At 64.2% G+C, this 112,547-nt stretch carries 107 protein-coding genes, 4 tRNA genes, 9 pseudogenes and 1 riboswitch (2 of these 121 only partly in view); of the genes and pseudogenes, 38 read left to right on the forward strand and 82 right to left on the reverse strand.

The window, feature by feature from the left end; all coding sequences use genetic code 11:
- From G4G31_RS02395 to G4G31_RS02485, 19 genes and pseudogenes are all read right to left on the reverse strand, one after another.
- Nucleotides 1-666, reverse strand: the 5' portion of a protein-coding gene (locus tag G4G31_RS02395; RefSeq protein WP_182990144.1) for an alpha/beta hydrolase. Its footprint begins 45 nt before the window's first position; the window shows 666 of its 711 coding nt (coding positions 1-666); its start codon is at nt 664-666; its stop codon lies beyond the left edge, outside the window.
- A 79-nt stretch (nt 667-745) separates the two neighbouring features.
- Nucleotides 746-1,333: a cysteine hydrolase family protein gene (locus tag G4G31_RS02400; protein ID WP_182990145.1), complete on the reverse strand. Its 588-nt coding sequence runs from the start codon at nt 1,331-1,333 to the stop codon at nt 746-748.
- A gap of 29 nt (nt 1,334-1,362) precedes the next feature.
- Nucleotides 1,363-1,866: an arsinothricin resistance N-acetyltransferase ArsN1 family B gene (locus tag G4G31_RS02405; protein WP_182990146.1), complete on the reverse strand. Its 504-nt coding sequence runs from the start codon at nt 1,864-1,866 to the stop codon at nt 1,363-1,365.
- A 190-nt stretch (nt 1,867-2,056) separates the two neighbouring features.
- Nucleotides 2,057-2,446, reverse strand: a pseudogene (locus tag G4G31_RS02410) (hypothetical protein); the annotation flags it as partial.
- A 58-nt stretch (nt 2,447-2,504) separates the two neighbouring features.
- Nucleotides 2,505-4,835 (reverse strand): ATP-binding protein, encoded by a 2,331-nt coding sequence (locus tag G4G31_RS02415; protein WP_182990147.1) that lies wholly within the window; start codon nt 4,833-4,835, stop codon nt 2,505-2,507.
- A gap of 1 nt (nt 4,836) precedes the next feature.
- Nucleotides 4,837-6,306, reverse strand: coding sequence for a metallophosphoesterase (locus G4G31_RS02420; RefSeq protein ID WP_182990148.1), 1,470 nt, complete (start codon nt 6,304-6,306; stop codon nt 4,837-4,839).
- A 187-nt stretch (nt 6,307-6,493) separates the two neighbouring features.
- A complete protein-coding gene (rpoC, locus tag G4G31_RS02425; RefSeq protein ID WP_182990149.1) occupies nt 6,494-10,741 on the reverse strand; it encodes a DNA-directed RNA polymerase subunit beta' in 4,248 nt (1,415 codons plus the stop codon).
- 160 nt (nt 10,742-10,901) lie between these two features.
- Complete coding sequence (gene rpoB / locus G4G31_RS02430) at nt 10,902-15,011, reverse strand: DNA-directed RNA polymerase subunit beta (protein WP_182990150.1); 4,110 nt, start codon at nt 15,009-15,011, stop codon at nt 10,902-10,904.
- A 298-nt stretch (nt 15,012-15,309) separates the two neighbouring features.
- Complete coding sequence (gene rplL, locus G4G31_RS02435; protein WP_182990151.1) at nt 15,310-15,684, reverse strand: 50S ribosomal protein L7/L12; 375 nt, start codon at nt 15,682-15,684, stop codon at nt 15,310-15,312.
- Nucleotides 15,685-15,747: 63 nt separating this feature from the next.
- Nucleotides 15,748-16,278 carry a 50S ribosomal protein L10 gene (rplJ, locus tag G4G31_RS02440; RefSeq protein WP_182990152.1) on the reverse strand — a complete coding sequence of 177 codons (531 nt, stop codon included), beginning with the start codon at nt 16,276-16,278 and terminating at the stop codon, nt 15,748-15,750.
- A gap of 288 nt (nt 16,279-16,566) precedes the next feature.
- A complete protein-coding gene (gene rplA, locus G4G31_RS02445) occupies nt 16,567-17,265 on the reverse strand; it encodes a 50S ribosomal protein L1 (protein WP_182990153.1) in 699 nt (232 codons plus the stop codon).
- Nucleotides 17,265-17,696: a 50S ribosomal protein L11 gene (gene rplK, locus G4G31_RS02450; protein ID WP_182990154.1), complete on the reverse strand. Its 432-nt coding sequence runs from the start codon at nt 17,694-17,696 to the stop codon at nt 17,265-17,267. The genes rplA and rplK overlap by 1 nt, the downstream gene beginning before the upstream one ends.
- Nucleotides 17,697-17,807: 111 nt before the next feature.
- On the reverse strand, nt 17,808-18,449 hold the full coding sequence (gene nusG, locus G4G31_RS02455; protein ID WP_229425287.1) for a transcription termination/antitermination protein NusG: 642 nt from the start codon (nt 18,447-18,449) through the stop codon (nt 17,808-17,810).
- Nucleotides 18,449-18,838 (reverse strand): preprotein translocase subunit SecE, encoded by a 390-nt coding sequence (gene secE / locus G4G31_RS02460; RefSeq protein ID WP_182990155.1) that lies wholly within the window; start codon nt 18,836-18,838, stop codon nt 18,449-18,451. Before secE ends, nusG begins: the two co-directional genes overlap by 1 nt.
- A gap of 36 nt (nt 18,839-18,874) precedes the next feature.
- A tRNA-Trp gene (locus G4G31_RS02465) sits at nt 18,875-18,950 on the reverse strand.
- 130 nt (nt 18,951-19,080) lie between these two features.
- The gene (gene tuf, locus G4G31_RS02470; protein ID WP_182990156.1) at nt 19,081-20,271 is read right to left on the reverse strand and encodes an elongation factor Tu; all 1,191 of its coding nucleotides are present in this window, start codon (nt 20,269-20,271) and stop codon (nt 19,081-19,083) included.
- An 80-nt stretch (nt 20,272-20,351) separates the two neighbouring features.
- Nucleotides 20,352-20,426 (reverse strand) — tRNA-Thr (locus G4G31_RS02475).
- Nucleotides 20,427-20,461: 35 nt separating this feature from the next.
- A tRNA-Gly gene (locus tag G4G31_RS02480) sits at nt 20,462-20,535 on the reverse strand.
- Between the two features lie 38 nt (nt 20,536-20,573).
- Nucleotides 20,574-20,658 (reverse strand) — tRNA-Tyr (locus G4G31_RS02485).
- A 207-nt stretch (nt 20,659-20,865) separates the two neighbouring features.
- Between G4G31_RS02485 and G4G31_RS02490 the strand changes: the two genes are divergently transcribed.
- From G4G31_RS02490 to G4G31_RS02500, 4 genes are read left to right on the forward strand one after another with little or no spacing between them, the layout of a single operon-like run.
- Complete coding sequence (locus G4G31_RS02490; RefSeq protein ID WP_182990157.1) at nt 20,866-21,486, forward strand: hypothetical protein; 621 nt, start codon at nt 20,866-20,868, stop codon at nt 21,484-21,486.
- Complete coding sequence (locus G4G31_RS02495) at nt 21,393-22,577, forward strand: CHASE domain-containing protein (RefSeq protein WP_182990158.1); 1,185 nt, start codon at nt 21,393-21,395, stop codon at nt 22,575-22,577. Before G4G31_RS02490 ends, G4G31_RS02495 begins: the two co-directional genes overlap by 94 nt.
- A 23-nt stretch (nt 22,578-22,600) precedes the next feature.
- Nucleotides 22,601-23,239 (forward strand): GGDEF domain-containing protein, encoded by a 639-nt coding sequence (locus G4G31_RS27360; RefSeq protein ID WP_267873643.1) that lies wholly within the window; start codon nt 22,601-22,603, stop codon nt 23,237-23,239.
- Nucleotides 23,131-24,120: a bifunctional diguanylate cyclase/phosphodiesterase gene (locus G4G31_RS02500; protein ID WP_267873683.1), complete on the forward strand. Its 990-nt coding sequence runs from the start codon at nt 23,131-23,133 to the stop codon at nt 24,118-24,120. Before G4G31_RS27360 ends, G4G31_RS02500 begins: the two co-directional genes overlap by 109 nt.
- On the opposite strand, the gene G4G31_RS24960 is transcribed toward G4G31_RS02500, so the two are convergent.
- The 7 genes and pseudogenes from G4G31_RS24960 to G4G31_RS02525 all read right to left on the reverse strand — a co-directional run bounded on the left by G4G31_RS24960 (nt 24,083) and on the right by G4G31_RS02525 (nt 29,656).
- Nucleotides 24,083-24,727 carry a hypothetical protein gene (locus G4G31_RS24960; protein WP_229425289.1) on the reverse strand — a complete coding sequence of 215 codons (645 nt, stop codon included), beginning with the start codon at nt 24,725-24,727 and terminating at the stop codon, nt 24,083-24,085. The genes G4G31_RS02500 and G4G31_RS24960 overlap by 38 nt on opposite strands.
- Nucleotides 24,618-25,637 (reverse strand): HDOD domain-containing protein, encoded by a 1,020-nt coding sequence (locus tag G4G31_RS24965; protein ID WP_229425290.1) that lies wholly within the window; start codon nt 25,635-25,637, stop codon nt 24,618-24,620. Before G4G31_RS24965 ends, G4G31_RS24960 begins: the two co-directional genes overlap by 110 nt.
- A 6-nt stretch (nt 25,638-25,643) precedes the next feature.
- Nucleotides 25,644-26,423, reverse strand: coding sequence for a hypothetical protein (locus tag G4G31_RS24970; protein ID WP_229425291.1), 780 nt, complete (start codon nt 26,421-26,423; stop codon nt 25,644-25,646).
- A gap of 553 nt (nt 26,424-26,976) precedes the next feature.
- A pseudogene (locus tag G4G31_RS24975) lies at nt 26,977-27,285 on the reverse strand (response regulator); the annotation flags it as partial.
- 164 nt (nt 27,286-27,449) lie between these two features.
- Nucleotides 27,450-27,821 (reverse strand): hypothetical protein, encoded by a 372-nt coding sequence (locus G4G31_RS02515; RefSeq protein ID WP_182990160.1) that lies wholly within the window; start codon nt 27,819-27,821, stop codon nt 27,450-27,452.
- The gene (locus G4G31_RS02520) at nt 27,818-28,384 is read right to left on the reverse strand and encodes a J domain-containing protein (RefSeq protein ID WP_182990161.1); all 567 of its coding nucleotides are present in this window, start codon (nt 28,382-28,384) and stop codon (nt 27,818-27,820) included. Before G4G31_RS02520 ends, G4G31_RS02515 begins: the two co-directional genes overlap by 4 nt.
- Nucleotides 28,385-28,507: 123 nt before the next feature.
- Entirely contained in the window at nt 28,508-29,656 is a 1,149-nt protein-coding gene (locus G4G31_RS02525; RefSeq protein WP_182990162.1) for a class I SAM-dependent methyltransferase, read from the reverse strand.
- A 55-nt stretch (nt 29,657-29,711) separates the two neighbouring features.
- On the opposite strand from G4G31_RS02525, the gene G4G31_RS02530 reads away from it, so the two are divergent.
- Genes G4G31_RS02530 through ttcA form a run of 3 tightly spaced genes read left to right on the forward strand, consistent with a single transcriptional unit; the run spans nt 29,712 to nt 31,880 of the window.
- The gene (locus tag G4G31_RS02530; RefSeq protein WP_182990163.1) at nt 29,712-30,524 is read left to right on the forward strand and encodes an SDR family oxidoreductase; all 813 of its coding nucleotides are present in this window, start codon (nt 29,712-29,714) and stop codon (nt 30,522-30,524) included.
- Between the two features lie 43 nt (nt 30,525-30,567).
- On the forward strand, nt 30,568-30,966 hold the full coding sequence (locus G4G31_RS02535) for a dihydroneopterin aldolase (protein WP_182990164.1): 399 nt from the start codon (nt 30,568-30,570) through the stop codon (nt 30,964-30,966).
- On the forward strand, nt 30,963-31,880 hold the full coding sequence (ttcA, locus tag G4G31_RS02540) for a tRNA 2-thiocytidine(32) synthetase TtcA (RefSeq protein ID WP_182990165.1): 918 nt from the start codon (nt 30,963-30,965) through the stop codon (nt 31,878-31,880). The genes G4G31_RS02535 and ttcA overlap by 4 nt, the downstream gene beginning before the upstream one ends.
- 127 nt (nt 31,881-32,007) lie before the next feature.
- On the opposite strand, the gene G4G31_RS02545 is transcribed toward ttcA, so the two are convergent.
- The 9 genes from G4G31_RS02545 to G4G31_RS02580 form a co-directional block, all read right to left on the reverse strand.
- Nucleotides 32,008-32,361 (reverse strand): sensor histidine kinase KdpD, encoded by a 354-nt coding sequence (locus tag G4G31_RS02545; RefSeq protein WP_182990166.1) that lies wholly within the window; start codon nt 32,359-32,361, stop codon nt 32,008-32,010.
- Nucleotides 32,346-32,561, reverse strand: coding sequence for a HAMP domain-containing histidine kinase (locus tag G4G31_RS02550; RefSeq protein WP_182990167.1), 216 nt, complete (start codon nt 32,559-32,561; stop codon nt 32,346-32,348). Before G4G31_RS02550 ends, G4G31_RS02545 begins: the two co-directional genes overlap by 16 nt.
- Before the next feature lie 42 nt (nt 32,562-32,603).
- Entirely contained in the window at nt 32,604-32,789 is a 186-nt protein-coding gene (locus G4G31_RS02555) for a hypothetical protein (protein WP_182990168.1), read from the reverse strand.
- Nucleotides 32,773-33,003 (reverse strand): hypothetical protein, encoded by a 231-nt coding sequence (locus G4G31_RS02560; protein WP_182990169.1) that lies wholly within the window; start codon nt 33,001-33,003, stop codon nt 32,773-32,775. Before G4G31_RS02560 ends, G4G31_RS02555 begins: the two co-directional genes overlap by 17 nt.
- 233 nt (nt 33,004-33,236) lie before the next feature.
- The gene (locus G4G31_RS27365) at nt 33,237-33,368 is read right to left on the reverse strand and encodes a hypothetical protein (protein WP_267873644.1); all 132 of its coding nucleotides are present in this window, start codon (nt 33,366-33,368) and stop codon (nt 33,237-33,239) included.
- 76 nt (nt 33,369-33,444) lie between these two features.
- Nucleotides 33,445-33,594 (reverse strand): lmo0937 family membrane protein, encoded by a 150-nt coding sequence (locus G4G31_RS02565; RefSeq protein WP_182990170.1) that lies wholly within the window; start codon nt 33,592-33,594, stop codon nt 33,445-33,447.
- A gap of 152 nt (nt 33,595-33,746) precedes the next feature.
- Nucleotides 33,747-34,568, reverse strand: a complete 822-nt coding sequence (locus G4G31_RS02570; RefSeq protein WP_182990171.1) for a response regulator — start codon at nt 34,566-34,568, stop codon at nt 33,747-33,749.
- Nucleotides 34,569-34,600: 32 nt separating this feature from the next.
- A complete protein-coding gene (locus tag G4G31_RS02575) occupies nt 34,601-36,880 on the reverse strand; it encodes a PAS domain-containing hybrid sensor histidine kinase/response regulator (RefSeq protein ID WP_229425292.1) in 2,280 nt (759 codons plus the stop codon).
- Nucleotides 36,881-36,950: 70 nt separating this feature from the next.
- Entirely contained in the window at nt 36,951-37,691 is a 741-nt protein-coding gene (locus G4G31_RS02580; RefSeq protein WP_229425293.1) for a Crp/Fnr family transcriptional regulator, read from the reverse strand.
- Between the two features lie 240 nt (nt 37,692-37,931).
- Here G4G31_RS02580 and G4G31_RS27370 point away from each other — a divergent pair, with 240 nt between their 5' ends.
- The 3 genes from G4G31_RS27370 (at nt 37,932) to G4G31_RS02590 (ending at nt 41,043) form a co-directional block, all read left to right on the forward strand.
- Nucleotides 37,932-38,066 carry a hypothetical protein gene (locus G4G31_RS27370; RefSeq protein WP_267873645.1) on the forward strand — a complete coding sequence of 45 codons (135 nt, stop codon included), beginning with the start codon at nt 37,932-37,934 and terminating at the stop codon, nt 38,064-38,066.
- Between the two features lie 33 nt (nt 38,067-38,099).
- Nucleotides 38,100-39,677 (forward strand): phospholipase D family protein, encoded by a 1,578-nt coding sequence (locus tag G4G31_RS02585; protein ID WP_374011340.1) that lies wholly within the window; start codon nt 38,100-38,102, stop codon nt 39,675-39,677.
- Between the two features lie 226 nt (nt 39,678-39,903).
- The gene (locus G4G31_RS02590; RefSeq protein WP_229425295.1) at nt 39,904-41,043 is read left to right on the forward strand and encodes an OmpA family protein; all 1,140 of its coding nucleotides are present in this window, start codon (nt 39,904-39,906) and stop codon (nt 41,041-41,043) included.
- A 92-nt stretch (nt 41,044-41,135) separates the two neighbouring features.
- On the opposite strand, the gene G4G31_RS02595 is transcribed toward G4G31_RS02590, so the two are convergent.
- From G4G31_RS02595 to G4G31_RS02620, 6 genes are all read right to left on the reverse strand, one after another.
- Entirely contained in the window at nt 41,136-41,456 is a 321-nt protein-coding gene (locus G4G31_RS02595) for a sensor histidine kinase KdpD (RefSeq protein ID WP_182990172.1), read from the reverse strand.
- 37 nt (nt 41,457-41,493) lie between these two features.
- The gene (locus tag G4G31_RS02600) at nt 41,494-41,745 is read right to left on the reverse strand and encodes a hypothetical protein (RefSeq protein ID WP_182990173.1); all 252 of its coding nucleotides are present in this window, start codon (nt 41,743-41,745) and stop codon (nt 41,494-41,496) included.
- A 249-nt stretch (nt 41,746-41,994) separates the two neighbouring features.
- Nucleotides 41,995-42,264 (reverse strand): hypothetical protein, encoded by a 270-nt coding sequence (locus tag G4G31_RS02605; protein ID WP_182990174.1) that lies wholly within the window; start codon nt 42,262-42,264, stop codon nt 41,995-41,997.
- 47 nt (nt 42,265-42,311) lie between these two features.
- On the reverse strand, nt 42,312-43,508 hold the full coding sequence (locus tag G4G31_RS02610; RefSeq protein WP_182990175.1) for an AI-2E family transporter: 1,197 nt from the start codon (nt 43,506-43,508) through the stop codon (nt 42,312-42,314).
- A gap of 275 nt (nt 43,509-43,783) precedes the next feature.
- Nucleotides 43,784-44,419, reverse strand: a complete 636-nt coding sequence (locus G4G31_RS02615) for a glycine zipper 2TM domain-containing protein (RefSeq protein WP_182990176.1) — start codon at nt 44,417-44,419, stop codon at nt 43,784-43,786.
- Between the two features lie 215 nt (nt 44,420-44,634).
- Entirely contained in the window at nt 44,635-45,195 is a 561-nt protein-coding gene (locus G4G31_RS02620; RefSeq protein ID WP_182990177.1) for a GNAT family N-acetyltransferase, read from the reverse strand.
- Nucleotides 45,196-45,333: 138 nt separating this feature from the next.
- On the opposite strand from G4G31_RS02620, the gene G4G31_RS02625 reads away from it, so the two are divergent.
- Entirely contained in the window at nt 45,334-45,855 is a 522-nt protein-coding gene (locus G4G31_RS02625) for a histidine phosphatase family protein (RefSeq protein WP_182990178.1), read from the forward strand.
- A 3-nt stretch (nt 45,856-45,858) separates the two neighbouring features.
- Here the strand turns inward: G4G31_RS02625 and G4G31_RS02630 are convergent, their stop codons facing one another.
- The 3 genes and pseudogenes from G4G31_RS02630 to G4G31_RS24980 all read right to left on the reverse strand — a co-directional run.
- The gene (locus tag G4G31_RS02630; protein ID WP_182990179.1) at nt 45,859-46,254 is read right to left on the reverse strand and encodes a hypothetical protein; all 396 of its coding nucleotides are present in this window, start codon (nt 46,252-46,254) and stop codon (nt 45,859-45,861) included.
- Nucleotides 46,245-46,937 (reverse strand): TonB-dependent receptor, encoded by a 693-nt coding sequence (locus G4G31_RS02635; protein WP_308622188.1) that lies wholly within the window; start codon nt 46,935-46,937, stop codon nt 46,245-46,247. The genes G4G31_RS02630 and G4G31_RS02635 overlap by 10 nt, the downstream gene beginning before the upstream one ends.
- A 688-nt stretch (nt 46,938-47,625) precedes the next feature.
- A pseudogene (locus tag G4G31_RS24980) lies at nt 47,626-47,973 on the reverse strand (TonB-dependent receptor plug domain-containing protein); the annotation flags it as partial.
- 676 nt (nt 47,974-48,649) lie between these two features.
- Between G4G31_RS24980 and G4G31_RS24985 the strand changes: the two are divergent.
- Nucleotides 48,650-48,826, forward strand: a pseudogene (locus tag G4G31_RS24985) (histidine kinase); the annotation flags it as partial.
- A gap of 463 nt (nt 48,827-49,289) precedes the next feature.
- Nucleotides 49,290-49,982, forward strand: a complete 693-nt coding sequence (locus G4G31_RS02650; protein WP_229425296.1) for a LytTR family DNA-binding domain-containing protein — start codon at nt 49,290-49,292, stop codon at nt 49,980-49,982.
- A gap of 315 nt (nt 49,983-50,297) precedes the next feature.
- Here the strand turns inward: G4G31_RS02650 and G4G31_RS02655 are convergent, their stop codons facing one another.
- From G4G31_RS02655 to G4G31_RS02665, 3 genes are all read right to left on the reverse strand, one after another.
- A complete protein-coding gene (locus G4G31_RS02655) occupies nt 50,298-51,986 on the reverse strand; it encodes a M14 family metallopeptidase (RefSeq protein ID WP_308622051.1) in 1,689 nt (562 codons plus the stop codon).
- Between the two features lie 230 nt (nt 51,987-52,216).
- The gene (locus tag G4G31_RS02660; protein WP_182990183.1) at nt 52,217-53,716 is read right to left on the reverse strand and encodes a S41 family peptidase; all 1,500 of its coding nucleotides are present in this window, start codon (nt 53,714-53,716) and stop codon (nt 52,217-52,219) included.
- 233 nt (nt 53,717-53,949) lie between these two features.
- Nucleotides 53,950-57,510 (reverse strand): indolepyruvate ferredoxin oxidoreductase family protein, encoded by a 3,561-nt coding sequence (locus G4G31_RS02665; protein ID WP_182990184.1) that lies wholly within the window; start codon nt 57,508-57,510, stop codon nt 53,950-53,952.
- Between the two features lie 259 nt (nt 57,511-57,769).
- On the opposite strand from G4G31_RS02665, the gene G4G31_RS02670 reads away from it, so the two are divergent.
- Nucleotides 57,770-58,285, forward strand: a complete 516-nt coding sequence (locus tag G4G31_RS02670) for an Lrp/AsnC family transcriptional regulator (protein ID WP_182990185.1) — start codon at nt 57,770-57,772, stop codon at nt 58,283-58,285.
- A 271-nt stretch (nt 58,286-58,556) separates the two neighbouring features.
- Here G4G31_RS02670 and G4G31_RS02675 read toward each other — a convergent pair whose 3' ends face one another.
- The 4 genes from G4G31_RS02675 to G4G31_RS02685 form a co-directional block, all read right to left on the reverse strand.
- Nucleotides 58,557-59,198: a GNAT family N-acetyltransferase gene (locus tag G4G31_RS02675; protein WP_182991654.1), complete on the reverse strand. Its 642-nt coding sequence runs from the start codon at nt 59,196-59,198 to the stop codon at nt 58,557-58,559.
- 145 nt (nt 59,199-59,343) lie between these two features.
- The gene (locus G4G31_RS02680) at nt 59,344-60,474 is read right to left on the reverse strand and encodes a diguanylate cyclase (RefSeq protein WP_229425297.1); all 1,131 of its coding nucleotides are present in this window, start codon (nt 60,472-60,474) and stop codon (nt 59,344-59,346) included.
- A gap of 150 nt (nt 60,475-60,624) precedes the next feature.
- On the reverse strand, nt 60,625-60,858 hold the full coding sequence (locus G4G31_RS24990; RefSeq protein WP_229425298.1) for a hypothetical protein: 234 nt from the start codon (nt 60,856-60,858) through the stop codon (nt 60,625-60,627).
- 176 nt (nt 60,859-61,034) lie between these two features.
- Nucleotides 61,035-61,637: a CPBP family intramembrane glutamic endopeptidase gene (locus G4G31_RS02685; protein ID WP_182990186.1), complete on the reverse strand. Its 603-nt coding sequence runs from the start codon at nt 61,635-61,637 to the stop codon at nt 61,035-61,037.
- A 6-nt stretch (nt 61,638-61,643) separates the two neighbouring features.
- On the opposite strand from G4G31_RS02685, the gene G4G31_RS02690 reads away from it, so the two are divergent.
- A complete protein-coding gene (locus tag G4G31_RS02690) occupies nt 61,644-61,796 on the forward strand; it encodes a hypothetical protein (protein WP_182990187.1) in 153 nt (50 codons plus the stop codon).
- Nucleotides 61,797-61,870: 74 nt separating this feature from the next.
- On the opposite strand, the gene G4G31_RS02695 is transcribed toward G4G31_RS02690, so the two are convergent.
- From G4G31_RS02695 to G4G31_RS25005, 4 genes and pseudogenes are all read right to left on the reverse strand, one after another.
- Nucleotides 61,871-63,124, reverse strand: coding sequence for a multifunctional CCA addition/repair protein (locus G4G31_RS02695; RefSeq protein ID WP_182991655.1), 1,254 nt, complete (start codon nt 63,122-63,124; stop codon nt 61,871-61,873).
- Nucleotides 63,125-63,129: 5 nt separating this feature from the next.
- Nucleotides 63,130-63,846: a glutathione S-transferase family protein gene (locus G4G31_RS02700; RefSeq protein ID WP_182990188.1), complete on the reverse strand. Its 717-nt coding sequence runs from the start codon at nt 63,844-63,846 to the stop codon at nt 63,130-63,132.
- A gap of 83 nt (nt 63,847-63,929) precedes the next feature.
- Nucleotides 63,930-64,890 (reverse strand): annotated as a pseudogene (locus G4G31_RS28820) (complex I NDUFA9 subunit family protein).
- The gene (locus G4G31_RS25005) at nt 64,883-65,635 is read right to left on the reverse strand and encodes a transglycosylase SLT domain-containing protein (protein ID WP_229425301.1); all 753 of its coding nucleotides are present in this window, start codon (nt 65,633-65,635) and stop codon (nt 64,883-64,885) included. Before G4G31_RS25005 ends, G4G31_RS28820 begins: the two are co-directional and overlap by 8 nt.
- A 1,360-nt stretch (nt 65,636-66,995) precedes the next feature.
- Here G4G31_RS25005 and G4G31_RS02715 point away from each other — a divergent pair.
- Nucleotides 66,996-67,754 (forward strand): 5-formyltetrahydrofolate cyclo-ligase, encoded by a 759-nt coding sequence (locus tag G4G31_RS02715; protein ID WP_182990189.1) that lies wholly within the window; start codon nt 66,996-66,998, stop codon nt 67,752-67,754.
- Nucleotides 67,755-67,825: 71 nt separating this feature from the next.
- Here the strand turns inward: G4G31_RS02715 and metF are convergent, their stop codons facing one another.
- The 4 genes from metF to metK all read right to left on the reverse strand — a co-directional run bounded on the left by metF (nt 67,826) and on the right by metK (nt 72,317).
- Entirely contained in the window at nt 67,826-68,659 is an 834-nt protein-coding gene (gene metF / locus G4G31_RS02720; protein WP_182990190.1) for a methylenetetrahydrofolate reductase [NAD(P)H], read from the reverse strand.
- Complete coding sequence (locus G4G31_RS02725) at nt 68,646-68,999, reverse strand: phage holin family protein (protein WP_182990191.1); 354 nt, start codon at nt 68,997-68,999, stop codon at nt 68,646-68,648. Before G4G31_RS02725 ends, metF begins: the two co-directional genes overlap by 14 nt.
- A 330-nt stretch (nt 69,000-69,329) precedes the next feature.
- Nucleotides 69,330-70,742, reverse strand: coding sequence for an adenosylhomocysteinase (gene ahcY / locus G4G31_RS02730; RefSeq protein WP_182990192.1), 1,413 nt, complete (start codon nt 70,740-70,742; stop codon nt 69,330-69,332).
- 25 nt (nt 70,743-70,767) lie between these two features.
- Nucleotides 70,768-70,841: riboswitch (S-adenosyl-L-homocysteine riboswitch) on the reverse strand.
- A 309-nt stretch (nt 70,842-71,150) separates the two neighbouring features.
- Complete coding sequence (gene metK, locus G4G31_RS02735) at nt 71,151-72,317, reverse strand: methionine adenosyltransferase (protein ID WP_182990193.1); 1,167 nt, start codon at nt 72,315-72,317, stop codon at nt 71,151-71,153.
- 184 nt (nt 72,318-72,501) lie between these two features.
- Between metK and G4G31_RS02740 the strand changes: the two genes are divergently transcribed.
- Genes G4G31_RS02740 through dapF form a run of 3 tightly spaced genes read left to right on the forward strand, consistent with a single transcriptional unit; the run spans nt 72,502 to nt 75,089 of the window.
- Nucleotides 72,502-73,353, forward strand: a complete 852-nt coding sequence (locus G4G31_RS02740; RefSeq protein WP_182990194.1) for a lysophospholipid acyltransferase family protein — start codon at nt 72,502-72,504, stop codon at nt 73,351-73,353.
- The gene (locus tag G4G31_RS02745) at nt 73,350-74,213 is read left to right on the forward strand and encodes a lipid A biosynthesis acyltransferase (protein ID WP_182990195.1); all 864 of its coding nucleotides are present in this window, start codon (nt 73,350-73,352) and stop codon (nt 74,211-74,213) included. Before G4G31_RS02740 ends, G4G31_RS02745 begins: the two co-directional genes overlap by 4 nt.
- A gap of 12 nt (nt 74,214-74,225) precedes the next feature.
- Nucleotides 74,226-75,089 (forward strand): diaminopimelate epimerase, encoded by an 864-nt coding sequence (gene dapF / locus G4G31_RS02750; RefSeq protein ID WP_182990196.1) that lies wholly within the window; start codon nt 74,226-74,228, stop codon nt 75,087-75,089.
- Here dapF and G4G31_RS02755 read toward each other — a convergent pair.
- Nucleotides 75,058-76,413 (reverse strand): tetratricopeptide repeat protein, encoded by a 1,356-nt coding sequence (locus tag G4G31_RS02755; protein ID WP_182990197.1) that lies wholly within the window; start codon nt 76,411-76,413, stop codon nt 75,058-75,060. The two genes, dapF and G4G31_RS02755, sit on opposite strands and share 32 nt — an antisense overlap.
- Nucleotides 76,414-77,346: 933 nt before the next feature.
- On the opposite strand from G4G31_RS02755, the gene G4G31_RS02760 reads away from it, so the two are divergent.
- The 11 genes and pseudogenes from G4G31_RS02760 to G4G31_RS02805 all read left to right on the forward strand — a co-directional run bounded on the left by G4G31_RS02760 (nt 77,347) and on the right by G4G31_RS02805 (nt 88,237).
- Entirely contained in the window at nt 77,347-78,396 is a 1,050-nt protein-coding gene (locus tag G4G31_RS02760; RefSeq protein ID WP_182990198.1) for a porin, read from the forward strand.
- Between the two features lie 209 nt (nt 78,397-78,605).
- Nucleotides 78,606-79,886, forward strand: coding sequence for a porin (locus G4G31_RS02765; RefSeq protein ID WP_182990199.1), 1,281 nt, complete (start codon nt 78,606-78,608; stop codon nt 79,884-79,886).
- Between the two features lie 137 nt (nt 79,887-80,023).
- Nucleotides 80,024-80,596: pseudogene (locus tag G4G31_RS25010) on the forward strand (DUF484 family protein); the annotation flags it as partial.
- Between the two features lie 96 nt (nt 80,597-80,692).
- Nucleotides 80,693-81,622: a tyrosine recombinase XerC gene (xerC, locus tag G4G31_RS25015; protein WP_183107888.1), complete on the forward strand. Its 930-nt coding sequence runs from the start codon at nt 80,693-80,695 to the stop codon at nt 81,620-81,622.
- Between the two features lie 118 nt (nt 81,623-81,740).
- Nucleotides 81,741-82,817 (forward strand): GTP-binding protein, encoded by a 1,077-nt coding sequence (locus tag G4G31_RS02775; protein WP_182990201.1) that lies wholly within the window; start codon nt 81,741-81,743, stop codon nt 82,815-82,817.
- A 202-nt stretch (nt 82,818-83,019) separates the two neighbouring features.
- Nucleotides 83,020-83,472: an RNA polymerase-binding protein DksA gene (gene dksA, locus G4G31_RS02780; protein ID WP_182990202.1), complete on the forward strand. Its 453-nt coding sequence runs from the start codon at nt 83,020-83,022 to the stop codon at nt 83,470-83,472.
- 250 nt (nt 83,473-83,722) lie between these two features.
- On the forward strand, nt 83,723-85,108 hold the full coding sequence (locus G4G31_RS02785) for an STAS domain-containing protein (protein WP_182990203.1): 1,386 nt from the start codon (nt 83,723-83,725) through the stop codon (nt 85,106-85,108).
- 166 nt (nt 85,109-85,274) lie between these two features.
- On the forward strand, nt 85,275-85,811 hold the full coding sequence (hslV, locus tag G4G31_RS02790) for an ATP-dependent protease subunit HslV (protein ID WP_182990204.1): 537 nt from the start codon (nt 85,275-85,277) through the stop codon (nt 85,809-85,811).
- A 14-nt stretch (nt 85,812-85,825) separates the two neighbouring features.
- On the forward strand, nt 85,826-87,163 hold the full coding sequence (gene hslU, locus G4G31_RS02795; protein WP_182990205.1) for an ATP-dependent protease ATPase subunit HslU: 1,338 nt from the start codon (nt 85,826-85,828) through the stop codon (nt 87,161-87,163).
- Between the two features lie 30 nt (nt 87,164-87,193).
- Nucleotides 87,194-87,394 carry a hypothetical protein gene (locus tag G4G31_RS02800; RefSeq protein ID WP_182990206.1) on the forward strand — a complete coding sequence of 67 codons (201 nt, stop codon included), beginning with the start codon at nt 87,194-87,196 and terminating at the stop codon, nt 87,392-87,394.
- Nucleotides 87,395-87,505: 111 nt separating this feature from the next.
- Nucleotides 87,506-88,237 carry a helix-turn-helix domain-containing protein gene (locus G4G31_RS02805; protein ID WP_182990207.1) on the forward strand — a complete coding sequence of 244 codons (732 nt, stop codon included), beginning with the start codon at nt 87,506-87,508 and terminating at the stop codon, nt 88,235-88,237.
- A gap of 30 nt (nt 88,238-88,267) precedes the next feature.
- On the opposite strand, the gene G4G31_RS02810 is transcribed toward G4G31_RS02805, so the two are convergent.
- From G4G31_RS02810 to G4G31_RS28005, 17 genes and pseudogenes are all read right to left on the reverse strand, one after another.
- Entirely contained in the window at nt 88,268-88,987 is a 720-nt protein-coding gene (locus G4G31_RS02810; protein WP_182990208.1) for a hypothetical protein, read from the reverse strand.
- Between the two features lie 11 nt (nt 88,988-88,998).
- Complete coding sequence (gene gspF / locus G4G31_RS02815; protein WP_182990209.1) at nt 88,999-90,219, reverse strand: type II secretion system inner membrane protein GspF; 1,221 nt, start codon at nt 90,217-90,219, stop codon at nt 88,999-89,001.
- Nucleotides 90,220-90,251: 32 nt separating this feature from the next.
- The gene (gene gspE, locus G4G31_RS02820) at nt 90,252-91,673 is read right to left on the reverse strand and encodes a type II secretion system ATPase GspE (protein ID WP_229425302.1); all 1,422 of its coding nucleotides are present in this window, start codon (nt 91,671-91,673) and stop codon (nt 90,252-90,254) included.
- A gap of 7 nt (nt 91,674-91,680) precedes the next feature.
- Nucleotides 91,681-93,171, reverse strand: coding sequence for a type II secretion system secretin GspD (gene gspD, locus G4G31_RS27985; protein WP_308622189.1), 1,491 nt, complete (start codon nt 93,169-93,171; stop codon nt 91,681-91,683).
- Nucleotides 93,153-94,019 carry a secretin N-terminal domain-containing protein gene (locus tag G4G31_RS27990; RefSeq protein ID WP_308622057.1) on the reverse strand — a complete coding sequence of 289 codons (867 nt, stop codon included), beginning with the start codon at nt 94,017-94,019 and terminating at the stop codon, nt 93,153-93,155. The genes gspD and G4G31_RS27990 overlap by 19 nt, the downstream gene beginning before the upstream one ends.
- Nucleotides 94,019-94,701 (reverse strand): annotated as a pseudogene (gene gspN / locus G4G31_RS28825) (type II secretion system protein N). The gene G4G31_RS27990 and the pseudogene gspN overlap by 1 nt, the downstream one beginning before the upstream one ends.
- A gap of 123 nt (nt 94,702-94,824) precedes the next feature.
- On the reverse strand, nt 94,825-95,310 hold the full coding sequence (gene gspM / locus G4G31_RS02835; RefSeq protein WP_229425303.1) for a type II secretion system protein GspM: 486 nt from the start codon (nt 95,308-95,310) through the stop codon (nt 94,825-94,827).
- On the reverse strand, nt 95,307-96,515 hold the full coding sequence (gene gspL, locus G4G31_RS02840; protein ID WP_229425304.1) for a type II secretion system protein GspL: 1,209 nt from the start codon (nt 96,513-96,515) through the stop codon (nt 95,307-95,309). Before gspL ends, gspM begins: the two co-directional genes overlap by 4 nt.
- Nucleotides 96,516-96,531: 16 nt before the next feature.
- Nucleotides 96,532-96,885 carry a type II secretion system protein GspK gene (locus tag G4G31_RS02845; RefSeq protein WP_229425305.1) on the reverse strand — a complete coding sequence of 118 codons (354 nt, stop codon included), beginning with the start codon at nt 96,883-96,885 and terminating at the stop codon, nt 96,532-96,534.
- A 17-nt stretch (nt 96,886-96,902) separates the two neighbouring features.
- Nucleotides 96,903-97,694 (reverse strand): type II secretion system minor pseudopilin GspK, encoded by a 792-nt coding sequence (gene gspK, locus G4G31_RS02850; protein ID WP_182990210.1) that lies wholly within the window; start codon nt 97,692-97,694, stop codon nt 96,903-96,905.
- Nucleotides 97,694-98,299 (reverse strand): type II secretion system protein J, encoded by a 606-nt coding sequence (locus G4G31_RS02855; RefSeq protein WP_182990211.1) that lies wholly within the window; start codon nt 98,297-98,299, stop codon nt 97,694-97,696. Before G4G31_RS02855 ends, gspK begins: the two co-directional genes overlap by 1 nt.
- Nucleotides 98,296-98,688: a type II secretion system minor pseudopilin GspI gene (gene gspI / locus G4G31_RS02860; RefSeq protein ID WP_182990212.1), complete on the reverse strand. Its 393-nt coding sequence runs from the start codon at nt 98,686-98,688 to the stop codon at nt 98,296-98,298. Before gspI ends, G4G31_RS02855 begins: the two co-directional genes overlap by 4 nt.
- Before the next feature lie 2 nt (nt 98,689-98,690).
- Nucleotides 98,691-99,185, reverse strand: a complete 495-nt coding sequence (locus G4G31_RS02865; protein ID WP_182990213.1) for a GspH/FimT family pseudopilin — start codon at nt 99,183-99,185, stop codon at nt 98,691-98,693.
- 9 nt (nt 99,186-99,194) lie between these two features.
- Entirely contained in the window at nt 99,195-99,650 is a 456-nt protein-coding gene (gspG, locus tag G4G31_RS02870; RefSeq protein ID WP_182990214.1) for a type II secretion system major pseudopilin GspG, read from the reverse strand.
- Between the two features lie 221 nt (nt 99,651-99,871).
- Nucleotides 99,872-100,634, reverse strand: a pseudogene (locus G4G31_RS02875) (ThiF family adenylyltransferase).
- A gap of 255 nt (nt 100,635-100,889) precedes the next feature.
- The gene (locus tag G4G31_RS02880; RefSeq protein ID WP_182990215.1) at nt 100,890-102,359 is read right to left on the reverse strand and encodes a S41 family peptidase; all 1,470 of its coding nucleotides are present in this window, start codon (nt 102,357-102,359) and stop codon (nt 100,890-100,892) included.
- Nucleotides 102,360-102,375: 16 nt separating this feature from the next.
- A complete protein-coding gene (locus tag G4G31_RS28005) occupies nt 102,376-102,846 on the reverse strand; it encodes a peptidoglycan DD-metalloendopeptidase family protein (RefSeq protein ID WP_308622063.1) in 471 nt (156 codons plus the stop codon).
- Between G4G31_RS28005 and G4G31_RS28010 the strand changes: the two genes are divergently transcribed.
- Complete coding sequence (locus G4G31_RS28010) at nt 102,809-103,759, forward strand: hypothetical protein (RefSeq protein ID WP_308622065.1); 951 nt, start codon at nt 102,809-102,811, stop codon at nt 103,757-103,759. The genes G4G31_RS28005 and G4G31_RS28010 overlap by 38 nt on opposite strands.
- Nucleotides 103,760-103,828: 69 nt before the next feature.
- Here G4G31_RS28010 and gpmA read toward each other — a convergent pair whose 3' ends face one another.
- The gene (gpmA, locus tag G4G31_RS02890; RefSeq protein WP_182990216.1) at nt 103,829-104,575 is read right to left on the reverse strand and encodes a 2,3-diphosphoglycerate-dependent phosphoglycerate mutase; all 747 of its coding nucleotides are present in this window, start codon (nt 104,573-104,575) and stop codon (nt 103,829-103,831) included.
- A gap of 124 nt (nt 104,576-104,699) precedes the next feature.
- Here gpmA and G4G31_RS02895 point away from each other — a divergent pair, with 124 nt between their 5' ends.
- From G4G31_RS02895 to G4G31_RS02915, 5 genes and pseudogenes are all read left to right on the forward strand, one after another.
- On the forward strand, nt 104,700-105,101 hold the full coding sequence (locus tag G4G31_RS02895) for a rhodanese-like domain-containing protein (protein WP_182990217.1): 402 nt from the start codon (nt 104,700-104,702) through the stop codon (nt 105,099-105,101).
- Between the two features lie 114 nt (nt 105,102-105,215).
- Complete coding sequence (grxC, locus tag G4G31_RS02900; protein ID WP_182990218.1) at nt 105,216-105,479, forward strand: glutaredoxin 3; 264 nt, start codon at nt 105,216-105,218, stop codon at nt 105,477-105,479.
- A 182-nt stretch (nt 105,480-105,661) separates the two neighbouring features.
- Nucleotides 105,662-106,123: a protein-export chaperone SecB gene (gene secB, locus G4G31_RS02905; protein WP_182990219.1), complete on the forward strand. Its 462-nt coding sequence runs from the start codon at nt 105,662-105,664 to the stop codon at nt 106,121-106,123.
- Between the two features lie 163 nt (nt 106,124-106,286).
- Nucleotides 106,287-106,730, forward strand: a complete 444-nt coding sequence (locus G4G31_RS02910) for an SH3 domain-containing protein (RefSeq protein ID WP_182990220.1) — start codon at nt 106,287-106,289, stop codon at nt 106,728-106,730.
- A gap of 27 nt (nt 106,731-106,757) precedes the next feature.
- Nucleotides 106,758-107,771, forward strand: a pseudogene (locus G4G31_RS02915) (NAD(P)H-dependent glycerol-3-phosphate dehydrogenase).
- A gap of 74 nt (nt 107,772-107,845) precedes the next feature.
- Here the strand turns inward: G4G31_RS02915 and G4G31_RS02920 are convergent.
- The 4 genes from G4G31_RS02920 to mscL are packed head-to-tail and all read right to left on the reverse strand — an operon-like array spanning nt 107,846 to nt 110,562.
- Nucleotides 107,846-108,220: a cupin domain-containing protein gene (locus G4G31_RS02920; protein ID WP_182990221.1), complete on the reverse strand. Its 375-nt coding sequence runs from the start codon at nt 108,218-108,220 to the stop codon at nt 107,846-107,848.
- A 12-nt stretch (nt 108,221-108,232) separates the two neighbouring features.
- Nucleotides 108,233-108,922, reverse strand: a complete 690-nt coding sequence (locus tag G4G31_RS02925) for a DUF2461 domain-containing protein (protein WP_182990222.1) — start codon at nt 108,920-108,922, stop codon at nt 108,233-108,235.
- Nucleotides 108,923-108,938: 16 nt separating this feature from the next.
- Complete coding sequence (locus G4G31_RS02930; RefSeq protein ID WP_229425306.1) at nt 108,939-110,123, reverse strand: trypsin-like peptidase domain-containing protein; 1,185 nt, start codon at nt 110,121-110,123, stop codon at nt 108,939-108,941.
- Nucleotides 110,124-110,133: 10 nt separating this feature from the next.
- Nucleotides 110,134-110,562 carry a large conductance mechanosensitive channel protein MscL gene (mscL, locus tag G4G31_RS02935; protein ID WP_182990223.1) on the reverse strand — a complete coding sequence of 143 codons (429 nt, stop codon included), beginning with the start codon at nt 110,560-110,562 and terminating at the stop codon, nt 110,134-110,136.
- A gap of 276 nt (nt 110,563-110,838) precedes the next feature.
- Between mscL and petA the strand changes: the two genes are divergently transcribed.
- Complete coding sequence (petA, locus tag G4G31_RS02940) at nt 110,839-111,453, forward strand: ubiquinol-cytochrome c reductase iron-sulfur subunit (protein WP_182990224.1); 615 nt, start codon at nt 110,839-110,841, stop codon at nt 111,451-111,453.
- Nucleotide 111,454: 1 nt separating this feature from the next.
- Nucleotides 111,455-112,547: the 5' portion of a cytochrome bc complex cytochrome b subunit gene (locus G4G31_RS02945; protein WP_182990225.1), read on the forward strand. It continues 317 nt past the right edge of the window; only the first 1,093 of its 1,410 coding nucleotides appear in the window; it begins with the start codon at nt 111,455-111,457; its stop codon lies off the right edge, out of view.

A 112,547-nucleotide genomic window follows, 5' to 3' on the forward strand; every position in this document is an offset into this window, starting at 1 on the left:
GTCGACCGACTGGCTGGCGATATCGGACGGAATGAAATGCCCGCCGTGAAACTCCTGGTACACAAGACCGTATCCGGCCGCGTCCAGTCGGCGCGCAATCGTGCGGCCGCAATGGTCGATGGGCAGCACCCGGTCCGCGTCGCCGTGGGAAATGAACACCTCGGGTGCGCCCCGCTGGGCCATCGGACCGATAAAGCCGGGAGAAAACGCCAGCACGTGGGTGAACAGTTCGCCGTTGGCCAGGCCCAGCGTCAGCGCGTACGAGGCGCCATCTGAAAAGCCGCCGATGCCCAGCCGCTCCGAGTCAACCGCGTAGTGGGCAAAGGCAAACGCGAGGGCGCGGTCGACCAGGGCCAGGTCCTGGCCATAGCCGCGGCGCGCGATGATGTCCCGTGTGGAGGCATGCGAGGCCGGCGCCAGCAGGATCAGGCAAACCTGGTCGGCCAGGTGCAGCAGGATGTGCAGGCCGTCGTGGGCGTGGCCGCCTGCGCCGTGCAGCAGCAGCACGAGCGGCAGCGGCTGCTGCGCCGTATAGTCCCCGGGCACATAGAGATAACTGTCGCGCCGGCTGCCGATGTCGAGCTTCTGCAGGCCCGTCGGCGCGTCCGCAGGCAGGCGCGCGCCAGGGTCGGGTAGCCCGACTTGCAAGTGACCCAGTTCGTTCATGCTGCCCTCCGTGACGTGAGGACTAGTCTAGGAGCTGGCGGCGGCAGGTGGCGCAAGATACGCCTACGATGATCGCAGCCTAGCGGCCGAACGGTCCTGCCCGGTAGCGCAGCGCGGCGGCCTGCTCGAGCAGGGTGCGCGTGTCCTTGATCGTTGCGTATTCGCCGTCGAGGTTGGCCAGCGCCATCGCGTGCACTTCCTCGGCCGTGCGCTGCACGCCAGCGTAATCGCGCAGGGCAAAGGCAAAGCTGGCGTCGGACACGACCGTGGTATCGAAGCCGAGGTTGCCGGCCGTACGCGCGCTGCATTCGACCGAATTGTTCGTGCTGACGCCGACCAGGACGAGCTCGCGCAGGTCGCGCACGCGTAGCCAGCGCTCCAGCCCCGTGTTGATGAAGGCGTCCGGCACATTCTTTTCGACCACGTGCTCGTCCGCCAGCGGCAGCAGCGCATCCTGGAACTCCACGCCGGGCTGGCCGGGCGCAAACGGTGACGTGGGCGAGCGCGAGATATGGCGCACATGCACGACTGAGCCGCCGGCGCCGCGCCAGGCCCGCAGCAGCTGGCCGATGTTGTGCTCCGCCGCCGGGTTATTGCGCACGCCGGCCTTGGCGCTGGCCATGCCCTTCTGCATGTCGATGATGATGAGGCATGGAAGTGTGTTCATATGTGCTTGTCGTCGGGGCCGATGGTGGATTAGTCGAGTTGCAGCTGCCAGTAGCCGACATCGCGCCACTGGCCGAACTTCATGCCCACTTCGCTGAAGTGCGCCACCTTGCGAAAGCCGAGGCGTTCGTGCAGGGCGACGCTGGCCTCGTTCGGCTGGGCGATGCCGCCGATGACCAGGTGCAGGTCGCGTGCCCGCAATTCTTCCAGCAGCGCTTCGTACAACATGCGGCCGGCCCCCTGGCCATGATGTGCGGGGTCCAGATAGACCGAGCTTTCCACCGAATAGCGGTAAGCGGGGCGGGCGCGCCATTTGGTGGCGTAGGCATAGCCGATCAGGTGGTCGCTTTCGATCAGTACCAGCCAAGGAAGGTCCGCGGCGTCGACGTCACGGATACGCTGCGCCATGTCGGCGCTGGAGACGGGATCTTCTTCGAAACTGATGGCCGTGTGCGCAACGTAGTGGTTATAGATGCCGCAGATCGCGGCGGCGTCGAGAGCACGAGCGGGGCGGATGATGCGTTGTGGTGTCATCGTAGTGCGATCCGGTGGAAAGAGTGCTTGTTCGGCAACTGCTGAGTACATAGTAGCGTGAACGTCTGTGAGTTTCTATACGGGAAGGATGAATTTGTATTTACAAGCGCTGCCAGCGGTCTTGCATAGGACGGACGAAAAAAACGGCCCCCCTCGGGGTGCCGTTTTCGTTAGCAAAACCTTAGCAGCTGAGCAGATTACTCCGCGTCGCCGTGAATATCTGCACGAGGCGCAGCATCTGACAAACAATCACTTCGATGTGCTTGTCGTTGATCTTCACGCCCTGCAGACGGTAGACGTCCTGCACCTCGTCGACGATGTAACGGGCCAGCGCTTCGATACCCAGCAGACGCAGGATGTCCTGCGATCGGCGGGGCGCCGAGCCCGGACCATCGACGATCCTCTCGCCGTTATTCACGACGTGACCATCGTGGACCAGCACTTGCTTGTCCTTGGTGATCCGGAACTCGTGCTTGTTGCCGTTCATGTCCGCAATTTCCAGACGCTGCTTGCCCTTCGGTTCCTTACCGAAGGCAACCGTACCGGTGACTTCGGCCAGCATGCCCGCGTCTTTCGGCGAACCGAATATCCTAACTGTGCGACCCACTTGCCGTATGACTTTGCTCTAACCGGAACTCTTACTCTTCCTCGGACTCAACCCGCAATAAATCACATCGTATCTCAAAGCGCTTCCGCTCACCCGCTACGGGCACGAAACTCGTCATTATCTCATTTGGAACCGGGATGTAAATGCGGTCCTTCAAAACTATTGTGCAAGTTGGATATGCACGTCCACCAGAATCTGAAGCGATCGTTCCGTTTGTCTGAAGATCATAATATAAGCCGACTTGCCCGGAATGGTGCAGGAAAATAAATAAAGCCTTCTGACCACCCCAAACAACAGATGTTTTATGAGGCTGCAAGAAAAAATCCCCCATGTCATTACGCGCTTTTTCGGTAAGAGCAATAAAGCACCGATAACCGCGCAGTGCTGGCATATCGTCGGAGATGACTAGCAGTTTTGCACTGCTCTTCTGCTCTGTCCTCGTTATAGCCGGGGCAGCATCGAAGGAATACTGCTCTGGCTCCGCACCTTCGTTTCGGAACGTTTCTTCGTTTGCGATTAAGTCAGGGACGACGTCACGTACCTGAGCAGCACTGCTCGACTCCACGATTTGTACAGAATTCCGTACATTCTCTTTGGACATCGTAACTGCTTCCGTTAAAGATATTTTCCCTTCCGTATAATCAAGCCATATCGCTGATAAATTGGATGTATCAGTATCCTCGTATTCAAAGACATCTCGCGGCTTTTTGATAGCACGTAAGAACGCCTCAGCCCCCTGTCGGGTACTGCTTGGAACGTATTCTGCCACCTTTGGGAAAATTGCGGTCCGCACAAAATCTTTAACCATGCTTCCAAAGGCGGAATACTGGTGATCGTACAGGCCCAAAATTGTTAATATCGTTGGGCCAGCTTGATGCAAGGTAATGGTTGTCTTATTTTCTCCCGACCGCTCTACCAATAGAGCTAGACCGTGCGAAATCAATCCGAAGCGCACTTCCGCATTTAAGAAATAGTCAGCTTCCAGCACATTTTCAATTCGAAACGCCAAGGCACTCTGTGCAGATGACCATTGATTGCGTGCGGAAAGTCGCTCAACAAGTGGCGCATCTGAAACGTCTGATGTCTTGCAATAGGCGGCGAGAAAACCCTGCTCGCATTGTCGGCGAGGATTACTTCGAGCCAAGAGCAAAAGCGGGCGGTCTTCGCTCGAATAGCTGGTAATAACTGATTGGTCACTCCCCCCATACACAGGAAGAGGAACTTTTTCAGTCAACTTTATTATCTCGCTAAGATTAGTTCTATCGCCAGGCTGAAGCAAAATTCTCAAGTTGCCGCACAAATCAAACCTTCTATGGGAGGCAACCCATTGCATGAAGGGAGTGCTTGAGTCAGCCTCGGGACGCTTTGAAAGAGCTATGGACGCGAACACATCAACATCGGATACTATCGTTTGAAGCAACTGCATACTGTCCGTTGTTAGCGCTTCCCTTCCTGCCGTAGGTTGGAAATTTAGCATGTCAGCAATTCCACCGAACTGATATGTGGATCCTACGGACACCGTAGCGAGACCAAATCCGCTTCTAAACGTTCTAAGTGCCGGATTACCGCTTCGTAGGGATAATTGCCCCTGCAGCGGTATGCCCATCCAAATTAGCTCAGTGAGAACAATCGATATGTCTGCATTTTGCGTTATCTCGAAGACAACATCCGCTACTAATCTTGAGCTGATCGTTGCCGCAAGAAGCACTTCGCGTGCTACACCGCTGAAACGTGGGAGAAATCTCTCCGTTGATTGACGGCTTAAGAGCTCGCCGTTAAGGAAGACGTCGATCGACAGTAACGATACAAACTCAGCTACATACCTTTTTGCCTCGACCTCTGAGACCTGATTTTGCGATATTATTCGCGCCTTTACTCTCGTACCTGGAAACCCAACAGGTGAAAGCTGCTCCGTCTCGATGCAATCCTGATTGAATTTCAAATTCTCCAGATGCGCTATACACTTCGTTCTTTCGCCAGTAACTACACTTTCCGACTCCACTTCGAGAACGTCCGCTATGCCAAAATTCGCCATAGCACCGATACCAAAGGTACCAACAACACCAGCACGTCGCGCTTCCTCATTGTTCTTACTACTACTGCCAGCCTGCCAGAAATTTTTCCGAATCTCGTCAAAGGACATCCCGATACCGTTATCACTAACGGTAATAAATTCTGGAGTAACCGTAATTTCAATCTTGGGTTCGAAATTTGGGTCGCGCTGGCGCCTTAGCAAAATCGCATCGTAGGCGTTCTGCGTATTTTCACGCAGTAATGCTAACGGAGACTGATAAATTTGTTTCGCCAGAACTTCGAGTACCCGTTTGGTATCTACGTGAAAAGAAATCAGTTGAGTTGACATATTATTTCCCCAATGCTTGACGAAGTTGAATACGGCTTGCTAGTTCCGCAATGGTTGCGCTATCGATCCCAAAGTTAGCTGCACTTAACGCAAGTAGGCTAACGGCTTCGCCAAGGTTTCCTAAATGTTCGTGGGCCTGCAATGTAAGCAAAAACTCATCCATAGTAGTGGCCGGACTAAGAAAGGAAATTATCTCACTCCATTTTTCGAGCTCCTTAGCCGCTTCCAAATATAGCCGTCTCGCGTGGGTTCCATTCTCTCGCTCCGTCTCACTCAGCAGCGAGAAAGCTATTTCAGGATGGCCGCTTTTCAGAGCATCTTCCGCGCAGAGAATGGTTTGTTGCGAGAAACGCGCAATTTTTTCGGAGTGAATTGCACTGTCAAGATTTTCGTCTGCTATTTTCATCTCAACAAATCCGTCCGGCCCAAACAATCCTTGCCGGCAACGTCCAAACTGATTACCTTGCGACATCTCTCGGACGTGTATCTGGGCGGTACTATAGTCGCTTGAAATCGTGATAAGGTTATATTGTCGATTGGTTCCGCGGGGCAGCTCTGCTGCGCCGGCGCATAATGAACCGGCACTTATAATCGCCATGGACTGCTCTTCCGGCAAGTGGATGTTGTATGCAGAGGCATCTGCTTGGTGTTGATGTCCGTGCAATCCCAGTTGAAATCCTGCACCGATCATCTCGTGCACTGTAGACGTGTCCATATAGTCGTCGCGTTGGGGTGGGCCTTGAAGACTATGATGCCACGTTGAAATTTTGAGGATTGGCTGCCGAGGCATATTCCTGATTTTCAGCGAACAATTTCCAATCGCTCCAGCCTGAATGGCGCCATGGTTGCAGTAGCAATCATTTCCGTGGACTGAGTTGAACGCAGTGAGAAGTATCCGGCCCCCATCAAATTCATAGAAATTAAGGGGTTTTTTGGGATCGATAGGGTGTGCCATTTCAACGCCACTGTAGAACGCTTCAATAAATTTACAGTAAGGCGCCAATCTCTTTTCGTAGATTTCTGGAGCGGATATTTTATATATTTTCCTTTCGCTCCAACTCCACCGATATGGGCTACTTGAGCTAAACAGATGCGGTCCGATTTTTTTCGGCTCATCATCGGGAGGCAATTCCGTCATACTCGCTCTTGCTGTGTTCCAGCACACGTCGTGGTTTCCGGGAACAATCGCGATACGGCTACGGTCCCCGTCGAAAAATAGATCAGCGAGCCTGATAAGAAAATCAGTCGCCACTTCGTATTGTCGCTCGAGCTCTTCAGTAAAATTCTGCTGCCCTAGCCGCACCCCTTGGATAATATCTCCACTAACAACTGCAAAGCTCGGCGTTGGGATTTTAGGGGTCTCGATAAGATATCGATCTCGATCCGCAAGTAAGGAAGATAACAACGTATCGTTGTTGATAGGTTCATTATTGGAACGGTGTAAATCGGATATATGTAGGATCGTTACCATGGGTGCCTTCTTATTAAGATAGGTCTTGCTGTAATTTTGAAATTTTTCCGAGCTTACTGACTCCTTTCCTAATTGTCAACAAACCTTTTGCTAGCTTGTATTTTACGTTTCGCTAGCGAATGGACGAAAAAAAACGGCACCCGAAGGTGCCGTCCTGCTCAGCCAATTAAGGCCAAGGTTTCAGCAATTACTCGCCGTCGCCGTGATGCTCAGTGGTCTGCGCCTGAGCCTGGTCTTCCATCGCCTGCAGCTCGGCAGCCATGTTGGCCTTTTCCTGCTGCAGCAGTGCCTGGCGCTCTTCCGCCTCCCACACTTCCTTCTCTTTCTTGGCGCGGTGGAATGCCAGACCGGTACCGCCAGGAATCAGGCGGCCGACGATGACGTTTTCCTTCAGGCCGCGCAGACCGTCGCGCTTGCCCATGATCGCCGCTTCGGTCAGCACGCGGGTGGTTTCCTGGAACGATGCGGCCGAGATGAAGGAGTCGGTCGACAGCGATGCCTTGGTAATACCCAGCAGCACGTTTTCGTAGGTTGCCGGCAGTTTGCCTGCCGCTTCCATACGGTCGTTCTCTTCCAGCAGCTCCGAACGCTCGACCTGCTCGCCGACGATGTAGTCGGTGTCGCCAGCTTCCACGATCTGCACGCGGCGCAGCATCTGGCGCACGATGACTTCGATGTGCTTGTCGTTGATCTTGACGCCCTGCAGACGGTAGACGTCCTGCACTTCGTCGACGATGTAACGTGCCAGCGCTTCGATACCCAGCAGGCGCAGGATGTCCTGCGGGTCGGCCGGACCATCGACGATCATCTCGCCCTTGTTCACGACTTGACCATCGTGGACCAGCACTTGCTTGTCCTTGGTGATCAGGAACTCGTGCTTGTTGCCGTCCATGTCCGTGATTTCCAGACGCTGCTTGCCCTTGGTTTCCTTACCGAAGGCGACGGTACCGGTGACTTCCGCCAGCATGCCCGCGTCTTTCGGCGAACGTGCTTCGAACAGTTCGGCAACGCGCGGCAGACCACCGGTAATGTCACGGGTCTTCTGCGATTCGGTCGGGATACGTGCCAGCACTTCACCCACCGACACCGACTGGCCATCCTTGACCATGATCAGCGCGCCGACCTGGAAACCGATCGTCACGGCGTGTTCGGTGCCGGCGATCTTGACTTCCTGGTTCTCCTCGTTCAGCAGTTTCACCTGCGGACGCAGCACCTTGCCTGCGGAACCACGGCGCTTCGGATCGATCGCGACCAGGGTCGACAGACCGGTCACTTCGTCGACCTGGCGAGCGACGGTGACGCCCTCTTCCACGTTCTCGAAGCGGATCGTACCGGCGTACTCGGTAATGATCGGACGGGTCAGCGGATCCCAGGTTGCCAAGGCGGTACCGGCTTTCACGACCTGGCCGTCCTTGACGATCAGGGTCGCGCCGTACGGCACCTTGTGGCGCTCACGCTCGCGGCCATGGTCGTCCGTGATCAGGACTTCGCCCGAACGCGAGATGACGATCTGCGAACCCTTGCCGTTGGTGACATAACGCATGGTCGCGGTGAAGCGGACCGTGCCGTTCGACTTGGCTTCGACCGACGAGGCCACTGCCGCACGCGATGCCGCACCACCGATGTGGAAGGTACGCATGGTCAGCTGGGTACCCGGCTCACCGATCGACTGTGCAGCAACCACACCGACTGCTTCGCCGCTGTTGACCAGCATGCCGCGGCCGAGGTCACGGCCGTAGCACATGGCGCACAGGCCGTAGCGCGTGTCGCAGTTCAGCGGGGTACGGACCTTGACTTCGTCGATGCCGAGGCGCTCGATGTCTTCGACCATGTCTTCGTCCAGCAGCGTGCCGGCCGGGTACACGGTTTCCTGGGTTTCAGGATTGACGACATCGGTACCGGTCACGCGGCCGAGGATACGGTCGCGCAGGGCTTCGATGACTTCACCACCTTCGACCATCGCCTTCATGTGCGTGCCGTTGGTCGTGCCGCAATCGTCCTCGATCACGACCAGATCCTGGGTCACGTCGACCAGGCGGCGGGTCAGGTAACCCGAGTTCGCGGTCTTCAGCGCCGTATCGGCCAGACCCTTACGGGCGCCGTGCGTCGAGATGAAGTACTGCAACACGTTCAGGCCTTCGCGGAAGTTCGCGGTGATCGGCGTTTCGATAATCGAACCGTCCGGTTTCGCCATCAGGCCACGCATACCCGCCAGCTGGCGAATCTGGGCTGCCGAACCACGGGCGCCCGAGTCGGCCATCATGTAAATCGCGTTGAACGATTCCTGGGTGCCCTGGGTACCGTCACGACGGGTGACCGGCTCGACTTTCAGCTGGTCCATCATCGCCTTGCCGACTTCATCGGAGGTCTTGCCCCAGATGTCGACGACCTTGTTGTAACGCTCGCCGGCGGTGACCAGACCCGAGCTGTACTGCTGCTCGATCTGCTTCACTTCCGCTTCGGCGGTCGCGATCATGCCCTTCTTGACGTCCGGGATCATCATGTCGTCGACGGCGATCGAGATACCGGCGCGCGTTGCCAGGCGGAAGCCGGACTGCATCAGCTTGTCGGCGAACACGACGGTGGCGCGCAGGCCGCACTTGCGGAACGACGTGTTGATCAGCTTCGAGATTTCCTTCTTCTTCAGGGCGCGGTTCAGCACGCTGAATGGCAGGCCCTTCGGCAGGATTTCCGACAGGATCGCACGGCCGACGGTGGTCTCGTAACGGGTGACGGTGCGCTCGAACTCGTCGCTGCCGGCTACGCGTGGGAATTCCACGATACGCACGGTGATGCGGGTTGCCAGTTCCACTTCCTTGTTGTCGTAGGCACGGATGACTTCCGACACGTCAGGGAACAGCATGCCCTCGCCCTTGGCGTTGATCGCCTCGCGGGTGGCGTAGTACAGACCCAGCACGATATCCTGCGACGGCACGATCGACGGCTCGCCGTTCGACGGGAACAGGATGTTGTTCGACGCCAGCATCAGGGTACGCGCTTCCATCTGCGCTTCGATCGACAGCGGCACGTGGACAGCCATCTGGTCACCGTCGAAGTCGGCGTTGAACGCCGCGCAGACCAGCGGGTGCAGCTGGATGGCTTTACCTTCGATCAGGACCGGCTCGAACGCCTGGATACCGAGACGGTGCAGGGTTGGTGCACGGTTCAGCATGACCGGGTGTTCCTTGATGACATCTTCGAGGATGTCCCAGACCACCGGCTCCTGGATTTCGACCAGCTTCTTCGCCGCCTTGATGGTCGTCGCCAGACCCATCAGTTCGAGCTTGTTGAAGATGAAGGGCTTGAACAGTTCCAGGGCCATCAGCTTCGGCAGGCCGCACTGGTGCAGTTTCAGCTGCGGACCGACCACGATGACCGAACGGCCCGAGTAGTCGACCCGCTTGCCCAGCAGGTTCTGACGGAAACGGCCGCCCTTACCCTTGATCATTTCAGCCAGCGACTTCAGCGGACGCTTGTTGGCACCGGTCATCGCTTTGCCGCGACGGCCGTTGTCCAGCAGCGAGTCCACTGCTTCCTGCAGCATGCGCTTTTCGTTACGCGTAATGATTTCCGGAGCGCGCAGTTCCATCAGGCGCTTCAGGCGGTTATTACGGTTGATGACGCGGCGATACAGGTCGTTCAGGTCGGAGGTCGCGAAACGGCCGCCATCCAGAGGGACGAGCGGACGCAGCTCCGGCGGCAGGACCGGGAGCACTTCCATGATCATCCACTCGGGCTTGATGCCCGAACGCTGGAACGCCTCGAGCACTTTCAGGCGCTTGGCGTATTTCTTGATCTTCGCTTCGGACTTCGATTCCTTCAGTTCCACGCGCAGGGCTTCGGCATCGCGGTGGATGTCGATCGAGCGCAGCAGTTCACGGATACCTTCGGCGCCCATGTAGGCGGTGAAGTCGTCGCCGTACTCTTCGTACTTGGCGGCGTAATCGTCTTCCGACATGATCTGGCACTTCTTCAGCGGGGTCATGCCAGGATCGGTGACCACATATGCTTCGAAGTACAACACGCGTTCGATATCGCGCAGCGTCATGTCCAGGACCATGCCCAGGCGCGACGGCAGCGACTTCAGGAACCAGATGTGCGCGGTTGGCGAAGCCAGTTCGATGTGGCCCATGCGCTCACGGCGCACCTTGGCCAGCGTGACTTCGACGCCGCACTTTTCGCAAATGACGCCGCGGTGCTTCAGGCGCTTGTATTTACCGCACAGGCATTCGTAATCCTTGATCGGGCCAAAGATCTTGGCGCAGAACAGGCCGTCACGCTCCGGCTTGAAGGTACGGTAGTTGATGGTCTCGGGCTTCTTGACTTCACCGAACGACCACGAACGAATTTTTTCGGGCGACGCCAGGCCAATCTTGATGGCGTCGAAACTCTCATTTTGCTGTACTTGCTTGAATAGATCGAGCAGTGCTTTCATGTATCACTCCAGAGGTGACTAAATTTCTATTTCGGGTTGCAATTGTCGAAATTGCAGCCCAAACCAAGCGGCATTTCGAAAGGCGGATAGGAGTACTTTGGGACTCCTACCCGGAAAGCAAGGCACATTTTTCGTGTGCCCTGCTCCTTCCTTCTGCTTCTTAGTTACGCTCGAGGTCGATATCGATACCCAGCGAGCGGATTTCCTTGACCAGCACGTTGAACGATTCAGGCATGCCAGCGTCGATCACATGGTCGCCTTTGACCAGGTTTTCGTACACTTTGGTACGGCCATTCACGTCATCCGACTTCACAGTCAGCATTTCCTGCAGCACGTACGATGCGCCGTACGCTTCCAGTGCCCACACCTCCATCTCACCGAAGCGCTGGCCACCGAACTGGGCTTTACCGCCCAGCGGCTGCTGCGTCACCAGCGAGTAAGGACCGGTCGAACGCGCGTGCATCTTGTCGTCGACCAGGTGGTGCAGCTTGAGCATGTGCATGTAGCCAACCGTCACCTTGCGCTCGAAAGCTTCGCCGGTGCGGCCGTCGTACATGGTGACCTGGTTCTTCGACGGGGTCATGCCCAGGTGGGCCGCGATCTCGTCCGGGAAAGCCAGGTCCAGCATGCGATGGATTTCCGACTCGTGGGCGCCATCGAAGACCGGCGTCGCGAACGGCACGCCCTTCTTGAGGTTACCCGCCAGGGCCATGATTTCGCCATCGCTGAAGGCGTCGATGTCTTCCTTCTTGCCAGTTTCGTTGTAAATCTGGCCCAGGAAACCACGGACTTCTTCGACCGCCGACTGACGCTGCAGCATTTCGCCGATACGCAGGCCCAGGCCCTTCGCCGCCCAACCGAGGTGGGTTTCGAGGATCTGGCCGACGTTCATACGCGACGGAACGCCCAGCGGGTTCAGCACGACGTCGGCTGGGGTGCCGTCCGCCATGAACGGCATGTCTTCCACTGGCACAATACGCGAGACCACACCCTTGTTACCGTGGCGGCCTGCCATCTTGTCGCCCGACTGCAGGCGGCGCTTGACGGCCAGGTAGACCTTGACCATCTTCTGCACGCCAGGCTGCAGCTCGTCGCCTTGCGTCAGCTTCTTGCGCTTCTCTTCGAAGGCCAGGTCGTACTGGTGGCGCTTCTCGTTGATCGACTCCTTGATCGCTTCCAGTGCGTTGGCGGTCTCGTCGTCGGCCGGGCGGATGTCGAACCAGTGGAACTTGTCCAGGTCAGCCAGGTATTCGGACGTGATGACCGCGCCCTTCGCCAGCTTCTTCGGACCACCGTTGACCACTTTACCGACCAGCATGCGCTCCAGACGCTGGAAGGCATCGCCCTCCACGATACGCATCTGGTCGTTCAGGTCGAGGCGGAAGCGCTTGAGTTCATCGTCGATGATCTGCTGGGCGCGCTTGTCGCGCTGGATGCCTTCGCGGGTGAACACTTGCACGTCGATGACGGTGCCGACCATGCCCGAAGGCACGCGCAGCGAGGTGTCTTTCACGTCGGATGCTTTTTCGCCGAAGATCGCGCGCAGCAGCTTTTCTTCCGGCGTCAATTGCGTCTCGCCCTTCGGCGTGACTTTACCGACCAGCACGTCGCCGGCGGTCACTTCCGCGCCGATGTAGACGATGCCGGACTCATCCAGACGGGCCAGCTGGTTCTCGGCCAGGTTCGAGATGTCGCGCGTGATCTCTTCCGCACCGAGCTTGGTGTCGCGGGCGACAACCGACAGCTCTTCGATGTGGATCGAGGTGTAGCGGTCGTCCTTGACGACGTTCTCCGAGATCAGGATCGAATCTTCGAAGTTCAGGCCGTTCCACGGCATGAACGCGACCAGCATGTTCTGGCCCAGGGCCAGCTCGCCCAGGTCGGTCGATGCGCCGTCGGCAATCACGTCGCCACGGGCAACGCGGTCGCCAACCTGCACGATCGGACGCTGGTTGATGTTGGTGTTCTGGTTCGAACGGGTGTACTTGATCAGGTTGTAGATATCCACACCGACTTCGCCGGCTTGCGCCTCGTCGTCGTTGACGCGGATAACCACGCGGCCCGCATCGATGTAGTCGACCACGCCGCCACGCACCGCTTGCACGGTGGTGCCCGAGTCGACGGCGACAGTGCGCTCGATACCGGTACCGACCAGCGCCTTTTCAGGACGCAGGCAGGGAACGGCCTGACGCTGCATGTTGGCGCCCATCAGTGCACGGTTCGCGTCATCGTGCTCGAGGAACGGAATCAGCGAAGCTGCGACCGAAACGATCTGGCCAGGAGCGACGTCCATGTACTGGATGCGCTCTGGCGACACCAGGATGGTTTCGCCTGCTTCACGTGCCGAGACCAGTTCGTCGACCAGCTGGCCTTCTTCGTTGATCGCCGCATTCGCCTGGGCGATGATGTAGCGACCTTCTTCGATGGCGGACAGGTAATCGATCTTGTCGGTGACCTTCGAACCTTCGACCTTGCGGTACGGGGTTTCCAGGAAGCCGTATTCGTTCAGGCGGGCGTACAGGGCCAGCGAGTTGATCAGGCCGATGTTCGGGCCTTCAGGCGTTTCGATCGGGCAGACGCGGCCGTAGTGGGTCGGGTGCACGTCGCGCACCTCGAAGCCGGCGCGTTCGCGGGTCAGGCCGCCCGGTCCCAGTGCGGAAACACGACGCTTGTGCGTGATTTCCGACAGCGGGTTAGTTTGGTCCATGAACTGCGACAGCTGCGACGAACCGAAGAATTCGCGGATAGCCGCAGAGATGGGCTTCGAATTGATCAAATCGTGCGGCATCAGGTTGTCCGCTTCGGCCTGGCCGAGGCGCTCTTTCACTGCGCGCTCGACGCGGACGAGGCCTGCGCGGAACTGGTTTTCGGCCAGTTCGCCCACGCAACGCACGCGGCGGTTACCCAGGTGATCGATATCGTCGACTTCGCCGCGGCCATTGCGCAGCTCGACCAGGATCTTGATCACGGCCAGGATGTCGTCGTTCGACAGCGTCATCGCGCCGACGAGTTCGTCGCGGCCGATACGGCGGTTGAACTTCATGCGGCCGACAGCCGACAGGTCGTAGCGCTCAGGGCTGTAGAACAGGCCGTTGAACAGGGCTTCGACCGACTCTTCGGTTGGCGGTTCGCCAGGACGCATCATGCGGTAGATCGCCACGCGCGCGGCCATCTGGTCGGCGGTGTCGTCGGTGCGCAGGGTCTGCGAGATGTAGCCGCCCTGGTCCAGGTCGTTCGTGTACAGGGTCTGGATGGCGTCGACGTTGGCGTCGCGCAGTTTGCCCAGCAGCTCGTCGGTCAGCTCGTCGTTGGCGTTGGCGATGATTTCGCCGGTGTCCGCGTCAACGATGTTGCGGGCCAGGATACGGCCGATCAGGTAGTCTTCCGGCACCGAGATCGACTTGATGCCGGCCGCTTCGATGTCGCGCACATGCTTGGCATTGATGCGCTTGTCCTTCGTCACGATGGTCTTGCCGGTCTTCGGATCGACGATGTCGAAGCGCGCGACTTCGCCGCGCAGTCGCTCGGACACGAATTCGATTTCCCCGCCTTCCGAGCGCAGGGTGAAGTTGTCGAACACGAAGAAGTTCGCCAGGATCTGTTCCGGCGTCATGCCGATGGCCTTCAGCAGGATCGTCACCGGCATCTTGCGGCGGCGGTCGACGCGGAAGAACAGGATGTCCTTCGGATCGAACTCGAAGTCCAGCCACGAGCCACGGTAAGGGATGATGCGAGCCGAGAACAGCAGTTTGCCCGACGAGTGCGTCTTGCCGCGGTCGTGCTCGAAGAACACGCCTGGCGAGCGGTGCAGCTGCGAGACGATCACGCGCTCGGTGCCGTTGATGACGAACGAACCGTTGGCGGTCATGAGCGGCAATTCGCCCATGTACACTTCCTGTTCCTTCATTTCCTTGACGACCGGCTTGGTCGGCGATTCCTTGTCCAGGATCACCAGGCGCACTTTGGCGCGCAGTGGCGAGGCAAAGGTCAGGCCGCGCTGCTGGCATTCCTTGACGTCAAACGCGGGGTCGCCCAGCACGTAGGACAGGAATTCCAGACGCGCGAAGCCGTTGTGCGACACGATCGGGAAAATCGAGGTGAATGCCGATTGCAGGCCTTCGTTCTTGCGTGCCGACGGCACGCCGTCCGCTTGCAGGAAATTCTCGTAGGATTCAAGCTGGGTAGCCAGAAGATATGGAACGTTGTGAACGTTGGCGCGCTTCGCGAACGACTTGCGAATGCGTTTCTTCTCAGTAAATGAGTAGTGCATGGACACTCCGTGAGTGACAGAAAGGATGAGAATTCAGGGATTGCCAGTGGTGGAACGACCACATACAAGGCCTCAAGTCTCTTGCTGTTCTGCCAGATGAAAAGGACAAGCTACTGCTGTGTTACGATTTATTGCGGTGTTACGATGCTGCCGAACTGACGAACGACTGCGCGTATTGACGGCGCATATTTGTCGCAGGGACGACAAAAGAGCCAAAGCCGCAGCCCCCGCCTTCCGGCAGGGGTTTGCAAGCTTTGACTCCGGCTCAGGGCGCCGCGATGGCGCCCTTTGCTTTTGATTACTTCAGATCTGCTTTCGCGCCAGCATCTTCCAGCTTTTTCTTGGCTGCTTCTGCGTCGGCCTTCGGCATGGCTTCTTTCACGGTCTTCGGAGCGCCGTCGACGACGTCTTTGGCTTCCTTCAGGCCCAGGCCGGTGATTTCGCGGACGGCTTTGATGACGCCGACCTTGTTTGCGCCGACTTCGGTCAGAACGACGTTGAATTCGGTCTGCTCTTCGACAGCTGCTGCAGCAGCGCCGCCGCCAGCTGCCGGTGCTGCCATTGCAGCTGCCGACACGCCGAACTTCTCTTCGAATGCCTTGACCAGGTCGTTCAGGTCCATGACGGACATTTCGCTCACTGCGTTCAGGATATCGTCTTTGCTAATTGCCATTTGAAACTCCAGATGTATTTGTGTTTGTAGTACAGATTAGTTACTTGAGAAAAAAGGCTGCGCTTACGCTGCAGCGGTTTCTTCGGCTGCAGGAGCAGCTTCCGAACCTTCGCCTTTTTTCGCTGCCAGTGCAGCCAGGCCACGTGCAAAGCCCGACACAGGAGCCAGCATCACGCCCAACAGCTGCGAGATGAGGACTTCACGCGACGGAATGCTTGCCAACGCGGTAACGCCAGCTACGTCGAGCTGCTTACCTGCGTAGTTACCGGCTTTCACGACCAGCTTGTCGTTGGTTTTGGCGAAGTCATTGATGACTTTCGCTGCTGCAACGGCGTCGTCCGAGATCGAGTAGATCAGCGGACCGGTCATGGCGTCAGCCAGCGGGGCAAACTGCGTGCCTTCGACAGAGCGGCGCGCCAGCGTGTTCTTCAGAACACGCAGGTACACACCCTGGGCACGTGCGGATGCACGGAGCTTGGTCAAGTGACTAACCTGGATGCCACGGTACTCGGCCACGACGATCGTTTGCGCGGATGCTACTTTCGCGCTCACTTCTTCGACGACGGCCTTTTTGTCATTCAGATTAAGACCCACGGTCAATCTCCTTAATTAATGCAAACAAAAGCGTTTGCATCGGTTCGAACACGGCGTCCGAAGTTAAGAAGTCAAACTAACGCGGATGAATTCACGCAGCATGGACTACAAAACTTGTTCGGGTACACCATCTGCGTTGGGTGGCCTATTAACCTCCTGCCTGCCTGCTGCATTCGGCCCAACGGTCTTTGATTGCCTGCCGGAGCGGTGTTCATGCTCCGACAGCCCAAAGATGCGCCCCGCTGATGCTTTGCGGGGACTTGATTCTGTTATTGCTCAGCTACTAAATTAAGCAGCGGCGATCGAAGCGTGATCGACACGGACGCCAGCGCCCATGGTCGACGAGATCGCGACCTTGCGCAGGTACACGCCCTTCGAGGTGGCCGGCTTGGCCTTGTTCAGTGCTTCGATCAGGGCGCTCAGGTTCGACTTCAGTTGCTCATCGCTGAACGACTTGCGGCCGATGGTCGCGTGGACGATACCTGCCTTGTCGGTACGGTACTGGACCTGACCGGCTTTGGCGTTCTTCACCGCGCCAGCGACGTCAGGGGTGACGGTGCCGACTTTCGGGTTAGGCATCAGGCCACGTGGGCCCAGGATCTGGCCCAGGGTACCGACGATACGCATGGTGTCAGGCGAGGCGATGACGACGTCGAACGGCATGTTGCCCGCTTTGACCATCTCTGCCAGGTCTTCCATACCGACGATGTCGGCGCCGGCGGCTTTAGCAGCCTCGGCCTTGTCGCCCGAAGCGAACACGGCGACGCGCACGGTCTTGCCGGTGCCTGCTGGCAGGACGACCGAACCACGAACGACCTGGTCCGATTTCTTCGGATCCACGCCCAGCTGAACGGCGACATCGATCGACTCGTTGAACTTGGCGGTTGCGAATTCCTTGACGATCGACACTGCGTTGTCGAAGGCGTAGACCTTGTTACGGTCGACTTTCGCTTTCATTTCTTTGACGCGCTTGGAGATCTTAGCCATTACACACCCTCTACCGTGATGCCCATCGAACGTGCCGAGCCGGCGATGATACGCACTGCGGCGTCCATGTCGGCGGCGGTCAGGTCCGGCTGCTTGGTTTTTGCGATTTCTTCAGCCTGGGCACGGGTCAGCGTGCCAACCTTGTCGGTATGTGGCTTCGGCGAACCCTTGGTGATGCCAGCGGCTTTCTTGATCAGGTAGGTTGCCGGTGGGGTCTTCATCACGAAGGTGAAGGACTTGTCGGCGAACGCGGTGATCACGACCGGGATCGGCATGCCTGGCTCGACACCCTGGGTCTGGGCGTTGAACGCCTTGCAGAATTCCATGATGTTCAGGCCGCGCTGACCGAGTGCAGGACCGATCGGTGGGGATGGGTTTGCCTTACCAGCTGGGACTTGCAGCTTGATAAAGCCAATAATTTTCTTTGCCATGAATGGCTCCTAGATTGGCATTGAGTAGTAGCGCCCCACCGCGACTACTCGCTCGGCGGGGCTCCTCTTACCGGATTCCGCCTAGCTGCTGCGACGCTCCGATTTCAGCGTTTAGACTTTCTCTACCTGCCCGAACTCCAGTTCCACCGGAGTTGCGCGGCCGAAGATGGTGACAGTGACACGCACCTTCGATTTTTCGTAGTTGACTTCCTCGACATTGCCGTTGAAGTCGGTGAACGGGCCTTCCTTGATGCGGACTTGCTCGCCCACTTCGTACAGCACTTTCGGCCGTGGCTTCTCGACGCCTTCCTGGACCTGCTGCATGATCTTGTCGATCTCGCGCGCGGGGATTGGGGTTGGCTTGTTCGATTTGCCGCCGATGAAGCCGGTGACCTTGCTCGTGTTCTTGACCAGGTGCCAGGTCTCGTCGGTCATTTCCATCTCGACCAGGACGTAGCCAGGGAAGAAGCGGCGCTCGGTAACCGATTTGCTGCCATTCTTGACTTCCACGACTTCTTCGGTCGGCACCAGGATCTGGCCGAACTGCTCTTGCATGCCGGCGCGCTCGATGCGCTCGGTGAGCGCACGCATGACGCTCTTTTCCATGCCCGAGTAGACATGAACGACGTACCAGCGCTTGTTGCTGACCGGGACACTCACCGGGGCGCCGGCCGCCGGTGCGGCACCAGCGTCTTGCGCCGGGGTGTCGCCCGGCACCGATTCGCCGGCCGCGTTGTCTACGTTATCGTTCATCATTGCTTCCATTTCAGGATCACGTCGTACAACAGGAATTCCAACAGCTTATCCGTGCCCCACAGGAAAATCGCCATCACGACGACAAAGGCGAAGACGATCATGGTGATCGTGCGTGCTTCCTTGCCGGTTGGCCAGACGACTTTCTTGGTTTCGCGAACGGACTCTTTGGCGAAATTCAGGAAATCGCGGCCGGTGGCGGCGGTCGACAAAAGCAGGACGGCAAAAACTAAACCAGCCACGAGGGCGCCGGCGGCGACCAAGGCTGGTTTGTTTTGGCCCTTCAGGTAAAAGAACCCGATGACGCCTGCAATCGCGGCTACCACCGCCAGGATCACCTTAAACTTGTCATTCGAGGTGCTAACGGTTTGCACGGATTGATTAGACATTCTTCTTTACTTTCGGTGCTGCGCACCAGAATTCGGTGGCAGGGGCGGAGGGAATCGAACCCGCGACCTTCGGTTTTGGAGACCGACGCTCTGCCAATTGAGCTACACCCCTACGAAGACTTCAGCTGAATCGCGCATTCTACACCATGCGCGCGCATGGTGGGAATGTTTTTTCTGGGGAAGGAAATCAATTTCCCTCCCCGGAAGGTCTTGCTTACTACTTACTACAGACTACTTATTGCTTAGGCAATGATCTTGGCAACGACGCCGGCGCCGACGGTACGGCCGCCTTCGCGGATTGCGAAGCGCAGGCCTTCTTCCATCGCGATCGGGTTGATCAGCTTGACGGTGATCGACACGTTGTCGCCTGGCATGACCATTTCCTTGTCCGCTGGCAGCTCGATCGAGCCGGTCACGTCGGTGGTACGGAAGTAGAACTGCGGACGGTAGTTGTTGAAGAACGGGGTGTGACGGCCGCCTTCATCTTTCGACAGAACGTAGATCTCGCCGGTGAAGTGGTTGTGCGGCTTGATCGAGCCTGGCTTTGCCAGAACCTGACCACGCTGGACGTCTTCACGCTTGGTACCGCGCAGCAGCAGGCCGACGTTGTCGCCAGCTTGACCTTGATCCAGCAGCTTGCGGAACATTTCCACGCCGGTGCAGGTGGTCTTGACGGTATCGATGATGCCGACGATTTCGATTTCTTCGCCGACCTTGATGATGCCGCGCTCGACACGACCGGTGACGACAGTACCGCGACCCGAGATCGAGAACACGTCTTCGACTGGCATCAGGAAGGCGCCGTCGACTGCGCGCTCTGGCGTCGGGATGTAGGTGTCCAGGGCTTCAGCGAGCTTGACGATGCAATCTTCGCCCAGTTCGCCTGGCTGGCCTTCCAGCGCCATACGTGCCGAACCCTTGATGATTGGCAGGTCGTCGCCTGGGAACTCGTACTTCGAGAGGAGCTCACGCACTTCCATTTCGACCAGTTCCAGCAGTTCCGCGTCGTCGACCAGGTCGCACTTGTTCAGGAACACGATGATGTAAGGAACGCCAACCTGACGCGCCAGCAGGATGTGCTCGCGGGTCTGTGGCATCGGGCCGTCAGCGGCCGAGCACACCAGGATCGCGCCGTCCATCTGGGCAGCACCGGTAATCATGTTCTTGATGTAGTCGGCGTGGCCTGGGCAGTCGACGTGCGCGTAGTGACGATTCGCGGTTTCGTATTCGACGTGCGCGGTGTTGATGGTAATACCACGTGCCTTCTCTTCCGGAGCCGCATCGATCTGGTCGTATGCCTTGGCTTCGCCGCCGAACTTCTTCGACAGAACGGTTGCGATTGCAGCCGTCAGGGTGGTTTTGCCGTGGTCAACGTGACCGATGGTGCCGACGTTGACGTGCGGCTTGGTCCGTTCGAATTTACCTTTTGCCATTTGAGACTCCTAACGATTTTTTGAGAATTACAGGCACACCTGACGGACGAGTACTACGGACTGCCGCTTAGCTTAAATTCTGGTGCCCTTGACGTGGATTGAACACGTGGCCTCTCCCTTACCAAGGGAGTGCTCTACCACTGAGCTACAAGGGCTGATGTTTGCGCCGCACAGATTGCGGACACAGTACTGGAGCGGGTGAAGGGAATCGAACCCTCGTCGTAAGCTTGGAAGGCTTCTGCTCTACCATTGAGCTACACCCGCGAGGCACAACTTCAATTCGACTTCACGACTTCTTCATTTGGTGGTGGGGGCTGGATTCGAACCAGCGTACTCAGAGAGGGCAGATTTACAGTCTGCTGCCTTTAACCACTCGGCCACCCCACCGCGAAGAACCGCAGAGTATGAAGCAAGCTCAACATGCTGTCAACTATTTTTGCCAACCTTCCTGGCCTGGCTCAATAGCAGCGTTGCTTCGGGGCGTGATTGTAACCGGGGGGAGAACAAAACTGCAAGGGCTGTTTTGCGAGCGGTGCGCTGCGCTGGCGCGCCCTGCGGTACTGTACGGTTTCGGCCATGTAAATACTTCCACCCATGGATAACAAGGCGCCGCTTTATCCTCACTGGACGCGCACCCACGTGCTCGCGGCCAGCGTGTCGATTATTGCCGTGTATCTCGGCATGCGGTTGCTCAACAATCTGCTGGCCCTGCCCGCCGGCTATGCACTGCCCTTGTTCCCGCCCGCGGGCGTCGGCCTGACCCTGGCCGCCGCCGGGGGCATGCGCGTGCTGCCAGCGGTGGCCATCGGCGCGGCGCTGGCCGCCTTTCCCCTGCACCTGAACAATCCCGCCCTCTCCGCCGCGGGCGTGACCATTGCCACGCTGACGGGCATGCTGGGCGCTTCGCTGCAGGCCTGGCTGGGGGCGGACCAGTTCCGCCGCCACATGCGCCCGGGGATCGACACGGGACGCGACGTCGTCGCCTTTCCCGGTGCTTACCCCGCTGGTCTGCCTGACCAGCGCGTCGATCTCGATACCGACACTGTATGCGCTGGACGCGTTCGACAAGGTAACGCCGCTGCGCTTCTGGTTTTACCTGGTGGGCGGGCGATACGCTCGGCGTGCTGCTGTTCGCGCCGCTGTGCTGGATCATCAGCGGCTCGCCGCGGCGCCTGTGGCGGCGGCGCGCGCCGCTGGTCGCGCTGCCGCTCCTGATCACCACGGGCGCCGTGGTGGCCATCTACCGGCTTGCGCTCGGCTGGGAGCACCAGCAGCACCTGCAGCCCTACCGCCTGAAGGCCCAGCAGACGGCCGACATGCTGCAAGCCGAGTTCAACGAACACGTGCGCTTTGTCGGCACCTTCGCGCGCACGCTGGGCGACACCGAACACATCCTCGACCGCGACAAGTTCATCCGCATCGCCGGCGGCTACGTCGACCACCGCGTCGAGATCCAGGGGGTGAACTGGGCGGTACCAGTGTTCGATGGCGAGCGCGCCGGCTTCGAGGACTGGGTGCGGCGCACGCTCGACCCGGCCTTTCCCGGCATCCTCGACGTCGACGGCAGCCGACGCATGACGCCGGCGGGCCAGCGCGAGCGCTACCTGCCGATGGTCTACGCCTGGCCGCGCTCGAGTTCGGTCATGCGCGGAGTCGATTTCCTGACCGCCCCGGGACGCGCCGCCGCCGCCGCGCAGGCGCTGGCCTCGCGACGCCCCGTCGCCACCGAGCCCTTCCAGCTGATGATGACCGACGACACGGGCATCAGCCTGTTCCGCGCCGTCGGGCCCGACGGCGCCGCCGCCGTGGGCATGGTCGGCTTCGTCCTGAACGCCGATCGCCTGGTGGAAGGGGCGATCGCCCGCTCCGGCTTCGACGGCTTTTCCGCCGCCCCGGTCGACGTTACCGACGGCAGCGCCTTGCCCGTGGTCGGTGCGCTCGGCAGGCCCGAGCGCGACGACTACCGCATCGGCCTGGCGTTTGCCGGGCGCGCCTACCAGCTGACCTTCCGTCCGACGCCGGCCTACATGAAGACGGAAACGGGCGCGGCCAGCTGGAGCGTGCTGTCGGCCGGGCTGCTGCTGACCGGCCTGCTCGGCGCGCTGATGCTGCTCATCAGCGGCGAACGCGCCGTGATCGAGGAGCAAGTCGCCGACCGCACGGCGCGCCTGCGCGACCGCGAAGCGCGCCTCGAGGCCATCCTCGACAACGCCGCCGACGCCATCGTCACGGTCGACGCGAGCGGCGTGGTGGTATCGGCCAATGCCGCCACCGCGCGCCTGTTCGGCTATCCCCCGCCCACCTGAGCGGCCTGGCCTTCGCCACCCGGGTGCCGGCGGGTGCCGACAGCGATGCCGCGGCCCAGCTGGCGCGGCTGTCGACCGCGCCACCCGAGGAATGCGTGCTCGAGGGTCGCAATGCGCGCGCCGAACCGTTTCCCCTGTCGATTTCGGTGGCGCCCGTGCAGCTCGGACGCGAGGAGATCTTCGTCTGCATCCTGCGCGACCTGACGGAACAGCAGCGGGCCCAGGAACGCATCTACCGCCTGGCCCACCACGACGTGCTGACCGGCCTGGAAAACCGCTTCGCGCTCAACGTGCGCCTGGAACAGCAGCTGGCCATGGCACGGCGCCAGAACCAGCCGGCGGCAGTGCTGTTCATCGACCTCGACCACTTCAAGAAGATCAACGATTCGCTCGGCCACGCCGCCGGCGACCGCCTGCTGGTGGGCGCGGCCGAGCGCATGAAAGATTTATTGCGCGACGTCGACACCCTGGCGCGCCTGGGCGGCGACGAATTCATCATCGTGCTGGCAGGCCCCCTGACGCCCGACAGCGTGACCGGGTGGCGGTGCGCGTGGTGGAAGCGCTGTCGCAGCCTTATCAACTGGGCGGCGCGACCGCACACAGCGGCTGCAGCGTGGGCGTGGCGCTGTTCCCCGACGACGGCGAAGACGCCTCCACCCTGATCCGCCACGCCGACATGGCGATGTACGCGGCCAAACGCGAGGGACGGGGCAACTTCCAGTTCTTCTCGCCGGCGATGAACGCCGCCACCCACGAACACCTGCTGCTGGAAAACCGCATGTGGGGCGCCCTCAATACGAACGGCTTCAAGCTGCACCTGCAGGCGCAGGTCTCGCTCGAGACCGGCCGCGTGATCGGCGCCGAGGTGCTGCTGCGCTGGCACGACCAGGAACTGGGCACGGTCGAACCGAGCCGCTTCATCCCCGTGGCCGAGGAAAGCGGGATGATCGTGCCGCTGGGCGACTGGGTGCTGGGACAGGCAATGGCCCTGCTGGCCGAGTGGCGGCGCGAAGGCCTGGACGACATCCGCCTGGCCGTGAACCTGTCGGCGCGCCAGTTTTCGGGCGCGTCACTGCTGAGCCGGCTCGACGAACTGGTGGCCTACCACGGCATCGATCCGGCGATGATGGAACTGGAAATCACGGAAACGGCCGCCATGCGCGACCCGGAAAGCACGCGCGAACAGCTGCGCCAGCTGCGCGCACGTGGCTTCAAACTGGCGATCGACGATTTCGGTACCGGCTACTCGTCGCTCGCCTACCTCAAATTGTTCGCGATCGACCGCATCAAGATCGACCGCGGCTTCGTGAAAGACATCGAACACAATCCGAACGACGCGGTGATCGTCGCCGCCACCATCGGTCTCGCCCATTCGCTGGGCCTGGCGGTGGTGGCCGAAGGGGTCGAAACCCACGCGCAATGGGGCTTCTTACGCGACAAGCACGGCGACGAGGCGCAGGGCTACCTGTTCGCGCGGCCGATGCCGGTTGCCGACTTCCGCGAATTCATCCGGCATCAAGAGCAGCCAGTACCTGGCGCTTGAGGGCGCGGATCAGGGCCGTCTCATCCGGCGGCACGCCTTCGGGCGCGGGCAGGGCGCGGTCGGCATAGAAAAAGCCCAGCCGCGCCTGGCCGACGGTCAGCGGCAACACGATGAAACTCTTCGCGTCCGGCAGCAGGCTGCGGTGCCAGCCTGGTAACAACTCGCGGATCTTCGGGGTGGCGGCGTCGGCAATCATGAGGTCGGCGTCGTTCTCCATCGCCAGCAGGAACAGGTCGCGCGCGGACGGCGTCGCGGCGGGGAAGGCAAAGCCGGCCTGCAGGCGCGCCTGCTCGGCACCAAACGAGACGCGGGCGCGGTACTGGCCCAGGCGCGCATCTTTCAGGCAGACGGTGGCGAAGCGAAAGCCAAGCGCCTGGTACAGCGTCTCGAGCACCGCCGGGATCACCTCGTTGACGCGCGCGCGGCCGCCGGCGCGCAGCTGGGTGACATCCTGCACCCCGGCCAGCAGCAGTTCGCGCGCGTTCTTCGGTTTGCCGCTAGGGTGCACGCCGTCCTCGTCCCCGCCGCCCAGCGCGGCCAGCAGCAGCACGTCCGGCAGGCCGGTGCCCTCCTCGGCCGCGGGCGGAGGCAGGGGCCGCAGGTTCATGCTCTCCATCAGCGCCTGCATGCCAGCGGCCACGTTGTCGAAAAATGCGTTCCAGGCCCGCCTGGTCGAGTTCGAACGCGGCGCCGTAGCGCGCCAGCAGCGCACGCGCCTCGGGCGTGGCACTGGGCGCCACCCCAGCGGGCGGACGCCCCAGCAGGCGCGCCACTTCGATGCTGAACGAGGCGACCTGGCGCATCCATTCGGCGCGGCTGGCGGCCACCTTCAGCGTACCGGACGGCAGCGTCGCCTGGGCGCGCACGATCACGTCGGGAATCTTCCACTCTCCCAGCACGGCGGCGGCCAGGGGTGTCGTAGCTGCAGCCGAGGATGAGCTGCGAGGCCTGGCTGGGCGTGTGCTTGCCGGTGGCGACGAGCTGGCCGATCTCGCGGTAGCGCGCGTGCTCGTGCGAGGCGACCAGCAGCGCACCCAGGTTCTTGAAGAGCGCCCCGATCGCCGCTTCCTCCGCGCCCGGTAGCACGACAGGCGCGCCATCTCGCGCCCGACCAGGCTGGCGCACAGGGCCGCTTCCAGTTCGACGCGTACGCTGCCGGCGTGCTGGCCGTTGTCGAGCGTATCGACCAGCAGCATCGCCAGCGCCGTGGTTTTCACGTTGTCGAAGCCCAGCAGCGCAATCGCGCGCGACACCGTCGTCACCGTGGTGCCGGAGACGGTGCGGTACTGCACCGTGTTCGACAGGCGCAGGATGCGCTGGGTCAGTGCGACGTCCGACAGCACGTAATAAGCCAGGTCGTGCGGGCCCGGTTCATCCGAGGAAGCCAGTTCGATCACGCGCGCCACCGCGCTGCCGAGGGCAAACATCTCGGCCTCGCCCGTCACCTTCTGCATCAGGGCGGCGCGCACGCGGCGGGTGGTACCCTCGTCGGGCACCGGGGGACTTGCTTCGGCCATCTTTGCTTATGCTTTCGTGGCGCGCGCGCCCTGGGGGTGATCCTTGCGATGTTTCTTCAGCACGCTCTGGTGCAGGGCGTTCAAGGCCGCCAGTTTCGGGTTGCGCGGGTCGAGCCGGCGCACGGCGCCCAGCTGGACCAGGGCCTGCTGGCCGAGCTTGTCGTCCCAGCCGGCATGCTCGAGGCAGCGCAGCAGCGCCAGCGCCGCATTGAAGGCCACCTGCGGGTTGCCGGGCATGCGCTGCGCCGCTTCCTGCATCAGGGTGGCCGCACCAATGTGGTCGCCGCTTCTTGCGCGCTCGGCGCCGCCGGCCACGAGGTCGACCACCTGCTGGTGCGTTTCGCGGGCCAGGGCCGTGCCCAGTTCGGCGTGGCCGGCCTGGGCCATCATGCTCATCGCCCGGTCCATGGCGGTGGCGTCGGCATTGCGCATGACGTCGCGCACCACCTCGGCGGCGCCCTCGGTCATGTCGTGCGCGAGACAGCTGCGCGCCAGTTCCAGTTTCAGGTCCGACGACATGGCAGGCAAGTCGCGGCTCGCTTCCAGCGCCGTGGTCAAGGACTGCAGCAGGCGCTCTTCGTTGCCGGTGTATTCGTGCAGCAGCGCCGAGGAGATGGCGCTGCAGGCATCGGCGTGGTTGCGCCCGCCCATCGAGCGGTCGAGGTCGCGGATGACGGCGGCGGCGGCAACCGGGTCGCCCTTGCGTACCAGCGTGCGCACCAGTTTGACGTGGTCTTCGGGGTCGCGGAACTCCGAATACTTCGCTTTCGCCACCACCTGCTTCATGACCTTTTCGGCGGTGGCGTCGTCGCCCCGCCTCGAAGGCGACCTCGCCCAGCGTGCGCAGGCGCCGCACGGCGTGGGGCGAGACAGCCACCGCGCGCGCCAGCACGTCCTGCGATTTCTGCAGCTCGCCCATGGCGCCATGGGTGCGCGCCAGCCAGTCGTAGGCATCGACGAAGTTCGTGTTGGTCTCGACCAGGTCGGTCAGCAAGGCCTCGGCTTCGCCATACTGTTCGCGCAGGTACAGGGTTTTCGCCAGGCCCAGGCGCGCCCAGGCCACCGCCTTGGCCTCGGCCAGCTGGCGGTAGATCGGCTCGGCCTGGTCGGCTTCGCCAAGAAACAGGTGCAGCTCGGCGCGCAGGCGCAGGAAATCGATGGCGTAGCGGGGATGCGCGCTTGCGCCCTCGATGCAGCGGTTGACCGCTTCGTGCTGGGCACCCGCTTCCATCAGCTTGTAGACGGGCAGGAAGACGTTGCGCTTTTCCAATGCACGGGCGATGCGCTCGAGCAGGCGGTCGGCGGTAAAGGGTTTCAGGATGTAGTCCGTCGGCGCCAGCTCGGCGGCGCTGACCACCTTGCCGTAGTCGCCCTCGGCGGTGACCATGAAGAACATGGTCGACAGCGACACCAGCTTGTGGTGGCGCAGGTCCTCGAGCAGCTGCTGGCCATCCTGCCCGCCCTCGAGATCGTATTCGCACAGCACCAGGTCGAAGCTCTTCACGCCCAGCTGCTTGACGGCCTGGTTGGCGCTGCTGGCATGCTCGATGCGGGTCAGGCCGCACATGGTCAGCATGCCGTGGATGTTCGCCCGCATGCCCGCATGGGGCTCGATGAGCAGGGCACTGAGGCCTTCTAGTTCGTTCATGGCGAGTGGTTGTTCCGTACGGGCCCGCGGCAAGCTTCCGGCGCGGCTGCGCTGGCCGCTGCCGTCCGAGTATATTACGTCAGGGGAACAAATTACTTGAATCGACGGGCTTGACGCTCAAAAGCGGCGAGCCGATGGGAAAAAGCAACAGCTTACTGTCGGCGTCAGAAGCCAGCGTCGGCGGAACGCATGGGTGCACCCGGGGTGCAATCGGCACGCGCCGCGCCGCTGATGACGTTCTGGTAACGCACCTCGTACTTGCCGGCCGCGAGCGCATCGATGGTGAAGGTGGCATTCGCCAGCACATAGGCGTGGCGCACGTTGGAGCGGCGGTCGAGGTCGTGGATCTTGACGAACACCGGAGACGGATTGGCGCTGTTGTCGACCACGACCGTCATTTCCTTGCCGAGGTTGCCCATCGGGTAGCCGGAAATATAGCTGGACTCGGTCGGCCAGGGTTCGCCGTTCGGCGCGGCCAGGGTCGTCAGGTCGCTGGCGCAGTCGGGCTGGCGTGCCGGCACCTGCAGCTGCGTCACCGCCAGCGCCTTGACCGGGGCCGGAGGGCGCTTCGGGCCGACGGCACCGGCCCAGGGGTCGGGATCGGGCGCCGACACCGGTGCCGGCAGGGACAGCGTGGCCTCGGCGGGCGCCGCCCGGTTGAAGGCAAGCGCGCCGCCGGCAAGAGGCGCGGCGGCTGGACCAGCAGCAGGACGGCGCCCGCGCCGGCGATCGCACCCAGACCGATGCCGAACCACCATTTCGGATCGCGCAGGGCGGAGCGGCGCGGCCGTGCCAGCGAAGGCGGCGCCTCCCAGCCTTCGCCGCGCGGGCGCGCACCCTCTTCGCCCGAACTCTCCAGCCACTCGACTTCCCATTCCTCGGCGGCGATCCACTCGTCATGCTCCTTGCGGCGGACCGGATCGGACAGGATGTTGTAGGCGGTGTTGACGATCGCCATGATGCGGGCGGCCTTTTCGTCGCCCTGGTTCTTGTCGGGATGGTATTTCTGGCTCAGCGCCTTGTAGGCCGCACGGATGACTTCCTGGGGCGCACCGCGCGCCACTTTCAGGTTGTCATAATGGGTGTGGATCTTGGCCATGGATTCGTTTCGGCGGCGCCTGGTGTCTGTTCGGAAAGGTTAGCCGATCCTGGGTGGTTGGCGCACGGGCCAACCGGCACAGCATAGCCGGGTTTGTATCCCCAGCGCAAGATGACAGGAAAGCTATAGCCGCGTGCTGCGATCGGCGCGCACGAATTCATCCGGCAAGTCAACGCCATTGCCCACCACCAGCACCTTGAACAATTCTCCCATCTCGCTGGGAGACACCAGCTTTTGCACGGCTTTCGATTGTGGCAAATAACGCACAACGTCTTCCGGATCGACGCGCAGCAGCAGCTCGCCGATGCCGCAGGCCAGCAGGAAGGAAGCCTGGTTCATGTAGGCCAGCACCTCCAGGCCGGCATCCTGCGCCGCCAGCGCCATCGCCGTGAAATCGACGTGGGCGGTGATGTCCTGCAGGCCCGGCAGGAAGAAGGGTTCCGGATGGGAATGGTGGCGGTAATGGCACATCAAGGTGCCGCCGCTGCGCTGGTCGACATAGAATTCGTGGGCCGGGAAGCCATAGTCGAACAGGAAAGCGGCGCCCTTCCCGCCCTTGAACATCGCTGCGAGCGAGGCCATGAAGCCGCAGGCAACCGGATGGATCTCGGTCAGGTAGCCGACCGGCAGGCTGCCGGCGTCGGGCACCTGGCGCAGCAGCTGCGCCCCCAGGTCCGCGTCCAGTTCGGCCTGTTCATAGGTAAAGCGGCCCTCGGCGATCGTCACCATCTGGCGGCGCCAGCCGTCCTCGGTTTTCACGACCAGCTCGATCGGCATGGCGTCGAGCACTTCGTTGGCCAGCACCACGCCGCTGAACCCCTCGGGGAAGCCGTCGCGCCAGTTCACTTGCGGGAAATCCCGCAGCGCTTCCTGCTGGCGGACGCGCAGTTCTCCCGACAGCTCGATGATGGTGTAGCTGGCCACCTGCACGCCATCAGCCGCCAGCGCGGTCAGCACGTCGCGCGCCAGCTTGCCGGTGCCGGCGCCGAATTCGATGATGTTGGGCGCGCTTTGGGCGATAATAGCGGCTGCCGCGCGCGCCACCGACTCGCCGAACAGCGGCGTGATCTCGGGCGCGGTGGTGAAGTCGCCGGGCGCGCCGAGCTTGGCCGCGCCGCCGCTGTAGTAGCCGAGCCGGGGCGCATACAGCGCCAGCTCCATGAAACGCGAAAACGGAATCGCTCCGCCGGCCGCCTCGATGGCGGCGGCAATCTGCTGTTGCAGGGCGTGGGACGCGGCCAGGGCGTCGCTGTCGGGAAGGGGCAAGGACATCCCGGCATTGTAGCCAGATCGGCACGGATCAACAATTTCAGCCAACGGTCTAAACATGACGCACATCACGCCGCACGCAGGCACGCCGCAGTCCGTCCCGCGATCCGCTCCGCAGTTCGCTCCAGTTGCGCTCGTGACCGGTGCCGGGCGCCGCCTGGGCCGTGCGATCGCGCTCGGCCTGGCTGCCGCCGGCTGGGATGTCGCGGTTCACTACCGCCATTCCGAACGCGAGGCGCAAGAGACCGCCGAGGCGATCCGGCAGCTGGGCCGGCGCGCCGCGCTGCTGTCCTGCGACCTGACCGACGAGGCGGCCGTGCGCCTGCTCCCCGGTCGCGTGGCCGATGCCCTCGGCCGGGCCACTTGCATTGTCAACAATGCTTCGTTGTTCGAATACGACAGCGCCACCACGTTTTCGCCGGCCCTGCTGGCCCGGCACATGAGCGCGAACGTCGCCGCGCCGCTCTTGCTGGCGCAGGCCCTGCATGCCGCTACCCCGGCCGGCAGCCAGGCCGTGGTGATCAACCTGCTGGACCAGAAACTGTACAATCTGAACCCGGATTTTTTGTCGTACACGCTGTCGAAAGCGGCACTCGACGCCGCCACCAAAATGCTGGCCCGGGCGCTGGCGCCGACGCTGCGCATCGTCGGCGTCGCGCCCGGCATCACGCTGGTGTCGGGCGACCAGAGCGAGGAAGGTTTTAGTAAAGCCCACACGGCCACGCCCCTGCAGCGCTCGTCGACCCCGCAGGACATCGCCGACGCCGTCGTGTATGCGGCCTCGGCGCGCGCCCTGACCGGCACCACGCTGGTGGTCGACGGCGGCCAGCACCTGGTGCCCTTGACGCGCGACGTGATGTTCCTGACCTGATTTTCCCCATTTATCCTCAACCAATCACTTATCAAGGCTTGTTATGCTGTCCGCCCTGTCCCACCCGAGCTTGCGCGATTGCCGCCGGCTGTTCCTGCGCAATTACGAAGTGATGATCAACATCGGCGTGCACGATTTCGAGAAGAAGGGCGAGCAGCGCGTCTTGATCAATGTCGATTTATATATTCCACTGGCCGCATCGACCCCGAAGGCCGACCAGCTCGATGAAGTCGTCGACTACGATTTCATGCGCGAGACCATTGCCCAGCGCATGGCGCAAGGCCACGTGCACCTGCAGGAAACCCTGTGCGACGACGTCGTGCGTGCGATGCTGGCCCACCCGCGGGTGCGCGCGGCGCGCGTGTCGACGATGAAGCCGGACGTGTATCCCGACTGCGAAGGCGTCGGTGTGGAAGTGTTTCAAATTAAGGAAGAAGCATGAGTGCTGTACTGAACGACACTGTGGACGTCGACGCCAGGAAGCTGGAAAAGATCGCCCACGAGAACAACAAGCTCCATAAACGCCTGTGCCGCCTGGTCGGCCAGGCGATTGGCGACTTCAACATGATCGAAGACGGCGACAAGGTAATGGTCTGCCTGTCCGGCGGCAAGGACAGCTATGCCCTGCTCGACATCCTGATGACGCTGCGAGAGCGCGCGCCGATCCACTTCGATATCGTCGCGGTCAATCTCGACCAGAAGCAGCCGAACTTCCCGGCCGAGGTGCTGCCGGCCTACCTGGATAAACTCGGCGTGCCGTACCACATCGAAAACCAGGACACGTATTCGATCGTCAAGCGCCTGGTCCCGGAAGGGAAAACCACCTGCTCGCTGTGCTCGCGCCTGCGCCGCGGCATCCTGTACCGCGTCGCCGACGAACTCGGCTGCAACAAGATCGCCCTCGGCCACCACCGCGACGACATCCTCGAGACCTTCTTCCTCAACATGTTTTTCGGCGGGAAGCTGAAAGGCATGCCGGCGAAACTGGTGTCGGATGATGGCAAGCACATGGTGATCCGCCCGCTGGCCTATGTAAAGGAAGCCGATACCGAGCGCTATGCGGAAGTCAAAGGCTTCCCGATCATCCCGTGCGATTTGTGCGGCTCGCAGGAAAACCTGCAGAGGAAGCAGATCAAGGCGATGCTGCGCGGCTGGGAGAAAACGCATCCGGGACGCGTGGAAAACGTGTTCTCGTCGCTGTCGACGGTCGTGCCCTCGCACCTGCAGGACCGCAACCTGTTCGGCTTCATGGACCTGAAAACGGATGGCGTGGCCAATCCGAATGGCGATATCGCCTTCGACGAAGAGCCGTGCGGGGCGCCGGTGACGAACACGATTTCGCTCACCCAGCTTTAACTGCAGCTGTCAGCACCACCGGGCTGGTTGCGGGGCCTTGCAAGGCGGATAAGCCCTACACACCGGCCCGGCGCATCACCGCCAGACGAGCTGGCGCCCGCAGGTGGACGCGCCTGCTTCCCTGCCCTTAATCACCATGCCGGCGCAGCGGCGTCAGGCGGGGCAGGCGTGCCGAAAAGACCACGCCGTCGTCCTTGCTCGAGGTCACCGACACCTCGCCCTCGTGCGCGGTGACGATCTGTTTGACGACATACCGTCCCAATCCCAGATCGGGCGTCTTCGACACGACACGTTCGCTTGGCGGACGTATTGCGAAACGTTTGACAGGGTCAAACAGCGTGCGAAGCTTGGTCGACGGGATGACGTCGGCGTCGTTTCGGACTTCATGGATCACCTCAGCCGGGAAACCACGCATCGACACCTTGATCACGCTTTCCGGCTTGCCGTGCTGGATCGCGTTGGAAATCAGGTTGGAAAACACCTGGGCCATCCTCGCGCCCAGGCCCCGCTCGAATTGCCTTCCGCGATCAGCTCGATTTTACGGTCGGGATGGAAGGTTTTTGCTTCTTCGACGACGCCCTGGCATATTTCCAGGAGGTCGACCGTGTCAGGATCCACCGGTATGCCATCGCCCAGGTGCGAGGTCGAAAAATCGAGCAAATCCCGTACGATCCCATCCATGCGTTTCGAGCCACCGGGCCTGGCATGGTCTACGCTGCCGGGTTAGCGCTGCGGCAGGACAACGATCGTGTCGCCCGTGCGGCCTTTGTCGCCTTGTGCGCCATCGTCGCCGGTAGCACCAGTCGCACCCGTGTCGCCCGTTGCGCCGGTGTCGCCCGTGGCACCGTCATAGCCGGTCGCCCCGGTGACGCCGGTTTCGCCTTTGGCACCGTCATAGCCAGGGGGCACCCGTAGCGCCGCTGCGGCCGGCCTGGCCTGTCGCACCGGTGGCGCCGGTAGCACCGGCAGCCGCCTGGGCGCCTGCTGCACCGGTAGCACCGGTGGCGCCCGGCGCGCCGGCTGGACCGGCGACGACCTGCACCATCGGTGGCGCGGACTCCGGCTGGCAAGCCGCGAGGGTGACGCTGGTGGCAAAGGCGAGCAAGATCAGGGTATATTTCATGGGGAATCCTTGTGTTGGGCGTACGCCGCTGGCGCAGAACAGCTCGACGGCGTCGGGCACGCGTCCTGCGTAGCGGGGAAATCGGTGGGCGCCGGCGCCAATTCAGAAGAGCGGGCGGGGGCAGAATCGAAGAGTGATCCCATCATGGTCTGCCGCTAGACCCAGTTCCGTTCGGAACCGAACACTCGGCACTACGCGTCGATGGTTTCTTCAGGGTGTCGCGTCGAGCCCCGCTATGGCATTGCGCCGACGCTGGCCCTGGTCCGGGATGGAACACCCGGGATGCGCAATGCCGCGCTGTCGCGCACGGTGCAGGCGCGGGCGCGGGCGCGGGCGTCCATGACGGCGCAGAGCAGCGTCCTCATGGAAGAGACTTCGGGGAATAATGAAGAAATGGAGCGGGGCCGAGACAGTTGCGCGTCCTGGTCTGTCCTGTCTGGATCAGAGTATCTTGCGCCCGCCGATCACGCGCAGCAGAACGGCAATCACCGCAATGACCAGCAGAATGTGGATCAGTCCACCGGCGGCCACCGAGGTGACCATTCCGAGCAGCCATAAGATGATGAGGACAACAGCGATGGTATATAGCATGAGTGACTTTCTGGTGTTGGTTGAAGCGTGAATCAGAGGACGCGGAGGATATTCCGCGCTGTCCCGATAACCCATCTTCTTCCTTTCCCTACGTCACTTCCGTTCGGTTCCGAACCAAACGTTTATTTTCTGGCAACGAACGCGTGATTGCCTCAGGCCCGCCGCATGCGTTCGCTCACATCCAGCCCGATGCCGCGATAGCCGGAAAAGGCGCTGGCGGTGTCGAACATGGGCTCGCCGCTGACCTGGAGATACTGGACGCGCGTATCGGCCAGGGTCCTGCTGTAGACAAAATCTAGAAACGGTTGCCGGTTCGCGATTTTTGCCTGGAGCGTTGCACGCTCCTCCATGTTCCAGCCGGCTGCGGCGAGTTCGTCGTTGCTGGCCTTGTCGCCGAGACCCAGCATTTCTTCCACCGGACCGGAAAACTGCGTCAGGCTGCCATTCGCATCCTGCTCCCAGTACCAGTCGGACGACAGTTCGGTGAAGCGCTGAAAACGCGCCTCGCTCTGACGCAACTCGGCGGTGCGCGCGAGTACGGCCTGCTCCAGCAAACGGTTCTGGTCGTTCAGCCTGCGATACAGCAGGCGTACTTCCAGCATGTTGTGGATGCGTGTCTGTACCTCGATGAAATCGAAAGGCTTGCTGACAAAATCCTTCGCCCCCGCCTTCAGGGCACGCAGTTTATGCGCCGGCTGCGCAGTAATGACCAGCACGGGCAGATAGCTGCCGTGCTCGATCTTCTTGAGCGCTTCGATCACCTCGAATCCATCCATCTCCGGCATCTGCAAATCCAGCAGGATCAGGTCGAAGCGGTGTTCCTTGTGCAGGTCGTACACCGCGCGTGGGGACTGGGTGGTGGTGATGTTCGTATAGCCCTCGTTGAGCAACATCTGCTCGAGCAGCATGACGTTCGCTTCCTGGTCATCGACGATCAGGATCGTCGCGTTCAGGATCTCACTGGATTCAAGCATGGCACTTCCTCGGAATATGCATCGACATCTTGTTATGGGCCGTGTTCGGCCGGCTGGACCAGGCTGGCTGAATGCAGCAAGGCTACGTCGAGCGCATTCATGAATTCGTGAACGCGGATCGGTTTTGTTAGATAACGGAAGAACCCTGCTTCCAGTCCCTTTTCGATGTCGCGGGGGACCGCATTCGCCGACAGCGCCAGCACCGGGATATGCGCGGTGGCCGGATCGTCGCGCAGGCATTTGAGTGCACCATAGCCGCTGATGCCGGGCAGGTTGATGTCCATCAGGATCACGTCCGGCAGGTAAGTGCGCGCCAGTTCGATGCCGAGTTGGCCGTCGATTGCAGTGAGCAGCTTCAAGTCGCCGCGGCGCGCGATCAGCTGCTCGACCAATGCGAGATTGGCGGGATTGTCTTCGACATACAGGAGTGTCGGCTGGTCGCCCGACCCAGGCGCCGCTGCGTGCCGGCGCACGAGCGATACTTCGTCGATATTGTCGAGTGCCAGCACTGGCGGAGTCGATGCAGCGAACTCGACCCAGAACACCGTCCCCACGCCGACCGTGCTTTCGACCCCGATCTGCCCGCCCATCAGCTCGACGAGCTGCTTGGTGACCACGAGACCGATGCCGGTGCCTTCTTCGACACTGTCGTGCTGGCCCAGGCGGTTAAATGGCTGGAACAACTGCGCCAGTTGGTCGGCCGGCAAGCCGGCGCCGGTGTCCTTGATGCTGATGCGTACCCGGCCGTTGCCGCTTTCGGTGCACGCGACCGTCACCGTGCCCGCCGCGCCGTTGTACTTGATCGCGTTCGAGAGCAGATTGATCATCACCTGCTTGATGCGGGTGCGATCGGCGTGCACATAGTAGACGTTGTCGAGCTCGGGGAAGGTCATGGCGATGCCGCGCTTGCTGGCCTGCGGCTCGATCATGCCCTTGCAGTCCTGCAGCACGTCGTTGATCGACATCGATTCCTGCGACATCGTCACCTTGCCGGCCTCGATCATGGACAGGTCGAGGATCTCGTTAATCAGGCGCAGCAGGTACCAGCCGCCCTTGAGGATCTGGTCGATGGAACGCTGCTGGCGCAGGCTCGGCGGCGGCAGTTCCGAAGCCATCAGCTGGGCAAAGCCGAGCACCGCATTGAGCGGAGTACGCAGTTCGTGGCTCATGCTCGACAGGAACTCGGATTTCGCGCGGTTGGCCTTTTCGGCCGCTTCCCTGGCCAGCTGCAGCGCGACGTTGGTCTCCTGCAGGGCGTCCTCGAAGTGCTTGCGCTCGGTGATGTCGCGCGCGGCGGCAAACACGCCCTGCAGGTTGCGGTCGCGGTCATGGAAGGTCGTGGCGTTGAACGAGACCACTGTCCTGGCGCCGTCGCAGGCCAGCGCCGTCAATTCATAATTGGTGACCTTGCCTTCCTGGAGCACCCGCGTGATCGCCTGCTCGGCGCGCTGCGGCTCGGTGAAGCAGCTCTTGAACGGCGCACCGATCAGCTCATCGCGGGTGCGGCCGGTCAGCAGTTCCATCTGCTGGTTGACGTCGCTGATCATGCCGCCCGGGTCGGTGGTGATCAGGGGGTCGATGTTCGATTCGATCAGCGAACGCGTATAAAAATGCTGGTCGCGCAGGCGCTGGTCGAGCAGGGCCTGTTCGGCCTCGACCCGCTTGCGCGCCGTGTTGTCGGTGCCGATCAGCAGGAAGCCGATCACCTCGTCCTCGGCGCCACGTAAGGCAGTGACCGACACGAGGGCCGGGAACGAGCTGCCGTCGGCACGGACATAGGTCAGTTCATAGATGTCTTCGATGCCACGCGAGGCCTTGTAGACGAGCGCATCGAAGCCAGGCTGGATCGTCGTGTCGAACTCGCTGCTGAGCGAGGCCGCACGTTCGATCAGCTCCTGCGCATCGGAAATGCTTGCCGGCGTCAGTTTGTCGACGACGTCTTCCGGTCCATAGCCGAGCATGCGTTGCGCGCCCACGTTGAACACCTGGATGACGCCATCGGCATCGGTGGCGATGCTGGAAAAATTGGCGCTGTTGAAAATGGCATCCTGCAGCGCGCCCGCTTTCAGCAAGGGCGCCGAGCGCAGCTTCGCCTGCGTGGCCTTGCGCAGGCGGGACTGGCGCCGTGCCAGCCACAGCAGGCCGCCAAGGAAAGCGAGCAGCAGCGCAATGATCAGCTTGATATGCATCGCCGCCGTGCCCCGGCCTAGCTGCTCGAGCGCGATGGCGGTCGTCAGCAGCACGGCAGCGAGCGTTGCGGCAAAGCCGATTGCCATCAGGCGCTCGAGAGAAGAATGTTTGATGTGTTGCATAGTGAGCGGTGCCCGGCCCTTGAGCCCAGGTCAAGGGCCGGCGGTAATGGAGGGTTGACGGCAGGCCGTGTCAGGCAGCGCGTTTCGACAAGCCCGCAGGCTGGCGCTGGCGTACGTCCGACAACAGCCGGGCGAATTCCTTTTTGACGACGTCGTAGCATTCGCAGACGTCCTGCTCGAGGCCGATGCGATCGAGCACGGTGATGTGGCCGCGCCGGTAACTGATGTGGCCGCGCCCCTGCAGCCGGCCAGCCGCTTCCGTCACCCCTTCGCGGCGCACGCCGAGCATGTTGGAAATGAGCTCCTGCGTCATCGTCAGTTCGCCCTCGCCCAGGCGGTCGAGCGTCAGCAGCAGCCAGCGGCACAGTTGCTGCTCCACGCTGTGGTGACGGTTGCAGACCGAGGTCTGCGACATATGGGTGAGCAGGGCCTGGGTGTAACGCAAGAGCAGGCGCATGACAGGGCCGGCCCGGTTGAATTCTTCCATCAGGATCCGCACGGGCAAGCGATAACCATGGCCGCCCGTCTGGATCACGGCCCGGCTCGGCGTACTGCCGCCGCCCATGAAGAGCGATACCCCGAGCATGCCTTCATTGCCGACGCCGGCGATTTCGGAGGAGCCGCCGTTTTCGAGCAAATAGTGGAGCGAGATGATCGCGGTTGTCGGGAAGTAGACGTAATCGAGCGTGTCACCGGACTCGCACAACACGTCGCCGAGGCGCAGCGCTACCGATTCGAGATGGGGGGACAAGCGGTCGAATTCCGCGTCCAGCATGGCAGCGAGCAGGTAGTTCTGGTTCGGGTCTTGCATACAGGTGCGCTGTAAATTGTTTCGTGATAAGTCAAAGCTAAGACAAACAAGCCTAACATGGGGACTTCATAACGCCTAGAAATATTGCAATTTTTTATTTTTTGTTACTGCTGTGCGTGCCACCGAACGGAGCGGGCTCCCGGACGGCGCAACAGTGCTGCATGGTGGCGCGGCAAACGTGCCACCCGGATTCCACCGTGCGCCCAGCCGGCAGGAATGCATCCCACAGAAAGTAACAATATGAATGTTGCACAGGATTATGCGAGCCTGATGGCCAGCTCGACGGGGTGGATCGGCATCCTCACCTCCCCCATCGCAGCGCTCAGCGTGGCCAAGCTTGCCACCCTGTTGTGGACCTTGCTGAGCCATGGTTGACTGCCGCCGCGTGCTCGCCCAGGCGCCCCGATGATGTACCTCCGTCCGATCCCGGGACCAGGCCGGCACCCCTACGGCGCAATGCGTGCATTCGCCCTGTGCCTGCTGTTGGGTTTGCTTGCCGGCTGCACCACCCTGCCCTCCCTCGACAACCGGCCTGCCTCGACAGCGGATGCGCATACGGGTAGCACCGGGCTGGGGCGCGCCGTTTCCGCAGGGGTAGCGGCGCATCCGGGAAAATCCGGCATTTACCCGCTTGCCGATGGACGCAATGCCTTCGCCGCGCGCGTGCTGCTGGCGCAGGCCGCCGAGCGCACGCTCGACGTTCAGTACTACATCTGGCACCAGGACATGACGGGCACCCTGTTGTTCGCGGCCCTGCGCGAGGCTGCCGAGCGCGGGGTCAGGGTCAGGCTCCTGCTCGACGATAACAACACGGCCGGACTCGATCCCTTGCTGGCGGCACTCGACGCACACCCGAACCTCGAAGTGCGCCTGTTCAACCCGTTCGTCATGCGCAGGGCTAGGGTGCTCGGCTATCTGAGCGACTTCAGCCGCGCGAACCGGCGCATGCACAACAAGTCCTTTACCGCCGATAACCAGATCACGATTGTCGGCGGCCGCAATGTCGGCGACGAATACTTCGGCGCCGACGACGACCTGCTGTTCGCCGACCTCGACGTGATGGCGATCGGGCCCGTCGTTGCCGATGTGTCGAAGGATTTCGATCGTTACTGGGGGAGCGGATCATCCTATCCGGTCACCGGCCTGCTGGATGAAGTGACTCCCATTGCGCTCGACGCACTGACGGCGGCGGCGCTGGAGATCGAGCGCAGTCCGCGCGCCCTCGCTTATACGCGCGCTCTGCGTGCCTCCACGTTTGCCGGTGACTTCCTGGAAAACCGCCTGGTCTTCGACTGGAGTGTCACGCGCATGGTCAGCGACGACCCTGGCAAAGGACTCGGACTGGAGCAGCCACGCACCCTGGTCGTCCACAAGCTCAAGAAGACGATGGGCGAGCCGGTGTCCGAACTGAACATGGTGTCGCCCTATTTCGTGCCCACGGACGAGGGGACCGCCGCCTTTGTCGAACTGGCCAACAGCGGGATCAAGGTCAGGGTGCTGACCAATTCCCTGGAAACCACCGATGTCGCCGCCGTGCACGCCGGTTACGCCAGACACCGCAAGGCCCTGCTTGCCGCCGGCGTGACGATCTATGAACTGCGCCGCATGACGCAGGCATCCGCGCGGAGAAGGATATTGGGCTTGCGCGGCAGTTCAGCCTCCAGCCTGCACAGCAAAACCTTTTCTGTCGACGATGCCCGCGTCTTCATCGGTTCGTTCAATGTCGACCCGCGCTCGGCCAGGCTGAACACCGAGATGGGCTTTGTGATCGACAGCCCGGTGCTGGCGCGCCGGATCTTCGATGCGTTTGCCCAAAGAATGCCGCTGGAAGCCTACGAAGTGCGCCTGTCGCCGGCAGGACGCTTGTACTGGCTGGAGCGCCGCGGCGCCGCGGTGTTGCGCCATGACGTCGAGCCCGGCACCAGCCCGGGCCTGCGTGCTGGCGTGTGGCTGATGTCGCTGCTGCCGATCGAGTGGTTGTTGTAGCACCCATTCCATGCGTCGGCGGGGCTGGACAGGTATTTCAGAACATTTATCTCGGAATTCAGCAAATAACTGGCGCTGTGCGCGGTACCGAACGGAGTGGAGGGTTCCGAAAGGTAATAGTGCGTTCCGAAGCCTGCATGACTGTCGGCCGCTGCCCCCACCCAGGGGACAGCCAGGCAACAACCTGATCACCACGTAACTCACCACCATAAAGAAAAACAGAACAATGAAAACTTCAAGCACCCTCGCCGCACTGATCGCCCTGGCCTGCGCCACCATGGTCGGCGCGCATGCGGCGCCGGCCGAGGCGGCTGCAGCCGGCTTCGTCAATCCGGATTGGGCCAACAGCGCCTGGTACATGGGAGCAAGCGTGGGACAAGCGCGCGCCGACATCGATGGGGCACGCATGACGCGCAACCTGACGGCCGATGGCTCCAGCCTCACTTCCTTCAGCAAGGACGAACGCGACCTTGGTTTCAAGCTGTTCGGCGGCAAGCAACTGAACCGGTATCTCGCACTCGAAGCCGGTTATTTTGACCTGGGCAAGTTCGATGCCGCGGCCACCACTTCCGGCAATGGCGCACTGCGCGGGGAGACAAGTTTGCGCGGCGTGAACGCCGACCTGGTGGGCCAACTGCCGCTGACGGAGCGCTTGTCGCTGCTGGGCCGCGCGGGCGTGCAATATGCACGTGCAAGCACCCACTACAGCGGCAACCGCCTCGATGCCCTGAGCAACCCGAACCCGCCAAGCGGAGGCCGCCGCGGCGCGAAGCTCGGACTCGGGCTGGAATACAAACTGAGCGAAGCCCTGGCGCTGCGCGCGGAAGTGGAACGCTACCGCGTCAATAACGTGGTCGGCAATCGCGGCGATGTCGACCTCGCTTCGGTCGGCCTGGTCTACAAGTTTGGCCGCCCGGCGGCAAAGGCCATCGTCGCCGCGCCTGTCGCCGCCCCGCAGGAAGAAATGCGCGCCGCCCCGCCGGCACCGGCGCCCGCGCCCGTGTCGGAAAAGGTCTCGTTCGCCGCCGAGGCATTGTTCGATTTCGACAAATCGGTGGTGAAAGCGGACGGCAAAGCCGCACTCGACGACCTGATGGCGAAGCTGCAGGGCATGAATACCGAAGTCATGATCGCAGTCGGCCATACCGACTCGGTCGGCTCGAACGCGTATAACGACAAGCTGTCGCTGCGCCGTGCCGATGCCGTCAAGGCGTATCTGGTATCGCGCGGGCTGGATCCGGCACGGCTGTACACCGAAGGCAAGGGCGAAACCCAAGCCATTGCCGATAATGCGACCGCCGAAGGCCGCGCCAGGAATCGCCGCGTGACCATCGAAGTCGTCGGCACCCGCAGCGTCCCCCGCTAATCCGGGAAGCCGATCGACAAACCGCCTGGCGCAAGCCCAGGCGGTTTTTTTGCGTCCGAACGAAGCAACCCGGCCGTCACGGACCGTTGTGTTCAAGCCCGCGGCACGATCACGGTGAATACGGTGCCCGTGGCATCATCCGACCGGACTTCGATGTCGCCGCCATGGACGACGGCGATTGGCTTTGCAATGAACAAGCCGAGACCAGGACTGCTGCGTGGACGCACGTCGCCATCGTGCTTCGGCAGCTGCACCAACGACGAAAACAGGGTGGGTAGCGCGTCTGCGGGAATGGTCGGGCCTTCGTTGCGCACGCTGATCAGCACGCGCTCCGGCTCGCCCGCAATCTCCACCAGGATCGGTTTTCCGCGCGTGCCGTACTGCGCCGCATTGGTGACCAGATTCGTGAGCAACTGCTGGAGCCGGGGCTGGTCGAATTACCCCATCAACTCATCCGAGCCGCGCCCCCATCTGCTCGACCTGATGCTCGAACGCGCCAGGGCGCCCGAGGTAGGCCCCTGCCGCCATGGTCGCAGCCGGGGACCGCGCAGATCCCAGGATGGCCGGGAACATCTCGCGGGTCTCGTTGAGCCTGTCGGGATAGGCGACCGCTGCTTGCGCGAGGGATTGGTCGATCGCGTCGTTGAAGCGTGTGATGTCGGCCGGCAGGTCGACACAGTGCGCCTCCCACAGCTTGAGCACGCTTGTGCGCAGGGCGCGATACTCGGCGATGAGCTGCAGCAGGGTAAATCCGCTGGCGTACGCAGCCTGCCCTGGGCGGATGACGCGCGCCTCGTCAGACGCGGGCCGTGGACCCAGGCCCTGCGATCTGGCATGTTGTTGCGCGTCGCCCGATCGGTGTAGTCAAGAATGCAATGCCTGTAGAGGCGGGCGTGTGCCCGGCGGCGCATTGGGGCAGGAAGCCTGGCCTCGCCGGCGCTGCTCCAGCCATCAATGGCTGTGGCGCACGTCGAGCTTGTCGGGGTCGACCTCGTTGTCCTGCACGGCCACGCGTTCGGCGCGCATGCTGTCGGAGAGCGAGGTCCCGTCCTCTTCGTCCACTTCCGGCGGGTCCAGCATGTCGGCCAGCATGGCCTGCAGCTCCGACGTTTCCCATGGCAGCCCACAACGTTGCCGGCCGTGGATGTAATGCCGGATCTCGCTGTCCTGTTCGGATGTCAGCGGCAGACCGCGAAAGGTAGTCGACCGTTCGGTTTTCATGATGGTGTCTCCTTTGAGACTTTTCTGGAGTTCCGACGCTACGCGGATTACCCCGACTCAGGCGCACGCGAAGGATCGGGCGACTGGGCTTCCTTCACGTTGCGCTCTCCTGAGATTTCCAGCGCCACGCCGGCCGAGGCTTCGGCGCTCATGCCGCCGGTGCGGCGCATGTATTCGGCCTCGCCGACGATGTCATTGCGGTCGGCGGTAACGTCGTCGGGCTGCGGTGTTTCGCCAGGCAGTCCCATCTTCAGCTCATCGGCCAGCATCAGCAGGGTCGCCGCCAGCGGCAGCGCCAGCAGGGCGCCGGCAATGCCGTACAGGGTGCCGCCGGTAATCAGGGAGAACAGCACCACCGACGAGGGCAAACGCAGCGCACGGCCGTAGATGAGCGGTATCAGGACCCGGCTTTCGAACTGCTCGTAGCACAGCAGAACGACGAACACGACGGTGGCCGCGACACTGCTGACGCCGAGTGCCGCGAGCACGGCCGGGATCATGGTCAGGAAGATGCCCACGAAGGGCAGCACGTCGGCAATGCCGCCGAACGCGGCAATGGCGATGGCGTTGGGCACGCCGCATGCGCTGAGCACGATGAACAGCAGGGTCGCCATCATGGCGCAGGTAACGATCTGGCCGCGGACATAGCCGCCCACGATCGTTTCCAGCTTGAGCATGATGCGCGAGAGCTTCATATGGTGCGCGCGCGGGACCACGGAAAACAGGGCGCCGCGCAGCCGGTCGCGGTCGATCATGATGTACAGGGCGAGGAAAATCGAGCCGGCGCCATAGGCCACGATTTCAAGCACGTCCCGCGAAAACGCGATCGCTTCGGTACTGTAGGACTTGAACAACTGGCCGTACTGCAGGTGGCGCAAGGTCTCGGCCAGCGAGGTGGTGAGCGGATAGGAGGCGAGGAACTTCACGAGCTTTATGCGTAATGCCGGTTCCTGCTCGACCAGGCTGCCGACCTGGACGACAAACGCGGGCACGGTAAACACCGCCAGCGCCCCGACCACCAGCAGCAGGGTCGCAAAGACGAGGGCGATGGCGCTCAGGCGGCCGAGCCGATGGCGCTCCAGCCAGGCGACGGGGGGACTGAGCGTTCCGACCAACATCAACCCAGTGATCAACACCAGGACCACCGGTATCAGATGGGTCAGCAAGGCGATACCGAGCGCAATCGCCACGATGGTAAACATGGTACGCGGCGCGATCTCGATACGGATAGTGCGTCTGCGCACCTGCGGCGGCCGCAGGGCCGCATGGTCACCCAGCCTTGCGACTGTCGGCCCCTCGGTGGGTGCCCGGCCGGCTCGCTCAAGGCAGGGCGATAATGGAGGTGGTTCGTGGGCGTGACAGGTATTCTGGGTCGACATGGCGCGGTGTAATCTGTGTTGGTGGGAGACGCGGGCTGCAAACGACACGGCCGCAGCACACCTCGAGGTGCGCTGCGGCCGTGCGTTACAAGCCGCGGCGCCCTGCTTTGCACAGGCACGCCGCGGCTTGTCATGGGGTGTTAGCCCCGCATCTGCACGATGCCGTTCACGATTTTTACCTGGTCGCCGTCATGCCATTCAGGGCGCACAGTCTGTGCAACCGTGCGCGTCGACCCATTGTTCATGTGGATCGTGGTTTCGTAGCTTTGCGTGGCACGGGCCCGCTTTTCGATCTGGTTCCCGGCAAACGCGCCGCCGATCGCTCCGACGACGGTCATCGCCTCTTTCCCGTGGCCGCCGCCGACCTGGTTGCCCAACAGGCCGCCAACGACGGCGCCGCCGGCCGCACCAAGACCGCTGCCATCGCCGCGGGTGTTGATTTCACGGATCGACGCGACAGTGCCGCAGTTCTGGCATACCGGTGCTTCGGTACGGCGTACAGGCTCCGCACGCGGCTGGCGGTACACGACCGGCGCCGCTGCGAGATGACGGGGTGCGGCATGATCGCCCGCTTGCCTGGCCGGCTTGTCAGGCGACACGGCGGCAGGTTGTGCCAGCGCCAGCGCTGCCTGTTCGGCAGTCGCGCCGGCAGAGGTCGGCAGCCATCCCATGATGGCGGCGGTGCCGACCAGGCACACGAGCACGACGGCGGAACCCGCTGCGAGCACGACCGGGTGGGTGCGGCGCTTGGCATCGTTATTGAGGGGCATGTTCATGATGTTCTTTCAGTGATGGAATCGGATGGTTCAGCGGTGAATACGGCCTGGTCTTGTTTTCTTGACCGCTGTTCTGCGACACGTTTCGTGCCGTCAACACCGTTATCCGCCTTTCGACGCCTGCGCTCTGTGGCTTACCGTACGTAGCGAAAAATAGAGTTGGATGAGCAGGCAACACGATCTCGCGGAGGCAGCCATCCGCCCTGTCCGCCCCGTCAAGCGAATTCCACGGCATACAGGCACAGGTCGGGCGCAGCGGGCATGCGCTCGAGCCTGCGTTCGTAGCGCAGGCCCAGCTTTTCCAGCAGCCTGATCGACGCAGCGTTATCCGGGCGCACCGTGGCGACCACGCGCCGCAAGCCGAGTTGGCGCGCATGCGCCAGCACGGCCTGCGCCGCCTCGTGGGCATATCCGCTTCCCCAATACTGCGGCAAAAAGGCATAGCCGATATCGACGTCGTCGAGGAAATCGCGCTTGGCCAGGCCGCAGACGCCGATCGGGCAGCCACCTCCTGCCAGCTCGACCACATCGAAACCGAAACCCAGGCGCGCCACCATCGCCAGCGGCCCGTTCACGATGTAATCGACCGCGCCCTCCAGGGTGCGTATGCCGCGGTCGCCGATGAAGCGGTGCCAGGACGGATCGTTCAGCAGCGCCAGCATGAAGGGAGCGTCGTCGACGCGCATGCGGCGCAGGCGCAGGCGTGGGGTCGACAGCACGGGTACCACTGGCGCCACTGCTATCGTGTCTTCTTGCCCGTCCGGATTGCGGTTCATATCATTCCCCTGCAGAGATCGTCCCTGTAAAAGGTAGCACAGGTCTGCCGGTGTGCTACCTTGTCGCCCGATGCGCTGCCAACATGACAGCAACCTGGCCACGAACTGGCACCCACCGCGACCGATGAAAGGAACACCATGTCACTGCTGACGCGCCTGTCCGGCGCTTGCGCCCTCGTCCTTGCCGTGCTCGCGCCAGGCGCGGCACTGGCCGAGCCATCGATGATCTACCTCGTGCGCCACGGCGAAAAGGCGCTCGAGGGCAAGGATCCGGAGCTGACGCCCCAGGGCCGGCAGCGCGCGCAGAACATCGCCACCATGCTGGGCAAGGCCGGCATCGCCCACATATTCAGCACGCCGACCAACCGCACGCAGCAGACCGCGCAGCCGCTGGCGCAGCACAGCGGTTTGCCGGTGCAGCTGTACGATCCGAAGACGCCGCAGGCCTTGGTGGCGAAAGTGAAAACCCTGAACGGTGCGGTGCTCGTCGTCGGCCACTCGAACACGCTGTCGGAACTGGTGCGCCTGTTCGGCGGCCAGCCAGGAAGCGACATTGCCGACAACGAATTCGACCGCCTCTACCAGCTGATACCGGGCGCCGGCGGTGCCATCACCACCGTCCTGTTCACGTCGCTGCCGGCCACCGGCGCGGCCCCGTAAGCGCTACAAATTGCGCTCGAGCGCCGCGCGCAGCGTCGCCACGCCATCGGCAGTGACGGCGCGCCGGATCGTGCCGCCATCGGCATCGCGGTAGCGCGACGCGCTGCGCCCGTCGCGGCCCAGCGCATTGGCTACGCTCAGCCGCAGGCGCCAGCCGGCGCCGACAGTGCTCAGCCAATAGGCATCGAGCAGCGCGCGTGCGCCGCGCTCGCCCCGTACGCCCGCGGCCGACACGCTGGCGTCGCTACCCTGATACGCCAGGCTGGTCCCGGCACTCCACAGCTTGCCGCGGTAGTCGATGCCGGCGTTGGCCGTAAAGCCCACCTGTTCGCCCAGCCGGTTGTCGGGACCGGGCACGCTGTCGAGCCAGGACCAGTTGCGGCCGGCGTTCAGGCGCAATTCAAGGGCACCCCGGCCAGCACGGCCTGCGACTTGATATCGAACTCGATGCCCGCCACCCGGGCGCGGCCGCCATTGACCGGACGCGACACCCAGCTGGCGCCGTCGCGGTACAGCAGCTGCGTGGTCACGTCCTCGACGCGGCGCGCATAGGCCGAGACGCTGGCCACGCCATCCTTGCCGACATAGCGCTCCCAGGCCAGGTCGAGGCCCCAGCTCACTTCCGGGCGCAGGGCCGGGTTGCCTTCGACATCCGGATTGACGGCGCTATTGTTGTTATTGATGGTGTAGCGGCGCGGCACCAGGTCGCGCGTGAGCGGGGCTTTATAGGTGCGTGCCAGCGCCAGGCGCAGCTGGCGCTTTTCCGGCAGCTTCCACAGCAGTTGCAGGATCGGGCTGGCCGCGCCGCTCGAGCCGCTCACCTGTGCCAGGTCGCGTCCTTCGGTGGCGGTGCGCACGCCCTCCCAGCGCATGCCCGGGTAGGCCTGCAATGCGGGCGAGATCTCCCATTCGTCCTGCGCGAACAGCGCCAGGCGCTCGACCTGCGCCGTGTAGTCCTGCAGGCGCTGGGCGGCAGGTGCGCCGTTCACGGTATCGCGCTGGTGGCGCTGCTCGTCGCGCGTCGTATGGGCGGCCTCCCAGCCGAGCGCCAGGCTGTGCGCGCTGCCGAGCGGCGCCGGTATTTGCCGCTGAGGTTAGCGGTACGCTCGTCCGCGCCGGCCGCGACGAAGCGCGCCAGGCCCGCGCTGCCGTCCGGGCGCGCGCCTTCGAACAGGTAGCCGGGCGGCGCCGGCTGGCGTCGACGCTGCCCTTCAGGGTGAGCTTGCCGGCCTCGCCGACGCGGCGTGCCCAGGCGAGGTTGCTGCGCAGGCTGGCGGTGTGGGCCGACATGGCGGCGACGCTGTCCGGGTAGGCGCTGGGGTCGCCCAGCAAGGCCGCTTCCCGGCTCGCCATGCCGCTGCGGATGCGGGTCGCCTCCAGCAGCGTTTGCCAGGCCAGGGTGTCGCCATCGGCCAGGTCCCAGTTCAGCGTGGGCGCGACATTGAGCCGCTGGATCCGGCCAGCCGCGCGTTCGTCGATCCGGCGCAGCACCAGCGGCCTGCCGTCGGGTCCATCGATGGCCTCGTCGGTGGCATACAGGTCGACCTCCGTGTTTTGTTCCAGCGTCGCTCCGACCGACCACGACAGGCTGCCATCGCGTCCGCCGAAGCGGGTCGAGACGCCGGGATTCCATTCGCTTCTCCGGTAGCCGAGCGTCGCCTTGTCTTCGCGCCCGGGGCCGGCGCGCTTGCGCAGCACGATGTTGATGCTGCCGGCCACGGCCTGCGTGCTCTGGTCCGCGCTGGCGCTGCGCGACACCTCGATCCGCTCGACCAGCTCGGGCGCGATGCTGTCGATCGAGAAGCCCTGCGGCGCCGGCTGGCCGTCGATCAGGATCTGCGTATAGCCCGCGCCCAGGCCGCGCATGCGCACCTCGCTGCCGACGATCGCGATGCCCGGCTGGCGCTTGAGCACTTGGGCCAGGCTGTTGTCGCCGTAGCGGGCGATGTCGGCGCGGCCGACGACCAGGCGGGCGACTGTCGCCTCGCGTCGCTGATCCTGCGTCGATGCGCCCTGGACCTCCACCCGGTAAGGCGCAGTGGGTGGCGGCTCCGCGCCCTGCTGGGCAAGGGCAAGCGAACAGGGGAACAGCAGCGACAGGGTCAGGAAGCGGGGCATCGGATCGGATCGGTGGTCGTCAAGGCTGTCAATGTGATGGTGCGGCGGCAGGGTGAAAACAGTCTTGTGACGAAACCCGGCAAGCGTGGGATGAAGCCGGGTGCCGCGCGTTTTTTGCCTCCAGGCGCGCTGTTATACTCGAACCCAGATGAAACAACAACAACGCAAGGCGGCGCGCATCGTCCTCACCCACATCGCCTTCTGGAGCATGCTCACCGGCGCCGGGGCGCTCGGCTCCTGGACCGACAAGATCGCGACCGGACATCCGCAATCGTACGCATTCCTCCTGCTCGACTGGTGGCTCGGCCATGTGCCGATGATGGTCCTGAGCAGTAGCCTGAGCCTGGCGCTGGCGTGGCGCCCGGCGCTGTTCACCGACCGCCTGCGTACGCTGGGCATCTACGCGGCGCTGGCGCTGTTCCTGCCGCTCGAGTGGCTGTATATCGGCAGTGTCGATGTGCTGCTGCGCGGCGAGGTGCTGACCCTCGCCAGTGCCTGGGCCGAATTCGTCAAGATGCGCAAGCTGACCTGGTTCAGCGAAACCGCCTGGACCAGTGGCACCTTCATTGCCATGGTCGCCCTCGGCAATCTGCGCGAAGCACGTGCCCGCAGCGAGGCCTTTGCCCAAGCCCAGGCGGAAAACCTGAACCTGCACCTGGCACTGGAACAGCAGCGCATGCTGGCCCTGCGCGCCCAGCTCGAGCCTCACTTCATCTTCAATGCCCTGAACGCCATCAGCGCCCTGGTGCGCGGCGGCGACAGGCCCGATGCGCTGGCCGGCATCGGCCGCCTGTCCGACCTGCTGCGCTATGCCTTGTCCGCCACCCAGCGCGAGCAGGCGACCATCGACGAGGAACTCGGCTTCGTGCGCGACTACCTCGCTCTGCAGCGCCTGCGCTACGGCGAGCGCCTGCGCATCCGCATCGAGGGCGACGACGAGACCGTGCGGCGCGGCCCCTGCCCGCCCCTGCTGCTGCAGCCACTGATCGAGAACGCCCTGCGCCACGACCTCGATTGCCACGATGGCCCGGGCGACATCCGCCTGTCGTTCGTACGCGAGCGAACGGCTCCTGATCCGCGTGATGAATCCGGTCAGCCCGGCGGCGTCGCCGAATCCCGGCACGGGACTGGGACTGCGCAACACGCGTGCGCGCCTGGCCCTGGCCGACCCGGGCGCGTCGCTGCGCACCGAGCGCGTCGGCGAGCACTTCCTGGCCGAGATCAGCCTGCCGCTGGCGGCGCAGGACTGAAGCATGCCGATCCGCTACGCCATCGTCGACGACGAAACGCCTGGCCGCACCAACCTGCGTCTGGCGATGGAGGCGCATCCCGACTGGCAGCTGGTAGCCGAGTGCGAGAGCGCCGCGCAGGCACGGGGCGTGCTGGCCGCCGGCGGGATCGAGGTGCTGTTCCTCGACATCCAGATGCCGCGCGAATCGGGCCTGCTGCTGGCGCGCGAGCTGGCGCGCATGGCTGAACCGCCGCTGGTGGTGTTCGTGACGGCCCACAGCGAGCATGCGGTCGCCGCCTTCGAGGTGCACGCGCTCGACTACCTGCTCAAGCCGCTCGACGACGCGCGCCTGGCGCAGGCCGTCGAACGCGCCGCGGCGATGCTGGCCGCCCGCCAGCGCGCTGCCTACGGCGCGGCCATGCGCGGCTATACGGAAAGTCCGCCCTGGGTCGAACAGATCAGCGTGCGCTCGGTGGGGCGCATCGATACGGTGGCGGTGCTCGATATCGCCTGGATCGAGGCCCAGGGGAACTACGTGGCCCTGCACCTGGGCGCGCGCACGCTGCTGCATCGGGTGGCGCTGAGCCGGCTGGAGGCGCTGCTGGATCCGCAGCAGTTTTTACGTGTGCACCGCAGTGTCATCGTGCGGCGGCGGGAAGCGATCGGCTTGTCCGTGGTCGGGGACGGAACTTATTTGCTGCGCCTGCGCGATGGGAGCGAGGTGGCGGTCAGCGAGCGGTATGTGGGCGCGGTGCGCGCGCTGCTGGGGGTTTCGTAGGGTGGATTTTGCATTGAAGCCCTCGGCTTCAATGCCCCACGCGGTATAGGACCGATGCATCGTCACACCGTAGTTCGTAGCCCGATGCGGTAGCGTTGAGGAATGGGCGTTTCGATTGCTCGACCGTGCTATACCGCGTGGGCGGAGCCCACCCTACGGATAGACGGCGCAAGCTGCCTGGCCAACGCCACCAATTAAAAAGGCCGGGATGTCCCGGCCTCTGCTTTTTACGGCGCGACGTCCGTGCGCAGCACCGGATACAGGTTCAGGCGCTCGTCCCAGGAGGCGTGGCGGCGGGCGAAGAACTCGAGGCGTTTATGGGCGTTCTTCGCGAACGCCGGGTCGCTCTCGACGCGGCGCTTGAACTCGGCGGCGAGGGCCGGGTCGGCGGCCATCTGTTCGCGTGCCACGTCCTCGGCCACGTATTCCTCCATGTACTCCTTCGGCTCGAAGGCATTGTTGAACAGGCCCCAGGCCAGCAGCGAGTCCGGTGCCTGCGGTTCCAGCATCGCCATCACCAGGCGCGCTTTGGGCTGGGCGACCGGCACGAACAGGGGCGCCGCGGCCAACGCTGCGCGGCTCGCGCTTCCAGCCGCCTTCCACCGTCAGGCGCTGGTGCGACTCGAACGAGGTGGCACCAAACGTCGCCTTGTCGGCGCGGAAGGTCTCGGTGTCGACACCCTCGAGTGCCTTGTCGAGCTTGCGGAAGGCGATGCCATGCTGCGTCAGCTTGGCCGCGACCATCGCCGCATGCGCGGCCGGGACGATGTAGCCGGCACGCGGCGCCGTCACTTCCAGGTCGGCCACCACCTCGTCGCGCAGCGGCACGCGCCACACCTGCGGTTTGCTTTCGTCGTAGCGCGTCATCAGGATGCCGGAGACTTCGGACGGCGTGCGCGTGTACTCGTAGCCGTTGAAGTCCACCATCTTCGTCTTCTCGGTGGTCTTGTAGCTCAGGGCCACCGGCGTGCCCGCGAGCTGGCGTGCGCGCGCGTCGGCGCTGGCGGCCGCCTGCTGCCAGGCCTTGCCGTTCTGCGCCACCTGCTCCAGTACCGAGATCACGCTATTGTGGGTGATGCGCACGCGGGTCGGATAATCCTTCCACGAGTGGGTCTCGACCAGCATGGCCATGCGGTTACGCAGCGGGAAGTAGCCGGTCGAGAAGCGCGGGTCCGACACGCCATCGACGAAACCTGATTGCGGATCGTCCGTCTTGGCGAACGACATGTAGTAGGACTGCGGGGTCGAGCCCTGCCTGGTGATGTCGGCGATGACCTTGTCGCGCAGCGCCAGGCCGGCCTGGCGGAATTCGGGGTCGGCGGAATACACGGGTTCGACCTGGATCGAGACATCGTGCTGGAACTTGGCGCCGTCGGTGACGTGCAGGTCGACATAGGTCAGCGGGTCCCACTTGTTCACCAGTGCCAGCATCGCCTGCATCTCGGGCGAGTCGGCCTTGACGTAGTCGCGGTTCAGGTTGAAGTTCTGCGCCGTGGTGCGCCAGCCCATCTCGACCGGGCCGCGCTGGTTCGGGCGGTTCCACTTCTGGAAGCGCTCGTGGCCGTCGACATTGAAAACGGGGACGAACAGCAGCACCTGCTTGTCGAGGGCGCCCCGGGCCAGGCGGCCCTCGAGGATTTCGCGCAGCGCCAGGAAGCCGGCATCCTTGCCGTCGATCTCGCCGGCATGGATGCCGCCCTGGATCAGCGTCACCGGCAGGCCGGCCTTGCTTGCCGCCTGCGGGGTGAAGGCGCCGCTGGTGGTGGCCACCAGCGCCAGCATCGGGCGGTCTTCCGGCGTGCGGCCGAATTCGATGCATTTCACCGCTTTCGGATACGCCCTGGCAAACGCCGCGCACAGCTTGACGACTTCGTCGTAACGGCCCGTGGCCTGGAAGCCGGAACGCTCCGAGACGGTGGTCAGGTCAGGGGCGCTGTGGGCTGGCGCGGCGTGGGACAGCGGCATGGCGCCGAGCAGCGCAAGCAGTAACGCAGAACGAATCATCGATGTCACTCCGGCAGAAATGGTGAAGGCGAAAGGAAGAGGGGCAAAGCGGAAAATTATAGTCGCGTTTTCCCTTGCACAGGCGGCAGCTTGCCCGCTTTCGGCGCTATCGCCTGCGGGCGTATTGACACCCGGTGAAGTGGGAATACGGAACGCGCATGAAAAAGCGCCACCCGAAGGTGGCGCTTGCCGACATCCAGACCATGACGCGGCCGTGGCCGCGCCTGTCCTTAGCGTGGCTTGTTGTAGATCGCGATCTGGGAGACCGCCGAGCGCACCTGGTGCGGCGTTGCCAAGGCCATCGCCTGTGCCGAGGTACGGGCCGGGCAGGCACGGTTGGCGCGGTAGCTCAGTGCGGCCGACAACATCGCCTCGTTGGTGTCGCCCAGGTCGTGCGACAGGTCATCGGCCACCGAGCAGTTCGGGGCGATACCGTTGGCGTAGTCGCCGAAGCCCTTCGCGTTCACGCTCTGGAACTCGACCGAGAAATAGGTCGTGCCGCAGTTCGGGACCGGGGTGAAGCCATACGGCTTGCCGCAGGTGGTGGCGCCAATCACATTGACCTCGACATCGACGCCGCGCAGGCCGTTGATGATCGATTCGCTGGCCGAGCAGGTGCCCGAGGTGGTCAGCACCGTGACCTTGCTCAGGCCCAGATAAGGCAGCGGGGCGTTCTTGTCGACGGCATTCGCGCCGGTGCCATAGCCGTAGGGCTTCGACACGAAGCGGATGATTTCCGGCGTCTGGCGGGCTTCGATCTTGTTGTTGTACTGCAGGCGCGAGAACACCTTGTTCTCCGTCGTTGGGCCGGCAATCATGTACGACAGTTCGCCGGCAACGCCCAGCAGGCCGCCGCCGTTGTAGCGCAGGTCGAGGACGAGGTCGTTGATGCCCGCGTTGCGCAGGGTCGTGATCGACTCGATCAGCTGGCGCTCGGCTACCGCATTGTGGTTCTCGAAGCTCAGGTAACCCACCTTGCCGGTCGGGGTGTCGATGACGCGGGTGTACTTCACCGAGGACGCCGTCACGTCGGCCGCTTGCATCGACACGTTCAGGTCGACGCCGTTGCGCTTCAGGGTGAAGCTGTGCAGGCCGGATGCGCTCGGGAACAGGCCGGCATTGATCTTGTCGACCGTCGCGCCGTCGGAACCGTTGACGAAGTCGGCGCCGTCGACCACGGTCAGCTGGTCGCCACGGCGCAGGCCGGCGGCGGCGGCCGGCGAACCCGGCTCGACGATGGCCACGCGCCAGGTACGCGGTGCGCTCCCTCCGGCGCTGCTCCAGGTGATGCCATAGCCGAGTTCAATCCCGGAATTGCTCATCTTGTCCCACTCGTCCGATGGATAGGTGAAGTGGTACATGTCCTTGTCGTGGATCGGCGACATCAGCTTGTCGAAGTAGTCGACCGGATTGCTGAATTGCGACATCTGGAAGTCGGTCGGGATCTCGTTGTACCAGAGGTAGTACTGGTTCGACCAGGCGCGCAGGAAGGTCAGCTCGTCGCGCAGGCTGCCTTGGCGGTCCGGATATGGTTTGCCGGTGTAGGGATCGATGCCGGTGCGCGGCTTGGCGCAGCGGTTCCAGTAGGTGTCGAAAGCATCGCCCAGGGTGGAAAGGACCGGATCGGGACCTGCGTTCGAGTTAATCGGGGGATTGGTGACGTTGCCGGGTTCGCCGCCGCCACCGCCACAGGCGGCAAGCGTCAACGCGGCCGCGAGGCCAGTGCACATCAGGCGGAGCGAAGCGGTCAGTTGACCGCGTTGGGGTATCGACAATTTCATGAGCAATGTATCTAGGACAAGTTCGTGATGGAGGGAGAAGCCAGACCGCCCGCTTTGCAAAACGGTGCGTTTATTATTTGTTTTAAAATTTTTTCAACATAAATTATCCATGCTCTGAAGCAAAAACGCCAGAACCAGCTTACGGCCGGTCCTGGCGTGGTGCTTTATCGCCCAAAAAATGCTCAGGCGGCGCGGTTCAAGCCCTGCGGAGTGTGGAAAGCCGACAACAATTGGGCTTCCTTGGCTTTGGCCGCCTTCAGGTGGCGTTCCTTCACGTGGCCGTAGCCGCGGATGTCTTCCGGAATGCTGGCAATCGCCACCGCCTGCGCCAGGTTCTCGCTCGTCAGCTTCGGCAGCAGGCCGGCGACGGTGTCGCGGTACTGCTTGATGAGCGCGCGTTCGGTCTTGCGCTCTTCGCTGTAGCCGAAGATGTCGAAGGGGGTACCGCGCAGGCCTTTCAGCTTGGCCAGCAGGCCAAACGCACCCGTCATCCACGAACCGTATTCCTGCTTGATCGCGCGGCCTTCCTTGTCGTGCTTGGCCAGCAGCGGCGGCGCGAGGTGGTACTTGATCTTGATGTCGCCTTCGAACATGTTCGCGATCTTTTCCTTGAAGGCCGGATCGGTGTGCAGGCGCGCGACTTCGTACTCGTCCTTGTAGGCCATCAGCTTGTGGAAGTAGCGCGCGACGGCTTCGGTCAGGCGCGTGCCCTTGCCCAGCTTGGCTTCCTCAGCGCGCACCTGGTCCACGAACGACTTGTACTGCGCGGCGTAGGCGGCGTTCTGGTATGCACTCAAGAGTTCGACGCGGCGGTTGATGAGCTCGTCGAGCGTCTGCGTGCGCTTGAACTCGACTACCTTGGCCGGGGTCGTCACCTTCTTCACCGCTGCCAGGTCGTGCGCCGCGGTGCGGCCCCAGTTAAACGCGGCCTTGTTGAACGGTACCGATACGCCGTTGAGTTCGATCGCGCGCATCAGCGAGCTTTCCAGCAGCGGCACGCGGCCCTTCTGGAAGGCATAGCCGAGCATGAACATGTTGGTGGCGATCGCGTCGCCCATCAGGGCGGTGGCCATCTGGCCGGCATCGACGAAGTCGACATTGTCCGCGCCGCAGGCCAGCTGGATGGCGCCCTTCGAGCCCTCGGCCGGGAATTGCCAGTCGGGGTTCTTGACGAAGGCGGCGGTAGTCGAGCCGGTGTTGTTCACCGCGGCCCAGGTACGGCCTTCGCCCATGCGGCTCAAGGCATCGCGGCTGGCGGTGACGATCTGGTCGCAACCGATGACGAGGTCCGCGCTGCCGGTGCCGACGCGGGTCGAGTGCAGGTCCGTCTGCTTCTGCGCCAGGCGCACGTGCGACATCACCGGACCGCCCTTCTGGGCCAGGCCGGATTGATCGAGCACGATCGCGCCCTTGCCTTCGACGTGGGCCGCCATCGCGAGGATCTGGCCGACGGTCACGACACCGGTGCCGCCGACGCCGGCGACCAGGATGCCGAAGGGCGCATCGATGCCTGGGACGGCGGGCGCGGGCAGGACTGGCGGTGCACTATCCGTACCGCTAGCCGCTTTCTTTGGCTTTTTCAGGCCGCCGCCTTCGACCGTCACGAACGATGGGCAGAAGCCGGAGACGCAACTGAAATCCTTGTTGCAGGACGACTGGTTGATCTGGCGCTTGCGGCCCAGTTCCGTTTCCAGCGGCTCGACCGACAGGCAGTTCGACTGCACCGAGCAATCGCCGCAGCCTTCGCAGACGGCTTCGTTGATCACGGCGCGTTTTGCAGGGTCGGGGAATTCACCTTTCTTGCGGCGGCGGCGCTTCTCGGAGGCGCAGGTCTGGTCGTAGATCATGGCCGACACGCCTGGCATCTCGCGCAGCTCTTTTTGCACGTCCATCAGTTCGGAACGGTGGCGCACGGTCACGCCTTCGGCCCAGGCATAGTCGCTCGGGTATTTATCGGGCTCGTCGGTGACGACGATGATGGGTTTCACGCCTTCGGCGGCGATCTGGCGCGTGATCATGCCCGGATCGAGCGGACCGTCGACGTTCTGGCCGCCGGTCATCGCGACCGCGTCGTTGTAGAGAATCTTGTAGGTGATGTTCACCTTGGCCGCGACGGCGGCGCGGATCGCCAGGATGCCCGAGTGGAAGTAGGTTCCGTCACCCAGATTCTGGAAGACGTGATTCTCCTTGGTGAACGGCGCCTGGCCGATCCAGGTCGCGCCTTCCGCGCCCATGTGCGTGAAAGTGTCGGTCTCGCGGTCCATCCACAGCACCATGTAGTGGCAGCCGATGCCGGCCATGGCACGCGAGCCTTCCGGCACTTTCGTCGACGAGTTGTGCGGGCAGCCCGAGCAGAAGTAGGGAATGCGGTCGGTTTGCGGATTGGCCTTGGCTGGAATGTTCTTCAGTACCAGCTCTTTCGCTTCCAGGTAGGCGATGCGCTCTTTCACGCGTTGCTCGACCGGGTGGCCGGCGCAGTAGTGGGAGATGCGCGAAGCAATCGCCCGCGCGATCTGGGCCGGGCTCAGCTCATACGTCGCCGGCAGCAGCCAGTCGCCATGGCCCTTGCGGTCCTTGTTGCTCCACTCGCCGGTGTCGTCGAATTTACCCACCACGCGCGGACGCTCGCTGTCCGGCAGGTTGTACAGCGCTTCCTTCAGTGCGTATTCCAGCACTTGCCGCTTCTCTTCGATGACCAGGATCTCGTCCAGGCCGCGCGCGAATTCGTGCACGCCTTCGGACTCGAGCGGCCAGGTCATGCCGATCTTGTACAGGCGCAGGCCGATGTCGGCCGCTGCCTGCTCGTCGATGCCGAGGTCGGCCAGCGCCTGGCGCGTGTCGACATAGCTTTTACCGGCGGTGATGATGCCGATCTTTGGTGCCGGGCTGTCCCAGATAATCTGGTTCAGTTTATTCGCACGCGCATAGGCCAGCGCCGCATACCACTTGTGGTTGTTCATCCGCACTTCCTGGTCCAGCACGGCGTCCGGCCAGCGGATGTTCAGGCCGCCCTCGGGCAGTTCGAAGTCGGTCGGCAGCTCGATCTGGACGCGGTCCGGGTCGAGGTCGACCACGGCGCCCGATTCGATGACGTCGGTGACACATTTCATCGACACCCACAGGCCCGTGTAGCGGCTCATGGCCCAGGCGTGCAGGCCGTAGTCGATGTACTCCTGCACCGAGGAGGGGTACAGCACCGGGATGCCGCAGGCGGTCAGGATGTGGTCGGACTGGTGCGCGGTGGACGAGGATTTGGCCGCATGGTCGTCGCCGGCCAGCAGCAGCACGCCGCCGTGCCTGGCGGAGCCGGCGTTGTTACCGTGTTTGAACACGTCGCCGCAGCGGTCCACGCCCGGGCCCTTGCCATACCACATGGCAAACACGCCATCGTAATTGGCGTCCTTGTAGAGATTCGTTTGCTGGGTGCCCCAGACGGCGGTCGCCGCCAGGTCTTCGTTCATGCCCGGGTGGAATTTGACATGGTGGGCATCCAGGTGCTTCTTCGCCTTCATCGCGGTCTGGTCGACAGCGGTGACGGGCGAGCCGCGGTAGCCGGTGATGTAGCCGGCGGTATTCAGGCCGGCTTTCAGGTCGCGCTCGCGCTGCAGCATCGGCAGGCGGATCAGGGCTTGCGTGCCGGTCATGAAGGCGCGGCCGCGCTCGAGTGTCCACTTGTCGTCGAGCGTGATTTCGTGGTTCGGCTGTGACGGCTGCAGCTGGGAGCGGTCGAGGGGGGCGTTCATTGGTCAATCTCCGTTGTGTTGTGCCGGACGCAAGGCGGCAGCGATCGGGCCGGGCTGGCCGGGATGTCGCTGCAGCGTTCCTGATGCGTCCTTCGGGTTGCGGCGCGCTTGTTGTTGTTGGTCGCGCCGCGACGGAGATGTCTCCTCCGTGGGTGGCGACAGTATAGTCTTGTGCCCCCGGCATTAAATATCAATCAATTCCCCCCGCCGCGCCAGTTGCGCAATAAAATTGCGGTTCTAGTCAGTCGAAGGGAAATAAATGTCAAAGATCGAGTTGGATAAAACGGACCGCAAAATCCTGGAGATTCTGCAGGCCGATGGCCGCCTGTCGAACCAGGATGTGGCCGAGCGCGTGAACCTGTCGCCCTCGCCCTGCCTGCGCCGCATCAAGCGCCTCGAGGAAGCCGGCGTGATTCGCCAGTACGTGGCGCTGGTCGACCCGGACAAGATCGGCCTGGGCTTGCTGGCCTATGTAAATGTGCGCTTGGAAAAGCACAGCGAAGGGCCAGCCAATTCGCGCGTGCCGGCGACCTCGCCGCGTTTCGAATTCGCGCAGGCGGTGGCGGCCTGGCCGGAAGTGGTGGCCTGCTATGCGATGACGGGCGAGATGGATTTCCTGCTGCGCGTGCACGTGGAGGACATGGACCATTTCTCGCGCTTCATGATGGCCACCCTGCTGCGCCACCCGTCGGTGCTGGACGTGAAGTCGAGCTTTGCGCTGCAGCGGATCAAGGAGACGACGGCGCTGCCGATCGGGGAGACGCCGGCACGGTGATGCGCCCTGCCGTGCCTTGCGTAGGGTAGGCGGCTCTATCGAGAGCGCCGCGCATGGCAGGCGTGTGCGCCGCCTACGCGTTCAACCGGCTCCGGAAACCTCGCATCGTTTCGAGCGTGGTGTGAACGCGCAGGCGGCATGACGTGCGCGTATGCGCGAACGAACGGGTGGAGCCGCCTACCCTACGCCTCGCGAAGGATCAGGCGTGATGTGAACGCGCAGGCGGCATTGCGTGCGCGCGTGCGCGAACGAACGGGTGGAGCCGCCTACCCTACCGTTTGCGCGGCATGAACCATTTCACGGCTGCGCGCGCATTCGCCTTGACCGTGTAATCGATCACGGCGAACTGTTCCTCGAGCGCTTCGCGCATCACGCTGCCGGGGCTGGGCGGCGGCAGGTGCAGGTAGGCGTCGGCTTCGCCATATTCGCGCTTGATCTCCATGCCGGCCTTTTTGGCGATGTGCATCATCGTGCGGTTGCTGGTGAGGCATTGCATATACAGGGTGTCGACATCCGAATTGCGGCAGTGGATGGCGGCGCGCTGGAACAGCTTGCTTCCAACGCCCTGCCCCCGCGCCGACTTCGATACCGAGACGCCGAACTCGGCCACGCGGCCCTTGCTGGTGTTGGCCTCGCGTCCCGGGGCGACCGGGGCAAAGGCAAGATGGCCGACGCCAACCAGCTGGAAGAAACGGTTCACCACGCCAAAGACGATGTCGCGCGAAAAATCGATGCTGTCGACATAGGCGTGGATCTGCGCGTCCGGCAGCACCGTGCCGAAGCGCAGCAGGCGGTCATCCGCGTCGAGGGCAAGGAAGTGCCTGAGCATGCGGCGGCGATCGCGCCGGCCCAGGGCCTTGACCAGTACGGCCGGGCGCTCGGTGGCACCAAACAGGCTGGCGAACCAGTGCATCAGCGCGTTCTTGCGTGGCGGCTCGGGGGGCGTGGCGGGTGTGACAGGGAGTTTGTCGGGCATCGCCGATTCCGTATTGTGCAGTGCAACATATGTCCATTGTAGCGGATTCGCCGCCTGCCTTGCCTGGCGATTCCTCCCGTGCTCAACCAGGCACGGCCACTGCCTGGCTCGTCCATTGCGCATGTTCGCTGATGACGAAGGTGCCCTTGCCCGCCTGCTTCGCCGCGTACATCGCCTTGTCGGCATCGGCCAGCAAGGCGGCGGCACCGGCCTCGAGCCCCCGGCGGCCGCGCGCCGCGGCGATGCCGATACTGGCCGAAATCGATACCGGGTTGCCGTCGGCTTCCGGGATGCCCTCGATCTGCTCGAGCACCGGGCGCGCGATGCGCAGGGCGCCCTCGCGCGCACCGACGCCTTCGAGCATGACGACGAATTCGTCGCCGCCGAGTCTCGCCAGCACGTCCTCGGCGCGCAGCACTTTCTGCACCCGGCGCGCCACCAGTTGCAGCACCAGGTCGCCGGTGGCATGGCCCCAGGTGTCGTTGACGCCTTTGAAACCGTCGAGGTCGATGAACATCGCCACTACCACGCTGTCGCGCCGCGCCGCGCGCACCAGCGCCAGCTCCAGCAGGCGCGTCAGCTGGCCATAATTCACCAGTCCGGTCAGGCTGTCGTGCTGGGCCAGGCGCGCCAGCTTGGCCGTTTGCTCCTCGAGCTCGGCGGTACGCTCGGCCACGCGGTGTTCGAGGGTGTCGTTGGCCGCCTGCAGGCGGTGGTTGACGTCGTTGATGATGCGGTAGCTGCGGCGCAGGCGCCAGCCGACCCAGGCGAGCAGGCCCAGCAGCAGGATCGAATAGGCGAACAGGAAGCCGCGGTAGCGCTGGCGCTCGAGCACCTCGACCTGGAACGAGCGGTCCAGTTCGCGTCCGAGGCGGGTCATCGCCTCGCCAGTGCCGAGCGCGGCGATCTGCGCCTCGACCTCGTTCTCGCGCGGGCGGTTGGCCAGGATGGTGCGGGTGTCGCGCGCCGGGGCGTCGATCTGGTTCGCCACCGCCAGCGAAAAGCGTCCTTTTTGCGCTTCGACCCGGGCCAGGTTGCCTTCGATGCGCTGGGCCAGCGCGGGGGACGGCGCCAGGTTGTAGCGCAGCGTGTCGGCCAGCAGGTCGTTCAGCAACGCGTCCAGGCGCACGACGACGCGGCCCGGCGCCAGCGCGCCCTCGATGCCGCCGAGTTCCGTCTTGAGGTCGACCAGCGCCGGCGGCAACGACAGCAAAGGCCGCGCGCAGCGGCGGGTTCAGCACGCGAAAGCGCGCCGCCAGTTCGGCCTTGGCGCGCAGCGATTCGCTCAAGGCCGCATGCGCATGGCGCGCGGCGCGCCCGCGGGTCATGGGCAGGGCTTCGGCCAGGCGGGCGCTCAGTTCGTTCATTTGCGCGACGGGGCGACCAGGCGGGCATCGGCCATGCCGCTGCCGATGTGGGCGCGCAGCAGATTGGCATCCCATTCGGCGTCGAGCTGCTGCAGTTCGTGCAGGTCGAACATGACACGGTTCTGGGTGTCGACGTCGACGCCGGTCGTGCGGGTGTAGAGAAAGGCGAGCAGGCCCACCAGGGCCAGCGCCGCCGCCACGCCCCAGCGCAGGCGTTGCCGTGGGTTCATTCGCTCGAGGCTGCGTATCCCCACCGCAAACCACCTGTCCATCCGCTGCCACATTCTGCTCATAGTCCAATGAGCATAACAAAACCGCCGCGCGCTTCGCGCACGCGGTACTTCTTGTAACAATTAATTTACATTGGTGCAAGTGCGGCTGGCCTTGGCGCGCAGTCTTGTCAGGATCAAGCCTGCGGCCAGAGCCGCGCGAAGATCCAGGCGTTCATCGCCGCATTGAAGGCGGCATGCGCGACGATCGCCGGCAGCAGCGAGCCCGATGCGCGCCGCAGCCACGCAAAACCCAGCGCCAGCAGGAACATCTGGCCAACCCAGAGCGCGGCCGAGGCGCCCTGCAGCACGGGGCCGGCCGCGCTCAGAACGATGCCGTGGTGGCACAGGTGAACGATGGCGAAGAGCGCAGCTTCGAGCAGGGTGGCGCGCCTGGCGCCGTGGCGGTCTTCCAGCACCTTCTGCAGGAAGCCGCGATAAAAGATCTCTTCGCCAATCGGGCTGAACAGGCAGGCGGCGATGGTGAAGGTCAGGTGCAGGCGCAGGGGGCTCCAGCCACTTGTCGGCTGCAGCTGGTAATTGTGCGCGATGCTGACAAAGGGGTGGCCGGGCCCGGCACCGTAGAGCATCGACCCCAGCCAGAAGCAGGCGCTCGCGGCCAGGACGCCCAGCAGCAATCCAGGCAGCAGCCAGCCCGGGTGGCGGGGACGGCACAGGCCGATCTGGCGGCGGCTGGCGCGGTCGAGGACGATCCGGGCAGCGCCGCCATCGCGATGCACATCACCATGAAGAGGGCGCGCCAGGCGGCCGGGCCGAACATCGCCGCAGCGCGGGCCGCGGTGGAGGCGAGTACGAACGCCGTTGTCAGCCCGACGATGCCGAAGGGGACGCTGCGCCAGCCGGGCTTGACCTCGATCGGATGCATGTTCCTGCCCTGATGCGTTAAAAACTTGACTATACGAAAGACCGGAGACGGCGTCCAGCCACGGCGCATAAGGGGGCGGCGCCGCTGCTATTCGATGCTGCCGGCGCCGGTGGTGCTGTAGACCCAGCGCGAGACGGCGTTCACGCGTTCGCGGTGCACCGCTTCCGGGATGCGCTCCCTGTTCTCGGCATGGCGCGCCGCGACTTCGCCGGCGTTGACGGCGCGCGCCGCAGCAAGCGCGCCGAGCAGGTAGGGCCGCTGCGGATACGGCGCGCTGCGCATGGCGTGGGTCTCATCGCCGCGTCCGCGCGCATCGCACTCGGCCGCCAGCAGCATGTCGGCAAAGCGCTCGGGTTTACGGAAGGCGTCGCAGCGCTCGAACAGGGTGACGATGGTGTTTGGACGCAGCTCGCGCGCGCGGCTGACGTTGCCGTGTTCGCGCGCGGTGATCAAGGCCAGGTCGCGGCAATCGTTGGGCACCTTCAGGCGCCGGCAGACGGCAGTGATGAGTCTGGCGCCCATGCCCTCGTGGCCATGGTGAGCCGGCCAGTTGTCGGACGGTGTGATGCCCTTGCCGAGGTCGTGCATGAGCGCGGCGAAGCGCACCGCCAGCGTGTGGCCCTGTTCGGCCGCGTAATCGATCACCAGCATCATGTGGACACCCGTGTCCACTTCCGGATGGTGCTTCGGCGGCTGCGGCACGCCCCATAAGGCGTCGAGCTCGGGCAGGATGCGCGCCAGCGCGCCGCAGTCGCGCAGCACGGCCAGCATCCGCGACGGACGCCCTTCCATCAGGCCACGTGCAAGCTCCTGCCAGACGCGCTCGGGCACGAGGGCATCGACTTCGCCCGCTTCGACCATCTGCCGCATCAAGGCGAGGGTGTCATCGGCGACGCGAAAGTCGGGGAAACGCGCGGCAAAACGGGCCAGGCGCAGGATGCGCACCGGGTCTTCGGCGAAGGCGTCCGACACATGGCGGAACACGCGCGCTGCGAGGTCGCGCTGGCCGCCATACGGGTCGACGATGGTGCCGTCCTCGCCGCGCGCCATCGCATTGATGGTCAGGTCGCGCCGTATCAGGTCCTGTTCCAGCGTGACGTCGGGCGCGGTGTGGAAGACGAAGCCGTGGTAGCCCGCCGCGGTCTTGCGTTCGGTGCGCGCGAGCGCGTATTCCTCCTGCGTGTCCGGGTGCAGAAACACGGGAAAATCCTTGCCGACCGGGCGGAAGCCCGCGGACAGCATCTGATCGGGCGTGGCGCCGACGACGACGTGGTCGCGGTCCTGGACCGGCAGCCCGAGTAGCTCGTCGCGCACGGCGCCGCCGACGACGTAACTGCGCATCGCCATCAGCCCGGCAGTTCGCTGTCGTGCAGCGGCGTCGCGTCGGTCTCCGCCATCGCCTCTTCCACCCAGCGCGCCACCGCCGGATGGGCCAGCATGCGGTCGCAATAGGCCTGCAGCGCCGGCGCCAGCGCCACGCCGTAGGTCCTGAAGCGCATCACGACCGGTGCATAAAAGGCGTCGGCGATGGAAAAATCGCCGAACAGGAAGCCGCGGTGGCCGAAGCGCGCCAGGCACTCTTCCCAGATCTCGCAGATGCGGCCGATGTCGGCCTGGGCGCCGGGCGTGCGTCCGCGGCCCGGCAGGCGTGCCTGGATGTTCATCGACATGTCGTTGCGCAGGGCCCCGAAGCCCGAGTGCATCTCGGCGACCACGGAACGTGCCAGCGCGCGCGCGGCCACGTCCTGCGGCCACAGGTGTTTATCCGGGAACTGTTCGGCCAGGTATTCGCAGATGGCGAGACTGTCCCAGACCGTCATCTCGCCGGCCAGCAGCACCGGCACCCGGCCCGCGTGCGAATAGCGCGCGATGTTGGCGGCGGTGTCGGGCTGGTCGAGCAGCACGCGCACTTCGGTGAACGGAATGTTGAAGGCAACGGCCGCCACCCAGGGCCGCATCGACCACGACGAGACATTCTTGTTGCCGATGACGAGCGTGAGGCCGGGCTTGCGCGCCTGTTCCAGCGTGTTCGAGAGGGTCGGGTCGAGTTCCGTGGTCTGCATGGCTTTCCTGGTTGAGATGCCGCCCGCGCGCTGGGGGCGCGGGCCGGCCGGTTAAGGTAAAACAGCAAATGGGGAGCAGAAGCTCAGCGCCCGGCGCGGGTGCGCAGGCGATCGAGCGGTTCGCCCTGCGCCAGGTAATGCGGCGCCACCGCTTCCAGCGGGGTGAGCTTGATTCCCAGCGAGGCCGCTGTCAAGTCCCCGATGGCGGGGTCGAGCACGTTGTCGACCTTCATCGAGTCGAGGTTGTCGCGCGTGAGCAGCGGTTCTCCCGGCAGCAGCTCGAAGAGGGCCGCCTGCAGGCGCGCCAGCGGCGGCGGCAGCTCGACGACCTTGCGTTCGCAGCCCGCATAGCGCCCGGCCAGGCGCACGAGTTCAGCCAGCGTGTAGATGTTCGGCCCGCCCAGCTGGTAGACCGGTGGCGCGTGTGGTCGTCGCGCAAGGCGTGCAGGAAGGCCGTGGTGACGTCCCCACGTACACCGGCTGGAATACCGCCGAGGCACCCGCCAGCGGCACGACCGGCAGGTGGCGCTGGAGTTTGGCGAACATCGTCAGGAAATGGTCCCCGGGCCGAACACGACCGAGGGCCGGAAGATCGTCGCGGCCACCTCCGGGCGGCTGCGCGCGGCCAGTTCGCCGTCGGCCTTGGAGCGCGCGTACATCGACGGCCCCTGCGCGTTCGCCCCCAGCGCGCTCATGTGCAGGTAGCGCGGCACGCCGGCCGCGAAGCAGGCATCGACGATGCGCCGCGGCAGGTCGACGTGGGCGCGCCGGAATTCGGCGCCATAGGGCTGGCCGCGGCCGCCGTGCAGCACGCCGACCAGGTTGATCGCGGCCGTGCGCCCGGCCAGCAGGGTGCGCAGCGTGGCGCCGTCGTGAATGTCGGCTTCGACCACGTCGACCCCTGGCAGCATCGTGAGGTGGCGCACGCGCGCCTCGTGGCGCGTCGGCACCGGGGGTGGGAATACCCTCCTGCGCCAGCAGCGCCACCAGGTGGCCGCCGATGAAACCGGAACCGCCGAATACCACCACTTGCGGATCACGCATGGGTTCCTCGCCAGGGTCGACAATGGAAAATCAAGGCAGGCCGCTGCTGGCGCCGCGCGGCGCGATCGTGCCCGTGCGCGCCTTGAGCGATTGCGGCCGCCGTTCGAACAGTGCAGCGTAGTTGGTAGCGTTCGACATCACATTGCGTACATAGGTTCGGGTTTCCGAATACGGGATCGATTCGACGAACACCGCCCCTTCCATCGGCGCTTCGAGCAGGCCGCGCCAGGTGCGCGAGCGGGACCGGGCCGGCGTTGTAGGCGGCGGTGGCCAGCACCTGCGAGCCGCCGGCGTTTTCCAGCACCATGTTCATGTAATTGGTGCCGAGGGTGATGTTGGTGCGCACGTCATGCAGCATGCTGTGGACGAAGTCGCCCAGGCCGATTTTCGCTGCCACCCACTTGCCGGTGGCCGGCATCACCTGCATCAGGCCGGCCGCGCCGACGCCCGAGCGGGCTTCGCTGATGAAGCGCGATTCCTGGCGGATCAGGCCGTAGACCCAGGCCGCATCGAGCGACAGGTTGCGCGCGGTCGGCTGCAGGATCTCGTTGTGCGGCGCCGGGAAACGCTGGCTGTAGTCGAATTCAGTGCGCGTGCGCAGCGAAGTTTCGACCATCCGCTCGAGCAGCTCGTTGCGGCGCGCGTACTCGGCCGCGGCCAGCAGCTGGCGCTCGGACAGCGAACGCAGGGCCCAGTTCCACTCGCGGTTGCCTTCGGGGCGCAGCCGCAGCTGGTAGAACTTCATGGCCTGGCGCATGGCCGGCAGCGCTGCGACCGCATTGATTTCGGCCTGGGTGGGCGGCGCGGCGGCCGGGGGAATCGTCACCAGCTCGCCCAGCTCTTCCATCGCCAGCTGGCCATAAAAATTGTTCTGGGTGGCGACGCGACGGAACAAAGCCTCGCCCTCCCTCGCGCCGCCCTTGCGCCACGTGGGCGCGCCCGAGCCAGTAGACCCAGCCGGACTCGTCGCGCAATGGCGTCGGCATCGATTCGATCGTGGCCGCCACGGTACGCCAGTCGCCGCGGCGCAGCGCCATGCGGGTTTTCCATTCGCGCTGGAAGTTCGTCAGCGGCGCGCCTTCGGCCCGCTGCCAGTAATCGTGGGCTTCGGGAGAAAGCGTGATCGAGGCGGCCAGCGCCACGTTGGCCCAGCCGATCGCGCGTTCCTCGGCCGTGAGCTTGTCGCTGTTCTTGTTGAGGGCGACGCTGGCCAGCCTGAGGCTGGTACGGGCCATGCGGCCGAGCGCGACCAGGTAGATTTCGCGCTCGGCGCGCGTGGTGCCGATGCCGCGCGCCATCGCCACCGCCGGCACGTCGACGGCCTGGGCCGCGCGGGTGTCGGAGGCGCCCAGCAACAGGGCAATGCGGCGCGACGGCCCGGTGGCGCCCATCTCGCCGGCCAGGCGCAGTTGCGCCAGTAATTCTTCCCGGCTGAGCTGGCCCGTTTGCGCCAGCTGCGCCATCAGGGCGGCGCAGGCTTCACCATAGGCCGGTGGATTGACCAGCAAGCCGCGCGCTTCAGGCGCGACGCGCTCGCCGCGCATGGCACGCGCCAGCAAGGCATAGCAGCGTACCTGCAGGTCGTCGCCGCGGTTGACGAGCGCCAGCTCGCGCTCGAAATTGCTCCAGTCGCGCTGGCGGCCCAGTTCGAGCAACCAGTCAAGGCGCAGGCGTTCCGCCACCGCGCTGCCCTCGTGGCGGCGCAGCAGCGCGCGGATTTCCTCGGCGCCGGCCTCGCGCAGGCGCGGTTTGAGACGATAATAGTCGACATACGCGGCCAGCACGTAATTCGGCAGGCGCGATGCCAGCGCGTTGGCGCGGGCGCTGTCGTTCTGGCGCGCGGCTTCGCGCAACAGCAGGAAGTTGTCGTCGTCGGCGCTGGAGGCATTCATCGCGGGCGGCAGGCCGGGCGCGGCAGGCACCGTGGCGGCACCGGGTACGGGCGGAATGGTCGACGGAGCGGTGGCGGCCGGCGCGGCAGGCCGGAAGACAGGCGCCGGCGGTGGTGCCTCGGCCAGGACAGCGGCGTTGGAAGCAGCCAGGACTGCGCCGGCGAATAATTTCCACGGAAACTTCAACACAGCAATTACACCCTTCATTGGATCATGACCGGCGAATCAAGAATACCATGCGCATCCGTTGCGCAACCGTGGCAGGCCTCTGGCGTAGCGGGGCTCCCGGACGGCGCGCCGGAAGCGCCATCCACCCATAGCGTCGCACAGGCAGGCCCCGCGCAATCGCGCGATCAGCAGGGTAAAGGCGGCGATGGTGCAGGAACGCAACAACTTCACGACAGCGCAGCGGCACAGGACGCGAAAGCGGCCAAGGCGGCACTGCGCAAAGCGCTCAAGGCAGGCCGCGCCGCGCTCGACGACGCGGATAAAGCCGCACACGATGCCCGCATCGGCGCGCAGGTGCTGGCCTGGTGGCGCCGCACCCGTCCGCCGCTATTGGCCGTCTACTGGCCCCTGAGCGGCGAGCCGGACTTGATGGAAGCTTACCGGGCGCTGGCAGCCGAGGGCGCCGCGTTGGCGCTGCCGGTGGTGGTGGAGCGCCATGCGCCGCTGGCGTTTGCCGAATGGCTCCCCGGGGAAGCGATGGCGCTCGATCCGCTCGGGGTGACGGTGCCGGCGCAGCTGCGCCTTGTCGCGCGTCCACCGGCGCTGCTGGTGCCCTGCCTCGGCTACAACGAACACGGCTACCGGCTCGGCTATGGCGGCGGCTTCTATGACCGCACGCTGGCGGGCGGCGTTCGTCCGGCAACGCTGGGCGTGGCCTATGCTTGCCAGCTGGCGGCATTCGATGCCGACGTCCACGATGTGCCGCTCGACCTGATCGTCACCGAGGATAGCGCGCTCGAATGACAGGATGATGAAGGCGTAAAAAAAACCGGCAACGCGTTTGCGCTGCCGGTTTTTCCATGCCCGCGCCTGCTTTAGCGGCTGGCGAGGCGCTGCCAGATCGCCGTGGTGGCGGCGGCCTGGTTCATGCTGTAGAAGTGCAGGCCCGGCGCGCCGCCGGCCATCAGGCGCTCGCACAGGTTCGTGACCACGTCGAGACCGAATGCCTTGATCGATGCGCTGTCGTCGCCGAAACTGGCCAGTTTCAGGCGTACCCAGCGCGGAATCTCGGCGCCGCACATGTCGGAAAAGCGCGACAACTGCATGTAGTTGGTGATCGGCATGATGCCGGCGACGACAGGCACGTCGATGCCGAGCTTGCGCGCATTGTCGACGAACTGGAAATAGGCGTCGGCGTTATAGAAATACTGGGTGATGGCGCCATTCGCGCCGGCCCCGATCTTGCGCGCGAAGTTCTGCAAGTCGTCCTGGGGCGACCGGGCTTGCGGGTGCATTTCCGGATACGCCGCCACTTCGATATGGAACCAGTCGCCGGTTTCACCCCGGATGAACTCGACCAGTTCATTCGCGTAGCGCAGCTCGCCCGCCCCGCCATAGCCGCTTGGCAAATCGCCGCGCAGGGCCACCAGGCGGCGGATGCCCTTGTCCTGGAACTGCTTCAGGATGGTGCGGATGGAATCGCGCGTGGCACCGATGCAGGACAGGTGGGGAGCGGCCAGGTGGCCGTCGGCCATGATGTCGAGCACCGTGTCGAGCGTGCCCTGCTGGGTGGAGCCGCCGGCGCCGAAGGTGACCGAAAAATATTTCGGATTCAGTTCCGCCAGTTGGCGCCGGGTGGCGCGCAGCTTGTCCGCGCCCTCGGGCGTTTTCGGCGGAAAAAACTCGATGCTGAAATTATGCGTGTCCATCGTCTTTGAGGAGCAAGGTGGAAAGCGCCCACGAAATCACGCTGTACAGGATCGCCGCCAGGAAGGCTGACCAGAAACCATCGACATGGAAGCCATCGATCCAGCTCGCCACCACCCAGAACAGGACGGCATTGATGACCAGGATGAACAGCCCCATCGACAGCAGCGTGACAGGCAAGGTCAACAATACCAGCAGGGGCCGGATCAGCGTATTGACCAGGCCCAGCACGAGTGCCGCGACCAGGGCGGTGACGAGGTTGTCGACGACGACGGAATGCATCAGGTAAGGCAGGGCCATCAGCGCGGCGGCGTTGATCAGCCAGGTCAGGAGCAGGCGCATGTGCAGCTTTCGTGTGCGTTTTCTTGTTGTTGGGTACGGTCAGGGCGCACGCGGCGCCCTGCCGTGCTGGCGATGAGTTGCCGAAGGCGTCCCCGGCAGCGGCGAAGCCGGCCGGGGACGCGCTAAGTACTCGACCGGAAATTAACGTGAATTTTGACAAACAGAACCGGACGTGCCGGTTCGGATGCGGTGCAAGGCGGCGAGCGCGCCAAGGCGGCGCGCCGCAGTGCGAGCACTGCCCCGCAAGCGGACGCGAGCCAACGCAGCAACGCGCCGGTTCTGGCAGCCAAAAACACGTTTATTTCTCGGCGAGTACTTACACCTTACCGATCAATAACGGTAGTGATCCGGCTTGTACGGACCTTCCTGCTTCACCGAGATGTAGGCAGCCTGTTCTTCGGTCAGGGTGGTCAGTTGCGCGTTCAGCTTCTTCAGCTGCAGGCGTGCAACCTTTTCGTCCAGGTGCTTTGGCAGCGTGTAGACGCCGACCGGGTACTGCTCGGTATTGGCGAACAGTTCGATCTGGGCGATGGTCTGGTTCGCGAACGACGAGCTCATCACGTACGACGGGTGGCCGGTACCGCAGCCGAGGTTCACCAGGCGGCCTTCGGCCAGCAGGATGATGCGGCGGCCCGACGGGAAGATCACGTGGTCGACTTGCGGCTTGATGTTTTCCCACTCGTACTTCTTGAGCGCCGCGACTTCGATTTCGTTGTCGAAGTGACCGATGTTGCAGACAATCGCCTGGTCCTTCATCTTGAGCATGTGCTCTTCGGTGATGACATGGTAGTTGCCGGTGCAGGTGACGAAAATGTCGCCGTGTTCGGCAGCATAGTCCATCGTCACGACGCGGTAGCCTTCCATCGCGGCCTGCAGCGCGCAGATCGGGTCGATTTCGGTGACCCAGACTTGCGCCGACAGGGCGCGCATCGCTTGCGCCGAACCTTTACCGACGTCACCGTAACCGGCGATGACGGCGACTTTGCCGGCGATCATGACGTCAGTGGCGCGCTTGATGCCGTCGACCAGCGACTCGCGGCAACCGTACAGGTTGTCGAACTTCGACTTGGTGACGGAATCATTGACGTTGATTGCCGGGAAGGCGAGTTTGCCTTCCTGGTGCATCTGGTACAGGCGGTGCACGCCGGTGGTGGTTTCCTCGGTCACGCCCTTGATACATGGCAGGCGCTTCGAGTACCACTGCGGGTCGGTCGCGAGGCGGCCCTTGATGGCATTGAACAGGCAGATTTCTTCTTCCGAACCCGGGTTGGCCAGGACGGAGATATCCTTCTCGGCGCGCGTGCCCAGGTGCAGCAGCAGCGTGGCATCGCCGCCATCGTCGAGGATCATGTTGGCGTGCTTGTCGCCCGGCCATTCGAAGATGCGGTGGGTGTATTCCCAGTATTCGTCCAGCGTTTCGCCCTTGATGGCGAACACCGGCGTACCGACCGAAGCGATGGCGGCGGCGGCGTGGTCCTGGGTCGAATAGATGTTGCACGAGGCCCAGCGCACTTGCGCGCCGAGGGCTTCCAGCGTGCGGATCAGCACGGCGGTCTGGATGGTCATGTGCAGCGAACCGGCAATGCGCGCGCCCTTCAGGGGCTGGGTGGCGGCATATTCTTCGCGGATTGCCATCAGGCCCGGCATCTCGGTTTCGGCGATGCGGATTTCCTTCTCGCCCCAGGAGGCCAGGGAGATGTCGGCAACGAGGAAGTCTTGGGTTTGTTTCAGTACGGCGCTCATCACGCCCTCCTTTCAATTGAAAAAAGTAACGTGAGCGCGGTTGCTGGATATCCGAGCCTGGCGAAAAGGAATCTTTTCGTCGCAACGCTCCTCGGAACGGGGTAGTTTAGCACGTCTGCGCGGCGGTGTTGGTCGCCGGGTCTTTTCACGATGCGGTGGTGTGTGCGCTTGCAACAAAGCTTCAACGGCCACGCATCGTAGGGTGGGCTCCGCCCACGCGGTATGGACGCATGCATACCGCCAGTGTCGCAGCGCAAGAAACCTCAAGCATTGAGTTCGACATCAGGAATGCCGTGATCGCTGCTTCGATCACTATCCCGATAGTCATCGGCCGCATACCCGCGTGGGCGGAGCCCACCCTACAACTGCGAGCATCGACCCTCGTGGCCAATGCCCACTTTTACTACATTACGACAGGCCCGCTTCGGCGCGCAGCAGCGCGGCCTTGTCGGTGCGCTCCCACGTAAACTCCGGCTCTTCGCGGCCGAAGTGGCCGTAGGCGGCCGACTTGGCGTAGATCGGCCGCAGCAGGTCGAGCATCTGGACGATGCCTTTCGGGCGCAGGTCGAAATGTTCCATCACCAGCTGGGCGATTTTCTCGTCGGAGATGACGCCGGTGCCTTCGGTATAGACCGTGATGTTGATCGGACGCGCGACGCCGATGGCATAGCTGACCTGCACCTGGCACTGGCGCGCCAGGCCGGCAGCGACGATGTTCTTGGCGACATAGCGTGCGGCATAGGCGGCCGAACGGTCTACCTTGGAAGGGTCCTTGCCCGAGAAGGCGCCGCCGCCGTGCGGGGCTGCGCCGCCGTAGGTATCGACGATGATCTTGCGGCCGGTCAGGCCGCAGTCGCCCTGCGGGCCGCCGATGACGAAGCGGCCGGTCGGGTTGACCAGGTATTTCGTGTTCTGCAGCCATTCGCGCGGCAGCACCGGCTTGATGATTTCCTCGATCACCGCTTCCTCGATCTGCGAGTGCGAGACGTCCGGATGGTGCTGGGTCGAGAGCACGACGGTATCGACCGAGACCGGGCGGCCGTCGACATAGCGCAGCGTGACCTGGCTCTTCGCGTCCGGACGCAGCCACGCCAGGCGGCCATCCTTGCGCAGTTGCGACTGGCGCTCGACGAGGCGGTGCGCGTAGTGGATGGCGGCCGGCATCAGCTCGGCGGTTTCGTCGCAGGCATAGCCGAACATCAGGCCCTGGTCGCCCGCGCCCTGGTCGAGGTCGAGGCCGGCGCCTTCGTCGACGCCTTGCGCGATGTCCGGCGACTGCTTGTCGTAGCAGACCATGACGGCGCAACCTTTGTAGTCGATGCCGAAATCGGTGTTGTCGTAGCCGATGCGCTTGATGGTGTTGCGTGCGACGCCGATATAATCGACGTTGGCGTGGGTCGTGATCTCGCCGGCGAGGACGACCAGACCGGTGTTGCACAGCGTTTCAGCGGCAACACGGGCACGCGGGTCTTGCTCGAGGATGGCGTCGAGGATCGCGTCCGAGATCTGGTCGGCGACCTTGTCGGGATGGCCTTCCGAAACGGATTCGGAAGTAAAGAGGTAATCGTTGGACATGAAGGCTCCAGTTACTGTTCAAAAATAGCCGCAGCAACCTTGCCTGCGACGCTTTAGCGACATTTATATTCCGCTTCGCAAGTTGTCTATTAACTCGGCGGATCCTGCATAAAGTGGTATTTTACGCTCCTTTGAGAAATTTTTGGTGGCGCAGGCCGGCTCGACCTGAACCCCGATCAATCGCATGCTAGTTATTCTATTCAGAGTCCTGTCAGTCTTTCCATTACATAGTTTGCATGCCCTCGGCGCCGCGCTGGGCTGGCTGGTCTACCTGTTGTCGCCCTCGTATCGCCGCCGTCTCGACGCCAACCTGGCGCAGGCCGGCTTCAGCGCCTACCGCCGCGCCGCCGTTGCCGAGGCCGGCAAGGCCATCGTCGAACTCGCCTTCGTCTGGTGCGGCAAACCGGAGCGGGTTGCCCGTCATGCCACTGTTGAAAACTGGGACATGGTGCAGCGCGTGCTCGACGCCGGGCGCGGGATTGTCTTCCTCACGCCACACCTGGGTTGTTTCGAGATGACGGCGCAGCAAATTGCGCTGCATACCGCGCTGACCGTCATGTACCGTCCGCCGCGCAAGAGTGCGCTCAAACCCCTGGTCGAAGGTGCCCGTGCACGCCATAACCTGCACCTGGCACCGGCTACCCTGTCGGGCGTGCGCATCCTGGCGAAGACCCTGAAGGGCGGCCAGCCGATCGGCTTGCTGCCGGACCAGGTGCCGCAGGAAGGCGAAGGGGTGTGGGCGCCGTGGTTCGGCCGCAGCGCCTACACGATGACACTGCCTGCGAAGCTGGCACAACTGGGACGCGCCGACATCCTGCTGGTCTATGCCGAACGCCTGCCGCGCGGACGCGGCTACACGGTGCGCTTCGTGCCGTTCGAGGGCGACCTGGGCGGGAATGCCGCCGAGCAGGCGGCCAGCATCAACCGCGCCATGGAGCAACTGATCGCACGTTGCCCTGCCCAGTATTTCTGGAGCTATAACCGCTATAAACAACCCGACGGCGTGGCCGCGCCCCAGGCCGAGGCCGTCGCATGAGGGTCCTGATCGCTTTCTTGTGGCTGCTGCATTGGCTCCCATTACCTGTGCTCGGGCGTTTTGGCGAAGCCGTCGGCAGCCTGATGTTCCTGGTACTGGGTAAACGCCGCCATATTGCCCTTACCAATTTGCGCCTGTGCATGCCGGAACTGGGGAAAGAGGAACGGCGCCGGATTGCGCGCGACCATTTCCGCGGCTACTCGCGCAGTATTTTCGAGCGTTCGATCCTGTGGTGGGCGCCGGAAGCGCGGGTGCGCAAGCTGATCCACGTCGAGGGAAGCGTGCCGCAAGCCGAGATGGAAGCGGGACCGACCATCCTGCTGTGCCCGCACTTCGTCTGCCTGGACGTGGCCGGTGTTGCCGCGCGCGTCATTCCTGTCTGCAGCATGTACGTGCCGCAAAAGAATGCCGCCTTCGACAAATTGCTGCGCCACGGGCGCGAGCGCTATGGTCCGGTACGCCTGGTGACGCGCAAGGAAGGCATCAAGCCGATCCTGCGTGCCCTGCGCGACGGCCTGCCCTACTTCATGCTGCCGGACATGGATTTCGGCGAAAAGGATGCCGAGTTCGTGCCCTTCTTCGGCGTGCCTGCCGCGACCCTGACGGCGCTCGGCCGCATCGCCGGCACGACTGGCGCCAAGGTGATTCCGGTGATCGCCACCTTCCTGCCGAACTACGGGGGCTGGCGCGTGCGCTTCTATCCTGCATGGGACAACTATCCAGGCGACGACATGATCGCGGCAACGCGGCGCATGAACGCCTTCATCGAAGAGCGCGTGCGCGAAGCCCCCGCCGAATACTTCTGGACGCATAAACGCTTCAAGACCCGGCCGCCCGGCGAGCCTTCGCTGTACGACTGACGATTTTTAATTATGAAACTCAAGTTCACCAAGATGCATGGCGCCGGCAACGATTTCGTCGTCATTGACGCCATCCACCAGGCCATCGATTTCAGTACCGAACAATGGCGCCGGCTGGGCGACCGCCGCTTCGGTATCGGCGCTGACCAGATCCTGGTCGTCGAGCGCCCGACCGAAACGGGTTGCGATTTCCGCTACCGCATCTTCAATAGCGATGGCGGTGAAGTCGAGCAATGCGGCAATGGCTCGCGCGCATTCGTTCGCTTCGTTATCGACAAAGGCTTGACCGACAAGCGCAGCATCCGTGTCCAGACCATGGCCGGCATCATCGAACCGCGCCTGGAAGAGGACGGCAGCGTCACGGTCGACATGGGCGCGCCGACACTGGATCCAGAGCGCGTGCCTTTCGACAGCGCCGGACTGAGCAGCCAATCCCAGAACCGCGAGACCCTGTGGCCCCTGCAGTTGCCTCTTGAAGGCGGCGGCGCGACGGTGCTGGTATCGGTCGTATCGATGGGCAACCCACACGCCGTCCAGGTAGTCGATGACGTCGAGACGGCCCCCGTTGCCGCAACCGGACCGCTGATCGAGCGGCATCCACGTTTTCCGAAACGCGTGAATGCGGGCTTCATGCAGGTGATTGATCGGAGCCACGTCAAGCTGCGCGTGTATGAACGCGGGGCGGGTGAAACCCTGGCCTGCGGCACGGGCGCCTGCGCCGCTGTCGTTGCCGGCATCCGGCGCGGCCTGCTCGATTCGCCGGTGCGCGTGTCCGCGCGTGGCGGCGAATTGTCGATAGCCTGGGCGGGCGAAGGCGAGTCGGTGTACCTGAGCGGTCCGGCAGTCACCGTATTCGAAGGCGAGATCGAGCTCTAGGCGCAGCCGCCTCTGATCGACCCGGCCAAAGGCGTAAGGGGACGCTGCTATCCTCAGGCAGCGATTCCGTACGCGCTGCCGCCCCCTCCGGTGCACCAGGCAGGCGCCCCGCCGCCGGCCGATGCCGCCTCGTCCCCGCGGCAACATCGGCGACCAGTGTACGCAAACGATACAAGCGCTGGCGGTAATTTCCTTCCGGCCCGCCTGGCCCGCAATCGACATCGTCGAACAGGCGCACGATGCGGTCGAGTGCCTGGCGCTCCTGGGCCGTTTCCACCATGACCAGCCGACGTTTGCTGCGTCCATAACTGGCGCGGATATCGATCACAAGGCAATGTCCCTGGTCGGCGGCCGGGACATCGAGCAGCAGGGTTTCCGCACGCGTCAGCCCGAACAGCGCGGCCAGTTCGAGCCGAGCCGCCAGCAGCGGATGGGCCGACAGGTCGACGCCGCAAGCGAGCAAGGCACCGGTTTCGGTATGCAGGGCGTCATCGGGACGTGGCGCAATCCTGCGCAGCGCCGACTGTGCCTCGGCATCGCCCTGTGCGGCAGCTTGCTGCAGCCAGAATACGGCGCGTACATCGTTGTTCTCGTTCTCGCGGCGGGCACGCCAGGCGTTGTTGCCGCACTCGAGCTGCGCGACCCGGTAACCCATTTCGGCAGCCCGCTCGAGGTAACGCTGGGCGTCTGCCACGTTACGTTGCGAAAACTCGGGTTTCAGATAGATACGCGACAGGGCGTACCAGGCGTCGGCCAGGCCTTGTTCGCCCGCCAGCAGCAGCCAGCGAATCGCCTTCTTGAAATTGGCGGCCCCGCTGCTGCCCTGCACCCGGGTGCCGTCGACCTGCATGCGCGCGTACCAGAGCCCCAAGGCAAGCTGTGCATGGCGGTCGTGCTCGGCCGCTGCGAGTTCCCAGAAAGCAAATACTTCGGCGGCGTCGGCGGGTGCCGCGACTGGTGCCGATGCCGCGGCAGGCCCCGCATCCACGGCGGGATCGCTCAACAGGCGTGCCGTACGCGACAGCAACTGGACCTCGGCCGGTGCCAGACGCTGCGTACGCCGTGTTGCCGCTCCGATCAGGCCGCGTGCCAGCGGCAAGGCGCGCTCGAGGTAATCGCCCCAGGCGCCGGCCTGCCAGCTTTGTTCCAATATGGCGAACTGGGCTTCGGCGAGGCCGTTGTCGGCGGCGCGGCGCAGCCGGGGCTGGGCTTCCGGGCGTGCCGGCGCAGCAGCCGGGACGATCGGCGCAGCGGTTGCCGGCGCTTGCAGTGGCGGCGGGGGCCGCGCGGCCGTTTCGGCCAGTATTCGGGTCCGGACGGCCATGCGCACCCGCAGCATTTGGAAGCACGCCCGAGCCGGACGAGGCTGCTGCCGGCTGGCGTGCAAGTAGCCATTGGGCCTCGGCGAAACCGGCTTGCGCCGCGTCTTCGAGGGCGCGCAAGGCCTTCGCGCGCGCAGTCTCGGAAACGGCCGCGCCGTCTTCCAGCAGCAGCTGGGCCAGCACCAGGCCGGCGCGCACGTTGCCGGTATCGTAGGCACGCTCGTACCGGGGCGACAAGGGCGCGCCGTGCGCTCGGGCCAGTTCGAGCGGGATATGGCTGCCGATCAATTCGCACGACTCGGCGGAGCCCCGGCGCGCTGCGCGGTCGAGCCAGTGCAGCGCGGTTGGCAGGCTGCGCGGCAGGCCGGCGCTGCCGAACAGATAGCGCTTGCCAAGCTCGAGTTGGGCGTCGGCGCGGCCGTTGCGGGCGCCACGGATGATCGCCAGTTCTTCACGATTAGCCATTGTTGGGTCTTGTCTGTCGGTGGGCGGACGTGGCGCGGGCGACGATGGGCGAGTTCGTTGGCAAGTTTGGCAGGCAGCGACGGGCAGGCTGTCGCAGTCAAACTTGCTAATATACAAGAACTCAAAAAATCGCGCCCGCACCGCAGGGTTCGAGGAAAGTCTAAGCCAGCACTAGGGGCCCTAGCTTCCGAACAGCCCGATGATTGATATCGAACAAGAGCTCTGAAACGGAACGGAACTCGTGCACGCTGCAGTGCACAAGCACAGCCGCCTGACAGGCGGTCTCGACGTTTCGAAAATACAACAGCACGATTGGTTAAATTGGCTTTCCACCAACTCACGCAGTCATAATTAACCAATCCGGCAATCTTGACGCATTAAGCAATTAAGGTTCACTCATCCGAGTGTTCAGCAAACTACAAAGTCTCAATGCTCCTGGATTCCGATTCATCTCATAAGGATACAAATAAATGAAAAAATCTTTGATGGCAGTCGCTCTCATCGGCGCATTCGCCGGCGTTGCCCAGGCTCAGACCTCTGTCCAGATCTACGGCAATATCGACGCAGGCGTGACCAAGCAAAGCGGCCAGACGCTGTCGATCGGCAAGCGCGCTTCGAACACCCTGGGCTTCAAAGGTACCGAAGAGCTGGGCACCGGCCTGAAAGCGCTGTTCCAACTGGAAATCCGTTACGAGCCGGACACCGGCACCAACGAAACCGGCCGTGGCCCTGGCGGCGTTGCCGTCCAGCGTCCGCTGTTCCAGGGCCAGAGCCGCGTCGGCCTGCAGGGTGATTTCGGTATGGTCCGCATCGGTCGCGGCCTGACCCCGTACCAGGAAACCATCGGCGCCTTCGAGCCGTTCCACTCGCTGCCGTTCCAGGGCGGTTTCTACACCGACCTGGCTGTCGCAGGCTACAACTCGGCTCCGCTGGATCCACAGGGCTACTCGAACAACCGCTGGTCGAACGCCTTCTGGTACAACACCCCGGTCGTCAGCGGCTTCCAGCTGAACGCGGCCATCGCCACCAAGGAAACCAACGGCGGTTCGGTCCAGGGCCGCAACGCCACTGGCACGCCGGCGCAATACCCGGTCGGCGCGCAAGCAACCGCCAACCCGTTCTCGGTCTCGGCCACCTACAACAACGGTCCTGCGGCCGTCATGCTGGGCTACGAGCGCAACGCCGTCGAAACGAAGGTCATGTCGATCGGTGCCTCGTTCATGGCAACTCCGGAACTGAAGCTGACCGCACTGGCTTCGCGTCAAGACCAGGAAAACATCGTCCTGACCAACCCGAAGACCAAGGCATGGGTGCTGGGCGCCAACTACGCGCTGGGCCCAGGCAAGGTGCTCGCCGGTTACGGCCAGAAAGATCCGGACGGCCAGGTCAAGACCAAGCAGATGTCGCTGGGCTACGAATACAGCCTGTCGAAGCGTACCTACCTGTACGTCGATGCATCGCGCAAGAAAGCAGCAACCAGCGTCAACTACTACGACCTGGGCGTGAACCACTCGTTCTAAGCTGATGCGGGCCCTGGCCTGCACCGCAGGCGATAGATAAAAAAGGGCGGATACCGGTAAGGGCATCCGCCCTTTTTTCGTCCGTATGTTGTTTTTGTGCCACTCCGATGCCGTCAGAGCACTTGCCATGTATACAGTGCCCAGCGTCAATGGCATATTGGCAAGACGGATCTACCTAGCTTCCGAAGATCAACAATAGTGGAGATGTAATGAATAAATGTTTGCTCGCCGGCCTGATCGGCACCTGCTTCGCCCTCCCGGCCATGGCCGAAACCAGTGTCCAGATCTACGGTATTCTCGATGCCGGCGTGCTGGCGCAAAAGGGTGGCCCGACCAAGATCGTCAGCGGCGGCGCCGACGGTTCGCGTCTGGGCTTCAAGGGTAGCGAAGACATTGGCAACGGCTACAAGGCGATCTTCAACCTGGAAGCACGCGTCGAAGTCGACACCGGCACCCAGCAACCGACCCTGGTCAACGACAATCCAGGCCTGTACCTGGTGCGCGGCCTGGAAGCGCTCAATGCCTTCAGCCCGGCTATCGCCCCAGCCCTGCGCGCCAACCTGAATGCCCCGGGCCAGGTCGCCGTCAACCGCGAACGCGCGCTGTTCGACCGTACCGCGATGGTCGGCCTGGTGACCCCGGTCGGCGCAGTGCTGCTGGGCCGCATGTACACCCCTGGCTACGAAGTGTTCGCCGCTGCCGATGCCTTCGAATCGGGCATGACCGGCACCTGGGGCCACGTCACCGGCGGCACCGCTGGCTTTACCGCACTGGGCGCGGACATCCGCTCGCAGGAAGCAATCCAGTACCGCATCGCCCTGCCATCGGGCCTGGGCGGCTCGCTGATGTACGGTGCACGCGGTTCGGGCTACCTCGGCCGTTACAACAAGTTCCGCGCGGGCGCCGTCACCTACAAGGCAAACGGCTTCGATGTCGGCATCGGCTATAACCACGGCTACGACCAGCAGAACCGTCCAAGCCTGCGCACCACCACCGTCGGTGGTTCGTACACCTGGAACGACTTCAAGTTCTTCGCCGGCTTCCACAGCCAGCGTAACTCGAACTCGGTCCTGATCGCCGATTACCTGGCTGCCTGGGACACCTCGATCGCGCCAGCGCTGGCCGCGGCACCGGCACCGGTTCGTACCCTTGCGCGCAACACCTTCGAAGGCGTCATGCGCAACAACACGATCCAGGATGCGAACAGCTACCAGCTCGGCATGCACTACAAGATCGGCAGCGGCCGCATCATGGGTTCGTACTCGCACCAGAACGACCGTACCGCGTCGAACAGCGACGCCGACATGTTCGCACTGGGCTACGACCACTTCCTGTCGAAGCGCACCGACGTGTACGTCTCGGCATCGGTCATCAAGAACGACAACCTGGCCCAGTACTCGCCAGGCATCTCGGGCGCTCCAGGTGGTTTCACCCGTGCAGCGGGTGAAGACGGCCGCGCCCTGCTGGTCGGCATTCGTCACCGCTTCTAAGCGATGGGACGGCGCGAGCGCCGTCGTAGCCGCGTGAGTTGCATGCAAGGGCGCCCTCGGGCGCCCTTTTTCTATCCGCCGCCCGCCTCCCCGCTCGGGTAAAATTGCGCTCACCCAAATTTATGCAAGCCACTCCCATGACCGTTTCCCTGGACTCCGCCGCCGTCGCCCAATTCCTGGCGGACAACCCGTCCTTTTTCGAAGAACACGCCGGCCTGCTGGGCGAAGTCAAGCTGTCGAGCCCGTTGACCGGGAAGGCCGTGTCGCTGCAGGAACGGCAAATGGAAGTCATGCGCGCCAAGTACCATGCGCTCGAGTTGCGCATGACCGAACTGATGCGGGTCGCCAGCGAAAACAACGCCATCCTCGACCGTTTCCACGCCTGGCACCTGGCCCTGCTGAAGTCGCGCGGCGGTGCCGCCATTGCGCGCGACCTGGTCGATGGCCTGGTCGAACACTTCGGCGTGCCGCAGGCCACGCTGCGCCTGTGGCATCTCGCCCCCGACTACGCAGGCGAGCCCTTCGCCGCGGACGTCGGCGAGGATGCGCGCCTGTTCGCCGCCGGGCTGCGCGCGCCATATTGCGGACCAAACAAGGATTTCGAGGCGGTGCGCTGGCTCGATGACGCGGAAAACGTGCGCTCGACCGTCCTGCTGCCGCTGGTGGCCGGGGATGGCCAGACCTTCGGCTTGCTGGTGCTCGGCTCGCCCGATGCGGAGCGCTTCAGCCCGGCGATGGCCACCGATTTCTGGTCCAGCTCGGCCAGAGTGCCAGCGCCGCGCTCGCTTCACTGCGCGGCTGATGCCATGGACACGGCGCGCGCGGATTGGGCCGGACGCTACCTGAGCGAACTGGCAACCCAGCGCCAGCTGTCCGCGCACACGATCGCCGCCTACCGGCGCGACCTGGCCGAACTGGCGCGTCTTGCCGGCCATGAAGACTGGCCGACGCTGACCCATGCCGACATGCGCCGCTTCGCCGCCCGCCTGCACGCCGAGGGCCACCAGCCACGCTCGATCGCGCGCAAGCTGTCCGGCTGGCGAGGCTTCTATGGCTGGCTGTCGCGCCATGTCAGCCTTGCAGCCAATCCGGTCGAAGGCGTGCGCGCTCCGCGCCGCGCCAGGACCCTGCCCAAGGCGCTGGCGGTCGACGCCGCCGTCCAGCTGCTGGAAGCGAACCGCCATGGCCACCCCGAACCTGCCGAACTGTGCGACCGCGCGATGTTCGAGCTGCTCTATTCGAGCGGCTTGCGGGTGTCCGAACTGGCGGGACTCGATCTCGTGTACACGCATGCCGATGGCGCCGTCTCGCTCGGCTGGCTCGACCTGGAGCAAGGTGAAGTCGTGGTCACCGGCAAGGGCAACAAGATGCGCCGCGTTCCTGTCGGCGGTCCGGCACGGGAAGCGCTGGTAGCCTGGCTGGCAGTGCGGCCGGGAGCGAAAGACGGCAGTGCCGCCCTGTTCCTGTCGAACCGCGGCACCCGCATCACGCCGCGCGTGGTGCAGCAGCGCCTGAAACAGCATGCGATCAAGGCAGGCGCGTCCGTGCACGTGCACCCGCACGTGCTGCGCCACTCGTTCGCTTCGCACCTGCTGCAATCCTCGGGCGACCTGCGCGCCGTGCAGGAACTGCTGGGCCACGCCAGCATCACCTCCACCCAGGTGTATACGGCGCTCGACTTCCAGCACCTGGCGGCCGTATATGACCGAGCTCATCCGCGAGCGAAAGCGAAGTAAGCAAGTCTTCGCCTGAGCTGGCGCAAAGGCCGGTACGGTTGATGGTGGCAGATTGCAAATTACGGCATAATCCTCCGATTCTCCATGCCCCACCGGGCGGAACCGAATCGCACACCACATGTCACCGATCCCTACCACCATCCTGACGGGCTTTCTCGGCGCCGGCAAGACCACCCTCCTCAACCGCATCCTGCGCGAGGAACACGGCCTGCGCATCGCCGTCATCGAAAACGAGTTCGGCCAGGAAAACATCGACAACGAAATCCTGGTGCAGGACAGCGGCGAGCAGATCGTCGAAATGAACAATGGCTGCATCTGCTGCACCGTGCGCGGCGACCTGATCGTGGCGCTGACGCACCTGGCGCAGAAGCGCGCAGCCGGCGAGATCGCTTTCGACCGCGTCGTCATCGAAACGACGGGTCTTGCCAATCCGGGGCCGGTGGCGCAAACCTTCTTCGTCGACGAGGAAGTGGGCGCCCACTACATGCTCGACGCGGTGGTCACCGTGGTCGACGCCCGTCACGCGATGGACCAGCTCGACCGCCACGAGGAAGCCCAGCGGCAGGTCGGCTTTGCCGACAAGATCCTGCTGTCGAAGCTGGACCTGGTCGATGCCGCCGCCATTGACGCGTTGAAGGAGCGGCTGGTGCGCATCAACCCGCGTGCGCCGATCTCGACTTCCGACTTCGGCCGCGCGCCACTGACCGATGTGCTCGACCTGCGTGGCTTCAACCTGAACGACAAGCTCGAACTCGACCCCGACTTCCTGCGCGCGGACGAGCACGATCACGATCACGGCGAGCATGACCATTGCGGCCACGACCACGCGCATGGCGAAGCCTGCGGCCACGACCACGCTCACGACCACGCTCACGATCACCATCGCGCCCACCATAGCGACGACATCGCCGCCTTTGTCTATAAAGCGCAGCGGCCGTTCGACCCCGAGCGTCTCGATCAATTCCTGGGCAGCATGGTGCAGGCCTTCGGTCCCAGCATGCTGCGCTACAAGGGCGTGCTGTGGATGGACGGGGCGGAACGCAAGGTGGTGTTCCAGGGCGTGCATCAAATCATGGGCAGCGACCTGGGGGCAAAGTGGGACGCGGCCGAAGCCCGCGGCAGCAAAATGGTCTTTATTGGTAAAAATTTACCAAAAGACGTATTTATCCGCGGACTGGAACAATGTTTGGTATAAACTATCCCGGTTTCACGGTAGCCACCGCGCCCCACGGGACGCGACAGGTACCGGCGATTGACCGCTGTCGGCCCGGCAGCGAGACGGCAGGAAGGCCTGGACCGTCATGGCAGCAGCTGAGGCGCACCCTTGGCATTTGGGTGGTGCGGCTGAGCTAGCTGATAAAATGAAAACCTCTGTCGTATCGAAGGTAAGTGAAGTCATGACTAAAACAACGAAATCCAATACCGCCGCGCAGGCCGAAGAACGCCTCCTGACGGAGGACGAAATTCGGGCGATGGGCGAAGACGACTACATGAACCCGGCCCAGCTCGCGTTCTTCAAGGACCGCCTGCAGCAGCTCGAAAAGGAACTGCTGAAGAACGCCGGCGAGACCACCGAGCACCTGCGCGAAACCGTGCTCGTTCCCGACCCGGCCGACCGCGCCACCATCGAGGAAGAACACGCCCTCGAGCTGCGCACCCGCGACCGCGAGCGCAAGCTGCTGAAAAAAGTGCAGCAATCGCTGGCCGCCATCGAAGCGGGCGACTACGGCTGGTGCGAGGAAACCGGCGAACCGATCGGCATTCCGCGCCTGATCGCCCGCCCGACCGCTACCCTGTCGCTGGAAGCCCAGCAGCGCCGCGAGCTGAAGCAGAAGCTGTACGGCGACTGATTCCGCACCGGCACATGCCCCGCGGTATCCCGCAAACCAGAAAAGCATGCGCGTGACGCATGCTTTTTTGTTGGAGGCAGCCATTCGATTATGCATATGCTCGGCGAGAAACTTTCCCATGGGATACACTGGCGTCCGCCCGCACAGGCTTTGCGCGGGCGCACGTGTGCGCAGGACGCCGCGGGCGCGTCCGTGCTACCGTCATGGATGAGCGTCTCGTAGCGACTGCGCCTGAGAAGACGGAAACGACGTGGGCATATTTTCCTTCCTGAAGAAAAAAACCGACGAGCCGGATGCACCGGAGGCGTCGACACGTCCTGACGAAGCGGAACGCTCGGGCAAATCGTCGCGCCGGCCGAACGAGGCCGAGCGCGAACGCCAGCGCGAAATCGCGCGCGTCACCGCCGCCAAGATCGATGCGATCGAACTGGCCATGACCACCGACCTGCTCGACGACACTGGCTGGGGCAACACCCGCCGTGCGCCGGCAGCCGCCGCCACCACGCTCGACGAAGGCGGCGAAACCCTGCTGGTCAGCCCGCACGACCAGCCCGACGCCGCCGCCATGCCGGCCAGCACGCCGCTGGTCGAGGAGAGCGCCATCCTGTATGCCAACGGCCAGGCAGTTCTTGCTGAACAGATGTTGCGCGACAGTTTGAGCGACCTTGGCCGCAGCGAGCGGCTGCCCCGGTGGATGCTGTTCGACCTGTACCAGCTGCAGGGCCGCGAGGCGGACTTCGAGAGCATTGCCATCGACTACGCCAGCCATTTCGAAACCTCGCCGCCGACCTACACCGAGCGGCTGCCGCGCGCCGCCTCGGGCACGAAAACAGCACAGCGGAGCGGCGCCGCGGCGGCGCCGGGCGTGTCGCAGGTCGCACGCTTCAGCGGCCTGCTCGACGCCGGCGCCAGCGTACGCCTGCAGGCGCTGCCGGCGGCCGCCGGCGCGCCCGTGCGCCTCGACTTCGGCGCGGTGACCGGCGCCGATGCCGCCGGCTGCGCAGCGCTGCTGGCCACCCTGCAAAGCCTGCGCGCAGCCAAGCGCGAAGTCGTGCTGGCCGGCGCCGACACCCTGCTCGCGGTATTGCGCCCGATGCTGGCGATCGGCGAGCGCAGCACTGGCGAAGCGCCCTGGCTGCTGCTGCTCGAACTGTTGCTGCTGCTTGGCCGCGAAAAGGATTTCGAGGAAACGGCGATGGATTATTGCGTCACCTTCGAAGTCTCGCCGCCCTCGTTCGAAGCGTCGGCGGCGCACACGACCAGCGTGGTACCGACGGCCGCTGGCGATGGTGCCGCGGCTGCGGCCGCAGGTTCGCCAGCAGGAGCGTCTACCCTTGCCGCCCCCACCGCCGAGCAGCGTTTCGTGCTGCCAGTCGACATCGACGGCGACATCGCCCCTCTGCTGGCCGCCCTGGAAGCCCATGCCGCGACCGATCCTTCGCAGCCGCTGGTTCTCGACTGCGGGCGCGTGGCACGCATCGGCTTCGGTGCCGCCGGTTCCCTGCATGCCGGACTGCGCCGTCTGGCAGTCGACGATCGCCGCATCGAACTGCGCGAACTGAACCACCTGGTCGCGGCGCTGCTGCGCCTGCTGAACTACAACGACTGCGCGCGCCTGTACGCGCACAAGTACTAGCCAAACTGCACGGTCCCGGCGCGCTCGCCCGGCAACGCCTGGCATACCGCCGGGTAAGGCACCGGCAGCCGGGCTCGCGCCTGGCGGCGGCGCCCGTAACTCATCCTGTCTTGCAATTTCATACAACACCCCCACTTGCGGGGGGCTAGTTAATCATGAGGCAGATATGGAACAATTTCACGGCACCACCATTGTGAGCGTACGCCGCGGCGAGAAGGTCGCCTTGGGCGGAGACGGCCAGGTCACACTGGGCAACGTCGTCATGAAGGGCTCGGCGCGCAAGGTGCGCAAGCTCTACCAGGGCAAGGTCCTGTGCGGCTTCGCCGGCGCCACCGCCGACGCGTTTACCCTGCTCGACCGCTTCGAGGCGAAACTGGAAAAACACCAGGGCAACCTGCTGCGTTCCTCGGTGGAGCTGGCCAAGGACTGGCGTACCGACCGCATGCTGCGCAAACTCGAGGCCATGCTGCTGGTGGCCGACAAGGAAAGCACCCTGATCATCACCGGCAATGGCGACGTGCTCGAGCCCGAGGACGGCATCGGCGCGATCGGCTCGGGCGGCATCTATGCCCAGTCGGCCGCCAAGGCCTTGCAGGAAAACACGGACCTGCCCCCTGCCGAGGTCGTCAAGAAGGCACTCACCATCGCAGGCGAGCTGTGCATCTACACGAACCTGTCCCACATCATCGAAACGCTGGACTGACCGGCGCGCACACCATGAACATGACTCCCCTCGAAATTGTCTCGGAACTGGACAAGCACGTCGTTGGCCAGGGCAAGGCCAAGCGCGCCGTCGCCATCGCCCTGCGCAACCGCTGGCGCCGCCAGCAGGTGGCCGAACCGCTGCGCCACGAGATCACGCCGAAAAACATCCTCATGATCGGCCCGACCGGTGTCGGCAAGACGGAAATCGCGCGGCGCCTGGCGAAACTCGCCGACGCTCCCTTCATCAAGATCGAGGCGACCAAGTTCACCGAGGTCGGCTATGTCGGCCGCGATGTCGACACCATCATCCGCGACCTGATCGACATCGGCGTGAAGCAGACGCGCGCGAGCGAAATGAAGAAGGTGCGCCAGCATGCCGAGGACGCGGCCGAAGACCGCATCATCGACATCCTGGTGCCGCCGGCACGCGACTTCGGCTTCAATGTCAGCGCCGCGGCGGAAGCGAAAGAAGGCGACAGCACGCGCCAGACCTTCCGCAAGCGCCTGCGCGAAGGTTCGCTCGACGACCGCGAGGTCGAGATCGAAGTGCTTGACGCCCCGCCGCAGATGGAAATCATGGCCCCGCCCGGCATGGAAGAAATGACGGAACAGATCAAGTCGATGTTCGCCGGCGTCGGCGGCGCGCGCAAGAAGGCGCGCAAGATGAAGATCAAGGATGCAATGAAGGTGCTGGCCGAGGAAGAAGCGGCGCGCCTCATCAATGAAGACGAGATGAAGCAGAAGGCGATCCACAACGTCGAGAACAACGGCATCGTGTTCCTCGACGAGATCGACAAGATCGCCTCGCGCTCGGAGCACGGCAGCGCCGACGTCTCGCGCGCGGGCGTGCAGCGCGACCTGCTGCCGCTGGTCGAAGGCACCACCGTAAACACGAAGTACGGCATGATCAAGACCGACCACATCCTGTTCATCGCCTCGGGCGCGTTTCACCTGGCTAAACCGTCGGACCTGATTCCCGAACTGCAGGGCCGCTTCCCGATCCGGGTCGAGCTCGAGTCGCTGTCGATCGACGATTTCAAACGCATCCTGACCAGTACCGATGCCTGCCTGACGACGCAGTACGAGGCCCTGCTGGCGACCGAAGACGTGCAGTTGACCTTCTCCGAGGACGGCATCCACCGCCTGGCCGAGATCGCCTTTGCCGTGAACGAGCGCACCGAGAATATCGGCGCACGGCGCCTCTACACGGTGATGGAAAAGCTGCTCGAAGAGATCTCGTTCACGGCAAGCGATACTCAGGACAAGGCGATCACGATCGACGGGGCCTATGTCAATGAGCGACTCGACGTGCTGTCGGCGAACGAGGACCTGTCGCGCTACGTGTTGTAAGGCGCGGCCCGGCATCCCAAGGAGAAAGGTATGGCAAACAAGGCACTCGCCAGGCAGCAAAAGATGATGCTGCGTGTTCAACCGCCTCAACAGCTGAGTAAACCACGCAACCCGCTGGCGGCGTTGGCCAAGGCCCGGTCTGCCGGTCCGCACGCCAAGCCGCTTTCGACCGAACGGCAGGCTGCCAAGCGCCAGCTCAAGAAGGCGCCGCTGGTGCCCGAAGACGACTGATCCCACGGGGCGGCCCCGGCCGCCCTTCCCTACCCGGGCAGCAGCACCTTGCCCGTCTCCCCATTCGCCTGTACATTGGCAGCGCATTGTTGCCACAAGTACAGGAAACCCATGAGCTCGCCCGAGCAGATCATCGACGTGCTGCGCGCCGAACTGCGCGCCGCCAATCTCACCTATAAAACCCTGGCCGAGCGCATCGACATGAGCGAGTCGAGCGTCAAGCGCCTGTTCGGCCAGAAGGACATGCCGCTGTCGCGCCTGGCACAGATCTGCCAGGCGGCAGGAATCGCTTTTGACGACGTGTTGCGCCGCGCGGCTGACGTCCGGCCCCAGACCGATGCGTTGACCCTGCCCCAGGAAACATCGCTCGTTGCCAAGCCCCGCCTGTTGCTGGTGGCGATCTGCTGCCTCGGTTACTGGAGCCTGGAACAGATTGTCGAGACCTATCGCCTGAGCGAAGCCGAGTGCATCGGCTGCCTGGCCGAGCTCGACCGGCTCGGCGTGATCGAACTGCGTCCGCTGAACCGCTATACGCTGCGCGTGTCGAACGCCTTCCACTGGCTGCCGGACGGACCGGTGCAGCATTATTTTCGCGAGCACATCGTGCCCGATTATTTTACCGGCCGCTTCGACGGGCCCGGCGAGACCTTGATGTGTTTGCCGGCGCGGCTGTCGCCGGCCAGCGCGGCCGAGCTGCAGCAGAAGATCGTCCAGCTCACCGCCGAACTGACGCGCCTGCATCGCCATGACCGGCGCTTGCCGCCCGAAGAGCGCGAGGGCATGACCTTGTTGGTGGGATTCCGTTCACGGGAGTTTGCGGCGTTCACGGCCTTGCGCCGCTGAACGCCGCCGGCCGCGGCGAGAAGATAAGGCTTACTGCGACACCGGCTGGTCGCTCACCGGGCTGCCGATCGAACGGGTCGGCGGCGGCATCTGCGGCTGGTTCGGTGGCGGTGGGGCTGCACGTCCGACGGCGGGCCTTCGGGCGGCGGTTCCCCGGCCTTGCGGCACCACCGGATTGACTTCACCCGGCGGCGGGGCCGGCTGGACGGCGCCGGGCGACGTTTGCGGTTCGGTGGTCGGCAGCGCGCCGGCCGGCGCCACGGTCGGGCGTCCCATCTGTGGCGGCATCGGCGCCGGCGCGGCGGGCGTGGCCTGCATCGGCATCGCCGCGGCGCCGCCCGAGAGCGCAATGGCGGGACGGGTATCGGCTACCAGGTCGACGCGGCGCATCACGCCGCCTTCGGACAGCATCACGTAGCGCGGGTGGACTTCGCTGACGCTGATGCCCGGCGCCAGTTCGCGCCCGACCTTCAGGGCTTTCGGCGGCTGGCCCTCGGCCACCGGGATGGCGACGCTGTCGCGTCCGGCGGCGACAATGCCGGTCAACTGGTAGTTGCTGGCGACCGCCGTCACCGCCTGGCCGCCGAACAGGGTAGCGGCCGCGTCAGGTGAAGGATCCGGCAGGCTGGCCATCGGCACCGGCGCCATGTCGTGCTTCTGGTGCGTGTAGAGCTGCATGACCCAGTAGGTGGCCGACACCACCAGGAAGATCATGGCAAGCAGGGTCAAAAGGAGAGGCAAACGCTTCATCGTGTTCCTTGTTAGCGCACCAGCTGGTTGATTTCAATGATCGGCATCAGCACCGCCAGCACGATCAGCAGCACGACCAGGCCCATCGCCAGGATCAGGACCGGTTCGAGCAGGCCGGCAATGGTCAGCGTGCGCCGCTCGAGGTCGGCCTGCTGGGAATTGGCCGCGCGCTCGAGCATGGCCGGCAGTTCGCCGGTGATTTCGCCGGCGCGGATCATGTGGACCAGCATCGGCGGGAAATGTTTTTGCGCGGACAGGGCACGCGCCAGGCTGACGCCTTCGCGCACGCTGCCGGTTGCCTGTTCGACCAGTTCGCGCATGGCGACGTTCGACAGGGTATCGCGGCTGGTGTCGAGCGCGCGCAGGATCGGCACGCCCGAGCCGGTGGTGATGGCCAGCGTGCTGGCGAAACGCGCCGTGTTCAGGCTGCGCTCGAACTTGCCGTAGACGGGCGCGTTCAGCAGCCAGGTATGCCAGCGCCGCTTGAGTACCGGGTTCTGCAGGGCCCGGCGCCAGGCAAACCAGGCGGCAATCAGGATGGCGCCCAGCAGCAGGCCCCAGTCCTTGAGGAAGTCCGATATGGCCAGCATCATGACGGTCAGCAGCGGCAGCTTCTGCTTGGTGTTGGCGAACACCGAAACGATTTGCGGCACCACGTAGGTGAGCAGGAAGATCACGATCGCGAAAGCCACCACGGTGACGATCGCCGGATAGGTAAACGCCAGCCGCACTTTCTGCACCAGCGAGTTGCGCCGTTCGATATAGTCCGCCAGGCGCGACAGCACGCGCGCCAGCTGGCCGATCTGTTCGCCGGACGAGACCAGGCCGCGGTAGATCTGGTCGAAGTCGCGCGGATGGTGCGAGAGCGCGTCGGAGAACGAGATACCGCCCATGACTTCCGAGCGGATCGAGGCGATCAGGTCGCGCACATAGGGGCGCTCGGCCTGTTCCAGCAGCGCCGTGAACGCCTGCTCGAGCGGCAGGCCCGCTTCCAGCAGGCTGGCCAGCTGGCGGGTGAACAGCGCCAGCTCGACTGTCGAGAGGCGCTCGCCGAAGCCGCGCGCGCGGGTGGCGCCGCTGGCGTCGACCTGGGCGGCAATGGCCTCGACATTGAGCGGCGTGAGGCCCTGCACGCGCAGGTCGGCGCGCGCGGCGCGCGGGCTGTCGGCGTTGACCACGCCCTTGCGCGTGGCGCCGCCCGTATCGACGGCTTCGTAGCGAAATGCCGGCACTTAGTGAGTCCTCACTTATTGGTTCCCATCGCTCAGTCCTTGGTCACGCGCAAGAGTTCCGCGCGCGTGGTGGTGCCGTCGAGCAGCCAGCGTTCGCCATCCTCGCGCATGGTCTTCATGCCGCTCTTCTGGGCCGCCTCGCGGATTTCCGCCTCGGATGCCTGGTTGTGGATCTGGGCGCGGATGTGTTCGTTTGTTTCGAGCAGCTCGTAGACACCGACGCGGCCGTGGTAGCCGGTATGGCCGCAACGCTCGCAGCCGACCGCATGCCATTCCTTGCCGTCGCTCTTTTTACATTGCGAGCAGAGTTTGCGCACGAGGCGCTGCGCCATCACACCCAGCAGCGAGGACGACAGCAGGAAGGGTTCGATCCCCATGTCGAGCAGGCGGGTAACGGCGGCAGCGGCATCGTTGGTGTGCAGGGTCGCCAGCACCAGGTGGCCGGTGAGCGAGGCCTGTACGGCGATCTGCGCCGTTTCCAGGTCGCGGATCTCGCCGATCATGATGACGTCCGGATCCTGGCGCAGGATGGCGCGCAGGGCTTTCGCGAAGGTCATGTCGATACGCGCGTTCACCTGCGTCTGGCCGACGCCGTTCAGGTCGTATTCGATCGGGTCTTCCACCGTCATGATGTTGGTGGTCGAGGCGTTCAGGCGCGACAGCGCGGCGTACAGGGTCGTCGTCTTGCCGGAGCCGGTCGGCCCGGTGACGAGCACGATGCCGTGCGGCTGGTTGATCAATTTGTCGAATTGTGGCAGCAGCGTCGGGGCCATGCCCAGGTGCGACAGGTCGAGGCGCCCGGCTTCCTTGTCGAGCAGACGCAGCACGGCGCGTTCGCCGTGGCCGGTCGGCAAAGTGGAGACGCGCACGTCGACCGGTTTGCCGCCCACGCGCAGGGTGATGCGGCCATCCTGCGGCAGGCGTTTTTCCGCGATGTCGAGCTGCGACATGATCTTGATACGGGAAATGAGCGAGGCGTGGATGCCCTTCCTCGGGCGCACGATGTCGCGCAGCGCGCCGTCGATGCGGAAACGCACGACCGAGGTTTGCTCGAACGGTTCGATGTGGATGTCCGAGGCCCCTTCGCGCAGCGACTGCGTGAGCAGGGCGTTGATCATGCGGATCACCGGCGCATCGTCGGAGGATTCGAGCAGGTCTTCGATGGCCGGCACGTCCTGCAGCAGGCGCGTCAGGTCGAGCTCGGCATCGAATTCGTCGGCGACCTGGTTGGCGTCGCCGCCGGCCGACGCGTAGGCGGCGGCGATCGCATCGTCGAGCTCGCCGCGGTCGAGGCGGCGCAACTGGATGCGCCCAAAGCGGCGCGACACCTCGGCGATGACCGCCGGCGGCGTTGCGCTGGAGACCAGCACTTCGACGCTTTGCGCCGGGTCGTCGCCGGCGCGCGCCAGCACCCCATGGTCGCGGGCGAAAGCGTAAGGCAACAGGTTCGTCATGGTGTCGTCACTTCTGGTTCGGCGGGGTCGCGGGCCGGAACTCAGGGGTAGTCTGAGTGCTGGGCTGAGACCCGGGCGCCTGGTTTTGCTGTACAGGTTGCCCAGCGCGGTTCGGCTGGCTCGTGCCGGGGCCGGTAGCGGCGCCGGGACGGGCCGCTACCGGAGCCGGCGGCGGCATGGTGGCCAGGGTGCCGCCGGCAGGCGGCTGGCCGTTCGTCAGCGGCGGCAGCTCCGGCGCGCCCAGGTTGCGCATCAGGAGAGTGTCGTCTTGCGGACGGGTCGTCGTCCCGAGCGCACGCATGTATTCGTAGCGGTCGAGCGAGATGCTGTTGTTCTGCTCCTTGCTGCGCACCACGACCGGACGCAGGAAGACCATCAGGTTGGTCTTGTTGCGGGCACGGCTGCGGTACTTGAACAGGTTACCCAGCACCGGGATATCGCCCAGGCCACGCACTTTTTCCTGGTCGTGGCTTTCGTCATCGGAAATCAGGCCGCCCAGCACAATGATCTGGCCATCGTCTGCCAGGACATTGCTTTCGATCGCGCGCACGGTGGTCACGATGCCTTCCGAACGGACAACGGAATTGTCGATACCCGAATTCTCGTGGTAGATCGACAGCTTGATCACGCCACCCTCGGAAATCTGCGGACGCACTTTCATCAGCAGGCCGATGTCCTTGCGGTCGACGGTCTGGAACGGGTTGCCTGCGCCGCTGCTGCCGGTCGTGAAGGAACCGGTGATGATCGGGATGTTCTGGCCCACCTTGATCGTCGCCAACTCGTTATCGAGGGTGATCATGTTCGGTGTGGACAAGATGTTGGCGGCGCCCTCGTTTTCAAGGGCACTGGCAACCGCGCCCAGGCCGAGCTGGCCATTGATCTGCTTGAAGATACCGAGCGTAAAGCCTGGCAACGAAGGCGGCGTGGTGGTGGTGCCGAGCCCGGCGCGCGCGGCGGCCGCCAGGTTGATCAGGTTATTCGCCTTGCCCGAATTGAAGGACTGCAAGCCACCCACGCGGTAGCGGCTGGTGTCGTCGCCCGACAGGCCCAGCCACTGGACGCCGAATTCGGAGGCTTTCTGCGAATTCATCTCGACCACCAGCGCCTCGATATAGACCTGGGCACGGCGCACGTCGAGCTGGTCGATGACGCCGCGCAGGTTACGGTAGATGGCGTCCGGCGCCGTGATGATCAGGCTATTGGTGGAAGCGTCGGCCTGGATGAAGCCGGAACCCTGGCCGCCGCCGGCGCCACCGGCCGTTGCCTGGCTCTGCTGGCTGAAGGTGTTGCCGGTGCCGCCCATGCCGATGCTGCTCTGCTGGCCCTGCTGGCCGCCGAGGTTGCCGCCGCCGGCACCACCCCGGGCACCGGCCTGGATCGAACCGCCCGAGGTGCCCTGCTGCTGGGTTGGGACCGCCGAGGCATCCTGCGACACGACGGCGCGCAGGGTTTGTGCGACGCGGCTGGCGTCGGCGTTCTTCAGGTAGACGACGTGGATATTGCCTTTTCGGTGGTCTCCTGGTCGAGCTTGGCGATCAGGGACTTGGCCAGGTTGGCGCGTGCCCGCGACGGCGCGCGCACGATCACCGAATTGGTACGCGGATCGGCCAGCACCGAGACGCGGCCGGAGTCGCCGCCGGCGGCCGGTTCCATCATGCGCGACACCAGGGTCGCGATGTCGCTGGCGATGCCGTTGCGGATTGGCACGACGTCGAGGTCGGATGCCACCGGCGCGTCGAGTGCGGAGATGATGCGCGCCAGGCGGCGCAGGTTATCGGCGTAGTCGGTGATCACCAGGCTGTTGTTGCCCGGATTGGCCATGATCGAATTGTTCGGCGAGATCAGCGGGCGCAGCACGGCCGTCAGGTTGGCGGCCGACTCGTAGGAAAGGTGGAAGATCTGGGTGGCGATCTGGTCCCCCTGGACGCGGGTGCCGCGCTTGCCGACCTGGGTCGGCGAGGATTGCAGCTTCGCTTCCGCTTCCGGCACCACCTTGGCATAGCCCTCGCCGGTGGTGACGACGGCAAAGCCCTGCAGGCGCAGTGCCGAGGTCAGCAATCCAAAGGCCTGGCTCTTGGTCAGCGATTTTTCCGACACGAGCGTCAGGGTTCCCTTTACGCGCGGGTCGACGATGAAGGTCATGCCCGTGTAGTGGCCGACGGCCTTGATCACCGACTCGATATCGGCATTCACGAAGCTCAGCGCGGCCGCATTTTCCTCGCCCTGGCTTTGAGCCAATGCCGGTGCCGGCGGCAGGGCCGTGGCGACGGCGCAGCACAGCATGGCGCCGGCGGCAATACGGCGCAGGGTGGGGAATTCGTAGGTGCTACGGAAAGTTGTTTTCATTATCTGAACTCTAATGCGATTATGTTTTTACCGTTCACCATGCGGCGCTGCCCCAGCAGGTTCAGCAAATTGCCCAGGGTCTCTTCATATCCTTCGCCGGCCATCGCCTGCCCGGAAAAGCGCAGGCGTCCGTTCTGCAATGTCCCATTTCCCGACAACAACAACGCGCCACGCACCGTGCGCAGCACCAGATCGGCCTGCTGGCCGCGCCAGTCCATGGCCATCTCGTAGCTGCCCAGCGGCTTGATCGGCGACATGCGCGAACCCATGTCGGCCATCGACAGGACCGTGCGCCCGTTGACCGCGACGCTGTTCGGCACGCGCGCCAGGTCGAGCCGGTTCCGGAGAGCCGGATCACGCCCGAAGGCGCCAGCGTGTTCAGTGGCGCGCCCAGGCCGGCGAGCCCCTCGGCCGGCAGCAGCAGCTGGCCCTCGCTCACCTGCCACGCGCTCCAGCTGCCTTCGATGTGGACGGGCTGTGCCAGCGCCAGCGGATTTTCCAGGTTCATGTCGACGCGGCCGAACAGCACCAGCGGCGACAGGCGCCAGCTGAAGCGGCCCGGCAGCAGCGGCGTCACCGCCCCGCCCGCGTTCGGCGCGCCGCCCACAAAGGCTGAGCCGTTCCAGAGCGTACCTTGCGCATCCCCCAGAGTCAAACGGCCGCCGGTCTGGCGCTCCACCATCGTGCCGAGCCAGGTCGCCGGCAGGAAGACGAGCACCGTCAGCGCCACCACCAGCGCGGCGGCGGACCAGCCAGGCCAGCATGCGCCTCATCGGGCGCCGGTCCCGGTATCCCTGGCGCAGCGTCAGGTTGGCGTCGACATTGCCGACCGGATCCTGGGCGCTGAAGGTGCCTTCCGGACGGCGATGCGGTTCTCGCGGCGCTGGGCATCGAGCCAGGCCACCAGGTTCGCAAACGACACGCCGTTCACCTGCAGCCGTGCGTATTCGCCGGTCAGCGTGAGCGAGGCCGGCGTGATGCTGCGCGCACCGAGGCTGGCCTTCAGGCTGGCCTCGGTCATGGGCGTCACCGGCACCGGCTGCTGGCCGGCGAGCCCGCGCGCGACCTGCGCCATGCCCGCCAGCTGCGCGGCCTGCTGGCGCAGCTCGGGAAGCGAACGCTGCAGCTGGGCACGGCCCTCGACCGCCGGCTCGATCAGCCCCATGTACACCAGCGCCAGCAGGACGACGCCAAAACCGACGCCGAGATAACGCCGCTCCTGCTCGCTGCGCGCGATCCAGTAAGCCGTGGCACGTTCGCGCGTACCGCCGAAAATGTTACCCAGGTTCATTGCGTAGCTCCCGTGCTGCGGATCCGCCAGTTGGCGGGCGCAATTGCTTCCAAGGTGAGGCTGCGCGCCGACAGGGCCGCCTGCAGTTGCCGGAGCGCGGTCGGATCGACCGTCTCTGGTTTGACGCGCACGTTAAGCGCGCGTTCCTTGTATTCGATTGATGTAATGCCGGGCGGGCTCGCCAGTTGACGGCTGGCGTCGCCCAGGGCCGCGGCCAGGTAGATGAATTCGTCGGTGCCGATCTGGCCGCTGCCGGCCTGGGCGCGCGCAATGTTCTGGCGCATTTGCGCTACCGGATCGACCATCGGCGTGTTCGGGTAGACCGACTGGAAGGTCTGGTTCATCTGCTGGCGCACGGCGTTCGCTTCGCCGCGCAGGCGCAGCCATTCGATATTGATGCCGGCCAGGTTGACGACCACGCCCAGCAGCGCCAGCGCGATCGGCACGCGCCAGCGGCGCCAGTCGCGCTGGCGCGCGCCGGCCGCGCCCAGGCCCGGCAGCAGGTCGAAGCCGGCGCTGTTGGCGCCGGCGATCCAGTGCGCCCAGTCGTCGGCTTCGAGCACGGTGCCGGGGCCGGCCTCGGCCAGCAGCACGCCGTATTCGCCGAGCTGCGCGTGCGGTACATACAGCGTCAGTGGCGCGTCGCCGGCCAGCGCGCGGGCGGTTTGCAGGGCCACCGCCGGGTTGGCGTCGAGCGCCAGGCCGAAGCCGGAATACGGACCCTGGCGCAGCAGCAGTTCGCCGGCGCCGATCGTGGCGCTGACGCCGCCCGGCTGCAGGGGCAGGCACAGTTGCGCCGGCACGACCGCCACGGCGCGGGCGCCCGGGCCAGCAGCGTACGCACCAGCGGCTCGAGCCAGTCGCGCTGCACCACCGCGACCGGGCGGGTGCCGTCCGCCGCGACGGGACCGGCGACGAGCACGCAGTCGGCCGGGTCGCCCCGGGACATGTTCTTCGACCAGGCCAGGCAAGGCGGCGCGCAGTCGCGCACCGGCCAGCGGCGGCATCGACAGCGACAGCAGGTTGACGTCGGCGCCGGCGAGCAGCAACACCACGCGGCGGCTGGCGGCAACGACATCGGTGAGATTGCGCAGCAGGCCTTCGCCCTGCTGGGCGATGCCGCCGCCGTCATTGACGACGGCAAAACGGCACAGGGCGCCTTCGCCTTCGGCGCGCGCTGGATGCCGGATATAAAGTGTAGTCAAACCGTCTCGCTTTCTTTTAATTTTGACGAACCCAGACCACCGACACGCCGCCGCCGATCACGCCCGGCTGCCGCTTGATCAGCGACAGCGCGTTCAGGGCGGCGCGGTCGAGGCGGATGCGGCTGTTCACCAGGAACCAGTCGCTGTGCACGCTCGCCGAATCGGCCACCAGCGGGCGGTTGCCGACTTCCTGCTGAAACTTGCCGATGTCGTCCCAGGGCACGTTGCGGCGCCGCGCCAGCAGCGCGTTCGCTTCCGACAGCGAATAATTCGGAATTACCGCCGACAGCACCTCGGCCGACGCCGTATTCACGTTCACCGGCGTGCGCTCGGGCAGCACCACCACGTAGGGGCGCAACCGCTCGAGCATGTCCGGCGTAAATCCTTTTACTGCCAACAAATCCTCGACTTCGAGGAACTTGATCGGCGTACCGAGCCCTCGCGCGTGACCGCCAGCGTCTCGGGCCCGCTCACGCCGCTGCCGCCGCCGTCGGCGCCGCCGCCGCCATCGACGCCCCCACGCCGCCCTGGCCGACCTGCCCCTCCCTTGCCACCGCCATTGCCGCCACCGGCTTCGCCCTCGCCGCCTTCGCCATTGCCGCCGCTGCCCGGGTCGAGCTCCTGGCCGCCGACTTCCTGGCCCGTGATCGGGTCGACCTGGCCGACTGGCACCACTACCGGCTGGCTGCCCGCGATCAGGTTGGCCGTGGTACGAGCCAGCACCGGATTGATTTGCAGGTTGCGCAGCAGGCGTTCGAAGATTTGCAACTGAGCAACATCAATGCGGGTGCCGCGCGCCAAATTACGTAGATTGTAACGCGAGGTGGCGTCCGAGATGTTGCCAGAAAGACTAGCATCGAAGGTTTCTCCTTCGACCCGTTCGCGTTCAATGTACTGGTCGAGCCGGGTTTCAGCCAGTGGCGTGGCCCAGACCGCGGTCAAGGCGGTGTAGCGTGGATTGTCGTAAGCATCCTGGCGCAGCACCAGGCTGGCCCAGTCGAGCGCCCCGCGCAGGATCCAGCGCGTCTGCAGGTTCAGGCGCTGGTTTTCCATCGAGCGTACTTCGACCTGCTGCTGCCAGAACAGGCTGGCCACGATCGTGATCGCCAGCGTGGTCAGCAGCAAGGCGGTGATGACGGCGACGCCGCGCTGGCGCCGCTGGGTGGGTGCACGTCGCATCAGATGCTCCCCAACAGGAAGGATTTGGTGAGCGGCTGCGGGTAGCCGCGCGTGGCCAGCACCACCTGCAAGCCGCCGATCGGCTGGGCGATGCCGCCCTGCGCCGCCGCCTCGGCTTGCCGGCGCCAGCCGTTGTTTTGCCAGACCAGCACCCCCATCGATTCGACGTTGCGCTGCAGCGTGACGGCACCGGTGGTGTCGAGGTCGCTGACGGACGCCTGCCACAAGGCATCGAGCTGGAGCAGGTCGCGGGTGGCGATCGATTCTCGCCGCAGCAGGGCGCCGTTCACCAAACGGTAGGCAATCACCTGCAGCCGCGCCGGTTCGTTTTCGTTGAAGACGGTGCGGACCAGGGTCAGGCGGTTGTCCTCGCCGAGCAGGAAGGGCCGGCGCCCGAGCACGCTGGCGCTGGCCGCATGTTCGCAGTCGCTCTGCATCTGGGCAAAGGCCAGCTGCATGCCGCGCGTCATTTCCATTTGATCGGTCAGGGCGGCGCGGGCGCGCACGATGCCGTCCAGGCCGCGCCAGCCGAGCACGGCCACCATCGCCAGGATGCCGATCGCCACCAGCAGCTCGACCAGCGTGAAACCGCGATTCCGTTTCATGGACGCGGCCTCAGGACCAGCTGGACCAGCTTGAGAATGCGCCGGTCGGGACGGTCGAGGTCGAATACGGATACCTCGACCCGGCGCAGTTGCGGATTCGGGCTGGCCAGCACTTCTTCCTGGCACATCAGTTTCAGGTCGCCCTGGGGGCAGGCATAGCTGCGCTTGCCGATTTCGGGGAATTCCTTGCCGAGGCGAATTTGCACGAGCCGGTTCTCGGCCGACCAGGTGGCCATCATCGAGGCGCGCAGGCCGGCACTGTTCGAGGCCAGGCTACCTACCGCGCGCAGGCCGGCGCCGAGCGCGGTGCCGACGATAACGAGCGCCACCAGCACCTCGAGCAGGGTAAAGCCCTGGATTGTCGCCAGGCGTGGGCAGGGAGACAGCATCTTTATTCCACAGTGAAATGGCCGACGCCATCGGCGCGGATCGCCACGCGGTTGTCGCCGCTGGCCAGGGTCAGGACGAAGGGTTTGTCGACCGGTTCGCGGCCGAAGGTGACGCGCACGATGTCACCGGTTCCGGTACCAGCCGTGGGCGGATCGAGCAGCAGCCGGATCGGTGCATGGCGGAAGGCGCGCTGGCGCAACAGGTCGTCCTGGGTGACGGCCTCCCAGCCCTGTTCGCCGCGCACCAGGAAGCTGTAGCGTTCGGGAGTGGCTTCGAAGGCGACCTGCCGGTTGCGCACGATCGCTTCGTCGCGCGCCAGCTGCAGCAGCAGGGTCAGGCGCTTGGCTTCATCGACGAGGTCCTGGCGCGGGCTCGGGATCGCGTTCACAGAGACGAGCCCGAGCGTGATGCCGATGATGACCATCACCACCATGATTTCGACCAGGGTGAAGCCGGCGGCGCGGCGAGGTGCGGCCAGCGGCGCGACGGCGGTCATGGTCGAGGCTTAATCCTGCCAGGAGCCGATGTCGGCGTCTTCGCCCTGGCCGCCGGCCTGGCCGTCGGCACCGTAGGAGAAGATGTCGAGCTCCTTGCCGTGGATGCCGGGCTGCAGGTACTGGTAGGGGTGGCCCCACGGGTCCTTCGGCAGCTTGTCGATATAGCCGCCTTCCTTCCAGCCGTTGGCCGCCGGGCCCGAACTCGGGCGCTCGACCAGGGCCTGCAAGCCCTGCTCGGTGGTCGGATAGCGCTGGTTGTCCAGTTTGTACATCTTGAGCGCCGACATCAGGTTGCCGATGTCGGTCTTGGCCGCGACCCCGCGCGACTCGCCGACACGGCCCAGCAGCTTGGGTACGACCAGCGCGCCCAGGATGCCGATGATGACCACGACAACCATGATTTCAACAAGGGTGAAGCCGCGCGCGGAACGGCGGCGAAGTGCGCGTTGCGAAACGATGTGCATAGTCAATCTTGGGTAGGTGGATCAGGTGGATCGGAACAAGCGGAGCGCCTAACAAAACCTCCATAGCTGCGTTACATCGTCTCGCCGTACAGGTGTACTGTCTTCGACGATGCGCCTTGCTCTGAAGCTTGTGTTAAGCGCTCATAGTATAAGGCCGTTTGGCGGCAGCGGCCACCGGCGGCGGTGCGCCATTGTAAGGCAGAGCAGCGCTACATCGCAGCTCAAATGTGTGCACCCCTATTCGAGCAGACAGGGCAGTCCGGATTGCGCGCTGCAGCAATCCCGGTCCACTCCATCGCCCGACCGTCGAGCAGCAGCAGGCGCCCGCGCAGCGGCGTACCTACCCCCATGATCAGCTTCAGCGCCTCGGCCGCCTGCATCGCGCCGACCACGCCGACCAGGGGCGCGAACACCCCATCGTGCTGCAGGCGGCGTCCTCGAAACCGCTGTCCTCGGGGAACAGGCAGGCATAGCAGGGGCAGTCGGCCGTGCGCATGTCGAACACGGATAACTGCCCGTCGAAGCGGATCGCGGCGCCCGCCACCAGCGGCACGCGAGCCTCGACGCAGGCCCGGTTCAACGCGTGACGGGTAGCGAAGTTGTCGCTGCAGTCGAGCACGACCGAGGCGCCCCGTGCCAGTTCCAACAGGCGCGCGGGGCCGGCCCGTTCGCGCAGTGCAATAACTTCGACCTCGGGATTGAGCGCCTGCAGTGCCGCCTTGCCGGATTCGACCTTGGGCTGGCCGATGCGCGCATCCGTGTGCATGATCTGGCGCTGCAGGTTGGTGAGGTCGACCGCGTCGTCGTCGACCAGGGTGATGCGGCCGACGCCGCTTGCCGCCAGGTACAGCGCGGCCGGCGAACCGAGGAACCGCCGGCACCGATGACCGGGGCGTGGGCCGCCAGCAGGCGCGCCTGCCCCTCGATGCCGATGTCGTCGAGCAGGATGTGGCGCGAGTAGCGCAGGAGCTGGGTGTCGTTCATGGGTGGATAACAGTGCCGTGGCCGTAGGGTGGGCACTCCGTGCCCACGCGTAAGCGCGTTCGGTGTTGGCGTGGTTTTACTCGGAAACGTGAGCAGGTAAAGGTATCGCTGCAAGGACGCGGTATCGCTGCAAGAACGCGGTATCGCTGCAAGGACGCGGTATCGCTGCAAGAACGCGCCCTGCGGGTCCGGTGCCAGGCGCCCCACAATGCCGCCATCCGCGTGGGCACGGGGTGCCCACCCTACGTGATCATCCTACTTTTTCGCGCCCTTCAGCTCGGGCGGTTTCGTCTCGGAACCCGGCACCGCTTTCGCTTCCGGCGAGGTCACTTCGACTGCCTCGGGTTTCGCCAGTTTGACGGGCAAGCCCTTGAAATGGTTCAGGGCCTGGGCCAACTGGAAGTCGTCCTTGCCGCCCAACTCCAGCGGCTTGCGGTTCTTCAGCAGGGCCAGCGCGCGCTGTTGCTGCTCGGCGCTGTCGCGTGCATCCTTGGCCGCGCCCGCCTTTTCGTTCTCGCCCGTCAGGTGGCGCTGCAAATCGACTTCGCGCACGCGCAGCGCGTTCAGGCCGTCGCCTTCCGCCGTTTCGTCCACGGCCAGGTCCGGATTGATCCCGTTGGCCTGGATCGCGCGGCCCTTCGGCGTGTAGTAGCGCGCCGTGGTCAGCTTGATGGCGGTGTCGGGGGACAACTGGCGCAGCGTCTGCACCGAGCCCTTGCCGAAGCTCTGGCTGCCCATCACGATGGCGCGCTTGTAGTCCTGCAGGGCGCCGGCGACGATTTCCGAGGCCGATGCCGAGCCGCCATTGATCAGCACCACCATCGGCACGGTTTTCAGCTGGGCCGGCGCCTTGGCCAGCGGATCGCCGCCGCGCTCGGCGTAGAACTCGCGCCGGCCGTAGTAACTCTTGTTCGAGTCGGGCAACTGGCCCTTGGTGGAAACAATCAGCTCTTCCTTGGGCAGGAAGGCGCTCGACACGCCAATGGCGCCGGGCAGCAGGCCGCCCGGGTCGTTGCGCAGGTCGAGCACCAACCCCTTGATCTCGGGGTTGTCCGCGTACAGCGCTGCCGTTTTGCCGGCCAGCTCTTCAAGCGTGGCTTCCTGGAACTGGCTGATGCGCACCCAGGCGTAACCAGGCTCGACCATCTTGGCCTTGACGCTCAGCACCCGGATTTCCTCGCGCGCGAGCGGCACCACCCAGGGGCGGTCGTCGCCGCGGCGGGCAATCGTCAGCGTCACCTTGCTGCCGGGCTTGCCGCGCATTTTCTTGATCGCTTCGTCGAGTGACAGGCCCTTGACCGGGACGTTGTCGATGCGGGTGATCAGGTCGCCGGCCTTGATGCCGGCGCGGTAGGCCGGCGAATCCTCGATGGGCGAGACGATCTTCACGTAGCCGTCCTCGGAAGCGACCTCGATGCCGACCCCGACGAACTTGCCGCGCACGCTGTCGCGCATTTCCTTGTAGGCCTTCTGGTCGAGGTAGACCGAGTGCGGGTCGAGCGAGGCGACCATCCCGCCGATGGCTTCGGACAGGAGTTTCTTGTCCTCGACCGGCACCACGTAGTCGCTCTTGATCAGGCCATAGACGTCGGCCAGCTGGCGCAGTTCGTCCAGCGGCAACGGGCCGTCTCCCTTTTGTGCCCAGGCCGAGACCTGCGCCGTCAAGGCCACCCCGGCCACCAGGCCCAGGCCGACCAGCCCCATGTTTTTCGCTTTGTTGCCCATCGCTGCCCCTAGAATCCTAGAATTTGATCCAGCTTGCCGGATCGAAGGCCTTGCCCAGATGCCTGAGCTCGAAGTATAGCCCCGATTCCTCGTTACCGCCGGTGTTGCCGGCGCTCGCGATCGGCTCGCCGGCGCGCACCGCGTCGCCCAGGCGCTTGAGCAGCGTCTGGTTGTTGGCATAGATCGACAGGTAGTCGCCGCCGTGGTCGATGATGATCAGGTTGCCGAAGCCGCGCATCCAGCCCGAGTGCACCACGCGCCCCAGCGCCACGGCGCGCACCTCGGTGCCTTCCGGCGCCTTGATGAACATGCCCTTCCAGCTTGGGCCGTCGCCGCCGCGCTTGGCGCCGAAGCGCGCCGCGATCGTGCCCGACACCGGCGCCGTCAGCTTGCCGCGCATGCTGGCGAAGGCCCCGGCGGGTGCAGCGGGCGCCAGCGAGATGTCGGGCGTGCGTTCTTCCGGCTCGGCCGGCTTCGGTGCCTGCACCACTTTCGGTTCTTCCGGCGGCAGCGGTTTCGGTGCCGGCTTGCCGGCTTTCGCCGCTTCGCGCGCCAGGCGCTCGCGCTCGGCCTTGGCTTCGGCTCGCGCCAGCGCGCGCCTTTTCCGCCGCTTCCGCTTCGGCCTTGGCCTTGGCGCGGGCAGCGGCGAGCGCTTCCCGGCGCTTGCGTTCGGCTTCGGCCTGTTCGCGGATCAGGCGCGTCAGGCTGTCGACCAGGCCGCTCAGGCGCTGTTCGTCGCGCTCCAGGCTGTCGACCTGCTTGCGCTGGCTGACCAGGCGGCTCGACAGCTCGCCCAGCAGGGCGGCACGTTTCGCCTTTTCCTTCTCCAGCACGGCCTTCTGGTCGCGCTGCTCCTGGGCGATTTCTTCGAGTTCGGTTTTGGCGTTCTCGACCTTCTCGCGATTCTGCTCGACCTGCGCCAGGTTGGCGTTCAGGGCGGACAGCAATTTCGCTTGCGCCTGCGAGACATAGGCCATCATCTGCAGGTCGCGGTTGATCCGGTTCGGGTTATCTCCCGAGAGCAGCAGCTTGATGCGGTCTTCGTTGCCGGCGACATAGTGCTCGCGCAGCAGGGCCGACAATTGTTTCTTCTGTGCCGCAATTGTTTGTGCGAGGCGTTCCTGTTCGGTACCCAGGTCCTGCAGGCGCAGGTTGGTCTCGCGCTGTTCGTCGGCGAGGTCGCGCAGCGCGCGGTTGGCGTTCGAGATCGCCTCTTCCGACTCGGCCAGGTTGTCGGCCACGTCTTCCTTCTCGCTCTCGGTGCGGCTGATTTCCTTCTTGAGTGCGGTCAGCTTTTGCTGGATGCCGGCGCGCTTGGCCTCGGCCGCCGCTTTTTGCCGGCTGCGTTCGGTCGGCTTGGCTGCACCGGCCGCGCAGGCGGGTGCTACCAGGCCGCTTGACAGGCACACCGCCAGCAGGCCGCACAGCAGGGCGCTGCCGGCCGACTTCTTGATTGGGAAACGCAAGACTTACTTCGCCTTCCCTTGATTGGCAACCGCTGCCATGGCGGCGGCGATCGCTTCCTGGTCGCCCAGGTAGTAGTGGCGGATCGGCTTCAGGTCGGCATCGAGTTCGTAGACCAGCGGCTGGCCGTTTGGAATGTTGAGGCTGACGATGTCGCTGTCGCTGATGTTGTCGAGCATTTTGATGATGGCGCGCAGGCTGTTGCCGTGGGCCGAAATCAGGATCTGCTTGCCGGCGCGGATGGCCGGGGCGATTTCGTCGTTCCAGGCGGGCATCACGCGCGCCACCGTATCCTTCAGGCACTCGGTAAGCGGGATCTGCGATTTGTCCAGGCTGGCGTAGCGCGGGTCCTTGAACGAGGTGCGCTCGTCGGCTTCTTCCAGCGCCGGCGGCGGCGTGTCGTAGCTGCGGCGCCAGACCAGCACTTGCTCGTCGCCATACTTCGCGGCCGTCTCGGCCTTGTCCAAACCTTGCAGGCCGCCATAGTGGCGTTCGTTCAGGCGCCAGTCGTTCTTGATCGGCAGGTACATCTGGTCCATCTCGTCGAGCGCCAGCCAGAGGGTGCGGATGGCGCGCTTCAACACCGAGGTGTAGGCCAGGTCGAAATGGAAACCGGCTTCGCGCAGTACGCGGCCGGCGCTGCGCGCCTCGTTGACACCCTTCTCGGTCAGGTCGACGTCGGTCCAGCCGGTAAAGCGGTTTTCCAGGTTCCAGGTCGATTCGCCGTGGCGCATGAATACGATTTTGTACATAAGCTCTTCTCTACTCTATATAAAAGTCTGCGAAGGGACCCCGGGTCGATCTCGAGGTGCCAAAAGATTCCTGTCCGCCTTCTATTTTATAATGCGCGGATTGCGTTCAACCATTGGAAACCTTGTGAAATTCATCCTCGATAATATCTTCATTGTTGCAATCGCCCTCGTTTCCGGTGGCGCACTGCTGTTCCCCGCCCTGCTGCCGAAGGGCCGCCGCGCCACCGCGGTCCAGGTTACCCAGCTCATCAACCGGGGCAAGACCACGGTCGTGGACGTCCGTACTGCCGAGGAATTTGCCGCTGGCCACGTGCGCGACGCAAAAAACATTCCGCTGGCAGACTTCGGGAATCGCATCGGCGAACTGGAAAAAGCGAAAAGCCGTACCGTCGTCGTGATTTGCCAGAGCGGCGCGCGCTCGGACAAGGCCGTGCGCCTGCTGAAAGCCGCCGGCTTTGCCGATGCCCTGAGCCTGGAGGGCGGCATGACGGCCTGGACGGCAGCCGGTTTGCCGGTGACCAAGTAAAAGTGCCTGATCAAGTCGTTCGCCACGCGTTGCAGGTGCGCCTTCCGGGGAGGCGCTGCAGCGCGGCGATGCAGGTTTGTCAGGTGCGCTAAATCAAGACAGGAAGGAATTCAAATGACTGCCCATGTTGTGCTCTACCACACTGCCAGCTGCCCCTATTGCGTGCGCGCCGAGCGCCTGCTCGAAGCGAAAGGCGTGACCGACATCGAGCGCATCCGCGTCGACCTCGACCCGGAACAGCGCCAGATCATGATGCAGAAGACGGGCCGGCGCACGGTGCCGCAGATCTACGTGGGCGAGACCCACGTCGGCGGCTTCGACGACCTGTACGCGCTCGACCAGGCTGGCCGCCTCGACCCGCTGCTCAAGGGCGAGTAAGGAAAAGTTCAGGCAAATCAAGGCAAGACAGCGTCTGCGCAAGGTGGAGAGCGGTTATATCGCCCCTCTCTCGCCGGAGCTATTGCATCCAAATTGATTTTGATACAATTGCCGCTGCGTTTGACGCCAGCCCATCAGGGACGGCGCTGGCCGTCCCTTCTACTTCATAACGAAAGCGTTCCATGTCTGACGAAAATCTGCAACCAGTCTTCCAAATCCAACGCGTCTATCTGAAGGACATGTCGCTGGAACAACCGAATTCCCCGGCCATCTTCCTCGAGCAGGAAGCCCCGACCATCGAGGTGTCGCTGGACGTCGGCGCCGAAGCCATCGCCGACGGCATCTACGAGTCGACCGTGACGATCACCGTGACGGCCAAGGTCAAGGACAAGGTCGCTTTCCTGGTTGAAGGCAAGCAAGGCGGCATCTTCGAAGCACGCAACATCCCTGCCGAGCAGATGGATCCGCTGCTGGGCATCGGCTGCCCGAACATCGTTTATCCTTACCTGCGCAGCAACATCGCCGACGTGATCACCCGTGCCGGCTTCCCGCCTGTGCACCTGGCCGAGATCAACTTCGAGGTGTTCTACCAGCAGCGTCGCCAGGCGATGGCCGAAGCCGCTGCCGGCGCACCGGCGAACTAAGCAAGACTGACGTTGGCACTCGGGTAGTAGCCGGTCCATGCGATCGGATCCTGCCCCGACGTGCCCCGCAGTTCCGTGACGGGCATTCGTGTTGCGCTGCTAAAGCGCGGTGCGGATGCCCTTCCTGCCATCTAGGCATCGGTTTACCGCGCCAAGGCCTGCCATGACCATTCCTCGCCCGTTCGCCGCCGCCCTGTTGCTACTGGCATGCGCCAGCGCCAGCGCCTTCGACTTCCGTTCGGTCGGCGCACCCTCCGTGCTGCTGTACGACGCTCCCTCGGCCAAGGGCGGGAAGCGCTTCGTGGCGCCGCGCGGCATGCCGGTCGAAATCCTGGCGCGCTATGGCGACTGGGTCAAGGTACGCGACGCCGATGGCGACCTGACCTGGACCGAGGCGAAGGGCTTGTCGGCGCGCCGCAATGTGGTCGTGAAAGTACCGCTGGCACGCCTGCGCGCGGCGCCCGAGGACAACGCCCCCATCCTGATGAACGCCGACAAGGGCGTGCTGCTCGAACTGGTCGATCCGCAGGCGACCGGCTGGGTACGTGTACGCCACCAGGACGGCATTGGCGGCTATGTACGGGCCGCCGATGTCTGGGGCATCTGAATCGACACCATGCAAGAATTGAAGAAAATGAACAAGATCACTGTCCTCGGCGCCGGCGCCTGGGGTACCGCTGTCGCCATCGCGGTAGCGGCCCGCCACGACGTGCTGCTGTGGGGCCGCAATCCCGAGCAGATGGCGGCCACTGCCGCGGCACGCGAGAACACCCATTACCTGCCGGGCCAGCCTCTGCCCGCCGCCCTGCGCGTGAGCAGCGACTTCGAGGAGGCGCTGGCCCACGTCGAGGGGGGCAAGCGAGGACGAGGCGCCGCTCTTGATCGCGGCCTGCCCGGTGGCCGGCCTGCGCCCGCTGCTGGCCAGCCTGAAAGGCCGGGCAATCCCGAACGTGGTCTGGCTCTGCAAAGGCTTCGAATACGGCACCGGCCTGCTGCCGCACCGGGTGGTGCGTGAAGTGCTGGGCGACACCGTGCCGGGCGCGGCCCTGTCGGGCCCCTCGTTCGCCAGGGGAAGTCGCGCGCGGCCTGCCCTGCGCGCTGACGGTGGCATCGACCTCGCCCACCCTGCGCGAGCGCGTCGTCGCCGCTGTCCACGGCGGCAAGGTCCGCGTGTACGCCTGCGACGACGTAGTGGGCGTGGAAGTGGGCGGCGCCGTCAAGAACGTGCTGGCGATCGCCACCGGCACCGCTGACGGCCTCGGCCTTGGCCTGAACGCGCGCAGCCCTGATCACGCGCGGCCTGGCCGAAATCACCCGTCTCGGCACCGCGCTCGGAGGACGCGCCAGTACTTTCATGGGCCTGACCGGCATGGGCGACCTGATCCTTACCTGCACCGGCGACCTGTCGCGCAATCGCCGCGTCGGCCTGGCGCTGGCGCAGGGCAAGCCGCTGGACACGATCGTTGCCGAACTGGGCCACGTGGCCGAAGGGGTGCCGTGCTCGAAGGCGGTGCGCGAACTGGCGGCGAAGATGGGCGTGGAAATGCCGATTACCGACGCGGTGGCGGCCGTGCTGTTCGATGGCTACGATGCGGCGGAAATGGCGAAGCAGCTATTGGCGCGCGATCCGCGCGATGAGCTGGCGTAGTTTGTACGCGTAATGGCCCGCGACGCGTGCCAACCCCAGGGTGAACGTGGCCGGCCACGTCCCCCCAGGCCAGGTCAAGCGGCCTGTCCGCGCGGGTCGTTGGTCGGTCCGCCGGTACGCACCTGCCCCAGCAGGATCGTCATCAGGGCCACGCCGTCCTGGTTGGCGCGGATCGCGTGCGGTTCGCCGCCGGCCAGGTACACCATTTCATTCGGCCGCAGCACGATGGTGCGGCCATGCGCATCGACGGCGAGTTCGCCTTCCAGGCACAGCAGCGTGATTTCTCCCTCGACCCGGTGTTCCGGCATCGGCTTGTCCTTGGTGACGACCAGCCGGATCAGTTCCATGTGTTCGGTCTTTGCCAGCGCAATCGACGTGAAGTTCGCGATGTCGTCTTCGCCGCGTTGCAAGGCGATCCGTTCGCCCGATGCTGCATGTTGCAAGGCCATGTCGCCCCCTTTCTACTCGTCTTCGGTTGTATGCGGAACCGCGCGCAGCCATTTCACCAGCGCAAAGGCATCCTCGAATCCGCGCGCCAGGCGCGGCACCAGTTCGTCGGGCGCATTCAGCGTCAAGGGCACTTCGGTCCACACGAAAAAGCTTTTCAGCTTGATGTGCTCGATATGCGGATGGGCCGGATCGAAACCTTTTGGCGGACGCTGCAGCTTGTCTTCGTCGAGCAGGTCGCCATAGGTCGCGCGCAGGTGTTTATTCTTTAACATTTTTGCGAAACCTGTCGCATCGTTGACGACGTGTTCGCGGATCGCCTTCAGGCGCGCGGCCGGCGGCAGGTATTCCCCCGCGCCGAAACCGAGGGTGCCGTCGCCCTCGATCTGGAAGTAATAGGTCGAGCCGCCGCCCTCGCTGGGACGGCGCCGGTTGTTCGGCGTGATGCCGGCCGAGAAGCGGGTTTTATAGGGGGTCTTGTCGTTCGAAAAGCGGATGTCGCGATTAATGCGGAACATCGCCTTCTTTGGATCGACGGCAGCGACGTCGCGATCAAAACGGGACAATTCACGGATCAGCTCGGTCACCACGGCCTGGAATTCTTCGCGCAGGATGTCGTAGCGCGGCTTGTTCATGATGAACCAGGGACGGGTGTTGTTTTCCTTGAGTTCGGTAAGGTATTGCGTCAGGTCGCGCAGGTGCATGGGATGTCGATCAAGGTTACTGGAGAGCGCGTGGACGCTTGCCGACGGTGACGGCGACCGTGGACTCGCGATTCTGGCGCATCAGCGTCAGGCGCGCCTTGGCGCCGGGTGCCAGCCCGGCAATGAGGTTGAGCATCTCGCCGGTATTGGCCACCTTCTTGCCTTCTACGGCAAGGAGGATGTCGCCCGGACGTACGCCGGCGCGGTCGGCGGGGCCGTTGCGCACCACGCCGGCGATGATGGTGCCGCTCTTGCGGGCCAAACCAAAACTGTCGGCAAGTTCCGGGGTGATGTCCTGCGACTCGATGCCGATCCAGCCGCGCACGACCTGGCCGCTCTTGATGATCGATTCGAGCACGTTGCGCGCGGTGGAGACGGGGATGGCAAAACCGATCCCGACCGAGCCGCCGGTCTGCGAGTAGATCGCCGAATTGATGCCGAGCAGGTTACCGTGGATGTCGACCAGTGCCCCGCCCGAGTTACCGAAGTTAATCGCCGCATCGGTCTGGATGAAATTCTCGAAGTGGTTGATGTGCAGGTTGTTGCGTCCCACGGCCGAAATGATGCCCATGGTAACGGTCTGGCCGACACCGAAGGGGTTGCCGATGGCCAGTACGACGTCGCCGACGCGCGCCTCGTCCGGCTTGGCCAGCACCATCACCGGCAGGTTCGGAGCGCCGATGCGGATCACGGCCAGGTCGGTCTCGGGGTCGGTGCCGACGATTTTCGCACTGGCCTTGCGTCCATCGGCCAGGCCGACCTCGATCTGGTCGGCACCTTCGACGACGTGGAAATTGGTCAATATATAGCCTTCGCTGCTGACGATCACGCCCGAACCGAGGCTCGACATCTGTTCCTCGGGCGGCATGCGGTCGCCGAAGAAGCGGCGGAAGAAGGGATCCTTCAGGATCGGGTGGGCTTCGCGCGAGGTCTTGCTGGTGAGGATGTTCACCACTGCCGGCATGGCGCGTCCGGCCGCTTCCCGGTAGCTGCCCGCAGGGGGGCTCGACTGCGCCTGCAGCAGCGGCACCGCGCCCGCGCCGGGGCCGACCGGCACCTGCACGGGTGCGCGCTTGAACCAGTCGGGGCGCAGGGTCGCGGCGACAAAATACAGGGCCAGCGCAACCGTCACCACCTGGGCGAACAGCAGCCAGAGGCGGCGCGCGGCGCCTGGACGGGAGATGACGACGTCGTCTTTCACTTTGTCCGCGTCAGGGTTTTTTTGTCAGGGCGTCGCGGATTTCGCGCAGCAGCACGATGTCTTCCGGCGTGGCGGGGGCTTTCGCCTGCTCTTCGGGCATGACACGCTGGCGCATGCGGTTCATCAGGCGCACCATCTGGAAAATGATGAAGGCGAGAATGACGAAATTCAGGAGAATCGTCAGGAAATTGCCGTACGCAATGACCGCACCGGCTTTTTTTGCTTCGGCCAGCGCCAGGCCGGGAGCCTGGTTATTCAAGGGTATATAGTAATTGGCGAAATCGAGTCCGCCAAACAGTTTCCCGATTGGCGGCATGATGACGTCTTGCACCAGCGAGTCGACGATGCGCCCGAACGCCCCTCCGATGATGACGCCGACTGCCAGGTCGACCACATTGCCACGCATGGCAAACCGTTTGAACTCCTCCAGCATCGCCATCCTGGCTCCCGATTGATCGATTTAGCTCGTGTGATGATACCGCAAGGGTTGCGCGACCGTTCGCACGCCCTGTTGGGGCCTGCCGCGGGCCTGCCGGCGCAGGGCGAAAACGGCCGCGCTCATGCAGGTTGGGCACTCGACAGCAGGCCCATGCCACGCCAAGCGCACACTGCATATATTTTTCTCCAATAAAGATTGCCATTCACATATAATTTTGTGTTGCTGCAAGCTCTTAATTGATTCTCAAGATTCGTAAATTCACGGAGTGGGGTTGGTATGAGTAATGAAAAGCAGGTCGATTCAGGCCGGCGTGGGCTGCTCGTCGCCACATGTGCGGCGGGTGGCGTCGTCGGTGTGGCCACGGCAGGTGCACTGGTCAGTACGTTCCAACCGTCCGAGCGCGCCAAGGCCGCCGGCGCTCCGGTCGAAGTCGATATCTCCGACGTCAAGCCGGGAGAGATGAAGGTCGTCGAGTGGCGCGGCAAGCCGGTGTGGATCTTGCGCCGTACGCCGGAAATGCTCGCCAGCATCCCGAAAAACAACGACCTGGTGGCCGACCCGAACTCCGAGAAGGTCTACCAGATCGATATGCCGGAATACGCGAAAAACGAATTCCGTTCCCGCAAGGAGCACCAGGAAGTCCTGGTCACCGTCGGCATCTGCTCGCACCTGGGCTGCTCGCCCTCCTCCCGTTTTGCCGAAGGCCCGCAGCCGAACCTGCCGGACAACTGGCACGGCGGCTTCCTGTGCCCCTGCCATGGCTCGACCTTCGACCTGTCGGCACGCGTGTTCAAGAACAAGCCGGCGCCGACGAACCTGGACATCCCGCCTTACATGTACATGACCGACACCCGCATCGTGATCGGCAAAGACGAGAAAGGCGAGGCATAACATGGGCGGCCCATTCAAGGAAACCAAGCTGCCGGCCGCCGCGCCGGCCGGCCACAAGGCGCTGGCCTGGATCGACGACCGCTTCCCGCTGTCGAAGCTCTGGAATGACCAGTGGGGCAAGTACTACGCCCCGAAGAATTTCAATATCTGGTACCTGTTCGGCTCGCTGGCGATGCTGATCCTGGTACTGCAGATCGTCACCGGCATCTTCCTGACGATGCATTACAAGCCGGACGCCAACCTGGCCTTCGGTTCGGTCGAATACATCATGCGTGAAGTACCGTCGGGCTGGCTGGTGCGCTACATGCACTCGACAGGCGCATCGGCGTTCTTCATCGTCGTCTACCTGCATATGACCCGTGGCCTGCTCTACGGTTCCTACCGCAAGCCGCGCGAGTTGATCTGGCTCTTCGGTTTCGCAATCTTCCTGTGCCTGATGGCCGAGGCCTTCTTCGGCTACCTGCTGCCATGGGGCCAAATGTCGTACTGGGGTGCGCAGGTGATCGTCAACCTGTTCGGCGCCATCCCCGTGATCGGCCCGGACCTGTCGCTGTGGATCCGCGGCGATTACGTGGTGTCGGATGCGACCCTGAACCGCTTCTTCGCCTTCCACGTCATCGCCCTCCCGCTGGTGCTGCTGGGCCTGGTTGCAGCGCACTTGATCGCCCTGCACGAAGTCGGCTCGCTGAACCCGGACGGCATCGAAGTAAAAGAAAACCTGGGCCCCGACGGCCATCCGCTGGACGCCATTCCGTCGCATCCGTACTACACGACGAAGGACTTGTTCGGCGTCTCGATGTTCCTGCTGATCTTCTCGGCGGTCGTGTTCTTCGCGCCTGAGATGGGCGGCTACTTCCTCGAGTACAACAACTTCATCCCGGCCGATTCGATGAAGACGCCGCCGCACATCGCGCCGACCTGGTACTTCACGCCGTTCTACTCGGTGCTGCGCGCGACGACCGAGGATTTCATCCTGATCCTGATCGCCGCGATCGTGCTGTACGTCGCCTTCGTCTGGATGAAATCGCGTCTGTCCTTCATGAAAAAGGTGCTCGTTGCCGCGATCGCCCTGGTACTGATCATCGGCATGCTGA

The organism is Massilia sp. Se16.2.3 (assembly GCF_014171595.1).
Classification (GTDB): domain Bacteria; phylum Pseudomonadota; class Gammaproteobacteria; order Burkholderiales; family Burkholderiaceae_D; genus Telluria.

Excerpts from the sequence above, each read along its gene's own strand:
- G4G31_RS02400 (WP_182990145.1), bottom strand. The coding sequence starts at position 1,333 with ATGAACACACTTCCATGCCTCATCATCATCGACATGCAGAAGGGCATG.
- G4G31_RS02405 (WP_182990146.1), bottom strand. The coding sequence starts at position 1,866 with ATGACACCACAACGCATCATCCGCCCCGCTCGTGCTCTCGACGCCGCC.
- G4G31_RS02415 (WP_182990147.1), bottom strand. The coding sequence starts at position 4,835 with ATGTCAACTCAACTGATTTCTTTTCACGTAGATACCAAACGGGTACTC.
- G4G31_RS02420 (WP_182990148.1), bottom strand. The coding sequence starts at position 6,306 with ATGGTAACGATCCTACATATATCCGATTTACACCGTTCCAATAATGAA.
- rpoC (WP_182990149.1), bottom strand. The coding sequence starts at position 10,741 with ATGAAAGCACTGCTCGATCTATTCAAGCAAGTACAGCAAAATGAGAGT.
- rpoB (WP_182990150.1), bottom strand. The coding sequence starts at position 15,011 with ATGCACTACTCATTTACTGAGAAGAAACGCATTCGCAAGTCGTTCGCG.
- rplL (WP_182990151.1), bottom strand. The coding sequence starts at position 15,684 with ATGGCAATTAGCAAAGACGATATCCTGAACGCAGTGAGCGAAATGTCC.
- rplA (WP_182990153.1), bottom strand. The coding sequence starts at position 17,265 with ATGGCTAAGATCTCCAAGCGCGTCAAAGAAATGAAAGCGAAAGTCGAC.
- rplK (WP_182990154.1), bottom strand. The coding sequence starts at position 17,696 with ATGGCAAAGAAAATTATTGGCTTTATCAAGCTGCAAGTCCCAGCTGGT.
- nusG (WP_229425287.1), bottom strand. The coding sequence starts at position 18,449 with ATGAACGATAACGTAGACAACGCGGCCGGCGAATCGGTGCCGGGCGAC.
- secE (WP_182990155.1), bottom strand. The coding sequence starts at position 18,838 with ATGTCTAATCAATCCGTGCAAACCGTTAGCACCTCGAATGACAAGTTT.
- tuf (WP_182990156.1), bottom strand. The coding sequence starts at position 20,271 with ATGGCAAAAGGTAAATTCGAACGGACCAAGCCGCACGTCAACGTCGGC.
- G4G31_RS02490 (WP_182990157.1), top strand. The coding sequence starts at position 20,866 with ATGGATAACAAGGCGCCGCTTTATCCTCACTGGACGCGCACCCACGTG.
- G4G31_RS24960 (WP_229425289.1), bottom strand. The coding sequence starts at position 24,727 with ATGAACCTGCGGCCCCTGCCTCCGCCCGCGGCCGAGGAGGGCACCGGC.
- G4G31_RS24965 (WP_229425290.1), bottom strand. The coding sequence starts at position 25,637 with ATGGCCGAAGCAAGTCCCCCGGTGCCCGACGAGGGTACCACCCGCCGC.
- G4G31_RS24970 (WP_229425291.1), bottom strand. The coding sequence starts at position 26,423 with ATGAAGCAGGTGGTGGCGAAAGCGAAGTATTCGGAGTTCCGCGACCCC.
- G4G31_RS02520 (WP_182990161.1), bottom strand. The coding sequence starts at position 28,384 with ATGGCCAAGATCCACACCCATTATGACAACCTGAAAGTGGCGCGCGGT.
- G4G31_RS02525 (WP_182990162.1), bottom strand. The coding sequence starts at position 29,656 with ATGTCCTTGCCCCTTCCCGACAGCGACGCCCTGGCCGCGTCCCACGCC.
- G4G31_RS02530 (WP_182990163.1), top strand. The coding sequence starts at position 29,712 with ATGACGCACATCACGCCGCACGCAGGCACGCCGCAGTCCGTCCCGCGA.
- G4G31_RS02535 (WP_182990164.1), top strand. The coding sequence starts at position 30,568 with ATGCTGTCCGCCCTGTCCCACCCGAGCTTGCGCGATTGCCGCCGGCTG.
- ttcA (WP_182990165.1), top strand. The coding sequence starts at position 30,963 with ATGAGTGCTGTACTGAACGACACTGTGGACGTCGACGCCAGGAAGCTG.
- G4G31_RS02550 (WP_182990167.1), bottom strand. The coding sequence starts at position 32,561 with ATGGATGGGATCGTACGGGATTTGCTCGATTTTTCGACCTCGCACCTG.
- G4G31_RS02560 (WP_182990169.1), bottom strand. The coding sequence starts at position 33,003 with ATGAAATATACCCTGATCTTGCTCGCCTTTGCCACCAGCGTCACCCTC.
- G4G31_RS27365 (WP_267873644.1), bottom strand. The coding sequence starts at position 33,368 with ATGAGGACGCTGCTCTGCGCCGTCATGGACGCCCGCGCCCGCGCCCGC.
- G4G31_RS02565 (WP_182990170.1), bottom strand. The coding sequence starts at position 33,594 with ATGCTATATACCATCGCTGTTGTCCTCATCATCTTATGGCTGCTCGGA.
- G4G31_RS02570 (WP_182990171.1), bottom strand. The coding sequence starts at position 34,568 with ATGCTTGAATCCAGTGAGATCCTGAACGCGACGATCCTGATCGTCGAT.
- G4G31_RS02575 (WP_229425292.1), bottom strand. The coding sequence starts at position 36,880 with ATGCAACACATCAAACATTCTTCTCTCGAGCGCCTGATGGCAATCGGC.
- G4G31_RS02580 (WP_229425293.1), bottom strand. The coding sequence starts at position 37,691 with ATGCAAGACCCGAACCAGAACTACCTGCTCGCTGCCATGCTGGACGCG.
- G4G31_RS27370 (WP_267873645.1), top strand. The coding sequence starts at position 37,932 with ATGAATGTTGCACAGGATTATGCGAGCCTGATGGCCAGCTCGACGGGG.
- G4G31_RS02585 (WP_374011340.1), top strand. The coding sequence starts at position 38,100 with ATGTACCTCCGTCCGATCCCGGGACCAGGCCGGCACCCCTACGGCGCA.
- G4G31_RS02590 (WP_229425295.1), top strand. The coding sequence starts at position 39,904 with ATGAAAACTTCAAGCACCCTCGCCGCACTGATCGCCCTGGCCTGCGCC.
- G4G31_RS02605 (WP_182990174.1), bottom strand. The coding sequence starts at position 42,264 with ATGAAAACCGAACGGTCGACTACCTTTCGCGGTCTGCCGCTGACATCC.
- G4G31_RS02615 (WP_182990176.1), bottom strand. The coding sequence starts at position 44,419 with ATGAACATGCCCCTCAATAACGATGCCAAGCGCCGCACCCACCCGGTC.
- G4G31_RS02620 (WP_182990177.1), bottom strand. The coding sequence starts at position 45,195 with ATGAACCGCAATCCGGACGGGCAAGAAGACACGATAGCAGTGGCGCCA.
- G4G31_RS02625 (WP_182990178.1), top strand. The coding sequence starts at position 45,334 with ATGTCACTGCTGACGCGCCTGTCCGGCGCTTGCGCCCTCGTCCTTGCC.
- G4G31_RS02650 (WP_229425296.1), top strand. The coding sequence starts at position 49,290 with ATGGAGGCGCATCCCGACTGGCAGCTGGTAGCCGAGTGCGAGAGCGCC.
- G4G31_RS02655 (WP_308622051.1), bottom strand. The coding sequence starts at position 51,986 with ATGATTCGTTCTGCGTTACTGCTTGCGCTGCTCGGCGCCATGCCGCTG.
- G4G31_RS02660 (WP_182990183.1), bottom strand. The coding sequence starts at position 53,716 with ATGTGCACTGGCCTCGCGGCCGCGTTGACGCTTGCCGCCTGTGGCGGT.
- G4G31_RS02665 (WP_182990184.1), bottom strand. The coding sequence starts at position 57,510 with ATGAACGCCCCCCTCGACCGCTCCCAGCTGCAGCCGTCACAGCCGAAC.
- G4G31_RS02670 (WP_182990185.1), top strand. The coding sequence starts at position 57,770 with ATGTCAAAGATCGAGTTGGATAAAACGGACCGCAAAATCCTGGAGATT.
- G4G31_RS02675 (WP_182991654.1), bottom strand. The coding sequence starts at position 59,198 with ATGCACTGGTTCGCCAGCCTGTTTGGTGCCACCGAGCGCCCGGCCGTA.
- G4G31_RS24990 (WP_229425298.1), bottom strand. The coding sequence starts at position 60,858 with ATGAACCCACGGCAACGCCTGCGCTGGGGCGTGGCGGCGGCGCTGGCC.
- G4G31_RS02690 (WP_182990187.1), top strand. The coding sequence starts at position 61,644 with ATGAAGAGGGCGCGCCAGGCGGCCGGGCCGAACATCGCCGCAGCGCGG.
- G4G31_RS02695 (WP_182991655.1), bottom strand. The coding sequence starts at position 63,124 with ATGCGCAGTTACGTCGTCGGCGGCGCCGTGCGCGACGAGCTACTCGGG.
- G4G31_RS02700 (WP_182990188.1), bottom strand. The coding sequence starts at position 63,846 with ATGCAGACCACGGAACTCGACCCGACCCTCTCGAACACGCTGGAACAG.
- G4G31_RS25005 (WP_229425301.1), bottom strand. The coding sequence starts at position 65,635 with ATGAAGTTCTACCAGCTGCGGCTGCGCCCCGAAGGCAACCGCGAGTGG.
- G4G31_RS02715 (WP_182990189.1), top strand. The coding sequence starts at position 66,996 with ATGACCGGCGAATCAAGAATACCATGCGCATCCGTTGCGCAACCGTGG.
- metF (WP_182990190.1), bottom strand. The coding sequence starts at position 68,659 with ATGGACACGCATAATTTCAGCATCGAGTTTTTTCCGCCGAAAACGCCC.
- G4G31_RS02725 (WP_182990191.1), bottom strand. The coding sequence starts at position 68,999 with ATGCGCCTGCTCCTGACCTGGCTGATCAACGCCGCCGCGCTGATGGCC.
- ahcY (WP_182990192.1), bottom strand. The coding sequence starts at position 70,742 with ATGAGCGCCGTACTGAAACAAACCCAAGACTTCCTCGTTGCCGACATC.
- metK (WP_182990193.1), bottom strand. The coding sequence starts at position 72,317 with ATGTCCAACGATTACCTCTTTACTTCCGAATCCGTTTCGGAAGGCCAT.
- G4G31_RS02740 (WP_182990194.1), top strand. The coding sequence starts at position 72,502 with ATGCTAGTTATTCTATTCAGAGTCCTGTCAGTCTTTCCATTACATAGT.
- G4G31_RS02745 (WP_182990195.1), top strand. The coding sequence starts at position 73,350 with ATGAGGGTCCTGATCGCTTTCTTGTGGCTGCTGCATTGGCTCCCATTA.
- dapF (WP_182990196.1), top strand. The coding sequence starts at position 74,226 with ATGAAACTCAAGTTCACCAAGATGCATGGCGCCGGCAACGATTTCGTC.
- G4G31_RS02755 (WP_182990197.1), bottom strand. The coding sequence starts at position 76,413 with ATGGCCGTCCGGACCCGAATACTGGCCGAAACGGCCGCGCGGCCCCCG.
- G4G31_RS02760 (WP_182990198.1), top strand. The coding sequence starts at position 77,347 with ATGAAAAAATCTTTGATGGCAGTCGCTCTCATCGGCGCATTCGCCGGC.
- G4G31_RS02765 (WP_182990199.1), top strand. The coding sequence starts at position 78,606 with ATGAATAAATGTTTGCTCGCCGGCCTGATCGGCACCTGCTTCGCCCTC.
- xerC (WP_183107888.1), top strand. The coding sequence starts at position 80,693 with ATGGACACGGCGCGCGCGGATTGGGCCGGACGCTACCTGAGCGAACTG.
- G4G31_RS02775 (WP_182990201.1), top strand. The coding sequence starts at position 81,741 with ATGTCACCGATCCCTACCACCATCCTGACGGGCTTTCTCGGCGCCGGC.
- dksA (WP_182990202.1), top strand. The coding sequence starts at position 83,020 with ATGACTAAAACAACGAAATCCAATACCGCCGCGCAGGCCGAAGAACGC.
- hslV (WP_182990204.1), top strand. The coding sequence starts at position 85,275 with ATGGAACAATTTCACGGCACCACCATTGTGAGCGTACGCCGCGGCGAG.
- hslU (WP_182990205.1), top strand. The coding sequence starts at position 85,826 with ATGAACATGACTCCCCTCGAAATTGTCTCGGAACTGGACAAGCACGTC.
- G4G31_RS02800 (WP_182990206.1), top strand. The coding sequence starts at position 87,194 with ATGGCAAACAAGGCACTCGCCAGGCAGCAAAAGATGATGCTGCGTGTT.
- G4G31_RS02805 (WP_182990207.1), top strand. The coding sequence starts at position 87,506 with ATGAGCTCGCCCGAGCAGATCATCGACGTGCTGCGCGCCGAACTGCGC.
- G4G31_RS02810 (WP_182990208.1), bottom strand. The coding sequence starts at position 88,987 with ATGAAGCGTTTGCCTCTCCTTTTGACCCTGCTTGCCATGATCTTCCTG.
- gspE (WP_229425302.1), bottom strand. The coding sequence starts at position 91,673 with ATGACGAACCTGTTGCCTTACGCTTTCGCCCGCGACCATGGGGTGCTG.
- G4G31_RS27990 (WP_308622057.1), bottom strand. The coding sequence starts at position 94,019 with ATGAAAACAACTTTCCGTAGCACCTACGAATTCCCCACCCTGCGCCGT.
- gspM (WP_229425303.1), bottom strand. The coding sequence starts at position 95,310 with ATGAACCTGGGTAACATTTTCGGCGGTACGCGCGAACGTGCCACGGCT.
- G4G31_RS02845 (WP_229425305.1), bottom strand. The coding sequence starts at position 96,885 with ATGCTCGAGCGGTTGCGCCCCTACGTGGTGGTGCTGCCCGAGCGCACG.
- gspK (WP_182990210.1), bottom strand. The coding sequence starts at position 97,694 with ATGCGACGTGCACCCACCCAGCGGCGCCAGCGCGGCGTCGCCGTCATC.
- G4G31_RS02855 (WP_182990211.1), bottom strand. The coding sequence starts at position 98,299 with ATGAAACGGAATCGCGGTTTCACGCTGGTCGAGCTGCTGGTGGCGATC.
- gspI (WP_182990212.1), bottom strand. The coding sequence starts at position 98,688 with ATGCTGTCTCCCTGCCCACGCCTGGCGACAATCCAGGGCTTTACCCTG.
- G4G31_RS02865 (WP_182990213.1), bottom strand. The coding sequence starts at position 99,185 with ATGACCGCCGTCGCGCCGCTGGCCGCACCTCGCCGCGCCGCCGGCTTC.
- gspG (WP_182990214.1), bottom strand. The coding sequence starts at position 99,650 with ATGCACATCGTTTCGCAACGCGCACTTCGCCGCCGTTCCGCGCGCGGC.
- G4G31_RS02880 (WP_182990215.1), bottom strand. The coding sequence starts at position 102,359 with ATGGGCAACAAAGCGAAAAACATGGGGCTGGTCGGCCTGGGCCTGGTG.
- gpmA (WP_182990216.1), bottom strand. The coding sequence starts at position 104,575 with ATGTACAAAATCGTATTCATGCGCCACGGCGAATCGACCTGGAACCTG.
- grxC (WP_182990218.1), top strand. The coding sequence starts at position 105,216 with ATGACTGCCCATGTTGTGCTCTACCACACTGCCAGCTGCCCCTATTGC.
- secB (WP_182990219.1), top strand. The coding sequence starts at position 105,662 with ATGTCTGACGAAAATCTGCAACCAGTCTTCCAAATCCAACGCGTCTAT.
- G4G31_RS02910 (WP_182990220.1), top strand. The coding sequence starts at position 106,287 with ATGACCATTCCTCGCCCGTTCGCCGCCGCCCTGTTGCTACTGGCATGC.
- G4G31_RS02920 (WP_182990221.1), bottom strand. The coding sequence starts at position 108,220 with ATGGCCTTGCAACATGCAGCATCGGGCGAACGGATCGCCTTGCAACGC.
- G4G31_RS02925 (WP_182990222.1), bottom strand. The coding sequence starts at position 108,922 with ATGCACCTGCGCGACCTGACGCAATACCTTACCGAACTCAAGGAAAAC.
- mscL (WP_182990223.1), bottom strand. The coding sequence starts at position 110,562 with ATGGCGATGCTGGAGGAGTTCAAACGGTTTGCCATGCGTGGCAATGTG.
- petA (WP_182990224.1), top strand. The coding sequence starts at position 110,839 with ATGAGTAATGAAAAGCAGGTCGATTCAGGCCGGCGTGGGCTGCTCGTC.